The organism is Hydrogenophaga sp. LT287 (genome assembly GCF_055702805.1).
Genome location: NZ_JBVPZC010000001.1, coordinates 55,266 through 169,700, shown reverse-complemented (window position 1 = coordinate 169,700; position 114,435 = coordinate 55,266). Strand labels below are relative to the sequence as shown.

98 protein-coding genes, 3 tRNA genes and 1 pseudogene (2 of these 102 running past the window's edge) are annotated in these 114,435 nt (G+C 62.8%); 33 read left to right on the top strand and 69 right to left on the bottom strand.

The genetic code is table 11. The annotated features are described in order from the left end of the window. On the top strand, positions 1-492 hold the 3' portion of the coding sequence (locus AC0GNR_RS00770; RefSeq protein WP_472899108.1) for a PP2C family protein-serine/threonine phosphatase. Its footprint begins 267 nt before the window's first position; only the last 492 of its 759 coding nucleotides appear in the window; the start codon falls outside the window, past its left edge; the stop codon is at positions 490-492. A 46-nt stretch (positions 493-538) separates the two neighbouring features. Here the strand turns inward: AC0GNR_RS00770 and zapE are convergent, their stop codons facing one another. From zapE to AC0GNR_RS00730, 8 genes are all read right to left on the bottom strand, one after another. Continuing rightward, positions 539-1,636 carry a cell division protein ZapE gene (gene zapE / locus AC0GNR_RS00765; RefSeq protein WP_472899107.1) on the bottom strand — a complete coding sequence of 366 codons (1,098 nt, stop codon included), beginning with the start codon at positions 1,634-1,636 and terminating at the stop codon, positions 539-541. Between the two features lie 133 nt (positions 1,637-1,769). Next, positions 1,770-3,197: a dihydrolipoyl dehydrogenase gene (lpdA, locus tag AC0GNR_RS00760; protein ID WP_472899106.1), complete on the bottom strand. Its 1,428-nt coding sequence runs from the start codon at positions 3,195-3,197 to the stop codon at positions 1,770-1,772. A gap of 15 nt (positions 3,198-3,212) precedes the next feature. Beyond that, positions 3,213-4,001 (bottom strand): hypothetical protein, encoded by a 789-nt coding sequence (locus tag AC0GNR_RS00755; RefSeq protein WP_472899105.1) that lies wholly within the window; start codon positions 3,999-4,001, stop codon positions 3,213-3,215. An 8-nt stretch (positions 4,002-4,009) separates the two neighbouring features. Next, a complete protein-coding gene (gene odhB, locus AC0GNR_RS00750; RefSeq protein ID WP_472899104.1) occupies positions 4,010-5,272 on the bottom strand; it encodes a 2-oxoglutarate dehydrogenase complex dihydrolipoyllysine-residue succinyltransferase in 1,263 nt (420 codons plus the stop codon). A gap of 96 nt (positions 5,273-5,368) precedes the next feature. Further along, positions 5,369-8,260 (bottom strand): 2-oxoglutarate dehydrogenase E1 component, encoded by a 2,892-nt coding sequence (locus AC0GNR_RS00745; protein WP_472899103.1) that lies wholly within the window; start codon positions 8,258-8,260, stop codon positions 5,369-5,371. Between the two features lie 352 nt (positions 8,261-8,612). Next, positions 8,613-8,987: an ArsR/SmtB family transcription factor gene (locus AC0GNR_RS00740; protein ID WP_472899102.1), complete on the bottom strand. Its 375-nt coding sequence runs from the start codon at positions 8,985-8,987 to the stop codon at positions 8,613-8,615. A 185-nt stretch (positions 8,988-9,172) separates the two neighbouring features. Next, positions 9,173-11,122 carry a propionate--CoA ligase gene (locus AC0GNR_RS00735; protein ID WP_472899101.1) on the bottom strand — a complete coding sequence of 650 codons (1,950 nt, stop codon included), beginning with the start codon at positions 11,120-11,122 and terminating at the stop codon, positions 9,173-9,175. 215 nt (positions 11,123-11,337) lie between these two features. Then, a complete protein-coding gene (locus AC0GNR_RS00730) occupies positions 11,338-11,940 on the bottom strand; it encodes an isochorismatase family protein (protein WP_472899100.1) in 603 nt (200 codons plus the stop codon). A 265-nt stretch (positions 11,941-12,205) separates the two neighbouring features. On the opposite strand from AC0GNR_RS00730, the gene AC0GNR_RS00725 reads away from it, so the two are divergent. Then, entirely contained in the window at positions 12,206-12,778 is a 573-nt protein-coding gene (locus tag AC0GNR_RS00725) for a C40 family peptidase (protein ID WP_472899099.1), read from the top strand. 286 nt (positions 12,779-13,064) lie between these two features. On the opposite strand, the gene lpdA (AC0GNR_RS00720) is transcribed toward AC0GNR_RS00725, so the two are convergent. The 3 genes from lpdA (AC0GNR_RS00720) to aceE form a co-directional block, all read right to left on the bottom strand. Beyond that, the gene (gene lpdA / locus AC0GNR_RS00720; RefSeq protein WP_472899098.1) at positions 13,065-14,909 is read right to left on the bottom strand and encodes a dihydrolipoyl dehydrogenase; all 1,845 of its coding nucleotides are present in this window, start codon (positions 14,907-14,909) and stop codon (positions 13,065-13,067) included. A 10-nt stretch (positions 14,910-14,919) separates the two neighbouring features. Further along, the gene (aceF, locus tag AC0GNR_RS00715; RefSeq protein ID WP_472899097.1) at positions 14,920-16,584 is read right to left on the bottom strand and encodes a dihydrolipoyllysine-residue acetyltransferase; all 1,665 of its coding nucleotides are present in this window, start codon (positions 16,582-16,584) and stop codon (positions 14,920-14,922) included. Positions 16,585-16,721: 137 nt separating this feature from the next. Further along, positions 16,722-19,424, bottom strand: coding sequence for a pyruvate dehydrogenase (acetyl-transferring), homodimeric type (gene aceE / locus AC0GNR_RS00710; RefSeq protein WP_472899096.1), 2,703 nt, complete (start codon positions 19,422-19,424; stop codon positions 16,722-16,724). A 206-nt stretch (positions 19,425-19,630) separates the two neighbouring features. Between aceE and AC0GNR_RS00705 the strand changes: the two genes are divergently transcribed. The 3 genes from AC0GNR_RS00705 to folD all read left to right on the top strand — a co-directional run bounded on the left by AC0GNR_RS00705 (position 19,631) and on the right by folD (position 23,730). Beyond that, positions 19,631-22,189, top strand: a complete 2,559-nt coding sequence (locus AC0GNR_RS00705; protein WP_472899095.1) for a PAS domain-containing sensor histidine kinase — start codon at positions 19,631-19,633, stop codon at positions 22,187-22,189. After that, positions 22,186-22,812: a response regulator transcription factor gene (locus tag AC0GNR_RS00700; protein ID WP_472899094.1), complete on the top strand. Its 627-nt coding sequence runs from the start codon at positions 22,186-22,188 to the stop codon at positions 22,810-22,812. Before AC0GNR_RS00705 ends, AC0GNR_RS00700 begins: the two co-directional genes overlap by 4 nt. Before the next feature lie 72 nt (positions 22,813-22,884). Further along, the gene (gene folD, locus AC0GNR_RS00695; RefSeq protein ID WP_472899093.1) at positions 22,885-23,730 is read left to right on the top strand and encodes a bifunctional methylenetetrahydrofolate dehydrogenase/methenyltetrahydrofolate cyclohydrolase FolD; all 846 of its coding nucleotides are present in this window, start codon (positions 22,885-22,887) and stop codon (positions 23,728-23,730) included. Positions 23,731-23,838: 108 nt separating this feature from the next. Here the strand turns inward: folD and AC0GNR_RS00690 are convergent, their stop codons facing one another. From AC0GNR_RS00690 to rpsB, 21 genes are all read right to left on the bottom strand, one after another. Beyond that, positions 23,839-24,300, bottom strand: coding sequence for a DUF4149 domain-containing protein (locus tag AC0GNR_RS00690; RefSeq protein ID WP_472899092.1), 462 nt, complete (start codon positions 24,298-24,300; stop codon positions 23,839-23,841). Between the two features lie 10 nt (positions 24,301-24,310). Next, on the bottom strand, positions 24,311-24,787 hold the full coding sequence (greA, locus tag AC0GNR_RS00685) for a transcription elongation factor GreA (RefSeq protein WP_472899091.1): 477 nt from the start codon (positions 24,785-24,787) through the stop codon (positions 24,311-24,313). A 187-nt stretch (positions 24,788-24,974) separates the two neighbouring features. After that, entirely contained in the window at positions 24,975-28,238 is a 3,264-nt protein-coding gene (gene carB / locus AC0GNR_RS00680) for a carbamoyl-phosphate synthase large subunit (protein ID WP_472899090.1), read from the bottom strand. Positions 28,239-28,268: 30 nt separating this feature from the next. Then, positions 28,269-28,631 (bottom strand): hypothetical protein, encoded by a 363-nt coding sequence (locus AC0GNR_RS00675; protein ID WP_286818424.1) that lies wholly within the window; start codon positions 28,629-28,631, stop codon positions 28,269-28,271. Positions 28,632-28,661: 30 nt separating this feature from the next. Next, positions 28,662-29,822, bottom strand: a complete 1,161-nt coding sequence (gene carA, locus AC0GNR_RS00670; protein WP_472899089.1) for a glutamine-hydrolyzing carbamoyl-phosphate synthase small subunit — start codon at positions 29,820-29,822, stop codon at positions 28,662-28,664. Positions 29,823-30,124: 302 nt separating this feature from the next. After that, positions 30,125-30,907, bottom strand: a complete 783-nt coding sequence (locus tag AC0GNR_RS00665) for a TrmH family RNA methyltransferase (RefSeq protein WP_472899088.1) — start codon at positions 30,905-30,907, stop codon at positions 30,125-30,127. After that, positions 30,904-31,584 (bottom strand): ribonuclease HII, encoded by a 681-nt coding sequence (gene rnhB, locus AC0GNR_RS00660; protein WP_472899087.1) that lies wholly within the window; start codon positions 31,582-31,584, stop codon positions 30,904-30,906. Before rnhB ends, AC0GNR_RS00665 begins: the two co-directional genes overlap by 4 nt. Beyond that, positions 31,556-32,701: a lipid-A-disaccharide synthase gene (gene lpxB, locus AC0GNR_RS00655; protein WP_472899086.1), complete on the bottom strand. Its 1,146-nt coding sequence runs from the start codon at positions 32,699-32,701 to the stop codon at positions 31,556-31,558. The genes rnhB and lpxB overlap by 29 nt, the downstream gene beginning before the upstream one ends. A gap of 4 nt (positions 32,702-32,705) precedes the next feature. Next, positions 32,706-33,500 (bottom strand): acyl-ACP--UDP-N-acetylglucosamine O-acyltransferase, encoded by a 795-nt coding sequence (lpxA, locus tag AC0GNR_RS00650; RefSeq protein WP_472899085.1) that lies wholly within the window; start codon positions 33,498-33,500, stop codon positions 32,706-32,708. A 19-nt stretch (positions 33,501-33,519) separates the two neighbouring features. Continuing rightward, positions 33,520-33,960, bottom strand: coding sequence for a 3-hydroxyacyl-ACP dehydratase FabZ (gene fabZ / locus AC0GNR_RS00645; RefSeq protein ID WP_439115147.1), 441 nt, complete (start codon positions 33,958-33,960; stop codon positions 33,520-33,522). Then, positions 33,957-35,009, bottom strand: coding sequence for a UDP-3-O-(3-hydroxymyristoyl)glucosamine N-acyltransferase (gene lpxD / locus AC0GNR_RS00640; RefSeq protein ID WP_472899084.1), 1,053 nt, complete (start codon positions 35,007-35,009; stop codon positions 33,957-33,959). The genes fabZ and lpxD overlap by 4 nt, the downstream gene beginning before the upstream one ends. Positions 35,010-35,024: 15 nt before the next feature. Continuing rightward, positions 35,025-35,543 (bottom strand): OmpH/Skp family outer membrane protein, encoded by a 519-nt coding sequence (locus tag AC0GNR_RS00635; RefSeq protein WP_472899083.1) that lies wholly within the window; start codon positions 35,541-35,543, stop codon positions 35,025-35,027. Continuing rightward, a complete protein-coding gene (gene bamA, locus AC0GNR_RS00630; RefSeq protein WP_472899082.1) occupies positions 35,543-37,855 on the bottom strand; it encodes an outer membrane protein assembly factor BamA in 2,313 nt (770 codons plus the stop codon). Before bamA ends, AC0GNR_RS00635 begins: the two co-directional genes overlap by 1 nt. A 12-nt stretch (positions 37,856-37,867) precedes the next feature. Next, positions 37,868-39,232, bottom strand: a complete 1,365-nt coding sequence (rseP, locus tag AC0GNR_RS00625) for an RIP metalloprotease RseP (RefSeq protein ID WP_472899081.1) — start codon at positions 39,230-39,232, stop codon at positions 37,868-37,870. A gap of 65 nt (positions 39,233-39,297) precedes the next feature. After that, entirely contained in the window at positions 39,298-40,482 is a 1,185-nt protein-coding gene (gene ispC / locus AC0GNR_RS00620) for a 1-deoxy-D-xylulose-5-phosphate reductoisomerase (RefSeq protein ID WP_472899080.1), read from the bottom strand. Positions 40,483-40,618: 136 nt separating this feature from the next. Then, on the bottom strand, positions 40,619-41,452 hold the full coding sequence (locus tag AC0GNR_RS00615; protein WP_472899079.1) for a phosphatidate cytidylyltransferase: 834 nt from the start codon (positions 41,450-41,452) through the stop codon (positions 40,619-40,621). Next, positions 41,445-42,203, bottom strand: coding sequence for a polyprenyl diphosphate synthase (gene uppS / locus AC0GNR_RS00610; RefSeq protein WP_472899078.1), 759 nt, complete (start codon positions 42,201-42,203; stop codon positions 41,445-41,447). Before uppS ends, AC0GNR_RS00615 begins: the two co-directional genes overlap by 8 nt. A 51-nt stretch (positions 42,204-42,254) precedes the next feature. Then, positions 42,255-42,815: a ribosome recycling factor gene (gene frr / locus AC0GNR_RS00605; protein WP_472899077.1), complete on the bottom strand. Its 561-nt coding sequence runs from the start codon at positions 42,813-42,815 to the stop codon at positions 42,255-42,257. Between the two features lie 44 nt (positions 42,816-42,859). Continuing rightward, positions 42,860-43,570 (bottom strand): UMP kinase, encoded by a 711-nt coding sequence (gene pyrH, locus AC0GNR_RS00600; protein WP_472899076.1) that lies wholly within the window; start codon positions 43,568-43,570, stop codon positions 42,860-42,862. A gap of 176 nt (positions 43,571-43,746) precedes the next feature. Next, the gene (gene tsf / locus AC0GNR_RS00595) at positions 43,747-44,664 is read right to left on the bottom strand and encodes a translation elongation factor Ts (protein WP_472899075.1); all 918 of its coding nucleotides are present in this window, start codon (positions 44,662-44,664) and stop codon (positions 43,747-43,749) included. A 114-nt stretch (positions 44,665-44,778) separates the two neighbouring features. Then, complete coding sequence (gene rpsB, locus AC0GNR_RS00590; RefSeq protein WP_472899074.1) at positions 44,779-45,534, bottom strand: 30S ribosomal protein S2; 756 nt, start codon at positions 45,532-45,534, stop codon at positions 44,779-44,781. Between the two features lie 343 nt (positions 45,535-45,877). On the opposite strand from rpsB, the gene AC0GNR_RS00585 reads away from it, so the two are divergent. The 3 genes from AC0GNR_RS00585 to AC0GNR_RS00575 all read left to right on the top strand — a co-directional run bounded on the left by AC0GNR_RS00585 (position 45,878) and on the right by AC0GNR_RS00575 (position 49,491). After that, positions 45,878-47,170 (top strand): FAD-dependent oxidoreductase, encoded by a 1,293-nt coding sequence (locus AC0GNR_RS00585; protein WP_472899073.1) that lies wholly within the window; start codon positions 45,878-45,880, stop codon positions 47,168-47,170. Between the two features lie 198 nt (positions 47,171-47,368). Then, positions 47,369-47,866: a peptidoglycan-binding protein LysM gene (gene lysM, locus AC0GNR_RS00580; protein WP_472899072.1), complete on the top strand. Its 498-nt coding sequence runs from the start codon at positions 47,369-47,371 to the stop codon at positions 47,864-47,866. 20 nt (positions 47,867-47,886) lie between these two features. Continuing rightward, positions 47,887-49,491 (top strand): NAD(P)H-hydrate dehydratase, encoded by a 1,605-nt coding sequence (locus tag AC0GNR_RS00575; protein ID WP_472899071.1) that lies wholly within the window; start codon positions 47,887-47,889, stop codon positions 49,489-49,491. 62 nt (positions 49,492-49,553) lie between these two features. Here AC0GNR_RS00575 and AC0GNR_RS00570 read toward each other — a convergent pair whose 3' ends face one another. The 3 genes from AC0GNR_RS00570 to rnr all read right to left on the bottom strand — a co-directional run bounded on the left by AC0GNR_RS00570 (position 49,554) and on the right by rnr (position 53,502). Then, on the bottom strand, positions 49,554-50,105 hold the full coding sequence (locus AC0GNR_RS00570; protein ID WP_472899070.1) for a YggT family protein: 552 nt from the start codon (positions 50,103-50,105) through the stop codon (positions 49,554-49,556). A 105-nt stretch (positions 50,106-50,210) separates the two neighbouring features. Further along, positions 50,211-51,191: a gamma-glutamyl-gamma-aminobutyrate hydrolase family protein gene (locus tag AC0GNR_RS00565; RefSeq protein WP_472899069.1), complete on the bottom strand. Its 981-nt coding sequence runs from the start codon at positions 51,189-51,191 to the stop codon at positions 50,211-50,213. A gap of 16 nt (positions 51,192-51,207) precedes the next feature. Further along, entirely contained in the window at positions 51,208-53,502 is a 2,295-nt protein-coding gene (gene rnr, locus AC0GNR_RS00560) for a ribonuclease R (protein WP_472899068.1), read from the bottom strand. A gap of 47 nt (positions 53,503-53,549) precedes the next feature. Here rnr and AC0GNR_RS00555 point away from each other — a divergent pair. Next, positions 53,550-53,634 (top strand) — tRNA-Leu (locus tag AC0GNR_RS00555). A 167-nt stretch (positions 53,635-53,801) separates the two neighbouring features. After that, positions 53,802-53,886 (top strand) — tRNA-Leu (locus tag AC0GNR_RS00550). A gap of 174 nt (positions 53,887-54,060) precedes the next feature. Here AC0GNR_RS00550 and rimO read toward each other — a convergent pair. From rimO to AC0GNR_RS00525, 5 genes are all read right to left on the bottom strand, one after another. Continuing rightward, positions 54,061-55,446, bottom strand: a complete 1,386-nt coding sequence (gene rimO, locus AC0GNR_RS00545) for a 30S ribosomal protein S12 methylthiotransferase RimO (protein ID WP_472899067.1) — start codon at positions 55,444-55,446, stop codon at positions 54,061-54,063. 57 nt (positions 55,447-55,503) lie between these two features. Continuing rightward, positions 55,504-56,046, bottom strand: coding sequence for a polyhydroxyalkanoate synthesis repressor PhaR (gene phaR, locus AC0GNR_RS00540; RefSeq protein ID WP_472899066.1), 543 nt, complete (start codon positions 56,044-56,046; stop codon positions 55,504-55,506). 240 nt (positions 56,047-56,286) lie between these two features. After that, a tRNA-Val gene (locus tag AC0GNR_RS00535) sits at positions 56,287-56,363 on the bottom strand. 61 nt (positions 56,364-56,424) lie between these two features. Further along, on the bottom strand, positions 56,425-58,749 hold the full coding sequence (locus tag AC0GNR_RS00530; RefSeq protein ID WP_472899065.1) for a RelA/SpoT family protein: 2,325 nt from the start codon (positions 58,747-58,749) through the stop codon (positions 56,425-56,427). Between the two features lie 21 nt (positions 58,750-58,770). Next, positions 58,771-59,694, bottom strand: coding sequence for an alpha/beta fold hydrolase (locus tag AC0GNR_RS00525; RefSeq protein ID WP_472899064.1), 924 nt, complete (start codon positions 59,692-59,694; stop codon positions 58,771-58,773). A gap of 78 nt (positions 59,695-59,772) precedes the next feature. Between AC0GNR_RS00525 and AC0GNR_RS00520 the strand changes: the two genes are divergently transcribed. After that, entirely contained in the window at positions 59,773-60,543 is a 771-nt protein-coding gene (locus tag AC0GNR_RS00520) for a 3-hydroxybutyrate dehydrogenase (RefSeq protein ID WP_472899063.1), read from the top strand. Between the two features lie 99 nt (positions 60,544-60,642). On the opposite strand, the gene AC0GNR_RS00515 is transcribed toward AC0GNR_RS00520, so the two are convergent. Both AC0GNR_RS00515 and AC0GNR_RS00510 read right to left on the bottom strand, forming a co-directional pair. Beyond that, on the bottom strand, positions 60,643-61,383 hold the full coding sequence (locus AC0GNR_RS00515) for an SIMPL domain-containing protein (protein WP_472899062.1): 741 nt from the start codon (positions 61,381-61,383) through the stop codon (positions 60,643-60,645). 3 nt (positions 61,384-61,386) lie between these two features. Next, positions 61,387-61,674: a hypothetical protein gene (locus AC0GNR_RS00510; protein ID WP_472899061.1), complete on the bottom strand. Its 288-nt coding sequence runs from the start codon at positions 61,672-61,674 to the stop codon at positions 61,387-61,389. Positions 61,675-61,842: 168 nt separating this feature from the next. Between AC0GNR_RS00510 and ompR the strand changes: the two genes are divergently transcribed. Further along, positions 61,843-62,574 (top strand): osmolarity response regulator transcription factor OmpR, encoded by a 732-nt coding sequence (gene ompR, locus AC0GNR_RS00505; protein WP_472899060.1) that lies wholly within the window; start codon positions 61,843-61,845, stop codon positions 62,572-62,574. Then, entirely contained in the window at positions 62,574-63,977 is a 1,404-nt protein-coding gene (locus AC0GNR_RS00500) for a sensor histidine kinase (protein ID WP_472899059.1), read from the top strand. Before ompR ends, AC0GNR_RS00500 begins: the two co-directional genes overlap by 1 nt. Positions 63,978-63,993: 16 nt before the next feature. Here the strand turns inward: AC0GNR_RS00500 and ispF are convergent, their stop codons facing one another. Together ispF and ispD are read right to left on the bottom strand one after the other, a co-directional pair. Further along, a complete protein-coding gene (ispF, locus tag AC0GNR_RS00495; RefSeq protein ID WP_472899058.1) occupies positions 63,994-64,497 on the bottom strand; it encodes a 2-C-methyl-D-erythritol 2,4-cyclodiphosphate synthase in 504 nt (167 codons plus the stop codon). Beyond that, positions 64,494-65,216 carry a 2-C-methyl-D-erythritol 4-phosphate cytidylyltransferase gene (gene ispD / locus AC0GNR_RS00490; protein ID WP_472899057.1) on the bottom strand — a complete coding sequence of 241 codons (723 nt, stop codon included), beginning with the start codon at positions 65,214-65,216 and terminating at the stop codon, positions 64,494-64,496. Before ispD ends, ispF begins: the two co-directional genes overlap by 4 nt. Before the next feature lie 93 nt (positions 65,217-65,309). Between ispD and mfd the strand changes: the two genes are divergently transcribed. From mfd to AC0GNR_RS00475, 3 genes are read left to right on the top strand one after another with little or no spacing between them, the layout of a single operon-like run. Beyond that, positions 65,310-68,792, top strand: a complete 3,483-nt coding sequence (gene mfd / locus AC0GNR_RS00485) for a transcription-repair coupling factor (RefSeq protein ID WP_472899296.1) — start codon at positions 65,310-65,312, stop codon at positions 68,790-68,792. A 13-nt stretch (positions 68,793-68,805) separates the two neighbouring features. After that, on the top strand, positions 68,806-69,531 hold the full coding sequence (gene serB, locus AC0GNR_RS00480) for a phosphoserine phosphatase SerB (protein ID WP_472899056.1): 726 nt from the start codon (positions 68,806-68,808) through the stop codon (positions 69,529-69,531). Between the two features lie 7 nt (positions 69,532-69,538). Further along, complete coding sequence (locus AC0GNR_RS00475) at positions 69,539-70,105, top strand: redoxin domain-containing protein (RefSeq protein WP_472899055.1); 567 nt, start codon at positions 69,539-69,541, stop codon at positions 70,103-70,105. 14 nt (positions 70,106-70,119) lie between these two features. Here the strand turns inward: AC0GNR_RS00475 and AC0GNR_RS00470 are convergent, their stop codons facing one another. Then, complete coding sequence (locus AC0GNR_RS00470) at positions 70,120-70,482, bottom strand: translation initiation factor Sui1 (RefSeq protein WP_472899054.1); 363 nt, start codon at positions 70,480-70,482, stop codon at positions 70,120-70,122. Between the two features lie 74 nt (positions 70,483-70,556). Here AC0GNR_RS00470 and AC0GNR_RS00465 point away from each other — a divergent pair, with 74 nt between their 5' ends. Further along, on the top strand, positions 70,557-71,834 hold the full coding sequence (locus tag AC0GNR_RS00465; protein WP_472899053.1) for a DEAD/DEAH box helicase: 1,278 nt from the start codon (positions 70,557-70,559) through the stop codon (positions 71,832-71,834). A gap of 14 nt (positions 71,835-71,848) precedes the next feature. On the opposite strand, the gene ygiD is transcribed toward AC0GNR_RS00465, so the two are convergent. Beyond that, positions 71,849-72,736 carry a 4,5-DOPA-extradiol-dioxygenase gene (gene ygiD / locus AC0GNR_RS00460; RefSeq protein ID WP_472899052.1) on the bottom strand — a complete coding sequence of 296 codons (888 nt, stop codon included), beginning with the start codon at positions 72,734-72,736 and terminating at the stop codon, positions 71,849-71,851. Positions 72,737-72,968: 232 nt separating this feature from the next. Here ygiD and AC0GNR_RS00455 point away from each other — a divergent pair, with 232 nt between their 5' ends. Next, positions 72,969-74,678 (top strand): polyhydroxyalkanoate depolymerase, encoded by a 1,710-nt coding sequence (locus AC0GNR_RS00455; protein WP_472899051.1) that lies wholly within the window; start codon positions 72,969-72,971, stop codon positions 74,676-74,678. Positions 74,679-74,727: 49 nt separating this feature from the next. Then, entirely contained in the window at positions 74,728-75,390 is a 663-nt protein-coding gene (rsxB, locus tag AC0GNR_RS00450; protein ID WP_472899050.1) for an electron transport complex subunit RsxB, read from the top strand. 14 nt (positions 75,391-75,404) lie between these two features. On the opposite strand, the gene AC0GNR_RS00445 is transcribed toward rsxB, so the two are convergent. Continuing rightward, positions 75,405-77,729, bottom strand: coding sequence for a methyl-accepting chemotaxis protein (locus AC0GNR_RS00445; RefSeq protein WP_472899049.1), 2,325 nt, complete (start codon positions 77,727-77,729; stop codon positions 75,405-75,407). A gap of 133 nt (positions 77,730-77,862) precedes the next feature. Next, a complete protein-coding gene (locus tag AC0GNR_RS00440) occupies positions 77,863-78,198 on the bottom strand; it encodes a hypothetical protein (RefSeq protein WP_472899048.1) in 336 nt (111 codons plus the stop codon). 194 nt (positions 78,199-78,392) lie between these two features. Between AC0GNR_RS00440 and AC0GNR_RS00435 the strand changes: the two genes are divergently transcribed. Further along, positions 78,393-78,767 carry a cupin domain-containing protein gene (locus tag AC0GNR_RS00435; protein ID WP_472899047.1) on the top strand — a complete coding sequence of 125 codons (375 nt, stop codon included), beginning with the start codon at positions 78,393-78,395 and terminating at the stop codon, positions 78,765-78,767. 73 nt (positions 78,768-78,840) lie between these two features. Here AC0GNR_RS00435 and AC0GNR_RS00430 read toward each other — a convergent pair whose 3' ends face one another. The 6 genes and pseudogenes from AC0GNR_RS00430 to scpA form a co-directional block, all read right to left on the bottom strand. Further along, entirely contained in the window at positions 78,841-79,332 is a 492-nt protein-coding gene (locus AC0GNR_RS00430; RefSeq protein ID WP_472899046.1) for a VOC family protein, read from the bottom strand. After that, the gene (locus AC0GNR_RS00425) at positions 79,329-81,380 is read right to left on the bottom strand and encodes an acetyl-CoA carboxylase biotin carboxylase subunit (protein WP_472899045.1); all 2,052 of its coding nucleotides are present in this window, start codon (positions 81,378-81,380) and stop codon (positions 79,329-79,331) included. Before AC0GNR_RS00425 ends, AC0GNR_RS00430 begins: the two co-directional genes overlap by 4 nt. Positions 81,381-81,400: 20 nt before the next feature. Then, entirely contained in the window at positions 81,401-82,933 is a 1,533-nt protein-coding gene (locus AC0GNR_RS00420; RefSeq protein WP_472899044.1) for an acyl-CoA carboxylase subunit beta, read from the bottom strand. Between the two features lie 29 nt (positions 82,934-82,962). Further along, positions 82,963-83,940 carry a methylmalonyl Co-A mutase-associated GTPase MeaB gene (meaB, locus tag AC0GNR_RS00415; RefSeq protein ID WP_472899295.1) on the bottom strand — a complete coding sequence of 326 codons (978 nt, stop codon included), beginning with the start codon at positions 83,938-83,940 and terminating at the stop codon, positions 82,963-82,965. Between the two features lie 264 nt (positions 83,941-84,204). Continuing rightward, positions 84,205-84,414: pseudogene (locus AC0GNR_RS00410) on the bottom strand (GIY-YIG nuclease family protein); the annotation flags it as partial. Between the two features lie 67 nt (positions 84,415-84,481). Further along, positions 84,482-86,644, bottom strand: a complete 2,163-nt coding sequence (gene scpA / locus AC0GNR_RS00405; RefSeq protein WP_472899043.1) for a methylmalonyl-CoA mutase — start codon at positions 86,642-86,644, stop codon at positions 84,482-84,484. A 143-nt stretch (positions 86,645-86,787) separates the two neighbouring features. Here scpA and AC0GNR_RS00400 point away from each other — a divergent pair, with 143 nt between their 5' ends. Beyond that, positions 86,788-87,423 carry a GntR family transcriptional regulator gene (locus AC0GNR_RS00400; RefSeq protein WP_472899042.1) on the top strand — a complete coding sequence of 212 codons (636 nt, stop codon included), beginning with the start codon at positions 86,788-86,790 and terminating at the stop codon, positions 87,421-87,423. Between the two features lie 57 nt (positions 87,424-87,480). On the opposite strand, the gene AC0GNR_RS00395 is transcribed toward AC0GNR_RS00400, so the two are convergent. Together AC0GNR_RS00395 and dusA are read right to left on the bottom strand one after the other, a co-directional pair. Continuing rightward, on the bottom strand, positions 87,481-87,924 hold the full coding sequence (locus tag AC0GNR_RS00395) for an FKBP-type peptidyl-prolyl cis-trans isomerase (protein WP_472899041.1): 444 nt from the start codon (positions 87,922-87,924) through the stop codon (positions 87,481-87,483). A gap of 11 nt (positions 87,925-87,935) precedes the next feature. After that, on the bottom strand, positions 87,936-88,967 hold the full coding sequence (gene dusA, locus AC0GNR_RS00390; protein WP_472899294.1) for a tRNA dihydrouridine(20/20a) synthase DusA: 1,032 nt from the start codon (positions 88,965-88,967) through the stop codon (positions 87,936-87,938). Between the two features lie 86 nt (positions 88,968-89,053). Here dusA and AC0GNR_RS00385 point away from each other — a divergent pair, with 86 nt between their 5' ends. From AC0GNR_RS00385 to AC0GNR_RS00335, 11 genes are all read left to right on the top strand, one after another. Continuing rightward, positions 89,054-90,184, top strand: coding sequence for a tyrosine-type recombinase/integrase (locus AC0GNR_RS00385; RefSeq protein ID WP_472899040.1), 1,131 nt, complete (start codon positions 89,054-89,056; stop codon positions 90,182-90,184). A 25-nt stretch (positions 90,185-90,209) separates the two neighbouring features. Then, entirely contained in the window at positions 90,210-90,659 is a 450-nt protein-coding gene (locus AC0GNR_RS00380; protein WP_472899039.1) for a hypothetical protein, read from the top strand. After that, positions 90,656-90,997: a hypothetical protein gene (locus AC0GNR_RS00375; RefSeq protein WP_472899038.1), complete on the top strand. Its 342-nt coding sequence runs from the start codon at positions 90,656-90,658 to the stop codon at positions 90,995-90,997. Before AC0GNR_RS00380 ends, AC0GNR_RS00375 begins: the two co-directional genes overlap by 4 nt. A gap of 3 nt (positions 90,998-91,000) precedes the next feature. Continuing rightward, positions 91,001-91,561, top strand: coding sequence for a hypothetical protein (locus tag AC0GNR_RS00370; protein WP_472899037.1), 561 nt, complete (start codon positions 91,001-91,003; stop codon positions 91,559-91,561). Between the two features lie 439 nt (positions 91,562-92,000). Next, positions 92,001-92,213 (top strand): hypothetical protein, encoded by a 213-nt coding sequence (locus AC0GNR_RS00365; protein ID WP_472899036.1) that lies wholly within the window; start codon positions 92,001-92,003, stop codon positions 92,211-92,213. After that, positions 92,210-92,668 carry a CHC2 zinc finger domain-containing protein gene (locus AC0GNR_RS00360; RefSeq protein WP_472899035.1) on the top strand — a complete coding sequence of 153 codons (459 nt, stop codon included), beginning with the start codon at positions 92,210-92,212 and terminating at the stop codon, positions 92,666-92,668. The genes AC0GNR_RS00365 and AC0GNR_RS00360 overlap by 4 nt, the downstream gene beginning before the upstream one ends. After that, positions 92,665-93,897 carry an AAA family ATPase gene (locus tag AC0GNR_RS00355; protein WP_472899034.1) on the top strand — a complete coding sequence of 411 codons (1,233 nt, stop codon included), beginning with the start codon at positions 92,665-92,667 and terminating at the stop codon, positions 93,895-93,897. The genes AC0GNR_RS00360 and AC0GNR_RS00355 overlap by 4 nt, the downstream gene beginning before the upstream one ends. Positions 93,898-94,281: 384 nt before the next feature. Then, positions 94,282-94,722: a hypothetical protein gene (locus AC0GNR_RS00350; protein WP_472899033.1), complete on the top strand. Its 441-nt coding sequence runs from the start codon at positions 94,282-94,284 to the stop codon at positions 94,720-94,722. Beyond that, positions 94,719-95,240: a hypothetical protein gene (locus tag AC0GNR_RS00345; RefSeq protein WP_472899032.1), complete on the top strand. Its 522-nt coding sequence runs from the start codon at positions 94,719-94,721 to the stop codon at positions 95,238-95,240. The genes AC0GNR_RS00350 and AC0GNR_RS00345 overlap by 4 nt, the downstream gene beginning before the upstream one ends. 71 nt (positions 95,241-95,311) lie before the next feature. Further along, on the top strand, positions 95,312-95,584 hold the full coding sequence (locus tag AC0GNR_RS00340; RefSeq protein ID WP_472899031.1) for a hypothetical protein: 273 nt from the start codon (positions 95,312-95,314) through the stop codon (positions 95,582-95,584). A 23-nt stretch (positions 95,585-95,607) separates the two neighbouring features. Next, on the top strand, positions 95,608-97,284 hold the full coding sequence (locus AC0GNR_RS00335) for a phage major capsid protein (protein ID WP_472899030.1): 1,677 nt from the start codon (positions 95,608-95,610) through the stop codon (positions 97,282-97,284). 546 nt (positions 97,285-97,830) lie between these two features. On the opposite strand, the gene phbB is transcribed toward AC0GNR_RS00335, so the two are convergent. The 5 genes from phbB to maiA all read right to left on the bottom strand — a co-directional run bounded on the left by phbB (position 97,831) and on the right by maiA (position 103,721). Then, complete coding sequence (gene phbB / locus AC0GNR_RS00330) at positions 97,831-98,568, bottom strand: acetoacetyl-CoA reductase (RefSeq protein ID WP_472899029.1); 738 nt, start codon at positions 98,566-98,568, stop codon at positions 97,831-97,833. Between the two features lie 157 nt (positions 98,569-98,725). Beyond that, positions 98,726-99,904, bottom strand: a complete 1,179-nt coding sequence (locus tag AC0GNR_RS00325; RefSeq protein WP_472899028.1) for an acetyl-CoA C-acetyltransferase — start codon at positions 99,902-99,904, stop codon at positions 98,726-98,728. Positions 99,905-100,012: 108 nt separating this feature from the next. Further along, a complete protein-coding gene (phaC, locus tag AC0GNR_RS00320) occupies positions 100,013-101,872 on the bottom strand; it encodes a class I poly(R)-hydroxyalkanoic acid synthase (protein WP_472899027.1) in 1,860 nt (619 codons plus the stop codon). 383 nt (positions 101,873-102,255) lie between these two features. After that, a complete protein-coding gene (gene pgeF, locus AC0GNR_RS00315; protein ID WP_472899026.1) occupies positions 102,256-103,080 on the bottom strand; it encodes a peptidoglycan editing factor PgeF in 825 nt (274 codons plus the stop codon). Continuing rightward, positions 103,080-103,721, bottom strand: coding sequence for a maleylacetoacetate isomerase (gene maiA, locus AC0GNR_RS00310; RefSeq protein WP_472899025.1), 642 nt, complete (start codon positions 103,719-103,721; stop codon positions 103,080-103,082). Before maiA ends, pgeF begins: the two co-directional genes overlap by 1 nt. Positions 103,722-103,840: 119 nt before the next feature. Here maiA and AC0GNR_RS00305 point away from each other — a divergent pair, with 119 nt between their 5' ends. After that, the gene (locus AC0GNR_RS00305; RefSeq protein WP_472899024.1) at positions 103,841-106,696 is read left to right on the top strand and encodes an AMP-binding protein; all 2,856 of its coding nucleotides are present in this window, start codon (positions 103,841-103,843) and stop codon (positions 106,694-106,696) included. A gap of 19 nt (positions 106,697-106,715) precedes the next feature. Here AC0GNR_RS00305 and AC0GNR_RS00300 read toward each other — a convergent pair whose 3' ends face one another. The 8 genes from AC0GNR_RS00300 to AC0GNR_RS00265 form a co-directional block, all read right to left on the bottom strand. Next, a complete protein-coding gene (locus AC0GNR_RS00300; protein WP_472899023.1) occupies positions 106,716-108,041 on the bottom strand; it encodes an MFS transporter in 1,326 nt (441 codons plus the stop codon). Positions 108,042-108,107: 66 nt separating this feature from the next. Continuing rightward, a complete protein-coding gene (locus tag AC0GNR_RS00295) occupies positions 108,108-108,359 on the bottom strand; it encodes an acyl carrier protein (protein WP_472899022.1) in 252 nt (83 codons plus the stop codon). 18 nt (positions 108,360-108,377) lie between these two features. Further along, positions 108,378-109,565, bottom strand: a complete 1,188-nt coding sequence (locus tag AC0GNR_RS00290; protein WP_472899021.1) for a dihydrolipoamide acetyltransferase family protein — start codon at positions 109,563-109,565, stop codon at positions 108,378-108,380. A gap of 5 nt (positions 109,566-109,570) precedes the next feature. Then, positions 109,571-110,563 (bottom strand): alpha-ketoacid dehydrogenase subunit beta, encoded by a 993-nt coding sequence (locus AC0GNR_RS00285; protein ID WP_472899020.1) that lies wholly within the window; start codon positions 110,561-110,563, stop codon positions 109,571-109,573. Beyond that, entirely contained in the window at positions 110,560-111,558 is a 999-nt protein-coding gene (pdhA, locus tag AC0GNR_RS00280; RefSeq protein WP_472899019.1) for a pyruvate dehydrogenase (acetyl-transferring) E1 component subunit alpha, read from the bottom strand. The genes AC0GNR_RS00285 and pdhA overlap by 4 nt, the downstream gene beginning before the upstream one ends. 103 nt (positions 111,559-111,661) lie before the next feature. Beyond that, the gene (acsA, locus tag AC0GNR_RS00275; RefSeq protein ID WP_472899018.1) at positions 111,662-113,422 is read right to left on the bottom strand and encodes an acetate--CoA ligase; all 1,761 of its coding nucleotides are present in this window, start codon (positions 113,420-113,422) and stop codon (positions 111,662-111,664) included. 57 nt (positions 113,423-113,479) lie between these two features. Beyond that, positions 113,480-114,283 (bottom strand): slipin family protein, encoded by an 804-nt coding sequence (locus AC0GNR_RS00270; RefSeq protein ID WP_472899017.1) that lies wholly within the window; start codon positions 114,281-114,283, stop codon positions 113,480-113,482. Next, positions 114,283-114,435 carry the end of an NfeD family protein gene (locus AC0GNR_RS00265; protein ID WP_472899016.1) on the bottom strand. 1,365 nt of this gene lie beyond the right edge of the window, so only the last 153 of its 1,518 coding nucleotides appear in the window; its start codon lies beyond the right edge, outside the window — the gene reads right to left on this strand; it ends in the stop codon at positions 114,283-114,285. The genes AC0GNR_RS00270 and AC0GNR_RS00265 overlap by 1 nt, the downstream gene beginning before the upstream one ends.

The following is a 114,435-nucleotide window of genomic DNA, read 5'->3' as shown; positions in this document are numbered from 1 at the left end:
GTGATCAAGCTCACGGCGGTTTCAGCCGAACAAGAGCCACACAGCACCATCGCGGCCTTTCTCATCAACCCAGGCGGTGACAGCCACTGGGTGCACGCAGGCGACTCCCGCATCTACCACTTCCGCAACGGGAAAATGGTGTTCCGCACCATGGACCATTCGTACGTTCAAACCCTGGTCAACCAAGGTGAGATCAGCGAAGAGGACGCCTTGGACCACCCCCATTCAAACATTCTGATGGGCTGCCTGGGCACCGACAACGACCCGCCCGTGGACATCCATGTGGTGCCCCAACTGATCCCGGGCGACGCGATCATGTCGTGCAGCGACGGCGTGTGGCACTACTTCACACCCGAAGAACTCGCCAGCACCATTGCCATGTTGTCGCCCCGAGAGGCCTGCGAGTTCCTGATTCAAAAGGCGCGCTCACGCTCCAAGGGCATGGGCGACAACCTGTCGCTCACCATCGTCAAAGTCGATCCCCTGACTTGACCTGACCCACCCTGGAAGCTGTCGTGGCCGAGCAGCCTCGCGCGGCTCAGGTCAGCCCGGTATCGACCGTGCGGTGTTCCAAGGCCAGAAATTCGGCAGACTGCATCTCACCCAATCGGGATACCGTGCGTGGGAACTCATGGGACATGGGACCCTCGACGTAAAGCAACTCTGGCGCCACAGCAGCCGACATCACCAGCTTCACACGGCGGTCGTACAGCACGTCAATGAGCCAGGTGAAACGCCGCGCTTCGGACGCCTGGCGCACCTGCATTTGCGGCACATTCGACAGCAACACCGTGTGAAACTGGGTGGCGATTTCGAGGTAATCGTTTTGCGATCGTGGCCCACCGCACAGCGTGCGAAAGTCAAACCAGATCACGCCACCCGCGCGGCGCACAGCACGGATCTGCCGCGACTCGATGTGCATCACCGGGTCCTGGTCACCCATTTCCGCCAGCTGCACAAAGCTCTTTTCCATGGCCGCATCGGCCTGCGGACCGAGCGGGGTGTGATAGAGGTCGATGAGGGCCAGCGTTTGCTGGCGGTAGTCGGTGCCGTTGTCGACATTGATCACCTCCAGCTTCTGCTTGAGCAGTTCAATGGCAGGCAAGATCCGGTCGCGGTGCAGGCCGTTGGGGTAGAGCCCATCGGGATGAAAGTTGGAGGTGGTCACAAAACCCACTCCCGCCTTGAACAGCGCGTCCAACAAGCGGTGCAAGATCATGGCGTCGGTCACGTCCGCCACGTGAAATTCGTCAAAGCAGATCAGCTTGTAGCGCTTGGCCATGCGCAGGCCCAGCTCGTCCAGCGGGTTCACCGTGCCCTGCAGCTCGCGCAGTTCGCGGTGCACTTCGCGCATGAACTCGTGAAAGTGCAGCCGGGTTTTGCGCTTGATGGGCACCGCATTGAAAAAGCAATCCATCAAAAAGCTTTTGCCCCGCCCCACCCCACCAAACATGTAGACCCCACGCGGGATCTCAGGCTTGACGAACATTTTTTTCAGCGCATTCGAACGCTTTTGCTTGTAGTTCGTCCATTCGGTGGCGCACCGCTCCAGCGCATCAATGGCGCGCTGCTGGGCCGGATCGGTGGCGTATCCGCGCTCCTTGAGCGCGGCCTCATAAGTGGCCTTGACGGACATATCAACCTGTTCACATGGTGTTTCGGGGAAGCATGCCACACAAGCAAAAACCCCGCGGTACCGGTTTCACCGGGCCGCAGGGTTTGCCGCCAAGCAGGCGGTGGCCGCTGGCCGCGCCGAAGCGCGGCACGGATCAGAAATTCAGCGTGCGCTTGTCCACCGCCAGCGCAGCTTCCTTGGTCGCTTCCGACAGCGAGGGGTGTGCGTGGCAGATACGGGCGATGTCTTCGGCGCTGGCTTTGAACTCCATCGCCACCACAGCCTCGGCAATCAGCTCAGAAGCCATGGGACCGACGATGTGCACACCCAGAATTTCGTCCGTGGTCGCATCGGCCAGGAACTTGACCATGCCAGTCGTGTCGCCCAGCGCGCGCGCCCGGCCGTTGGCGAGGAACGGGAAGGTGCCCGCCTTGTAGGCCACGCCATCGGCTTTGAGTTGCTGCTCGGTACGGCCCACCCACGCAATTTCGGGGCTGGTGTAAATGACCCAGGGAATGGTGTTGAAGTTGACGTGCCCGTGCTGGCCGGCGATGCGCTCAGCCACCGCCACGCCCTCTTCTTCTGCCTTGTGCGCCAACATGGGGCCACGCACCACGTCGCCCACCGCCCACACGCCGGGCAAGCTGGTTTTGCAGTCGGCATCGACCATGATCGCGCCGCGCTCGTCCAGTTGCAGGCCCACGCCCTCAGCGTTCAAACCGATGGTGTTGGGCACCCGGCCAATGGACACGATCAGCTTGTCGGCATCCAGCGACAGGGCTTCGCCCTTGGCGTTGGTATAGGCCACGCTCACGCCCTTCTTGGTGGTCTTGATGTCGCCCACTTTCGCGCCGAGTTCGATCTTCAGGCCCTGCTTGTCAAACGCCTTCTTGGCCTCCTTGGCAATCTGCTCGTCCACCGCGCCCAGGAAAGTCGGCAGACCTTCGAGGATGGTGACGTCCGCGCCCAGGCGGCGCCAGACCGAGCCCATCTCCAGGCCGATCACGCCGGAGCCGATCAGCGCCAGCTTCTTGGGCACAGCGCCGATGCGCAGCGCGCCGTCGTTGGACAGCACGGTCTCTTCATCGAATGGCACGCCCGGAAGCGCGCGGGCATTGGATCCGGTGGCGATCACGACCTGCTTGCCGGTGATCACTTCGTCTTTGGTACCGGTGACCTGGATCTCATAGCCACCGTCAGCCGCCTTGGCAAACGACCCGCGGCCATGGAAGAAGGTGACCTTGTTCTTCTTGAACAGGTAGAGGATGCCGTCGTTGTTCTGTTTCACCACGGTGTCCTTGCGGCCCACCATCTTGGCCACATCCATGGTCACCTTGCCGGTGCTGATACCGTGGTCGGCGAAGTGGTGGTTGGCGTGCTCGAAGTGCTCGGACGACTGCAGCAGGGCCTTGGACGGGATGCAACCCACGTTGGTGCAGGTGCCACCCGGGGCCGGGCCGCCTGCGGCGTTCTTCCATTCGTCGATGCACGCGACCTTGAAGCCCAGCTGGGCTGCGCGAATAGCGGCGATGTAGCCACCGGGGCCGGCGCCGATCACGACGACGTCAAATGCTTGAGACATTTTCTTTCTCCAAAACTAAATTAAATCCAACCTAATGGGATTGAGTGGCTCAAGAATCTTTAGGAATGCCCGCCGCACTTCTTGAAGCTGCTTGGTTGAGAGCTGTATCTCCCAACCAGCATGGAGACACTCGCCAGCGATTTCAATGGACTCAGACGGTCGCCCGAGTTGGTGTACCAAAGCATTCCGAGCCTGAAAAGCGGCCCTGCATGTAACCCACTCTGGCGCTGTCAAAGACAAAAAACAGAAGCGCGTAGCTATCGCCTCCTTGCTGAGCACCTGAGACTCAAAGAAAGCCTCCGCAGTGCTTCGCTCACGCCCTCGTGCTGCCATCCAATGATCTTGAATGTTTTTAAGAGTCTTCCTGAACTCATCACCCGGAACGAACACTTGATCATCCAAGCCTTGCTTTTTCCGGTCAGCGAGAGCGAAGACCAATGCGACGTTCTTCAGACACGCTTCGAAAGCTGAGCAATATGAGGTCAGCATTTCGCGAAGTATCGGCTGACGGTCTTGTTTACGAGCCCAAGAAGCAAACTCCTCTGCCTCTTCAGCCAATTCCTCGACAAGCTCCTTGAGCTCAATGTCTTGTTGACTCAAGCTCTTGCTACGGCGCCCATCCAGAATGTGCTTTTTGTCTTTCGCCGAAAAGTAGTGCTGCTGAAGTTCAAGAGATCCTTTGAAAGATCCCCACAACACGAATCGAGCGCCTACTGAATGAAGAGCCTGAGAAAACTCCTCATAGGCGTTGTCGAGCAAGCGGCTAAGCGCCACTTGCTCAACACTAGGCTGACTTTCAGCCATCTTGTCGATCAGATGTCGAAGAGGAGGCGGGCCGGATCTTCCAGCGCTTCCTTCATGGCCACCAGGCCCAGCACGGCTTCGCGGCCGTCGATGATGCGGTGGTCGTAGGACATGGCGAAGTAGTTCATCGGGCGCACCACGACCTGGCCGTTCTCGACCATGGCGCGGTCCTTGGTGGCGTGCACGCCCAGGATGGCCGACTGCGGCGGGTTGATGATGGGGGTGGACATCATCGAGCCGAAGGTGCCGCCATTGGAGATCGAGAACGTACCACCGGTCATCTCGTCGATGCCCAGCTTGCCATCCTTGGCCTTCTGGCCGAACTCGGCGATCTTCTTCTCGATGTCGGCGAAGCTCATCTGGTCGGCGTTGCGCAGGATGGGCACCACCAGGCCGCGCGGCGAACCGACGGCGATACCGATGTCGAAATAGCCGTGGTAGACGATGTCGTTGCCGTCAACCGAGGCGTTGAGGATCGGGAACTTCTTGAGGGCGTGCACAGCCGCCTTAACGAAGAAGCTCATGAAGCCCAGCTTGACGCCGTGCTCCTTCTCGAAGCGCTCTTGCATGCGCTTGCGCATCTCCATGACCGGGGCCATGTTGATTTCGTTGAAGGTCGTCAGGATGGCGTTGGTCGACTGCGACTGCAGCAGACGCTCGGCCACGCGGGCACGCAGGCGGGTCATCGGCACGCGCTCTTCCGGGCGGTCGCCCAGGTCGGGCGCCACCACCGCCACCTGCGGCAGCACCTTGGTCGGCGCGCCGGTGGGAATGGCAACGGGAGCGGCTGCCGCGGGCTTGGGTGCGGCCGCAGCGGCCAACACATCGCCCTTGGTCACGCGCCCGTCTTTGCCGGTGCCAGCCACCGAGCCGGGGGCCATGCCACCGTCGGCCATCAGCTTGGCAGCGGCTGGCATGGCCACGCCAGCTTTGGACTGCGATGCAGCCGCAGCGGCAGGGGCAGCGGCCACGGGGGCGGCCGCCACGGCAGCGGGCGCAGCCGCCGCAGGTGCTGTAGCGCCAGCAACGGCGGCGGTGTCGATACGGGCGATCAGCTGCTCGGCGGCCACGGTGGCACCGTCGCCTTGCAAAATTTCGACCAGCACGCCGCTGGAAGGTGCTGGACACTCCAGAACGACCTTGTCGGTCTCGATTTCAATCAGGGTTTCATCGGCGGTGACAGCGTCACCCACCTTCTTTTTCCACTGCAGCAGGGTGGCTTCGGCCACGGACTCAGAGAGCTGAGGAACTTTGACTTCTACGATTGCCATTTGAATTACCTGTTCTTTGCGTTGGGTGTTCGGCGTTGAGAGGCGCTGGGCACCGGCATATTGGCCAGGCGCCCGCGTCTCAACGACCACCGTCGGTTACTTGGTGAGGATGAAGCCCTTGAGCTTGGCGAAAGCGGCCTCAATCAGGGTCTTTTGCTGCTCTTGGTGCAGGTGCGCATAGCCCACGGCAGGCGAAGCGGAGGCAGCGCGACCGGCGTAACCGAGCTTCTGTCCGTCCAGCATGTTCTCGTGGATGTAGTGCTGCACAAAGAACCAGGCACCCTGGTTTTGCGGCTCGTCCTGGCACCAGACAATGTCGGTGGCGTTCGGGTACTTGCGCACCTCCGCACCAAACACCTTGTGCGGAAACGGGTAGAGCTGCTCGACACGGATGATGGCCACATCGTCAGCGCCCTTCTCTTCGCGCTTCTTCACCAGGTCGTAGTACACCTTGCCCGAGCAGCAGATGATGCGCTTGACCTTGTCGGCGCCCTTCACCACGGCAGCGTTGTTTTCCGGAATGACCGTCTGGAAAATGCCTTTGGTGAACTCGCTCAGAGGCGAGGTCGCGTCCTTGTTGCGCAGCAGCGACTTGGGCGTGAAGATCACCAACGGCTTGCGCAGGTTGCGCACCATCTGGCGGCGCAAGATGTGGAAGATCTGGCTGGCCGTGGTGGGCTGCACGATCTGCATGTTGGTGTCAGCCGCCAGCTGCATGAAGCGCTCCAGGCGCGCCGAGCTGTGCTCCGGGCCCTGGCCTTCGTAGCCGTGCGGCAGCATCAGCGTGATGCCGTTCACACGGCCCCACTTCACTTCGCCAGACGCAATGAACTGGTCGATCACCACTTGGGCACCGTTGGCGAAATCACCGAACTGCGCTTCCCAGATCACCAGGGTGTTCGGGTCGTTCGACGCATAGCCGTATTCAAAACCCAGCACAGCCTCTTCAGACAGGATGGAGTCGATCACGACAAAGGGAGCCTGGTTGTCGGCCACATTTTCCAGCGGCGTGTAGGTGCCGGTGTCCCACTTTTCACGGTTCTGGTCGTGAATCACCGCATGGCGGTGCGTGAAGGTACCGCGGCCGCAGTCTTCGCCCGACAGGCGCACCGGGAAGCCGCTGGCCACCAGGGAAGCAAACGCCATGTGCTCACCCATGCCCCAGTCCACCGGAATGTCGCCACGGCCCATGGCGGCGCGGTCGGCGTAGACCTTCTTCACCAACTGGTGCGGGGTCACGCTTTCTGGGATGGTGGTCAGGCGGTCGGCCAAACGCTTCCACTCCGCCATCGGAATGGCCGTGTCGCCCGCATCGGTCCACTTTTTGCCTAGGAAGGGCGACCAGTCGACCGCAAACTTGCTCTTGAAGTTGGTCAGCACCGGGTCTACCGTGTGGCGACCGGCATCCAGCGCAGCACGGTACGACTTGGACATGTCATCGCCCAAGGTGTCACCCAGACCCTGCGCAGAGAGTTTGTCGGCGTAGAGCTTGCGGGTACCGGGATGTGCCGCGATCTTGCGGTACATCAGCGGCTGGGTCAGGCTCGGAGTGTCCTGCTCGTTGTGGCCGAGTTTGCGGAAGCAGATGATGTCGAGCACCACGTCCTTGCGGAACGTCATGCGGTATTCCAGAGCCAGCTGGGTGGCCAGCACCACAGCCTCTGGGTCGTCACCGTTGACGTGCAGCACGGGCGACTCAACGCCCTTGACGATGTCGGTGCAATACAGCGTGGAACGCAGATCGCGCGGGTCGGAGGTGGTGAAACCGATCTGGTTGTTGATGATCAGGTGCACCGTGCCGCCGGTGGAGTAACCGCGGGTCTGGGCCAGCGCCAGCGTTTCCTGGTTGACACCCTGGCCGGCAAAAGCAGCGTCGCCATGCACCAACACGGGCAGCACTTGTTTGCCATGCGGGTCTTCGCGGCGGTCCATACGCGCGCGCACCGACCCCTCCACCACCGGGTTCACAATTTCCAGGTGCGAAGGGTTGAATGCCAACGACAAATGCACCGGGCCGCCAGGCGTGGACACGTCAGAGCTGAAACCCTGGTGGTACTTCACATCACCAGCCGGCAGGTCTTCAGGCGCCGTGTGATCGAATTCAGCAAACAAATCTTTGGGCATCTTGCCCAAGGTGTTGACCAGCACGTTCAAGCGACCACGGTGGGCCATGCCGATCACGATTTCCTGAACGCCCTGGCTGCCTGCGAGCTGAATCAGCTCGTCCATGGCGGCAATGAAGCTCTCGCCACCTTCCAGCGAAAAGCGTTTCTGGCCCACGTATTTGGTGTGCAGGAAGCGCTCAAGTCCCTCGGCGGCGGTCAGGCGGTCGAGGATGTGCTTTTTCTTGTCGGCGTTGAAGGCCGGCTTGCTGCGGATCGATTCCAGCTTTTCCTGCCACCAGCGTTTTTGCGCCTGGTCGCTGATGTACATGTACTCGGCGCCAATGCTGCTGCAGTAGGTTTCGCGCAGTGCATTCAGCAAGTCCCGCAAGGACATGACTTCCTTGCCGAAAAACGTGTTGCTGGTGTTGAACACGGTTTCGAAATCGGCGTCGGTGAAACCGTAAAACGCTGGATCGAGTTCGGGAATGTGGTCGCGCTCGGTGCGCTTGAGCGGATCCAGGTCGGCCCAGCGGGCGCCGACGTTGCGGTAAGCCGCAATGAGCTGCTGTACAGCCACGCGCTTGCGACCCAAATCGGAGTCGGCGCCAGCGGCGATGACAACCTTGGTACCGCCTTGTTTGGCACGCTCGGCAAATGCATTGATGACGGGCAGGTGGGGCACATCGCGGGCATCGCTGCCGTCGACGGCTGGCACGTGCTGCAAGGCGTCGAAATACGCCCGCCAGGTTTCGGACACGCTACCCGGGTTGTCCAGATAGTTTTCGTACATCTCTTCCACATACGGCGCGTTGCCGCCGAAAAGGTACGAGTTGCCTTTGTAGGCAACATAGACGTTGCCCCCGTTTGCTTGGGAATCGCTCATAAATCCGCTGACCTCCGTTTCCCTACAGGAAACATTAGCTGGTAAAAAAAACCTTCCGCGACACGGCTGAACCGATTGGCGGATGCGACAGTGGCTGTGGAAGGACCTGACTGCAAACCAAGATTGTGCCACCTTGGCCGGGTCTGATGTAAAAAACCAGCCCCGTGCGCAAAGCGGGATGTGAATCGGGTGGAATGTGTTGCACGGTCGCCAAGCGACAGCCTGGTGTCAGCGACCTTCAGGTCTGGCAACAACCATTGCTGCGAGGCGCAGGACCGGAGCGCCCGATCACCAGGGCGCCAGACGAGAATGCGACGCCACTGCGCGGGTGGGCCGGCAGCGGCTCAGTTGCTCAGGAAACGACGCGGGGCGACAAGCGCTCAGAGGCAGGCACGGTACTGGGCTCGTCCATCTCAATGGCGATCTGGGTGCACACCGTGCGGCACAGCGTCACGGCCTTTTCGCTTTGAACCCGGTAAATCACCTGGGTGCCGTCTTTGCGCTTGGCCAGCACGCCCGCCCGGTACAAAAGGTTCAGGTGCTGCGACAGGTTCGGCTGTGTGGTGTCGATTTCTTGCAGCAGCTGCGACACCGATTTTTCCTTGTCACACAACGCGCTCAGGATGCGCAGGCGCATGGGCGTAGCCAGCACACCGAACAACTCGGCGGCCAACTCGAACACACGAACCTTTTCCACGTTTGCATCGGATTCGATCATTTGTTCCATGGCGGGCATCACTTTTGTCTATATAAGCATGAATCATACTTACAAAAGCTGACGATGCCCACGGGTTTTTGTCGGGCTTCAAACCACGCCTCGAACACACAACTATTGACCCAACGCAAACCGCAAGGGGTTCGGCAGTCACCGCCCGACCAAAGGGCGCGGCGCCGCCGAACCTCCCAGCGCTTTCAGACCAGCAAATCCTTGATTTGCTGCAGCGCGGCCGGGTCGTCCATGGTGGTCAGGTCGCCTGCGTCGCGGCCCTCGCACACGGCCTGAATGGCCCGGCGCAGCAGTTTGCCGCTGCGGGTCTTGGGCAACACGCTGACGAAGCGCACGCGAGCTGGTCGCGCCACAGCGCCCAGTTGCTCGTCCACCAGCTTCATGACCTCGCCCTCCAGCTTCAGGCGGGAAGCCTCGTCGGTCAACGATGAGGCGTCTTTCACAACGGCAAAAGCCATCGCAACCTGGCCCTTGAGCTGGTCAGCCACGCCCACCACCGCCACCTCGGCGATGCGTGGGTGGCTGGAAATGCTTTCCTCAATCTCCCGGGTGCCCAAGCGGTGACCGGCCACGTTGATCACGTCGTCGGTGCGGCCCAAGATGAAGTAATAACCGTCTTCGTCGCGAATGCCCCAGTCAAAGGTGCTGTAAACCACCTTCCCCGGCACGCTGGACCAGTAGGTCTTGACGAACCGTGCATCGTCGCCCCAGATGGTCTGCATGCAGCCCGGTGGCAATGGACCTTCAACGGCGACCACCCCTTTTTTGTTGCCGCCCTTGAGCTCTTCGCCGGTCTGGTCGTCCAGCAGCTTGACGTCGTAGCCGTACACCGCTTTGCCTGGTGAGCCAAACTTGCTGTCGGCTTTCTCCACGCCATTGCAGATAGCCAGGATGGGCCAGCCGGTTTCGGTCTGCCAGTAGTTGTCCACGATGGGCTTGCCCAGCTCGTCAGAAATCCACTTGGCGGTGGTTTCGTCCAGCGGCTCGCCCGCCAGGAACAATGCCTTGAGGCTGGACAAATCGTATTTTTTGATGAACGAAGAATCGTATTTCTTGAGCACACGCACGGCTGTGGGTGCACTGAACATGACCGTGACCTTGTATTTTTCAACCAGCTCCCACCAGATGCCAGCATCTGGCCGAATGGGCAGACCTTCGTACATGATGGTGGCCATGCCACCGATCAACGGGCCGTAGATGATGTAGCTGTGCCCCACCACCCAGCCAATGTCGCTGGTAGAAAAGTAGGTTTCACCGGGTTCGCCCATGTAGATGTGCTTCATGGAAGCGGCCAGTGCCACGGTGTAGCCACCGGTGTCGCGCTGAACGCCCTTGGGCTTGCCGGTGGTGCCGCTGGTGTAGAGCGTGTAGCTGGGGTGCGTGGCGTCCACCCACTCGCAAGGCACCACGGTGTCCATGTGTTGGGCGCGCGCAGCGCTGTAGTCCACATCACGGCCCTCCACCGCTGCGAATGCCGCCAGGCCGCGGTTAACCATCACGACCTTGGATGGCTTGTGAGCAGACAGTTTGATGGCTTCGTCCAGCAGCGGTTTGTATTCCACCACCTTGCCACCGCGAGAGCCAGCGTCAGCGCTGACGATGGCAACCGGCGAAGCATCTTCAATGCGGCTGGCCAGAGAATGGCTGGCGAAGCCACCAAACACCACCGAGTGAATGGCGCCAATGCGCACGCAGGCGAGCATGGCGAAAGCGGCTTCGGGAATCATGGGCATGTAAATCAGGACGCGGTCGCCCTTCTTCACGCCTTGGTCCATAAGGATCGCCGCCATGCGCTGCACCTCAGCGTGCAGTTCACGGAAGCTGTAGATCTTTTCCACATCGGTTTCGGTGGAGACAAAGATAAGCGCGTTCTGGTCGGCCCGGTCTTTCAGGTGCCGGTCCACGGCGTTGTGACACAGGTTGGTCAATCCGCCTTCAAACCAGCGCGCGAAGGGCGGATTGTCGTAGTTGCAAACCCGGTCAAACGGTTTGCGCCAGTCCACCAGCTGCGCCTGCTCGGCCCAAAAAGCGTCGCGGTCCTCAATCGAGCGGCGGTGGAATTCGGCGTAGCCTTGGGGATTGCTCATAGGAGTCTCCTGCGTGGGGTGGTTTTTGCGGCAGCTGACGTGGGCCACCCGGAAGATCCCCGGCGGCTCAAACTGAATTCATAATTATGGAGTTCAGACTTGCGAGAGTCTGACAGCCCACTGTTTCGGTCTGCGCGAAACACATGGAACCGCTCTGGGGCCGGCGCCGCCAAAACAAACAAGGTGGCACAAACCAACTTGCTTCATCAAGGCCGCCCAGCGGCACGCTCCCTACGTCCCGCTGGCCCTCCCTCACGGCAGGGTTACTTGATCAGCGCATGCACGTCTCGAAACACGGGGTTGTCCGCTGACCGCAGCCATTCAAAAGCCACCATTTCGGTGGTGACCAGCTCGGCGCCCGCCCCGGCCAAGCGGTCAAACGCGGCATCGCGGTTGCGCTCGGTGCGGGAACTGCAGGCGTCGGTGACAACCCACACATCGAGTTCCTGCTCAATCAGTTCGAGCGCCGTTTGCAGCAGGCAGACATGGGCTTCGCAACCCGCCAACACAATGGTCGCCCGCTCAGGCATGGGTGCCGAGGGCTTTTGCAGATGCTTGGGCAGGCTGCGGGCATTGCCGCCCGCTGGGCGCGCGGGTGGCCGAAGCCAGTCGACCAAACCGTCTGACACCGCGCTGAAGTGCATTTTGGACAAGGTCCTCTGGCACAGGCCGCGCAACTCCGGCGGGTTGGGACCGAGTTTCTCCGGGTTTTGCTCGGTGCCCCATACCGGCACGTCCAGCAACTGCGCCATGCGGGCAAGTCGCACCGCGTTGGCCAGAACTTGGGGCCCCTCGAAAATCGCGGGCATCAAGCGGGACTGGTAATCAACCAGCACGAGCTGGGAATCTGTGACATCGAGCAGCATGGCAGTCTTTCTTCAAATCAAACGAAATAACGTTGATTTTCGCAGTTCGCCACACCTGCGTGCCGACAGCGGCCAACTACAGACAAGCAACCGGCCACACCCAACCAGCACGGCGCTGAGACGGTGCGAACAGCCCTCAACCCCCGCTACCCTGCACGCTCGACCGTGAAAACGCAAGGTAACTTGCGGCAAATGTCATGCAAATCAACATGTTGCGAGCCTTTTCGCGCTTGACTTGCCTGAAAAACACCGATAATCTAAAAGTATGAAAAGTTGGATCCTTGTAGTTTTACTGAGTTGCAGCGCGGCATCCCATGCCGCGCCAGCCGATGCAGCGTTTGACGACATGGATACCTTGCTCGCCGAAAAAGGTCTGATGAGCCGCCTGGGTAGTCAAATCCAGCAGGCTCGGGAATCGGTTGGCGAGCGTGCCTCCAGTTTGGTCGTGAACGCGATGGGGTTCCTGGGCGTACCCTACAAATACGGTGGCAACAGCGCTGAAACAGGTTTTGATTGCAGCGGATTTGTGCGGGCGGTGTTCGAGCAATCCGTGGGCAAAGTGCTGCCACGCCGAGCTGCCGAGCAGGCCGCAAGCACCCAGGAAATTGACCGCAGCGAGCTGAAACCGGGCGACTTGGTGTTCTTCAACACCATGAAGCGGGCCTTCAGCCATGTGGGCATCTATGTGGGAGACGGAAAATTCATTCATTCCCCGCGCGCGGGCTCACATGTGCGGGTTGAAGACATGCGCATTGCTTATTGGCAAACCCGTTTCAACGGTGCTCGCCGGGTTCCCTTGCCCATGAACGCGGAAACCGCACAAGCCACAAGGCGCTGATCCCGCCAAGGATCGCGGTACGGCACACAAGCAACCGGGCATGCCCGGTTTTTTGTTGCCTGTCTGACATGAAGCCACCGCTGAGGGCAAGAGGTCAGAGCGCGCGCACAAAAGAAACGGCTCAACTCAATCAGGGTGGGGTCGATATGTACGCATATCCACCAGGAGTGATTTGAATGAGGTGCACAAACGGCTAGGAGCCCGCTGGTGTAGCGTCTGTTAACGTCAAAAAAGGGCCCGAACCGTTGCCGGTTCGGGCCTTTTTTTCTGATGGCGCTGAAACTGATTACTTCTTCGCGGGCGGCAAGTCGGTACAAGAGCCGTGCGCCACTTCCGCCGCCATACCGATGCTCTCGCCCAGCGTGGGGTGCGGGTGGATGGTCTTGCCGATGTCCACCGCGTCGGCGCCCATCTCGATCGCCAGCGCGATCTCACCGATCATGTCGCCCGCGTGGGTGCCGACCATGCCGCCGCCCAGGATCTTGCCGTGGCCGTGGGCCTCGGGTGAATCGTCGAACAGCAGCTTGGTCACGCCTTCGTCGCGGCCGTTGGCAATGGCGCGGCCCGAGGCGGTCCAGGGGAACAGGCCCTTCTTGACCTTGATGCCTTGGGCCTTGGCCTGGTCTTCGGTGAGGCCGACCCAGGCCACCTCGGGGTCGGTGTAGGCCACGCTGGGAATCACGCGGGCGTTGAAGGCAGCGGCTGCCAGTTCCTTGTTTCCCTGCAGTTCCCCGGCGATCACTTCTGCCGCCACGTGCGCTTCGTGCACCGCCTTGTGCGCCAGCATGGGCTGGCCCACGATGTCACCGATGGCGAAGATATGCGGCACGTTGGTGCGCATCTGGATGTCGACGTTGATGAAGCCGCGGTCGGTCACGGCCACGCCGGCCTTGTCGGCGGCGATCTTTTTGCCGTTGGGCGTGCGGCCCACAGCCTGCAGCACCAGGTCATATACCTGCGGCGCGGGCGCCGTGCCGCCGGGTTCGGCGCTCTCGAACGTCACCTCAATGCCTTCGGGCAAGGCGCGAGCGCCCACCGTCTTGGTCTTGAGCATGATGTTGTCGAAGCGCTTGGCGTTCATCTTCTGCCAGATCTTGACCAGGTCGCGGTCGGCGCCCTGCATCAGGCCGTCCATCATTTCCACCACGTCCAGGCGTGCGCCCAGCGTGCTGTAGACGGTGCCCATTTCCAGGCCGATGATGCCGCCACCCAGGATCAGCATGCGCTTGGGCACTTCCTTGAGCGCCAGCGCGCCGGTGCTGTCCACCACGCGCGGATCGTCAGGCATGAAGGGCAGGCGCACGGCCTGCGAGCCGGCGGCGATGATGCACTTCTTGAACGTGATCACCTGTTTTTTGCCGGTCTTCTCTTGCGACGTGCCGGTGGTTTCTTCCACTTCCACATGGTTCGCACCGACAAACGCGCCGTAACCGCGCACGGTGGTGACCTTGCGCATCTTGGCCATGGCGGCCAAGCCGCCGGTGAGCTTGTTGATCACCTTTTCTTTGTGACCACGCAGCTTGTCGATATTGACTGTGGGCGCGCCGAAGTCCACGCCGAGGTCGGCCATGTGACTCACTTCGTCCATCACCGCGGCCACGTGCAGCAGTGCCTTGGACGGGATGCAACCCACGTTCAGGCACACGCCGCCCAGCTGGGCATAACGCTCGACCAGCACGACCTTGAGGCCGAGATCGGCCGCGCGGAAGGCCGCGGAATAGCCACCGGGGCCGGCGCCGAGCACGAGCAGGTCGCATTCGATGTCGGCGCTGCCACCGAAGCTGGCAGCAGCAGGAGCCACGACCGGTGCTGCGGCAGGGGCAGCAACGGGAGCAGGTGAAACGGCCGCTGGCGCTGCGGCTGGCGCGGCAGGAGCGCTGGCAGCGCCCTCGCCTTCCAGCACCAGCACCAGCACCACCGAGCCTTGCTTGACCTTGTCGCCCAGGGCCACCTTGAGTTCTTTCACCACGCCGGCGTGCGACGAGGGAATCTCCATGGAGGCTTTGTCAGACTCCACAGTGATGAGCGACTGCTCGACCTTGACGGTGTCGCCGGGCTTGACCAGCAACTCGATGACCGCGACCTCGTCGAAGTCGCCAATGTCGGGAACCTGAATGTCAATCATTGCCATCGTCGGCTCCTTACAGCAGCACCCGGCGGAAGTCGCCGAGGATCTGGCCAAGATAGGCGTTGAAGCGGGCCGCAGCGGCGCCGTCGATCACGCGGTGGTCCCAGGTCAGCGACAGCGGCAGCATCAGGCGCGGCTGGAAGGCCTTGCCATCCCACACCGGTTCCATGTTGCTCTTGCAGACGCCCAGGATGGCGACTTCGGGCGCGTTGATGATGGGCGTGAAGTACCGGCCACCGATGCCGCCGAGCGAAGAGATGGTGAAGGTGGCACCGCTCATTTCGGCCGGGCTCAGCTTGCCGTCGCGTGCCTTCTTGGCGAGTTCGCCCATTTCCTGGCTGATCTGTAGCACGCCTTTTTTGTCGGCGTCCTTGATGACTGGGACCATCAGGCCGTTGGGTGTGTCGGCCGCAAAGCCAATGTGCCAGTACTGCTTGTAGACCAGCGCGTCGCCGTCGATGGAGCTGTTGAATTCAGGAAACTTCTTGAGCGCGGCCACGCAGGCCTTGATCAGGAACGCCAGCATGGTGACCTTGACGCCGCTCTTCTCGTTTTCCTTGTTGGTGGAAACACGGAAGGCTTCGAGGTCGGTGATGTCGGCGTCATCAAAGTTGGTGACGGCCGGGATCATGATCGCGTTGCGCAGCAGGTTGGCGCCGCTGATCTTCTTGATGCGGCCCATCTCCTTGCGTTCGATGGGACCGAACTTGGCGAAGTCCACCTTCGGCCAGGGGATCAGGCCCAGCTCGGAACCACCACCGCCGGTGGTGGCCGGTGCTTTCGCTTTCTGAGCCGCGGTTTGCACCGCACCGGCCATGACCGACTTGGTGAAACCTTGCACGTCGTCCAGCGTGATGCGGCCCTTGGGGCCTTTGCCAGGCACTTCGGCCAGCGGCACGCCAAGTTCGCGGGCGAACTTGCGCACTGACGGCGAGGCATGGGGCAGACCCAGTGCCGGTGTGGCCGTGGGGTTGTGCGCTGGCGCAGCCACTGCGGACGCTGTGGCCGCTGTGGCCGCTGCAGGAGCAGCCACGGCAGCGGCGGCCGAAGCAGCCGGTGACGCTGCGGGTGCGGCGGCCACAGGCGCCGGTGACGCAGCACCAACGGTACCTTCCAAAATCGCCAGCAAATCGCCGATGTTGACGGTGTCACCCACCTTGACTTTGAGCTCCTTCAACACACCAGCGTGCGATGAAGGAATTTCCATGGACGCCTTGTCGGACTCCACCGTGATCAGGCTTTGCTCCAGCTTGATGGTGTCGCCCGGCTTGACCATGACCTCAATGACAGCGACGTCCTTGAAGTCGCCAATGTCGGGCACCATCACCTGGACGGGACCCGAAGCAACTGGTGCGGCAACAGCCACCGGAGCCACCGCAGCGGCCACGGGTGCAGCCGCCGGGGCAGGGGCTGGCGCTGGAGCCGGGGCGGCTGCGTCACCCGCAGCCTCCACCACCAGGACCACCGAGCCTTGCTTGACCTTGTCGCCAATGGCAACGCGCAGTTCTTTGACCACACCTGCCGTCGAGCAGGGAATTTCCATCGAGGCTTTGTCGGACTCGACCGTGATCAGGGACTGCTCGGCCTTGACCGTGTCGCCCACCTTGACCATCAGTTCAATCACCACCACCTCATCAAAGTCGCCGATGTCCGGGACTTGTACTTCTATCAATGCCATATCTGTCTCCAATCAGATGTTCAATGCGCCGAAGCCGCCGTCTACCGTCCGGGAAACCGCCGGGCTGGCTTGGCCAGACGGCTGGTTTCGCCCCCTTGAGGGGGTAGCGCCACAGGCGCTGCGGGGTTGGGCCAGCGTCATGCGTACAAGGGATTCACTTTGTCGGTCTTGATACCGTACTTGGCAATCGCTTCAGCCACCTTGGCCACTGGCACGGTGCCCTCCTCGCTCAGCGCCTTGAGCGCCGCCACCACGATGTAATGGCGGTTGATCTCGAAGTGCTCGCGCAGCTTGCTGCGGAAGTCGCTGCGGCCAAAACCGTCGGTACCCAGCACTTTGTAGGTGCGGCCCTTGGGAATGAACGAACGGATCTGCTCGGCGTAGTTCTTCATGTAGTCGGTGGAGGCCACGACCGGGCCCGCGTGCGGCTGCAGTTGCTGCGTCACGAAGGGCACGCGCGGTGCTTCGGTGGGGTGCAGCAGGTTGAAGCGCTCAGCATCCTGGCCGTCGCGGGTCAGCTCGTTGAAGCTCGGGCAGCTCCACACGTCAGCCTGCACGCCCCAGTCTTGCGCCAGCAAGTCCTGGGCAGCGATCGACTCGCGCAGGATGGTGCCGGAGCCCAGCAGCTGCACACGCGTGTCGCCAGCCGCACCAGGCTTGCACAGGTACATGCCTTTGATGATCTGCTCTTCGGTGCCGGGCGTGAGGCCGGGCATGGCGTAGTTCTCGTTCAGCAGCGTCAGGTAGTAGAAGACGTTGTCTTGCTTCTCCACCATGCGCTTCAAGCCGTGGTGCAGGATCACGCCGACCTCGTGCGCGAAGGTCGGGTCGTAGCTGATGCAGTTCGGAATGGTGCCGGCCAGGATGTGGCTGTGGCCGTCTTCATGCTGCAGGCCTTCGCCGTTGAGCGTGGTGCGTCCGGAGGTGCCGCCCAGCAGGAAGCCCCGAGCCTGCATGTCGCCCGCAGCCCAGGCCAGGTCGCCGATGCGCTGGAAACCAAACATCGAGTAGTACACATAGAACGGCACCATGATGCGGTTGCTGGTGCTGTAGCTCGTGGCTGCTGCGATCCAGCTGCTCATGCCGCCGGCTTCGTTGATGCCTTCCTGCAGGATCTGACCGGCCTTGTCTTCCTTGTAGTACATGACCTGGTCTTTGTCGACCGGGGTGTACTGCTGGCCTGCGGGGTTGTAAATGCCGATCTGGCGGAACAGGCCTTCCATGCCGAAGGTGCGGGCCTCGTCCACCAGGATGGGCACCACGCGCGGGCCTAGGGCCTGGTCGCGCAGCAGCTGGGTGAGGAAGCGCACGTAGGCCTGGGTGGTGCTGATTTCGCGGCCTTCGGCGGTCGGCTCCATCACACTTTTGAAGGTATCGATCGACGGCACGGTGAAGCTCTCATCGGCCTTGGTGCGGCGGTGCGGCAGGTAGCCACCCAGTGCCTTGCGCCGCGCATGCAGGTACTGCATTTCGGGCGTGTCATCGGCCGGTTTGTAGAACGGCAGGTTGGGCAACTCGCTGTCCGGAATCGGCAGGTTGAAGCGGTCGCGGAAGATCTTGATGTCTTCGTCGGTCAGCTTCTTGGTTTGGTGCACGTTGTTCTTGCCCTCGCCCGACTTGCCCATGCCAAAACCCTTCACGGTCTTGATGAGCAGCACGGTGGGCTGGCCCTTGTGGTTCACGGCCTTGTGGTAAGCGGCGTACACCTTTTGCGGATCGTGACCACCGCGCTTGAGGTTCCAGATGTCGTCGTCACTCAGGTGCGCCACCATCTCGAGCGCCTTGGGATCGCGGCCGAAGAAGTGCTTGCGCACATAGGCGCCATCATTGGCCTTGAACGACTGGTAGTCGCCGTCCAGCGTCTCCATCATGATCTTGCGCAGGGCGCCGTCTTTGTCGCGGGCCAGCAGCGGGTCCCAGCCGCTGCCCCACAGCAGCTTGATGACGTTCCAGCCGGAGCCACGGAACTCGCCTTCAAGTTCCTGGATGATCTTGCCGTTGCCGCGCACTGGGCCGTCCAGGCGCTGCAGGTTGCAGTTCACCACGAAGATCAGGTTGTCGAGGTTTTCGCGAGCGGCCAGGCTGATGGCGCCCAGCGACTCGACCTCGTCCATTTCGCCGTCACCGCAAAACACCCAGACCTTGCGGTTCTCGGTGTTGGCAATGCCCCGGGCGTGCAGGTATTTCAGGAAGCGCGCCTGGTAGATCGCCATCAGCGGGCCCAGGCCCATCGACACCGTGGGGAACTGCCAGAACTCAGGCATCAGCTTGGGGTGCGGGTAGCTCGACAGGCCCTTGCCGTCCACTTCCTGGCGGAAGTTGAGCAGCTGCTCTTCGGTCAGGCGGCCTTCGAGGTAAGCGCGGGCATACACGCCGGGCGACACGTGGCCCTGGATGTAGAGGCAGTCGCCACCGTGGTTTTCGTTTTCAGCGTGCCAGAAATGGTTGAAACCAGCACCAAACATGTGGGCCAGGGAAGCAAACGAACCAATGTGCCCGCCCAGATCGCCGCCGTCTTCGGGGTTGTGGCGGTTGGCCTTCACGACCATCGCCATGGCGTTCCAGCGCATGTAGGCGCGCAGACGCTCTTCAATTTCAATGTTGCCGGGGCAACGCTCTTCTTCGTTGGTTTCGATCGTGTTGACGTAACCGGTGTTGGCCGAGAAAGGCAAATCGATGCTGTTCTGGCGCGCTTCTTCCAGCAGTTGCTCCAGCAGGAAGTGGGCCCGCTCCGGCCCCTCCCGCTCAATCACGGCGGCCAGCGCCTCCATCCATTCACGGGTTTCCTGGGAATCCACATCCCCGGCACCACGGCCATTGAGAGCGTCGGTCGCTGACATATGTTTGTCTCCTGTTGGTTTGCACAAAGCTTACGGCGGTCATTCCGCAGTGTCACGAATTTTCCCACAGCTTCTTTCAAATTTCAATATGTGCTTTCATTTTCTATATTGTGAAATTTAAGTGAGCGCGAAACAACGCATGAATCGACCGCATTTCTTCAAACCGCGGCCGTGACAGGAGAGGTCTCACGTAGACTTCGACCGAGATGATTCCATTGCCCAGCACCCCACCCACTGCCCCAGCCCAGAGCCCTGCCACCAACTGGTGGAAGCGCTGGTGGCGCAAGCTCCCACCCTCGCGGCAAGACCGTTTCGCCACGCTGGCGCCGCTGCTGTCGGTGCTGCTGTTTCTCTCCGCCATCGTGGTGGCCATCACCTACCTGCGCTTTGAAGAACTGGAACGCGAACAGGAGGCGGTGACACGCGACGTGGAGTACGCCCAGCAGCGCCTGCGCCTGCGCCTGCTGGAACGCCAGGAACAGCTGATGCGCCTGGCCCGCGAGGTGGACAACAAGGAAATTGCGAACGAAGAATTTGAATTCCAGGTCGAGTCGCTGATCAGCCAGTTCCCTGAGCTGTTGGCCATCACTTGGGTGGATGGCCGGCGCAACGTGCTGGCCAGCTACGCTTCACCCAGCGCACCGCCCCAACTGGTGCGCTTGCCGGGCAGCACCCTGGCACCCAACGAAACCGATGGCTCGTTTGACCTGGCCCGCGACCTGCGCCAGCCCATCTATTCACGCCCGCTGGGCGAAGACCCTCGCCACGCCACCCTGATGCTGCAGGTCCCGCTGTCAGAACAAGGGCGGTTTGCCGGCACGGTCATGGGCGAGTATTCGGTCGACGGTCTGATGCGCTTTGGCATTCCACCCGAGGTGATGGCGCGCTACGCGGTGGCCCTGCTCGACGACCGAGGTCGCGTGCTGGCGGGCAGCCTGCAGTCACCCAACACGGTGCTGCGCTTGCTGCCCTGGTCGGCACAGCCGCTGGAACATGAAGTGGCCGTGTCACCGGTGGGCAACGGCCTGATCTTGAAGGCCCAGGGCTACCGCACCTCGCAAGACATCGTGGGCAGCGGTTTCTTCTGGGTCATCGGCGCCCTGAGTGCGCTCACCGTCTGGATGTTGCTGGGAACCTGGCGCCACACGCGCAGGCGCGTGCAGGCACAGCAAGCGCTGGTGGCCGAAACCAATTTCCGCCGCGCCATGGAAAACTCCATGCTCACCGGCATGCGCGCGCTGGACATCCAGGGCCGCATCACCTACGTGAACCCGGCCTTTTGCTCCATGACCGGCTGGACCGAGGGCGAGTTGGTGGGCCGCACCGCACCCTTCCCCTATTGGCCCGACGACGACCACGACCAACTCACCGCCCGGCTGGAGGACGAGCTCAGCGGGCGCTCAACACCGGGTGGTTTTGAGGTCCGGGTGCAGCGCCGAGACGGCAGCATTTTTGACGCCCGCATGTATGTGTCACCGCTGATCGACCCCAAGGGACACCAGACCGGCTGGATGACCTCGATGACGGACATCACCGAGCCCAAACGCATCCGCGAAGAGCTGTCGGCGTCTTACGAGCGCTTTACCACCGTGCTGGAAAGTCTGGATTCGGCGGTGTCAGTAGCGCCGCTGGGCAGCGACGAAATGTTGTTTGCCAACAAGATGTACCGCTTGTGGTTTGGCACCCGGGGCCAGGGCCACCGACATCTGGTGGACCTGGCCGGTAACCAGCCCACGCCCAGCCCGGACAACGGCGATGCGGTGGACGCCTTCGCCGGCATGCCGACCGATACCCTGACCGAAGCAGGGGCCGAAAACGCCGAAGTTTTTGTGGAAGAACTCGACCGCTGGCTGGAAGTGCGAACCCGTTATCTGACCTGGGTGGACGGACGGCTGGCCCAGATGGTGATTGCCAGCGACATCACGCCGCGGCGCAACGCCGAAGAGCAGGCGTCGCGCCAGGCCGAACGCGCACAAACCGCCAGCCGCCTCATCACCATGGGTGAAATGGCGTCCAGCGTGGCACACGAGCTCAACCAACCGCTGACCGCCATCAGCAACTACTGCAACGGCATGATTTCGCGCGTGCAAGAAGACCGCATCACGCAAGACGAACTGCTTGGCGCGCTAGAAAAAACCGCACGTCAGGCCCAGCGCGCCGGGCAGATCATCCAGCGCATCCGCGCGTTCGTGAAGCGCAGCGAACCCAACCCCACGCTGTCCGACGTGTCGCTCATGGTGAGCAACGCCATTGAGCTGGCCGACATCGAGCTGCGCCGCCAGCAAGTGCGCCTGACGCCCTACGTGGCAGCCCGCTTGCCCAGCCTGCTGGTGGACCCAATCCTGATTGAACAGGTGCTGATCAACCTGCTGAAGAACGCGGGCGAAGCCATCGCTCAAGCGGGCCGCCTGCCTGGTCAGCGGCATGTGGAACTGCGCGTTGGCCCCAAGCGCCAGGAGGACCAGGATGTGGTGGAGTTTGCGGTCCGCGACTCGGGCAGCGGCGTGCCGGACGAAATGATCGAACGCATCTACGAGGCGTTCTACAGCACCAAGAGCGAGGGCATGGGCATCGGCCTCAAGCTGTGCCGAAGCATCGTGGAGTCGCACCATGGAAGGATACAAGTTCAGAACATCTACAATGGCGCCGAGGTGGTGGGCTGCTGCTTCAGCTTCTGGATCCCCGTTGTCTCCCGACTGCGCGCCGAAGGCACAACAGACAGCACCACCGCACAGTCGTTGACGGACATAGAAAGAGCGAGATGAGTTTGATCCCCAAAAAAGGCACCGTCTATGTGGTCGATGACGACGAAGCGGTGCGCGATTCCTTGCAATGGTTGCTGGAAGGCAAAGACTACCGGGTGCGTTGCTTCGAGTCGGCGGAAGCCTTCCTGAGCCGATACGACGCTCGCGAAGTGGCCTGCCTGATTGCCGATATCCGCATGGGCGGCATGACCGGCATGGAGTTGCAAGACCGTCTGATTGAGCGCCAGTCCCCGCTGCCCATCGTGTTCATTACCGGCCATGGCGACGTGCCCATGGCGGTGGAATCCATGAAAAAAGGTACGCTGGACTTTATCCAGAAACCCTTCAAAGAAGAGCAATTGGTGGCGTTGGTCGAGCGCATGCTGGAGCGCGCCAAAGAAGCGTTCTCCACTTACCAGCAGGCTGCCAGCCGCGACGCGCTGCTGTCCAAACTGACCAGCCGCGAAGCCCAGGTGCTGGAGCGCATCGTTGCCGGCCGGCTGAATAAGCAGATCGCCGACGACCTCGGCATCAGCATCAAGACGGTCGAGGCGCACCGCGCCAACATCATGGAAAAGCTGGGGGCCAACACCGTGGCCGACCTGCTCAAGATCGCGCTCGGACAAACGCCTGCCAAGGCCTGACCCCGCTGACCCCAAACCGACGCCCGCCCACCCCGGCGGGCGTTTCCGTTTCAACCTCACGACACAAGTGCCATGACCGCCCAACTGATTGACGGCAACGCCCTCTCCCGCCAACTCCGCGCAGATGTCGCTGCACGCGTCACCGCCCTCAAAGCCAAGGGCATCACGCCCGGCCTGGCCGTGATTCTGGTCGGCGACAACCAAGCCTCCCAAGTGTATGTGCGCAACAAGGTGAAAGCCTGTGAAGACACGGGCATGCACTCGGTGCTGGAAACCTGGCCCGCGAGCATGACCGAGGCCGAACTGCTCGGTCGCGTGGACGCCTTGAACCAAGACGCCACCATCCACGGCATTCTGGTGCAGTTGCCGCTGCCAGCCCATATCGATGCGCAGAAAGTGATCGAAGCCATTGACCCAGCCAAGGACGTGGATGGCTTTCACATCGCCAGCGCCGGCGCACTCATGGCCGGCCTGCCCGGCTTCTGGCCCTGCACGCCTTATGGCTGCATGAAGATGCTGGAAAGCATCGGCTACGACCTCAAGGGCAAACACGCGGTGGTGATCGGCCGCAGCAACATCGTGGGCAAACCCATGGCACTCATGCTGCTGAAAAAAAACGCCACGGTCACCGTTTGCCACAGCGCCACCAAAGACCTGAAGACCATGACGTTGCAGGCCGATGTGATCGTGGCTGCGGTGGGCAAGCGCAACGTGCTCACCGCCGACATGGTCAAACCCGGCGCGGTGGTGATCGATGTCGGCATGAACCGCAACGACGAGGGCAAGCTCTGCGGGGACGTGGACTTTGCCGGCGTCAAGGAAGTGGCGGGCTACATCACCCCGGTACCCGGCGGTGTAGGGCCCATGACCATCACCATGTTGATGGTGAATACGCTGGAATCGGCAGAGCGGGTGTAACTCTGCGCGCCGCCTGCTGCGTCGACGCCCAGGGGGCGGTGCTGGCGGCCCGACAAGCCGGTTCTACGGCCGCCCTGGACCCGACACTTCGCGCCGACGCGCGGTCGATTAGCGTGATCTTGACAAGCGCCAGAGCACGGCCGCAGCACACAGCCATTGCCCAAGCACCATCAAGGTGCCCACCCCGTGCCACAGCTGGAGGTTGCCGCCGGTGGCGCGAGCGGTGACGATTTTCTGCGCCACGCCAAATTCCTGCAACATGGCCAGCAGCATCGCGGCCAGCACAAAGCCCATGGTGCCCAGCACGCGCTGCATTTGCGCCAGGCGCTCCGGGTCCACCACCTCTCCCGCCAAGGGGAACTGGCCCGCAGCCCGCGCGCGCCGCAAGACCAGCAGCAAGGCCAGCCCGATGCCCAACCCTGCCCAGCACTGCAGCGAAAACAGATGGGCCGCGACAGGGCCCGCAACCGGCGCACCGAGCTTGGCAAACAACGTGGGCACGGCCACAAAGCTCAGGCCTGAGATACCGCCCCACCAGAGGGCCGCCAAGAACACCGCCAGTCGCTGCATCACAGGCCCGTCACGCGTAACGCACCGCCACGATTTCGTAGCGTCGGGTCCCACCGGGGGCCTGCACCTCGGCGGTGTCGCCCTCTTCTTTGCCGATCAGCGCACGCGCAATGGGGCTGCTGATGTTGACCAGACCCAGCTTCAGGTCAGCCTCGTCTTCGCCAACGATCTGGTAAGTCACCGCTGCACCGCTGTCTTCGTCTTCCAGCTCCACCGTGGCGCCAAACACGATGCGCCCGCCCGCATCCACCGTCAGTGGATCGATGATCTGGGCTGCCGAGAGCTTGCCCTCAATCTCGGCAATGCGGCCTTCAATAAAGCCCTGGCGGTCTTTGGCCGCATCGTATTCGGCGTTTTCGCTCAGATCACCCTGGGCACGCGCCTCGGCAATCGCGTTGATCACCCAGGGGCGGTCAACGGTTTTCAGGCGGTGCAGCTCGTCCTTGAGTTTTTCGGCGCCGCGCTTGGTGATGGGGATGGTGGACATGTGTGTGATTCTCCAAAAGCAAACCGCCGGGCGTTGCCGCTCGGCGGTGTTCATGTGCGCATGATTATGCCGCGAAAGAAATGGGGTCTATCCGGGCGGCGGCGCAATTGAAGTCAAAAATGAAAACGGGCACCAACGCTGTAAAGCGCCAGTGCCCGCATGACACGAGCAGGACCGCGCTCGGCAATCAGGCCGCCAGTTGCGCGTGCATTTCTTGCACCGAAATAACGCCAAGGCTGTCGATGTACTTCATACCTTCCACCGCCGCTTCAGCGCCTGCGATGGTGGTGAAGGTGGTCACTCGGGCCAGCAGCGACGAGGTGCGGATCTGGCGCGAATCGGCGATCGCGTTGCGGCGTTCTTCCACCGTGTTGATCACCAGCGCAATGTCACCGTTCTTGATCATGTCCACGATGTGCGGGCGGCCTTCGGTCACCTTGTTCACGGTTTGCACCGGCACGCCAGCGGCGCTGATGGCAGCCGCCGTGCCCCGTGTGGCCACCAGGTCAAAGCCCATGGCCACCAGTTCGCGCGCAATCTCCACGGCACGGGGCTTGTCGTTGTTTTTCACCGTCAGGAACACCTTGCCGCTGGTGGGCAGCTTGGTGCCGGCGCCGAGCTGGCTCTTCACGAACGCTTCGCCAAAGGTCTTGCCCACGCCCATCACCTCGCCGGTCGACTTCATCTCGGGGCCGAGGATGGTGTCCACACCCGGGAACTTGACGAAGGGGAAAACGGCCTCTTTCACGCTGAAATAAGGCGGCGTGACCTCGGCACCAATGCCCTGGTCGTCCAGCGACTGACCCGCCATGCAGCGCGCGGCCACCTTGGCCAGCTGAATACCGGTGGCTTTAGAAACAAAAGGCACCGTGCGCGAAGCGCGTGGGTTCACCTCCAGCACAAAGATCACGTCTTTCTTTTCACCGTTGGCATCCGTTTCCTGGATGGCGAACTGCACGTTCATCAAGCCCACCACATTCAGGCCTTCGGCCATGGCCGCTGTCTGGCGCTTGAGTTCGTCCACCGTCTCTTTGGACAAATAATAAGGCGGCAGCGAACAGGCCGAGTCGCCGCTGTGTACGCCTGCCTGCTCAATGTGCTCCATGACGCCGCCAATGAACACACGGCCGGTGTGGTCGCGGATGGCGTCCACATCGCACTCGATCGCATCGTTCAAAAAACGGTCCAGCAGCACTGGCGAGTCGTGGCTCACCTTCACAGCTTCGCGCATGTAGCGCTCCAGGTCGCGCTGCTCGTGCACGATTTCCATGGCGCGGCCACCCAGCACATAGCTTGGGCGGACCACCAACGGGTATCCCAGCGCGGCGGCTTTTTCCAGCGCTTCGGGCTCGGTGCGGGCGGTGGCGTTGGGCGGTTGGCGCAGGCCCAGTTCGTGCAGCAGCTTCTGGAAGCGCTCACGGTCTTCGGCCGCGTCGATCATGTCAGGGCTGGTGCCGATGATGGGCACGCCCGCAGCCTCCAGGCCCAGTGCAAGCTTCAGAGGCGTCTGGCCACCGTACTGGACGATCACGCCCAGTGGTTTTTCCTTGTCCACGATCTCCAGCACGTCTTCCAGCGTCAGCGGCTCAAAATACAGGCGGTCGCTGGTGTCGTAGTCGGTGGACACGGTTTCCGGGTTGCAGTTGACCATGATGGTCTCGTACCCGTCTTCGCGCATGGCCAGTGCGGCGTGCACGCAGCAGTAGTCGAACTCGATACCCTGGCCGATGCGGTTGGGGCCACCACCCAGCACCATGATCTTCTTGTTGTTGGTCGGCTCGGCCTCGCACTCGCCGTCGCCATGGCCTTCATAGGTGGAATACAGGTAGGCGGTGTCGGTGGCGAACTCGGCCGCGCAGGTGTCCACGCGCTTGTAAACCGGGCGGATGTTTTGAGCGATGCGGCGCTCGCGCACGGCGGCGTCGGTGGTCTTGAGCAGCTTGGCGAGGCGGCGATCCGAGAAGCCTTTTTTCTTCAGGCCACGCAGCGTGTCGGCGTCCAGCGCCTCCAGGCTGGTCTGCTCCAGTTGCAGCTCGATCTTCACGATCTCTTCGATCTGCACCAGGAACCACGGGTCGATCTTGGTGAACTGGTGCACCTCCTCCATGGACCAGCCGGCCGCGAAAGCATCGCCCACGTACCAGATGCGCTCGGGGCCGGGCTCACCCAGCTCGCGCTCCAAGGTTTCGCGGTCCTGGGTTTTTTCGTTCATGCCGTCTACGCCCACTTCCAGGCCACGCAAGGCTTTCTGGAAGCTTTCCTGGAACGTGCGGCCCATCGCCATCACCTCGCCCACACTCTTCATCTGCGTGGTCAGGCGGCTGTCGGCGGTGGGGAACTTCTCAAAAGCAAAACGCGGAATCTTGGTCACCACGTAGTCGATGCTCGGCTCGAACGACGCCGGGGTGGCGCCACCGGTGATCTCGTTGCGCAGCTCGTCTAGCGTGTAGCCCACGGCCAGTTTGGCCGCCACCTTGGCGATGGGGAAGCCGGTGGCCTTGGAGGCCAGCGCGCTTGAGCGCGACACGCGCGGGTTCATCTCAATCACCACCATACGGCCGTCGGCCGGGTTGATGGAGAACTGCACGTTGGAGCCGCCGGTGTCCACGCCGATCTCGCGCAGCACGGCCAGCGAGGCGTTGCGCAGGATCTGGTATTCCTTGTCGGTCAGCGTCTGGGCCGGGGCCACGGTGATCGAGTCGCCGGTGTGCACGCCCATCGGGTCCAGGTTTTCGATCGAGCAGATGATGATGCAGTTGTCCGCCTTGTCGCGCACCACTTCCATCTCGTACTCTTTCCAACCGAGCAGCGATTCCTCAATCAGCAGCTCGTTGGTGGGCGAGGCTTCGATGCCACGCTTGCAGATGGTCTCGAACTCTTCCGGGTTGTAGGCGATGCCGCCTCCGGTGCCGCCCAGCGTGAAGCTGGGGCGAATCACCACCGGGAAGCCCACCGTCTTCTGCACGCCCCAGGCTTCTTCCAGCGTGTGGGCGATGCCTGAACGCGCTGAGCCCAGACCGATCTTGGTCATGGCGTCCTTGAACTTCAGGCGGTCTTCGGCCTTGTCGATGGCTTCTGGCGTGGCGCCAATCAACTCGACGTCGTACTTTTTCAGCACGCCGTTGTGCCACAGGTCCAGCGCGCAGTTCAGCGCGGTCTGGCCGCCCATGGTCGGCAAAATCGCAAAGCCGCCGGGGGTGAGCGGACGCTCCTTGGCGATGATCTTCTCCACCGTCTGCCAGGTGATGGGCTCGATGTAGGTCACATCGGCCGTGGCCGGGTCGGTCATGATCGTGGCCGGGTTGCTGTTGATCAGCACCACCCGGTAGCCCTCTTCGCGCAGCGCCTTGCAGGCCTGCACGCCGGAGTAGTCGAACTCACAGGCCTGGCCAATGATGATCGGGCCGGCACCGATGATGAGGACGGTCTGGATGTCTGTTCTTTTGGGCATGTTTCGCTTCTATCGTTGCGCGCAGACCGGTCAGGCCTGCCGCTGGGTTTCCAGTTGGGTCAGCAGCGCCTGTATGCGCTCGGCTGGGACGTTTTTCTGCATCAGCTGCAGCAGGCCGTCGCCTTCGATCATGGGTCGCAAGACTTCCACTTCGGCGGGGTAAAACAACGCATCCCAGGCGCTGAGCTCTTCGTTGAAGGTGGCGTCGTCCCAGCTTTTTCCTTTGGCCAGCATCGTCACCAGCGGCATGGCCTTGTTTTCGACAAAGGCTTTGCGGTAAGGCTTTTGAGCCCAGCGCTGGGCAAACCACTCTTTGTGCGGCGTCTCCAGCGTCAGCATGCGTTTGGCAATCGCCTTCTCAACAGCAAAGACCGGAAAACTGAAGAGCTTCATGAACAGCCTGTCAAAAAGTGGTGAGCGGCATCAGGCCGCGGTGGGTGCCTGCATCAAACCGATGAAACGGTCGAACAGGTAACCGATATCGTGTGGGCCGGGCGATGCTTCGGGGTGGCCCTGGAAGCAAAAAGCCGGTTTGTCGGTACGGGCCAAGCCCTGCAAGGTGCCGTCAAACAGGCTCACGTGGGTGGCGCGCAGGTTGGAGGGCAGGTTCTTCTCGTCCACCGCAAAACCGTGGTTTTGGCTGGTGATGCTGACGCGGCCACTGTCCAGGTCTTTCACCGGGTGGTTGGCGCCATGGTGGCCAAACTTCATTTTGAAGGTTTTGGCGCCACTGGCCAGAGCCATGATCTGGTGACCCAGGCAGATGCCAAAGGTGGGCACACCGCTTTCAATGATCTCGCGCGCGGCGGCAATGGCGTAGTCGCACGGCTCCGGGTCGCCCGGGCCGTTGGACAGAAAAACACCATTGGGCTTGAGCTTGAACACGTCGGCGGCAGGCGTCTGTGCGGGCACCACCGTGATCTTGCAACCGCGCTGGGCCAACATGCGCAAGATGTTGTGCTTGACGCCGAAGTCGTAGGCGACGACGTGGAATTTCGGCGCGATTTGTTCACCATAGCCAAAGCCCAGCTGCCATTCGGTCTGCGTCCAGGCGTAGGGCTCGGTGACTGAGACCACCTTGGCGAGGTCTTTGCCGGCCATGCTGGAGGCAGCCCGGGCTGCTGCCACGGCCTGCTCACGGTGGGCATCGGTCAGGGCCACACCAGCCGGCAAAGCGACGATGCAGCCGTTTTGCGCGCCATGGGTGCGCAAGCGGCGCGTCAGGGCGCGGGTGTCCAGTTCGGCGATGGCCACGGTGCCCTCACGCTCCAGGTACTGGGACAGGGTCTCAACGCTGCGGAAGTTGGATGCCAGCAGGGGCAGGTCTTTGATGATCAGGCCAGCTGCATGGACGCGGTTGGCCTCCACGTCTTCACGGTTGACACCGGTGTTGCCGATGTGCGGGTACGTGAGCGTGACGATCTGCTGGCAGTAGCTGGGATCGGTGAGGATTTCCTGGTAGCCGGTGAGTGAGGTGTTGAACACCACCTCGCCCGTGGTCTGACCAGTTGCGCCAATGGAAATGCCTGTAAAGACCGTGCCGTCGGCGAGCGCGAGAAGGGCTTTCGGGTGGACGGGAAGCACGGTTTTCTCCAAATGATTTTTGAGGCTCACTCGCGCCTTTCAAGGCGCGCAACCGGGGGAGGAATCGCGCCATTTCGCCGCGTTTCAGGCAAGCCAAAACGCATCGAACGGGACGGTGAACCTGGGCAGGAAGCCCGGGCGGACGCGGGGCTGCGCCGTTTGCGGGTAAACCCCGGGATTATAGCCGCAAGGGCTTGACCGCCTTACCGGGAACAGGAGCCGTTCCGGTCATTTTTAGCCGATCGGCCCCGTTTCGGTGCGTTTTGCACTTCGGTCTGTGCCGCTGCAACCCACGAGCAACATCAACCTACAGCCTCGGCGCAAGATACCGCACTGGCGTGCAAGCAAATGGCAGCGGCGGCGGCCACGTTGAGCGACTCTTCGCCACCCGGCTGCGCGATACGCACCGACTGGCTGGCCATGGCAGCCAGCTCCGCACTGACGCCCTGCCCTTCATGGCCCAACACCCAGCCACAAGGCCAAGGCAGCCGGGCCTGGTGCAGCCAGTCGCCCTGGTGCGAACTGGTGCCCACCAATGGCACAGCCAGACCGGCGAGGTCGGCGACCGACAGGCCTTCCACCAGGTCCAGGGCAAAGTGCGCGCCCATGCCCGCACGCAACACCTTGGGCGACCAGAGTGCGGCGGTACCCTTCAAAGCCAGCACCTGCCGAAAGCCAAACGCAGCGGCACTGCGCAAGATGGATCCCACGTTGCCCGCGTCCTGCAAACGGTCCAGCACCACGGCAGACTCACCTGGCAGCAGACCCGCATTGGCTGGCAAATTCCACACAAAGCCCACGCCCGCAGGTGATTCCAGCGCACTGATGCCGGCCATCAGAGCAGCTGGAATGGTCACAATTTTGTCGGCTGCGTCCCGCAGATCGTGCGGGGCTTGCAACCAAAATGCCTCGGTGAACACCGCGAGCTCGGGGCGCTGCCCACGCGCCAGCAGCGCGCGGCACAGGTGGTCGCCTTCGAGCCAGACCTGGCCCTGCTTGCGGTAGGCCGTGGAGTCGTGCGCCAGCAAACGCAAACGCTTGAGCAACGGGTTGTCGCGGGAGGTGATGGGGCTGGGTGTGTTCATGGGTTTGGGGGCTCTGCGGGCACCGTTGTCTCGCCCACCGCCGGCGCTGCCTGGCGGGCTGCGGCCAGCGCACGCGCGACAGGTGCAAAAGAGCGGCGGTGAATGTCCAGCGCGCCGTGGGCCTGCAAGGCTTGCATGTGTTGCGCCGTGCCATAGCCTTTGTGGCGGTCAAAGCCATAGACGGGATGCTGCTGGTGCAGCTCGACCAGCAGGCGGTCGCGCGTGACTTTGGCGAGAATGGACGCGGCTGAAATGGCAGGCACCAGCGCGTCACCCGACACAATAGCCTCGGCCAGCATGTCAAAAGCAGGCAGACGGTTGCCGTCCACCAGCACCTTGTGGGGTTTCAGCCGTAGGCCCTGCACTGCGCGCTGCATGGCCAGCATGGTGGCCTGCAAGATGTTGAGGCGGTCGATTTCTTCTACCGAGGCCTGGGCAATGCTGCAGCACAAGGCCTTGGCCCGGATTTCGTCGTACAGCCGTTCGCGCCGCGCCGGCGTGAGCTTTTTGGAATCGGCCAGCCCTTTGATCGGCGCCAGGTCGTCGAGGATCACCGCCGCGGCCACCACCGGGCCGGCCAGTGGCCCCCGCCCAGCTTCATCTACGCCAGCCAGCAAGCCCGGGACATCCCACGCCAGGGGGGCTTGCTCAGCCCTCAAGAACTTTTTCGATCGCATCGGTGGCCCGTCGGGCAGTGTTTTGGCGCAGGGTTTGGTGAAGCGCGGTAAAGCGCTGCTGCAAGGCCGCTATTCTCTCAGGCTCATCCAGCCAGGCCAGCACCGCCTGCGCCAACGCCTGTGGCGTGGCTGCGTCCTGCAGGAACTCAGGCACCACGAAGTCGTTGCACAAGATATTGGGCAAGCCCACCCAGGGCTGCAGCTGCTTGCGCCGCATGATTTGCCAGCTCAACCAGTTCATGTTGTAAGCAATCACCATGGGGCGCTTGAAGAGCGCCGCTTCCAGCGTGGCCGTGCCACTGGCAATCAGCGTCACATCACTAGCCGCCAGCACCGTGTGCGACTGCCCAGGCACCACGCTAAGGTGCGCCCCCAGCCCGGCCAAACGCGCTGCCGCCTCAATTTTTTCGCGCAAGGCTGGCACCGCTGGCACCACAAACCGCAACGTGGGGCGCTGGCGAAGCATCTGGGCCGCCGCTGCAAAAAACACCTGTACCAGGTACTGAACTTCGGAAGCGCGGCTGCCCGGAAGAATGGCCACCACGGTGTCTTCATCGGACAGGCCGAGCGCAGTGCGCGCCGCCGCCCGATCGGGCGCCATGGGAATCACATCGGCCAGCGGGTGCCCCACGTACGTCGCGTCTATGCCGTGGCGCGCCAGCAACTCGGGTTCAAAAGGGAAAATGCAGAGCACGTGGTCGGCGCTGCGGCGAATCTTTTCAATGCGCTCGGGCCGCCAGGCCCAGACGGACGGGCACACGAAATGCACCGTGAGAATGCCGCGGGCCTTGAGCGCTGCTTCCAGGTCCAGGTTGAAATCGGGTGCATCGACACCGATGAACACATCGGGACGGTCGGCGCCCAGCAGGCGCTGCTTCAACTGCTCGCGGATGCCAACAATTTCGCGGTAGTGCCGCAGCACCTCCACGTAACCACGCACGGCGAGTTTTTCACTGGGCCACCACGCATCAAAGCCTTGCTCGATCATGCGCGACCCGCCAATGCCTGCGGCCTGCAGATCGGGCCATCGCTGGCGCAAGCCATTGAGCAACAAGCCCGCCAGCAGATCGCCAGACGTTTCGCCGGCGACCAGCGCAAAACGCCTGGGTTGTGTCATGGGTTCAACGAACAATGCCGCGCTGGGGAGCCACCTGGCCCAAGAAGTCGAGCATCATGGCCACGTCGGGGGCTGCCTCGGGGCTCTTGTCGGTCAGGCCTGCGATGCGTTCCATCGCCAGCGCCAGCGTGAGGTCGTCGCGGTACAGCGCCTTGTGCATGGCTTTCACGGCCGAAATGCGCTCGGGCGAAAAACCGCGGCGGCGCAAACCTTCAAAGTTCATCGAACGGGCCTGAGCGGGCTGGCCTTGGCACATCACAAACGGCGGCAGGTCGGCAAACAGCAATGAACACATGGCGGTCATGGCATGGGCACCCACACGCACAAACTGATGCACCACCGTGAAACCGCCCAGAATCACCCAGTCGTCCACCACCACGTGCCCGGCCAGCTGTGAGTTGTTGGCAAAGATGGTGTGGTTGCCCACGACGCAATCGTGCGCCAAGTGCACGTAAGCCATGATCCAGTTGTCGTTGCCTACCTGGGTGAGCGCCCGGTCGCTCGGCGAGCCAATGTTGAAGGTGCAAAACTCGCGAATGGTGTTGCGGTCGCCAATGACCAGCTCACAGGGTTCACCCGCGTACTTTTTGTCTTGCGGTATCGCGCCCAGCGAGTTGAACTGGAAAATGCGGTTGTCCCGCCCGATGGTGGTGTGGCCCTCGATCACGCAGTGCGCGCCGATGGTCGTGCCCGCACCCACCTTCACGTGCGGGCCAATGACCGTGTACGGCCCCACCGACACCGACGTGTCCAGTTCGGCGGCCGGGTCCACCAGGGCGGTGGCGTGAATCGTTCCCATAAACAGCTGATCCGCGGGTTCAGGCGATGGTGCGCATGGTGCACATCAGCTCGGCTTCGCAAGCCACATCGGCGCCCACGCGGGTGATGCCTTTGAACTTGAAGATGCCGGCTTTCATGCGGTCCAGCGTCACGTCCATGACCAGCTGGTCGCCTGGCTCGACCGGACGCTTGAAACGCGCACCATCGATGCCAGCAAAGTAATACACCGTCTTGTCGTCGGGCGTCACACCCACGGTGTCAAAGGCCAGCAGCGCAGCGGCTTGCGCCATGGCTTCCAGCATCAGCACGCCAGGCATCACCGGACGGTGCGGGAAATGTCCACCAAAAAACGGCTCGTTGATGGTGACATTCTTCAAGGCCTTGATGCTTTTACCCTTGTCGAGTTCAAGCACACGGTCCACCAGGATAAACGGGTAGCGGTGCGGCAGTTGCTTGAGAATCTGGTGAATGTCCATCATGGTGTGGGTGTGCTTTTCTGTGCTTGTGCAAGAGCCTGCTCGACGGCTTTGAGACGTTCGCGCAGGCGGTTGAGTTGTTTGAGTGAGGCGGCGTTTTTTTCCCAGGCCGCATTGTCGTCGATGGGAAACATGCCGGTGTAATGGCCAGGCTTGTTGATTGAGCGTGTCACCACCGATGCAGCCGACACGTGCACGCCGTCGACCAGCGACAGGTGACCCAGCACCACCGCACCGCCGCCCACGGTGCAGTGCGCGCCGATGGTGGCGCTGCCGGCCACGCCCGCATTGCCAGCCATGGCGGTGTGGGCACCGATGTGTACGTTGTGTCCAATCTGAATCAGGTTGTCCAGCTTCACACCGTTTTCGATCACCGTATCGTCGAGCGCACCGCGGTCAATGCACGTGTTGGCGCCGATCTCCACATCGTCTCCAATGCGCACGGCACCCAGCTGTTCGATCTTGATCCACTCGCCCTGATGCTGGGCAAAACCAAAGCCGTCGGCACCGATCACCACGCCAGGATGCAACACACAACGTGCGCCCACCACGCACCGTTCGCCCACGCTGACCCGCGGGTACAGGCGCGAATCGGTACCAATCGAAGCGCCAGCAGCCACCACCGTATGGGCACCAATGCGCGCACCGCGGGCGATACGCGCACCAGCAGCCACCACCGCGAAAGGACCTATGTCCACGCCGTCGGCCACCTGCGCCGTGGGGTGCAAGCTGGCCAAGGGGTCGATCACCGGCGTCGCGCGCTCGTCGTGTTCGCTGCGCCACCACTGGGTGAGGCGGGCAAAATACAGGTAAGGGTTTTCGGTGACGATGCAAGCGCCGCGCTGCAAGGCGGCGTCCTGCAAGTCGGCAGCCACGATTAATGCCCCAGCCTGCGTGGTTTGCAACTGGCTGGCGTAGCGGGCCTGGGCAATGAAGGCCAGGTCGGTGGGTCTCGCGGTGGCGAGCGGCGCCAGCCGGTCAACCACCGCGTCGCGTGGGCCATGCAGCGTGCCGCCCAGGGCATCAACAATGGCGCCCAATGGCCTGGACACGCCCAGCCCCGCTCTTTACTTGGCGCCGTTCAAGCCGCTCAGCACCTTGTCGGTGATGTCGTGCTTGGGGTTGATGTAGACCGCTTCCTGGATCACCAGGTCGTATTTTTCGGCCTCGGCCACTTGCTTGATCACGCGGTTGGCACGCTCCAGAACGCCTTGCAGTTCTTCGTTTTTGCGCAGGTTCAGGTCTTCCTGAAACTCGCGCTGCTTGCGCTGGAAGTCGCGGTCTTGTTCCACCAACTGGCGCTGGCGGATCACGCGCTGGGCTTCAGCCAGCGTCGGTGCCTCCCGCTCAAACTTTTCCGAAGCGCTCTTGAGCTGAGATGCCAGCGTCTGGATTTCTTTCTCCCGGCGCGAGAACTCTTGTTCCAGCTTGGTTTGCGCCGCTTTCGCCAAATTGGCTTCGCGAAAAATACGGTCGGTGTTCACGAAACCGACCCTGAAATCCTGGGCCATAGCGGCCGCGGTGGCCAGACCAAAAGCGGCTGCGAGGAGGACGTGGCGGTTGAACATGCGAGAAAGGGTCTTCATTAAAAGGAGGTTCCGATTTGAAACTGGAATTTTTGAATTTTATCTTGTGGCTGCTTGCGAATAGGGCTCGCATAAGCGAAGCGCAGGGGACCGATGGGCGAGATCCAGCTCAGACCCACGCCAACGGACGCCCGCAAGTCGGAGGCCGACAATTTTTCGCCAGGGCCATACACATTGCCCACGTCCATGAAGCCAAACAGGCGCAGGGTGCGGTCGTTGCCAGCCCCGGGGAACGGCGTAATGAACTCGGCGTTGAGCACCACATTGCGGTTGCCACCAATATTCACCAGCTCATCCGAATCGATTATCTTGGAAGTCGGACCCAGCGTGCCCTGCTCGAAGCCCCGCACCGAACCCAGGCCGCCACCAAAGAAGTTCTTGAACACCGGGTAGTCGCGACCGCCCAGGCCCTTGCCATAGCCCAGTTCGGTGTTGAAGGCCAGCGTGTACTGCTTGCTCAGCGGAATGTATTGTTGAAACTGGTAACTGGCCTTGATGTAACGGGTATCACCCGCCACACCCAGCTCGGTGTTCAGGCGCTGCAACCGACCTTCGCTGGGTACCAGGGCACTGTCTCGGCCGTCACGCGCCCAGCCGATGGTCAGCGGCACCGACGTACTGCTTGAGCCGAATGTATTGGCGTAATCCTGGTAGGCCTCTGGCAGTCCGGTACCGGACTCAATGCGCGTCTGCTCGGCACCTACGCCAAAAAACACCGTGTCCTGTTCGGTGAACGGCACACCAAAACGCACGCTCACGCCGGGCGTGACGAGGCGGTAGTCACCGCCCTGCTCGGTGTACGGCGTTGTGGTTTTGTAGTACAGGTCAAAGGTGCGTGAAATGCCGTCGGGCGTGAAATACGGGTTGGTGGTGCTCAGCACGAACTGGCGATTGAACTCGCTGGTGTTCAGGTCCAGGCCCAGGTAGTTACCAGTGCCAAACACGTTTTCCTGTTTGATACCGGCCACCAAGGAGAGCTTGTCCGCCTGGGAATAACCAGCACCCAGTGTCAGGTTACCCGTGGGCTTCTCAACCACCGAGATGGTCAGGTCCACCTGATCAGGGACACCCGGTACCTGCTGCGTGTCGATGCCGACTTCGGTAAAGTAGCCCAGGCGGTCCACCCGGTCACGCGACAGGCGGATGCGGTCGCTGTCGTACCAAGCCGATTCCAGCTGGCGAAACTCCCGACGAATCACTTCGTCCCGGGTGCGGTTGTTGCCTTCTACGTTGATGCGCCGCACGTACACACGCCGCGCGGGCTGTGCGCGCAAGACAAACGCCACGCGGTTGTTGACGCGGTCAATCTCGGGCGTGGCTTCCACTTGGGCAAAAGCATAGCCAAAAGCACCAAAATAATCGGTGAACGCTTTCACCGTGCGCGACACGTCTTCCACGTTGTAGGGCTCACCCGCGCGCAGTCTCACCAGGGTCTTGAACTCGTTTTCCTTGCCCAGGTATTCACCTTCCAGCTCCACCGAAGACACCACGTACCGGTTGCCCTCTGTGATGTTGATGGTGATGGCCATATCGTCCTTGCCAGGCGCAATGGCTACCTGGGTGGAATCGATCCGGAATTCCAGAAAACCGCGGGTGAGGTAATAAGAGCGCAGGTTTTCCAAGTCGGCGTTGAGCTTGGCACGCGAGTAGCGGTCGGACTTGGTGTACCAGCTCAACCAGCCACCGGTATCCAGGTCAAACAGGCCACGCAGCATGGACTCTGGAAACGCCTGGCTGCCCACAATGCGTATGTCCTTGATCTTGGCCACGTCGCCTTCGATCACGTTGAAATTGAGGTTGATGCGGTTGCGCTCACCCGGCGTCACGGTGGTGACCACCTGCGCGGCGTACATGCTGCGGTTGATGTACTGCCGCTTGAGTTCTTGCTCTGCGCGGTCGGCCAATGCCTTGTCAAATGGGCGCCCTTCGGTCAGGCCGACGTCGCGCAGCGCTTTCTTCAGCACCTCGGCATCAAACTCTTTGATGCCGGTGAAACTCACGTCGGCCACGGTCGGGCGCTCTTCGACGATCACCACCAACACGTCGCCGTTGACCTGCAGCCGCACGTCGCTGAACAAACCGAGGCCGAAGAGCGAGCGGATCGCCGTGGAACCCTTGTCGTCGTTGTACTGCTCACCAATGCGAAACGGCAGCGAAGCGAACACGGTGCCAGGCTCCACGCGCTGCAACCCCTCCACACGGATGTCGCGCAACGTGAAAGGCTCAACGGCCCAAGCGGGCAAGGCCGTCAACAACGAAGCCGCGAGCGCTGAGAGCGTCAGGCCACGCAGACCGAAAATTTTATTTTTCATGAAAAGAAGAGTTCAGCCAGCCAAACGGGCCACATCATTGAACAAGGCAATGGCCATCATCGCCATCAGGATCACGACACCCCCGCGCTGCAGCCGCTCCATCCAGACGTCGGACACGCTGCGGCCAGTGAGACCTTCCCAAAGATAATACATCAGGTGTCCACCGTCCAAGACCGGTAGCGGCAGCAGGTTGAGCACCCCCAGACTGACGCTGATCAGCGCGAGAAACAGCAGGTAAGAAGTGATACCAAGGCTGGCCGATTTGCCCGCGTAGTCGGCAATCGTCAACGGACCGCTGAGGTTTTTGATCGACGCTTCGCCAATCACCATGCGCCCCATCATTTTGAGCGTGAGCCATGACACCTCGGCCGTGCGAACCACGCCCTGGGTGAACCCGTCCAGCACGCCAAACCGCACGGTGGTCATGGCGGGCGCTGCACCGATGTACGCACCCACCCGCCCAACCCAGGCGCCCGCCTGTTGCTCGGGAACGGGTTTCACCAACAACGCCTGACGCTGGCCGTTGCGATCCACCACCCACTGCTGCTCAATGCCTTGGCCCGCAGGGCCTACAGCCGCACGGATGAGGCCGCGCAAGCGCTGACCATCACTGACGGGCAGGCCATCAACGCTTTGAACAACATCGCCCGATCGCAACCCGGCGGCGGCAGCGGCCCCCCCCTCCATCACGTCGCCCACCACGGGGGCGGTCCACGGCCCGAGGATGCCAATGCGCTGGAACAGACTCGCATCGGCTTCACGCACATCCATCTCGCTCAGCGCCAGGGTCACGGGCCGGGCGCTACCGCCCTCTTCGCCCGCCACCCACAGGGTCATGTTGTCACCCGACAGTGCGGCCTGCGTCAGGCGCCAGCGCAAGTCTTCAAAAGAAGCAACCGGCGTGGGCTCGGCGTCTGCCGCAGCCGCTTGCGACACCCACTCGCCGCCCACCAAGCCTGCGCGCTCGGCCAGAGAAGACGCTGCGGGGCTGGCCAACACTGGTTTGGGCTCTTCAACACCCGTCCAGTTCACCAGTGCGTATAGAGCGACCGCCAGCAAGAGATTAGCCGCCGGACCAGCGGCCACAATGGCCGCCCGGGAGCGCAGCGGCTGGGTGTTGAACGCGAGGTGCTTTTCAGCCGGGTCCACCGGGGCTTCGCGCTCGTCCAGCATGCGCACATAGCCGCCCAAGGGCAACGCGCACAACACAAACTCGGTGGGGCTGCCTTTGCGGCGCCAGGTCAACAAGGGCTTTCCAAAGCCGATGGAGAAGCGCAAGACCTTGACGCCGCAGGCCACCGCCACGCGGTAATGGCCATACTCGTGAACAGCGATCAGCAAACCCAAGGCGAGAACAAAAGCGACCAGAGTGAGCATGAGACCTCAATGACCAGATGAACGGGGAACAGACCGAGCGCAGTGGGGTTAAGCCCTGCGTCGAATCAAGCGGGAAGCTGCTGCACCATCAAGCCGGCCCTCGACCGGGCCTCGGCATCAATGGCCAGCAAGTCGTCCAGCGACTGCGGTTTGGAGGGCACCACGGCCTGCAAAGTTGCATGGTTAACCGTGTGGATCTGGTCGAAACGCAAACGACCATCAAGAAAAGCCGCCACCGCGACTTCATTGGCTGCGTTCAGCACCGCCGTGGTGCCTGTGGGCCCGGCCAAGGCATCCCAGGCGAGTTGAAGACCCGGGAAGCGCTCCTTATCGGGTTTTTCGAAGGTCAGCGCAGCCAGATTGGAAAAATCCAAGGAGGCCGCACCCGAGGCCATGCGTTCCGGCCATGAAAGCCCGTAAGCAATGGGCACGCGCATGTCGGGTGTGCCCAGTTGCGCGACCACGGACGAATCGGTGTACTGCACCATCGAATGGATCACGCTTTGCGGATGGATCACCACCTCAATTTGTGCGGGTGCCAGGCCGAACAGGTAACGCGCCTCGATCACCTCCAGCGCCTTGTTCATCATGGTCGCGGAGTCCACGGAAATTTTGCGGCCCATGACCCAGTTCGGGTGGGCGCAGGCTTCCGCGGGGGTCACCGCGGCCAGCGTGGCTGGATCGCGTGTGCGAAACGGCCCGCCCGAGGCCGTCAGCACAATCTTCTGCACACGGCGAGCCCATGCCGTCGGGTCTTCCGGCAACGACTGGAAAATGGCCGAATGCTCGCTGTCAATGGGCAGCAGGGTGGCGCCGCCGGTGCGAACAGCGTCCATGAACAGATCGCCGCCCACCACCAGCGCCTCCTTGTTGGCCAGCATCAGCTTTTTGCCCGCGCGGGCCGCAGCCAGGCAGGGCGCCAGGCCCGCAGCACCCACGATCGCACCCATCACGGCATCCACCGCCGCATCGGTGCTGACGTCGCACAACGCCTGTGGCCCAGCCAAAACCTCAACGGCCAGGCCGAGCTCGCGCACGCGGCGCTCAAGTTGCTGGGCATGGTCGGCGCTGGTCATCACAGCGAATCGGGGCGAAAACTGCTGGCATTGCGCCAGCAAGAGCTCCACCTGCGTGGCCGCCGTCAGCGCAAACACCTTGTAGCGTTCCGGGTGGCGAGCCAGCACGTCGAGCGTGCTGGTTCCTATCGAACCGGTTGAGCCCAAAATGGTGACAAATTGCATGGTGGTCATGGCATCAGAGGTAGAAAAATTTTCGGGCGGGCCTGAGCAACGCCTCCAAGCACACCTGGTCAAGGCGCGCATTGGCAAGGCCGAGCAAGTGGGTCTGGAAATGGCGAGCGGGCATGAGCGAAGGACGCTCAGCCGCTCAGAGCGTTGCCAGCATCATGGCCAGCGGCAACACGGGCAACAAGGCATCCACACGGTCCAGCACGCCCCCATGGCCGGGCAGCAGTTGACTGGAGTCTTTAACCCCCGCACTGCGCTTGACCAAAGACTCCACCAGATCGCCCACCACACCCATGGCCACCAAAAACAACAAGGCGAGCGCCGCCAGCCAGGTGCCATTGGCCCAGAGCAGCGCGTACAGACTGCCGCTATCACCCAGCCCCTGGGCATCGGCGTAGAGCCAGCCAGCTGCCAGCAAAAACACACCGAGCACACCGCTCACCGCACCCTCCCAGCTTTTGCCGGGGCTGATGGTGGGCGCCAGTTTGCGACGTCCCATCGCTTTGCCGCCGAAGTAGGCGGCAATGTCGGCCATCCAGACCAGCACGAGCACGGAGAGCAAAAATTCGAGCCCGATCAGGCGCGCCTGCACCAGCGCAAGCCAAGCACAGGCCAGCAGGAAAAGACCAATCCAGAGCCTCAGCGCAACAGGCCAGCGCCCCCAGCCGGGCACACCACGCCTCAGCATGACCAACGCCAGCACGGTCCAGAGCCCACCTACCGCCAACCACAACGGGCGCCACGACACGGCCAGCCCGCCGGCAACCCAAAAAGCGGCCAGCGCGAGACCCAATCCAACCCCCAGCGACACAGCCTTGGCAGAGCGGCAACCGTTCAGCCGGGCCCATTCCCAGCCGGCGGCCACGATCATCAGCAAAGCCAACAGGGCAAAAGGCTCAATGGCGTCATAAAACAAAGCGGGCAGCAAGACCGCCAGGAGCAGCAGCGCGGTGATGACGCGCTGCTTAAGCATGCCGCTGCTCCGGTGCTGCCACCGCGGCGCTTTGTTCGGCCGTCTGCCCAAAGCGGCGCTGGCGGCCTGCGAAATCGGTCAATGCCTTGTCCAGCTCGGCTGCATCAAATTCGGGCCAAAGGCAGTCGGTGAAATACAGCTCGGTGTACGCAGACTGCCAGAGGAGGAAGTTGCTGATGCGCAACTCACCCCCGGTGCGGATCAACAGGTCAGGATCGCCCACATGGGACAGCGCAGTGACCTCAGACATGCTCTGCTCGGTAATTTCGCGCCCGGCTTGGGCCAGCCGGCGGGCAGCCTGCACCACGTCCCAGCGGCCACCGTAGTTGAAACACACATTGAGCGCCAGACGGTTGTTGTCCGCCGTGTCAGCCTCGGCCGCTTCCAGACCTTGCACGACACGCACGGAAAGCTGGCTGCGGTCGCCGGGAAAATACAGCCGGACACCGTGCTTCTTCAAGCTGGGTACCTCGCGCGAGAGCGCCATGACCAACAGCTCCATCAGGCCGGTCACCTCTTCCGCAGGTCGCTTCCAGTTTTCCGACGAAAACGCGAACACCGTCAGCACGGGAATGCCGCGCTCGATACACGCCTGCACCGTCTTGCGCAAAGCCTCCACGCCATGCTTGTGGCCTGCGGCACGGGGCAGCCAACGTTTTTGCGCCCACCGCCCATTGCCGTCCATGACCACCGCCACATGGTGCGGCATCCCGGTGGGCGGCGGGCAAAGAGGCAAAAAGGGTTCAGCCATGAAGGGATGGTGTGGTCGACGTGCGGGTGTTGATGGAAAAAACCGGGGGTCTCAGACCTCCATGATGTCCTGCTCTTTGGCGGCCACCAACCGGTCGACCTCGTTGATCATGCGGTCGGTGAGCTTCTGCACATCGTCCTGCGAACGGCGCTCGTCGTCTTCCGATGCGAGCTTGTCTTTGACCAGCTTCTTGACCGACTCGTTCGCGTCGCGGCGCAAATTGCGAATGGCGATCTTGGCCGCTTCGCCGTCGGTACGCACCACCTTGGTCAATTCCTTGCGGCGCTCTTCGGTCATGGGCGGCATAGGTACGCGAATCATGTCTCCCTGGCTGGAGGGGTTCAGACCCAGGTCAGACTCCCGAATCGCCTTTTCAATCTTCGCGCCCATGCTCTTCTCCCACGGGGCCACGCCAATGGTGCGCGCGTCCAACAGCGACAAGTTGGCCACCTGGGACAGCGGCAACATGGAACCGTAGTAGTCGACGTGCACCGTGTCGAGCAGCTGCGGGTTGGGTCGTCCGGTACGGACTCTGGACAGGCTGTTTTTCAGCGCTTCCAGCGACTGCTGCATCTTGTGCTCAGCGGTCTGGCGAATTTCGGCGGTACTCATGAATACTCCTCACTGCGTCTTGAATTGGCGATGCCTGCAGGGCATCAAACGTGAACCAGCGTGCCTTCGTCCCCACCCAGCACCACATTGCGCAAAGCGCCCGGCTTGAAGATCGAGAACACTTTCACGGGCAGCTTCTGGTCGCGGCACAGCGCGAACGCTGTGGCGTCCATCACCTGCAAGTTTTTGGACATGGCTTCGTCAAAAGAAAGGCTGGCGTAGCGTGTCGCCAGCGGGTCTTTGTTGGGATCGGCGCTGTAAACACCGTCCACCTTGGTGGCCTTCAGCACAATTTCCGCACCAATTTCGGCACCGCGCAGGGCGGCAGCCGTGTCGGTGGTGAAAAACGGGTTGCCGGTCCCTGCCGCAAACACCACAACCTTGCCTTCTTCCAGATACTGCAAGGCCTTGGGGCGGACATAAGGCTCCACCACCTGTTCAATAGAAATGGCGGACATCACACGCGCCACCAGACCCGCTTTGTCCATGGTGTCGGCCAAGGCCAGAGAGTTCATCACCGTGGCCAACATGCCCATGTAATCGGCCGTGGCACGGTCCATACCGACCGAGCCGCCCGCCACACCACGAAAAATGTTGCCGCCACCGATCACGATGGCCACCTGAACACCGAGGCGGGTGACTTCAGCGATTTCTTCCACCATGCGAACGATGGTGGCCCGGTTGATACCAAAGGCGTCGTCGCCCATCAGGGCTTCGCCCGACAACTTCAGCAGGATCCGTTTATAGGCAGGCATGAAACAACTTTCTCGAAGGCAAAAATAAAACGTTCAGCCGATAAGTGTAGCGAAGCAAGCACCGTTCGGCACTGGCGCCATGTGGACCAAGGCTGAAAGCCTGCACCCCACAAGAGAACGGGCCTTGCGGCCCGTTGTATCTTCTCAGCAGGGGCACGGGCAAGCCCCGTCGGGAGTCAGGCGCCTTTGGCTGCTGCCACCTGGGCTGCAACTTCAGCGGCGAAATCGTCCACTTTTTTCTCAATGCCCTCACCCACCACATACAGAGTGAAACCCTTCACCGTGGTGCCGGCTGCCTTGAGCATCTGCTCAACGGTCTGCTTGTCGTTTTTCACGAAAGGCTGGTTGAACAAGGAAACTTCCTTGAGGTACTTTTGTACCGCGCCATCGATGCGCTTGGCCACGATTTCGTCGCTCTGGGCGGGCTTGCCCGCCGCCACCAGCTCTTTGTTGGCTTCGTCGGCCTTGGCCGTGGCCACCGAGCGCTCGCGCTCGATGTACTCGGCAGGCACGTCTGCGCTGGTCAGCGCCACGGGCTTCATGGCGGCGATGTGCATCGCCGTATCTTTGGCAGGCACTTCTTCGCCGTCAAACTCGACCAGCACGCCAATGCGGGTGCCGTGCAAGTAGCCAGCCACTTTGCCCGCACCGCTGTAGCGCTTGAAACGGCGGAAGCTCATGTTCTCGCCAATCTTGCCAATCAGGCCCTTGCGCACTTCTTCCAGGGTGGGGCCGAAACCGTCCTGGCTGTAGGGCAGTTCGCCCAAGGCGGTCAGATCGGCAGGATTGTGCTCAGCCACCAGCTTTGCCGCAGCGTTTGCCAATGCCAGGAAGCTGTCGTTCTTGGTCACAAAGTCGGTTTCGCAATTGACTTCCACCATGGCACCCGTGGTGCCTTCGATGAAGCTGGTGACCACACCTTCAGCCGTCACGCGGCTAGCGGCCTTGCCAGCCTTGGTGCCCAGCTTGACACGCAACAACTCTTCGGCCTTCGCCATGTCGCCGTCGGCTTCGGTCAGCGCTTTTTTGCACTCCATCATCGGCGCGTCGGTCTTGGCACGCAGTTCAGCGACCATGCTTGCAGTAATTGCCATTTTTCAGTTCTCCGTTGATCGCACCGCCTCAGCAGGCGGCACACATCATTCAATTGATCCAGTTGACTTGTGAAAAAGGGGCCCATGAGCCCCTCTTTCTCGAAAGAGCAGCAATCAGGCGGCTGCGTCTTCCTTGACTTCCACGAACTCGTCGTTGCCTTCAGCCACCACGGTTTTCACGAGGTCATTCACAGCGCTGTTGCGACCTTCAAGGATGGCGTCAGCAATGCCACGGGCGTAGAGCGCCACGGCACGGGCCGAGTCGTCGTTGCCAGGGATGACGTAGTCGATGCCCACGGGCGAGTGGTTGGTGTCCACCACGCCAACCAGCGGGATACCCAGCTTTTGGGCTTCGAGCACGGCGATTTTGTGGAAACCAACGTCGATCACAAAAATGGCATCGGGCAGTGCAGCCATGTCCTGAATGCCACCGATGTCTTTTTCCAGCTTTTCCATCTCACGGGAGAAGGTCAGCTGCTCTTTTTTGGACATGCTGTCCAGACCGGCCTCTTTTTGAGCCTGCATCTCTTTCAGACGCTTGATCGAGGTCTTGACCGTCTTGAAGTTGGTCAGCATGCCGCCGAGCCAACGCTGATCCACAAACGGCACACCAGCACGACGGGCTTCTTGCGCCACGATGTCGCGCGACTGGCGCTTGGTACCCACCATCAGGATGGTGCCGCGGTTGGCGGTCAGCTGACGCACAAACTTGGCGGCATCTTCAAACAACGGCAACGTCTTTTCGAGGTTGACGATGTGGATTTTGTTGCGGTGACCGAAGATGTACGGAGCCATCTTGGGGTTCCAGAAGCGGGTTTGGTGACCGAAGTGGACACCGGCTTCCAGCATTTCGCGCATGGAGATAGACATAAGATTTCTTTCCAGAGGTTAAGACTAAAATCCAGCCCCGATCACCTGGTTGCGCAGCGCTTGTGCGCTTTCACTTCCAAGGCAACACCCGGTTGGGCTGGTTTGCGATTGGCTTTGCTGCTTTTAAGGCCCCCGACCACATCCGTGGTGAGGCAGCCCGCCGCACAGCCAATCGATTATAGCAGCCGCACGGGAAACTACCCATCAACACCCACTCCGGCGCCCGCTTCCGTGCGCTGGAGGACGTTTCAGCGACCTTCATGCCCCGCAACTGCTCGCAGCGCACCCACAGCGCCATTTCAGCCTTCACCGCGCCATGCGCCCAAGCCAGCGGGAGATCCTCTTGAAGCTCGCCGTCGTTGGATCGGGCATTGTGGGCATCACTACAGCCTATGAACTGGCGCTGGACGGGCACGAGGTGACCGTGTTTGAGCGGCGCAACACCGCCGCCGAAGAAAGCAGTTTCGCCAGCGGCAGCCTGCTGGCGCCCGGCTGGAATGCGTTTGGGGGAGTAAATGGCCGCGGTCTGGGCGCTCTGATGCCCTGGGCAAACCCCGGCAGCGCCCTGCAGCTGGGCAGTTGGCCGCGCGGCAAGGAATGGCCTTGGCTTTGGCAATGGCTGCGCGCCGGCAAAGCCGAGCGCCACACGAAGCTGCTGCAGGGTGTTCTTCGGTTGACCCACTACAGCCACGAACGCCTCCAAACTTTGACCGGCGCCTTGCAACTGGATTACGACAGGACCGACGGCATGCTCGTGCTCTGGCGCACAGAACAAGACCAGGCAAACGCACAGGAACCCCTGAGAGTCATGGCCGACATGGGCTGGAAAGGCCGGGTGCTCTCTGCCGATGAAGCCCGCCTGCGTGAGCCAGCACTGAATGCCGGCACCGCTCTGCATGCCGCGCTGGAGATCACAGGAGAGGCTTCGGCCAATTGCCGCCAGTTTGCGCTGCAGCTGAAGACCGAAGCGCAAAAGCTGGGGTGCGAGTTTGAGTTTGGAGCCACTCTTGACCGCGTGGCTGTGGAGCCCGGCCAGGCAATGGGTGTCAAGCTGACCCTATCGCCGACCCAGACCGGGGCTGGCAACAGCGAAACCGTGCACTTCGACGGAGCCGTTTTGTGCGCCGGCGCGGCGGGCGCTGCCCTGTTGCGGCCACTGGGTCTGCGACTGCCTATGCTGCCTGTGTTTGGACACTCGGTCAGTGCAGCGGTTCGCGAACCCTTGGACGCGCCCCTGTCAGCGGTGCTGGATGCACACCAACAGATATCCATTTCGAGACTGGGTCAACGGGTCCGGGTTTGTGGTGGCCAACAATTTGGGCGTTCTGCTGGAGCCAAGTCGGCCAGCGAATTGAAACGCCTTTACCAAGTGCTGTCCGATTGGTACCCAGGCGCCGCCCGCATGGCAGACACCCGCGGCAGCGCGCAAGAATGGCATGGCGCGCAAGCCTGTGTGCCCGACGGACTCCCCGTGCTGGGGCCGACCCAACTGCCCGGCGTATGGGTCAACCTGGGGCACGGCAACAGCGGATGGTCCATGGCCTGCGGCAGCGCGCGTATCTTGGCCGACCAAATACGTGGCACGAAGCCCGACATAGATGGGGCGGACTACAGCCCCGCACGCTTCGGGCTTTGACGCAACCAGCCCACCGCAAAGGGTACGCGCGAGTGTTGGCCCGTGGTGAAATGCCCTCATGCGCATGGCGGACTGCGCAGCAGTGAACACACAAGGCACATGATGGGCGCGAAATGACACACACCGGCTTGACCGGGGTCGCGTCAGGCAGCACGATGTGTTTCTTCAATTTCCACAGCCAACACAAGGAGCAACACCATGGGCATGTTCAGTTTTATCAAGGAAGCCGGCGAAAAACTCTTCGGCATTGGCAAAGCGGAGGCCGCTGCACCCGCCGCCACGGCGCCCAGCCCAGAGCAGATTGCCGCGCTAGGCCAGACGGCCGCCCAGGCCATCGCCACGTACATCAACAGCATGGGGTTGAAGATCGAGGCGCTCGACGTTGGCTTTGACCCCGCCAGCGCAACGGTCACGGTAGCCGGCATCGCGCCCGATCAGGCCACGCGTGAAAAAGTGGTGCTGTGCTGCGGCAACGTCGCCAGCGTCACCCAGGTCAACGACTTGATGACCGTGGCCACCCCAGAACCCGAGTCGCAGATGTACACCGTGGTCAAGGGCGACAACTTGTCCAAGATCAGCAAAGCCTTTTACGGCACGCCCAACAAATACCCTCAGATTTTTGAGGCCAACAAGCCCATGTTGACCCACCCCGACAAGATTTACCCTGGCCAGGTGCTGCGTATTCCGGCGGCCTGATCACAGGCTCAGTTACGCACATGCGACCGGTTAACGCGGCCTGCACCGACGCGCTTTACAGCGTTGAGGCCACCCGGGCTATGGAGCTACAGGTAGCCGCGCGCCTGCCTCCGCACCAGTTGATGGCCCGCGCGGGCTTGGCCGTGGCGCGGCTGGCGTGCGCACTGGAACCCCACGCCCGCTGCATCTGGGTCGCCTGCGGACCGGGCAACAACGGTGGCGACGGCTTGATTGCGGCAACCCACCTGCACCAATGGGCGCGGTCGAGCGGCAGCTCGACACGGGTGGTGGTCACCCACTGGGCTGGCCCATCCTCCAAAGACCGATCGCTACCTCCAGACGCCGCACAAGCCCTGCGCCAGGCGCAAGCCGCTGGCGTGTGCTTTGCCGCGCATCCGCCCGAAGATTACGACCTCGCGATTGACGCGGTATTCGGCATCGGTCTTTCACGGGCGCCCGAGGGACTGGCTGAGCGATGGGTAGAGCTTTTGCGCGGCACCCCAAAAACAGTGCTCTGCGTGGATGTCCCCAGCGGCCTGAACGCCGACACCGGCACCTGGATGCCATTGAGCCGTGCAGTCCTGGGAGCGGCTGGCAGCCGCCACACGCTGGCGCTGCTCGCGCTAAAACCCGGCCTGTTCACCGCCGATGGACGGGATGCTGCTGGTCGGGTCTGGTTTGATGATTTGCAGGTCACGTCATCGGATCACCACCCACCTTGCGCACGTCTCAACGGCTGGGCAGACCCTGCGCGACTCCAGTCAAAACGATCGCACGCAAGCCACAAAGGGAGCTTCGGTGACGTGGTGGTCGTGGGCGGACAAGACATTGCAGCCCACGGATCGGGCATGACCGGAGCCGCCGTATTGGCTGCTCGCGCGGCCCTGCACGCAGGTGCCGGCCGCGTGTATGTGGGACTGCTGGAAGCCCACCCGCCCGCGGCAACAAACGCCGTGCGTTGGGACCCTTCGAGTCCCGAGTTGATGTTTCGCAACGTCAAGACGCTGCTGGACAGCCCCTTGCTGACCCATGCGTCTGTGGTTTGCGGGTGCGGCGGTGGGTCATCCGTGGCCACGGTATTGCCCCATATTCTTTCTGGCGCCCACACCCTCGTGCTCGATGCTGATGCATTGAATGCCGTCGCCAACGACACAACGCTTCAGGCGCTGCTGAGCGAACGCAGTGATCGAGGCTGGTCCACCGTCCTCACACCACACCCACTGGAAGCTGCACGGCTGCTGTGCTGCAGCACCGCGGACGTGATGGCGGACCGCCTGACTGCAGCCCAGACCCTGAGCGAGCGCTTCAACGCCGTGTGCGTGCTCAAAGGCTCAGGCACCGTCATCACCGCGCCGAAGCAGATTCCGCGGATCAACCCCACGGGCAACGCAGGGCTGGCCACTGCCGGCACGGGTGATGTGCTCGCAGGTATGCTGGGCAGTGCCCTGGCACAGCCCGGATTGACACCCGAGCAACAGCACGAGCGACTGGCCCACGCGGTGTTTCAGCACGGCTGGCTGGCGGACCAATGGCCTGTGGCCACAGATTTTTTGGGCGCTGAAGGGGGCGTCATAAAGACACTCACAGCCAGCCGGCTGGCTGACCGGGTGCACCCGATCGGGTAACCGCCATCTGTTCGCTCAGGCCGGGCAAGCGTTTGCGAGCCTTATGGGCTTGGGTATCTGGCTCAGCCGAGCAACATCAAGCCGACCTGCATGACGATGATCAACACCAGCACGGACAGGTCCACCCCGCCCACCGTGGGCACGATGCGGCGCACCGGCCGCAGCACGGGCGCACAAAGACGGTCCAAAGTGCCCAGCACCGGCGAGTGCGGCTGCACCCACGACAACACGGCGTAGGCCAGCAAGAGCATCATCAGACCCTGCAGCAAGGTGCGCAGCAGAAGTTTGATCGCCAGGGTGGGAATGGCCAGCAGCATCGCGGCTGGCGAAGCCTCTACCGGCGTGAGTGTGGCGGCCAGCATCAACCACAAGCCGCCGTAAGCCAGGGCAAACAGCACCGCAGCCATCAGGCTGCCCCAGTCCATGCGGCTTTGTGCCAGGCTGCGCGGCAGAATACGGCGCACTGGCGCGACCAGCCAATCGGTCACAGCAATCACCAGACGACCCGGCTGGGCCGACATGTGGATGCGATGGTGGTTCATCCAGGCACGCAACAGCGCCGCCGCGACCAGGAAAAAAAAGAAGGTATCGAGCAGGAAAAAAACAACGCGCATGCAGGTTCCTGTGGGGATTCAAAAAAGGACATCTGGCGCTTGAGCGCGCCAGCGAACAGACCACCCCGAGTTTAGAGGGTGCGCTTCAGGGCAGAAAACGGGTATTTAGGCCCCCACCAGCAGCAAGGGTGCCCGGGGCACCCGGGGATCGGGCTCCAGCCCTGCGGCCAAACGCTCCAGGGCCGCGGCCCGCGAAGCCTGAAGAAAGTCCAGCATGATGGGCGAACTGTCGGCCAGCGCATGTCGGTCGTGGTGAAACTCCGGGTGCCATTGCACGCCCCGTGCATAGGCATCACCGGTCCAGCGTATGGCTTCCACCAGCCCATCCAGCGTGGAAACGGCTTCTACCTCCACACCTTTTCCCAAGACAGCAACCGCCTGGTGGTGGATGCTGGTAACGCGCAACTGCGACGAGGTGGGGTACAACGCCGTCAGTGCGCTGCCTTGCAGAAACGTCACATCGTGCTCCAACTGATCGTACAGCTCGGTGTCCACATGCGGATGCGCTGCGAGGCACTGGGTCGCGATGTCCTGGTACAAGGTGCCACCAAACGCCACATTCAGCAACTGCGCCCCACGGCACACGCCCAGCACGGGCTTTTTTTGCGCGAGAAAGGCGCGCAGCAGGCTCAGTTCGTATCGGTCGCGCACCACGTCGCCCTGCCAGCGCGGGTCAATCGGCGTCTCGCCGTAGGTCTGCGGCGCCACATCCGCACCGCCTTGAAGCACCAGTGCATCCAGCTCCTGCACCACATGGTCGACCTTGAGGTGTCGCGCCGCGTGTTTGCTGTCGTGTGCGACGGCGGGCACCATGAACGCGACGGCGCCATGTTCCATGATCCAGTGGGCCAAGGATTGCTCGATGTATTGCAAGCTCTTGTTGCGAAAACCGAGCTCCGACGGCACCTGATACAGCAGGCGTGCCGACACCCCTATGCGCAGCGGGCGCTCGGTGAGCGCTTGGGTCTTTTTGCGGCGCGGTGCCGCAGCCGGTGGATCAAGCCCCACGGATGCGCTGGGTGCTCCGGCCGCCTTGTCGTCCTTGGAAATGCGGCGCTTGCGAGGCGGTGTGGTGACGCTTTCCATGCTTCTCGCCGGGCACCTAGCGGCGGCTCTTGCGGGGCTTGCCAGACGCCGACCGGGAGCCGCTGCGTTCCGCTTTTTTGCCCGCCGCTTTGCGCACCGAAGCTTTCACCTCCAAGGCGGGAGGCAATTTGGCGGCACCTGTTCGCCCTGGCGCAGTAGATTCGTTGTTGCCACCACGGCGGGGCTTGCTTGAGCGGCCTGCACCCGGCTCGCCCGCGTCGGACTGTCCGGTCTTGTCGCGCAGGGCACGCAACACCACGTCGTCGTTGTCGGTGACCAAACGGAAGTCGATACGGCGCCCATCCAAATCCACGCGGCTGACCTGCACCTGCACCCGCGAACCCAGTGCATAGCGGATACCAGTGCGTTCCCCACGCAACTCCTGGCGCGCTTCGTCGAACCGGAAGTACTCACCACCGAGCTCGGTGATGTGCACCAAGCCTTCGACATACATCACGTCCAGCGTGACAAACAGGCCGAAGCTCGTCACCGACGTCACCACGCCGCTGAACTCTTCGCCCAGATGCTCGCGCATGTACTTGCACTTGAGCCAGGCTTCCACATCGCGGCTGGCCTCGTCTGCACGGCGTTCGTTTGCGCTGCAATGCAACCCGGCTGCTTGCCACGCCAGCGTATCGACCGAAGGCTTTTTCACCGGCTCGCCCGCCACCGGCGGCTTGACACGGCTGGCCAGGCGCTTGCTCAACTTGGCATGAGCTTCACCCGGGGTCGGCAACACCGGCAACTGGTAGCGCTTACCCGCCAAGATGGCCTTGATGACGCGGTGCACCAACAAGTCAGGATAGCGCCGGATCGGGCTGGTGAAGTGGGTGTACGCGTCAAAGGCCAAGCCAAAGTGGCCCTGGTTGAGCGGCGTGTAGATGGCCTGCTGCATGGAACGCAGCAACATGGTGTGAATCTGCTGAGACTCGGGGCGGTCTTTGGTGGCACTCGCGATCTTCTGAAACTCCGACGGGTGCGGGTTGTCGCTGATGGTCTGCGTTACACCCATCGCCTTAAGATAGTTGCGCAGAATGTCCTGCTTCTCGGGCGTGGGACCTTCGTGCACCCGGAAGAGTCCGGTGTGCTTGCCCTCGCCAATGAAGTCGGCCGAACACACGTTGGCCGCCAGCATGGCTTCTTCAATCAGCTTGTGGGCATCGTTGCGGGTGCGCGGGATGATCTTTTCAATGCGGCCCGAATCGTCACACACGATCTGGGTTTCCACCGTTTCGAAGTCCACCGCACCACGCACCTGGCGCGCCACCAACAAGGCACGGTAGACATCGTGCAGATTCACCAGGTACGGCACCAGCGCCTTGCGCTGAGCCGCCTCCGGCCCCCGGGTGTTTTGCAAAATAGCGGCCACCTCGGTGTAGGTGAACCGGGCATGACTGAACATCACAGCCGGATAAAACTGGTACGCGTGGATTTCGCCTTTGGCGTTCACCAGCATGTCGCACACCATGCAAAGCCGCTCAACGCCCGGGTTCAATGAACACAGACCGTTGGACAGCTTCTCGGGCAGCATGGGGATCACGCGGCGCGGGAAGTAAACGGAAGTAGCACGGTCGTAGGCGTCCACGTCGATCGCCGACCCGGTTTCCACGTAATGGCTCACATCCGCAATCGCCACCAGCAAACGCCATCCTTTGCCACGCCCCACTTTGGCCGGTTCGCAGTACACAGCATCGTCAAAGTCGCGCGCATCCTCGCCGTCGATGGTCACCAGGGGCACGTCGCGCAGATCAACACGGTGCAAGTGGTCCGCAGCACGCACGTGGTCGGGCAAGCTGCGCGCCTGGGCGAGCGCGGCGTCGGAAAACTCATGGGGCACGTCGTATTTGCGCACCGCGATTTCAATTTCCATGCCCGGGTCGTCGATGTCACCGAGCACTTCTTTCACGCGACCCACCGGCTGCCCATAGAGCGCGGGTGGTTCGGTCAGTTCGACCACGACGACCTGACCAGCATGGGCAGAGCCAATCGCCCCTTTTGGGATCAAAACGTCCTGGCCGTAACGCTTGTCTTCAGGCGCCACCAGCCAGACGCCGCTTTCTTGCAACAGACGGCCGATGATGGGAGAGTTAGAGCGTTCAACAATCTCGGTCACTCGACCCTCGGGGCGGCCCTTGCGATCAAGGCGCACGATGCGCGCCTTGACGCGGTCCTTGTGCAGGACGGCACGCATTTCGTTGGAGGGAAGGTAGATGTCGGCCTGCCCATCGTCTCGGACAACGAAACCGTGTCCATCGCGATGCCCAGAAACCACACCTTCAAATTCGGCCAACAGGCTGTTCTTTTCGTTCACTATTTTTTTGGAAATATTTAAATGCTATACTAGCGGTTTCCTGAGATGCCCAGGTGGCGGAATTGGTAGACGCACTAGTTTCAGGTACTAGCGCCGAGAGGCGTGGAGGTTCGAGTCCTCTCTTGGGCACCATAATCATAAAGGCTTGCCGACGTAAAAGTTGGCAAGCCTTTTTCTTTTGCACTCGCGAAACAACCTGAATGCTCAATAAGCGTGTAGCGACGTGTGCAAGCACCCAAATCTGCAGCACCCTTTCGAAAACAGGAAAAATCACCGTATAATTCGAGACTTCCTGAGATGCCCAGGTGGCGGAATTGGTAGACGCACTAGTTTCAGGTACTAGCGCTGAGAGGCGTGGAGGTTCGAGTCCTCTCTTGGGCACCAAAGATTTGAGGGCTTGCTGACACGTGTTGGCAAGCCCTTTTTCTTTGGGCAAACGGCATGAAGCAACCCGAGCAACCCTGACATCTGGCTGCCTCGTCGAAGGCAAAACGTCATAAAGGGCGGTGTCCTGACGGCCAGCCATCAGAACACCGGTGAAGCGCGCAAAGCCCCCAATCAGAACGGTACCGCCAGCAGATCATGGCCCTCGGCAGCCACGATGCGCGCCTTGGTGAACTCCCCTACTTTCAGCGTCTTGCTGATTTTCTCTGGCGGCAGCAAACGCACCAGGCCGTCAATTTCAGGGGCATCGGCATAACTGCGGCCCACGCCACCTTTTTTACCCAGACCTGGGGCCGAATCCACCAGCACTTGCATGGTCGCGCCCACGCGCTGACGCAATTTTTCTGCCGACACCGCTTCTGCCACCGCCATGAAACGTGCTCGGCGCTCTTCACGGACTTCGCTGGGAACCGGGTTGTCCAAGGCATTGGCGGCAGCCCCCTGTACCGGAGAGAAAGCGAAGCAGCCTGCACGGTCAATCTGCGCCTCCTGCACAAAATCAAGCAGGTGTTGAAACTCCGCCTCGGTCTCGCCGGGAAAACCCGCGATGAACGTGCTGCGAACCACGATTTCAGGACACAACTCTCGCCAACGTGCAATGCGCTCCAGGTTCTTCTCGCCACTGGCCGGCCGCTTCATGCGCTTGAGCACATCGGGGTGGCTGTGTTGCAAGGGCACATCCAGATACGGCAGGCACAAACCTTCCGCCATGAGCGGAATGATCTCGTCCACATGCGGGTAGGGATACACGTAATGCAAGCGCACCCAGGCACCATAGCCCTTGGCCAACTCGCCCAGGGAACGCACCAAGTCCAGCATGCGCGTTTTGACCGGTTTTCCATCCCAAAAACCGGTGCGGTATTGCATGTCCACGCCATAAGCAGACGTGTCCTGACTGACCACCAGCAACTCTTTGACGCCCGCTTCAAAGAGCTTGCGCGCCTCGGTCAGCACATCGCCAACGGGCCGACTCACCAAATCACCCCGCATGGACGGGATGATGCAAAAAGTGCAGCGGTGGTTACAGCCCTCGCTGATCTTCAAATAGGCGTAGTGGCGCGGCGTCAGCTTGATACCCTGGGCCGGAACCAGGTCCACAAACGGATCATGCGGCTTGGGCAGGTGCAGGTGCACCGCCGTCATGACCTCGTGCGTGGCGTGCGGACCCGTGACGGCCAACACACTGGGGTGCATTTTGCGCACCAGGTTATCGCCGTCGTCGCCGGTGCGGGCACCCAGACAACCCGTCACGATCACCTTGCCATTTTCGGCCAGGGCCTCGCCAATGGTGTCCAGACTTTCGCGGACAGCATCGTCAATGAAGCCACACGTGTTGACGATCACCAGATCGGCGCCGGCAAACGTTTTGGAGGTTTGATAGCCCTCAGCGCTCAGCTGGGTCAGGATGAGTTCGGAGTCGGTCAGCGCTTTGGGGCAGCCCAGACTGACAAAACCGACTTTCGGCGCGGCAGCGCCCGGTGTGGCAACAGTTTCATTCATGGACCAATTGTCTCAGACTGCCCGCAACCGCACACGCCGCCAGGGCGCAGCGGCCATCTACCGCTTCAAACCCAGGGCAGCCATCATTTGTTCGCTGTTCTTTTGCATCTGCTCCTGCATTTGCGTGAAAGCGGTGCGCGACTGCTCCATGTAAGTACCCATCATCCCCTGCATCATGGGCGACTGCACATTCATGAACTGCTTCCAGGCTTCCGGGTTCAAGCCGCTGGACTGCTCGGTCATCTTGTGCTGCAGGTCCATGAATATCTGGACGTTTTTCTCCAGATACGCCCCCATGAAGTCTTGCATGGCATGACCATAGAAGCGAATGATGTTGGCCAGCACCTGCTCGGTAAAGATCGGCACGCCTGCGGTTTCCTCTTCCAGAATGATCTGCAACAGGATGCTGCGCGTCAGGTCATCGTTGGTCTTGGCATCGCGCACCACAAAGAGCTCGTTGTCCATGACCAACGACTTGACCTCGGCCAAGGTGATGTAGGACGAGGTGTCGGTGTCGTACAGACGGCGGTTCGGGTATTTTTTGATCACCCGCACCACGCCTGCAGGAGAAGAGCCGGCCTCGGCCTTGTTTTTTTGCACGAAAAATCTTTCAGAATGGGACGGTTCAGAGCCCGTCGACGGGGCAAAGGATACGGCACATTCTAAAAACCGAAGCTGACAACCGCTTCATGGGTTTTCCCGATGCCGGAGAACGGGCCGGCTGGCCATGCACTCAGCGCTGTACAACGTCAGATCGCGCGTGAAAAAACAGCACCGGGGATTTAGCCAAACCCCAGAAAGCAAAATGCCCTTGTAACTCAATGAATTACAAGGGCATTTTGGTAGGCGCGATTGGACTCGAACCAACGACCCCCACCATGTCAAGGTGGTGCTCTAACCAGCTGAGCTACGCGCCTACAAACCGTTCGAAGTCTCAAATTATAGCAGTGTTTCGATCGTCTTCTCAAGACGGCAACTTCATTTGCGCCGAACCACCCGAACGCCAGGCACGTCGCCCACCACCGACATGGCCCGAGCCACTTGGCGCGCGTCTGCCACTTCAATGGTGAAGGTCATCCAGGCGATCCCCTTGACCGATTGGGTCTGCACACCAATCACATTCATTTTTTCGCGGGCGAACACATCGGAAATGTCGCGCAGCAGGCCTTGACGGTCCAGCGCTTCTACCGCGACATCAACCGGGTAATAAGCGCCCTCACCACGGCTGGTGCTGCCAGATCCGCCCCATTGCACGTCGATCACTCGGTCAGGCGATTTGCGCTGCAAGTGCGCGAAATCGGTGCAATCGGCCCGGTGAATGCTGACCCCTTTGCCACGCGTCACGAAGCCGCCGATGTCGTCGGGTGGTGCCGGTTTGCAGCACTTGGCCAATTGCGTCATGAGCGAGTCCACCCCCACCACCAGCACACCACCGGGTGAGCGGCTGGGCTGTTTGCGCGGCTTCTTCAGCCAGGGAGGCACCTCTTCCAATGCCGCGGCGGGTTCGGCTGGGCGCAGATGGGTCTCGATGGCGCGCACAGACAGCTCGTCTTTGCCGACTTGCTCAAACAACTCCTGAGCCGATGTGAGCCCCATGGAGACGGCAAGATCGTCCAGCTTCAGCGCGGTTTTGCCCTCGCGCTGCAACAGCTTTTCCACGGCCTCGCGTCCACGGGCGACGGTTTCCTCCATGGCCTGCGCGTTGAACCAGGCCCGCACCTTGCTTTTGGCCCTGTGGCTGACCAGGTAGCCAAGATCGGCGTTGAGCCAGTCGCGCGAAGGGCCGCCCTCTTTCGCTGCCGTGATCTCCACGGTCTGCCCGTTTTGCAACGGCGTGTTCAGCGTGACCATAGCGCCGTCAACCCGGGCGCCCCGGCAGCGGTGCCCGAGGCTGGTGTGCACGGTGTAAGCAAAGTCCACCGCGGTGGCTCCCTGCGGCAGCTCGACGATCGCGGCGTCGGGCGTGAGGACGTAGATGCGGTCGTCAAACAAACCCTGCCCGGTCCCGCTCAGGTCGCGCTCCCAGGCCAGCAGCTGGCGCAGCACCGCAATTTTGGCGTCGTATTCGGAGCTGGCCGACACGCCAGCGTAGCCCTTGGAGCCCGCCTCTTTGTAGGCCCAGTGGGCGGCCACACCGTGTTCGGCATGGTCGTGCATGGCCTGGGTGCGAATCTGGATCTCAAACGCCCGGCCCTGGTCATCGCGCACCACGGTATGCAGCGACTGGTAGCCATTGGGTTTGGGCTTGGCGATGTAGTCGTCAAATTCCTCCGTGACTGGCGTGAACTGGGCGTGAACCAAGGCCAGTACCGCGTAGCAGTCGTCCACGTGCGGCACCACCACGCGCAGGGCGCGGATGTCAAACACCCGGTCAAAATCGAGCGACTTGCCCCGCATCTTCTTCACGATGCTGTAAATGTGTTTGGGCCGACCCTGCACAGATGCTGTGACGCCTTGCTGCAGCAAGTCTTGCTCCAGTTGCAGGCGCACCTGCTCGACGTGCGTTTCGCGCTCGGCACGCTTTTCGTCCAGCAGGCGGGCAACCTGCTTGTAGGTTTGGGGTTCCAGAAAACGGAAGGCCAGGTCTTCCATTTCCCACTTGATCTGCCAAATGCCCAGTCGATTGGCCAGCGGCGCGAACACATGCAACGACTCGCTGGCCATGGCCTCGCCCGGGTCGCCTTTGCTCGCGGCAAAGTAACGCAGCGTTTGGAGCCGGGAGGCCAGGCGCAACATGACCACGCGCAGGTCGCGCGAGAAAGCCAGCAGCATCTTGCGCACGTTTTCGGTCTGGCTGGCCGCCAGCTCGGACACCGGGGTTTTGCCAGGCGACACGATAGGCAGCGCCTGGTCTTGTGCCGCCTGTCGTTCCTCTTCTTTCTTGGCTTGCACCTGGGCGGTTTTCACCCTGGCCTGCCGCTGCAACTGGACCAGTTTGGTGGTTTCAACCGCCAGGGCCGCAAAGTTGTCACCAAAGGCCTTGGCAATCACTTCTTGTGGGCGGTTCAGGTGCTGGCAGGCGTAGACCAGATAGGAAGCTGCCTGCATGGCTTCAGAGCCGCCAATGTCATTCAGGATGGCGGCCACGGCATCGGCGTGCGCCAAAATGTTTTCGCCCGTATCGAGCTGCTCGGAAGCCAGCAAGGGCTCGGCAAAGGCCCGCGCACGGGACAACGCTTGCGCCTGGTGCGGCAAGCTGTCCGAGGTAGCGGCTACGATGGCCGAGGGCATCACGGCGTGGCCCGAGGGCGCTGAGGGCAGTGGCATCGCGTCAGGCGGTGGAGAGGCAGAAGAACGCTTCATGGACGGTCACAAGGCAGCCGGTCAGGGCGCCTCCAAAAATTCTTGAACGGCGGCGATCTGGTCGAGGGCCACGAGTGTTGGGGCATGGCCCACGTGGGCGAATTCAATACAGCGTGCGCGCGGCCCCCGGCTGGCCATCTGGGCTGCGGTATCCCGGGTGAGCAGATCCGATTCGGCACCACGCAACAACAGGGTGCGTGCCGAGATGGCATCGTAAAGCTCCCAAAGCGCGGCTTCGCCGTCGCGCACGGCTTGCCGAGCAGCGGCTTCATCGGCCATGCCCACCAGCGCCTTGAACGGCACGGCGATGGCCGGGTCGTAATGCAGCCACCAACGGCTGTGGCGCTCGCGCAGCATGGGACGCGAGAGCGTCAGCCACTGCGACGGCGTGTGCGGTCCAAAACCGGGGGAAATGGAGGCCAAGTAGTCCACCGCTTCCTGCTCGGTTGCAAACGATGGATTGAGCCCAAGGTAAGCACCGATGCGCTGCAGCGCTTCCCACTGGATCACAGGACCCACGTCGTTCAGCACCAGCCGGCGCAGACCCAGCGCTGGCTGCGCCGCCAACGCCATGCCAATCAGCCCGCCCATGCTGGTGCCCACCCAGTCAATCACCGTCTCAGGCTGCTCAGCACGGAGCTTGAGCACCAAGGCCGCCAGGTCAGCGGCGTAAGTACCCACCTGGTAGGCCATGGGATCGGCCAGCCAGTCGCTTTCACCCCGACCGGCCACGTCCACGGCCAGCACCCGTGTGTGCGGCTGCAGCGCCTGCGCCAGTGCGTCGAAGTCGCGTCCCTGGCGCGAGAGCCCGTGCACACAAAGGACCACACGGCGGCGGTCTGCCGCAGGCAGCGCTGGCCAATCCCAATAGGCCATGCGGCGGGGGCCACCGCTGCGCGCGGCGGGGCCGCTGACGGGCAGAAAGTGGCGTGTAGGTTGCTGCATGGATCGATCCTTCCCCGGGCTCCGTGATAATGCTTCGACTGTCTTTCAACCTATCGTAATTGAACTGGAGTTCCCGCCATGCTTTCGAACAAAACGGCCCTCGTCACCGGATCGACCAGCGGAATTGGACTGGGCATTGCCAAGGCGCTGGCGCGCCAGGGTGCCAACATTGTTCTGAATGGTTTTGGCGACGTGGAAGGCCCCAAGGCCGAGATCGCCGCCCTGGGCGCCAAGGTGGCTTATCACGGTGCAGACATGAGCAAGCCCGAGGAAATTGAGGCCATGATGGCCTTTGCCGCAGCCGAGTTTGGCCAGGTGGACATCTTGGTGAACAACGCCGGCATTCAACACGTGGCGCGCATTGAAGACTTTCCCGTGGCGCGCTGGGACGCCATCATCGCCATCAACCTCACCAGCGCCTTTCATGCCACGCGCTTGGCACTGCCCGCCATGCAAGCAGCCAACTGGGGACGCATCATCAACGTGGCCTCGGTACACGGACTGGTGGGCTCGGCGGAGAAATCGGCCTACGTGGCGGCCAAGCACGGCGTGGTCGGTCTGACCAAAGTCACAGCGCTGGAAAACGCCACCTCGGGCGTCACCTGCAATGCCATTTGCCCTGGCTGGGTGCTGACGCCCCTGGTTCAAAAACAGGTGGACGCCAAAGCGGCCGCGCTGGGCGTGTCGAACGACGACGCCAAAAAGGTGCTGCTGGGCGAAAAAGAGCCTTCCATGCAGTTCACCACACCGGAAGAACTGGGCGAGCTGGCCGTATTTTTCTGCTCACCTGCCGCAGCCAATGTGCGCGGCGTGGCCTGGAACATGGATGGCGGCTGGGTCGCGCAGTAATTGACCGCGCTGGGGTTCGCCATGCAAAAGGCCCGCAATGCGGGCCTTTTGCTTTTGTCCTGCGCGGGCGCCCTGTTGGCAGGCGCGGTATTGGACAGGTCAGCGCAGCTGGATGCTGCCGGACACGGTCACATTGACCATGCTTTTGCCGGCTTCCACCGCAATGGGAGCGTCTGACATGGCGGCCTTGGCCTCCATGGCCATCACCCGCGGGCGCACATAACCGCCGCCCTGGTCGGCTGAACTGACGGCGATTTCCCGCAGCGAGTAAGCGGTGAATCCAAAGCCTTTGGCAATCTCAGTGGCACGCCGCTGAAAACGCTCGATGGCCATGGCCTGCACGTCGGATTCCAGCGCCTGTTGCGCCTCGCGCGACAAACTGAACCCCACGTTGCCCATGGTCAGGGACTGGATCTTGCCGGCGGTGGCGCTGATGCGGGCGAAATCACGGCCTTCCAGGACCAACTCGGTGCTGCCTTGCCAGCCATTGATCTTGCCGCTGCTGCTATAGCGGGGATACAGGCTGAACTGCCCGGTGCGCACTTCCAGCTGCTGCGGCACCGCCGCCGACTTGGCCACCGCCAGTGCCGCATCCAGTGCCACCTTGAGCTGGTTTTGCACGGTGCCTGCGTCGGGGCCTTCTTTGGTCGTGTTCAGGCTCATCGAAAGCCAGTCCTGCTGAACTTCCTTGAAACCGCTGGCCGAGAGCTGCACCACATTAGCCGGTGGTGGCACTGCGCTGGTTTGTGCCTGGGCCAAGGCTGACGCGCCCAGCAAGGTCAGCACAAGCAACGAACGCTGGACAGGAAAGAAAGCAGTGGAACGGTGTGTCAGGGTCATGGACTATTTTTTGTGGTTGGCGTGAGAGGACTGGCTGCGGAGCTGTTCGCGCATGCGCTGGCGCTCTTCGGCGGAAAGCCGATAAGGCTTGAAGGGATCGTCCACGCTGTCAAAGGGCTGACGCAGCGCGTCTCGCAGGTGCAAGGTGCGCGACTCGTTGCCGTCAATGGAAATGGGCATCACCACCGCGGCCGCCTCCAGCGGATCGCGCAGCTTGTGGTCGTCCGTCGGGCCAGCAGCCGCTGGTCCCAGCATCAAAAACAAAATTCCGCCCGTCAGGTTCAGCTTCATGGTGTGCTCAAGTATGCATGTTTCACCCATTGTGTAATGTGTGCTCTGTGAAGTGGCAGGCACCAGGTGGCAACATCTGTAACAGCGTGTCAGGAAAATAAAAAACGTGTGCTGACAAGCACTTGGCGCTGCCACAATCGCGTTTGTTACATTTTCGGAGTTGTTGCCATGTCACAAACCAATGCCCGTCCCAACAAGGTTCTGGTCGTCGATGACGATGTTCGTATTCGTGACCTGTTGCGCCGCTACCTGATGCAGGAAGGTTTCGAGGTGATGCTGGCGGAAGACGGCAAGGCCCTGAACCGGGTGCTGCAACGCGACACCGTGGACCTGATCGTGCTCGACCTGATGATGCCCGGCGAAGACGGCCTGTCCATCTGCCGGCGGCTGCGCGCCAACGGTGACCGCACACCCATCATCATGCTCACTGCCAAGAGCGAGGACGTGGACCGCATCGTGGGCCTGGAAGTGGGCGCCGACGACTACCTGGGCAAACCCTTCAACCCGCGGGAGCTGCTGGCGCGTATCCACGCGGTGCTGCGCCGCCGCCCCCCCACCGAGGTGCCGGGCGCGCCGTCGCAAGACCAGGAGGTGGTGAAGTTTGGCCCGTTTGAATTCGACCTGAGCCTGCGCACCCTGCGCAAAGACGGCGTGGACCTGCCCTTGACCACCGGCGAATTCGCCATGCTCAAGGCCCTGGTGCGCCACCCCCGCCAGCCGCTTTCGCGCGAGAAGCTGGCGCAACTGGCGCGCGGACGCGAATTCGAGCCGTTTGACCGCAGCCTCGACGTACAGGTGTCGCGCCTGCGCAAACTCATCGAGGAAGACGCCGCTTCGCCTCGCTACCTGCAAACGGTTTGGGGTGTGGGTTACGTGTTTGTGCCGGACGGAAACAACTGATGTCCGACGAGTCCCGCGTTCCGTTTGAAACCCAACCCACGGCGCTGGAAACCGCGCCAGCGCCGCTGGAGGTCCGTCCACGGCGGGGCGTGAGCCTCTTCTGGCGAACCTTTTTCTTTCTGGCCGTGCTGCTGGTTGGCTGCATCATCGCGTGGCTTCAGACGTTTCGTGCCCTCGAATACGAACCGCGCGCATTGCAAAGCGCGCAGCAGCTGGCCTCGTTGGTCAACCTGAGCCGTGCGGCGCTGGTGCACTCTGACTCGATTGCCCGTGTCTCGCTGGTCAAGACCCTGGCCGACGAAGAGGGTTTGCGCATTGCACCACGGGAACCCAGCGACACCTACCGCTTGTACGACGTGGACTCACTGAGCCGCAACGTGAGCGAGCGGTTGAGGCTGCGGCTGGGCACTGACACGGTGGTGGCCCGCGAAGTGAACGGCACGCCGGGTCTCTGGATTGGCTTCACGATTGACGGCGACCCCTACTGGCTGTTGACCGATCCCTCGCGCATTGGCCCGGTGGCGGGCACCACCTGGCTGATCTGGCTGGGCACGGCCGCGCTGCTGTCGCTCGCCGGTGCAGCACTGATCGCGCGGCTGATCAACCACCCCCTGAAAAAGCTCTCCTTTGCGGCCAGCCGTGTGCGCGAAGGCGACTTCAACGCCAGCCAGCTCAACGAGGCCGTGGCCACCAGCGAGATACGCGAGGTGAACATCGGCTTCAACCGCATGGCTCAGCGCCTGAGCAAGATCGAGCAAGACCGCGCCCTCATGCTCGCCGGCATTTCGCACGATTTGCGCACCCCTTTGGCGCGCCTGCGGCTCGAAACCGAGCTGAGTGTGGCCGACCCGCAGGCACGCGAGCACATGGCCGCTGACATTGAGCAGGTCAACGCCATCATCGACAAGTTTCTGGACTACGCCCGCCCCGACCACCTACAGCCCCAGGAGGTCAGCCTGAACCAGGTGGTGGACGCAGCGGTGTTTGCGCTGGGCTCGGACGCCAACACACGGGTCAGCGTGAACATTCCACCCGACACCATCGTGATGGGCGACGCCGTGGAGCTGCAGCGCGTGTTTTCCAACCTGCTGGAGAACGCCCAGCGCTACGGCAAAGACCCGGAGACCGGTATCGCCCGGGTCGAAATCGCCGCCAAGGCGAAAGACGACTTTGTGCTCGTCAAGCTGCGCGACCACGGCCAGGGCGTGGCGCCCGAGATGCTGGAACAACTGACGCAACCCTTCTTCCGCGGCGACGTGTCGCGCACATCGGCCACGGGCACGGGCCTTGGGCTGGCCATTGTGGACCGAGCCATTGCCCGCATGGGCGGGCGTTTTGCGCTGGCCAACAGCAGCACCGGCGGTCTGGCGGCCCACATGAAACTGGTGAAAGCGGCCGCCTGAGTGGTGCGCGGCGCCGTCAGCCGCCAGCCACCACCGCCAGCAACACCGCCGCCCGGGCTTCGATGGACAGGCCCTGCCCCACCGGACCGAGCTTTTCAGCGGTTTTGGCCTTCACATTGACCTGCACCACCGCCACACCAAGTGTGCGGGCGATGCTTTCGCACATGGCGCCGATGTGGGGCGCCAGCTTGGGCGCCTGGGCGATCACGGTGCTGTCCACATTGCCAATGTCGAATCCGGCATCCCGAACGCGCCGCGCCGCCTCGGCGAGCAGCACGCTGGAATCGGCGCCCTTGAAGCGCTCGTCGGTGTCCGGGAAATGGCGCCCAATGTCGCCCAGGCCTGCGGCGCCCAGCAGCGCGTCGGTGATGGCGTGCAGCAGCACGTCGGCGTCGGAGTGGCCAAGCAGGCCCATGGTGTAGGGAATGCGCACACCGCCGATGATGAGGGGGCGCCCGGGCACCAGGGCGTGTACGTCCCAGCCCTCACCCACGCGAAAAGGAAATGCAGAAGCGTTCATGAGCGGCTTTTCAAAATGGCCTCGGCCAGGGCAAAGTCTTCCGGGTAGGTGACCTTGAAATTTTGGGCGCTGCCGGGGACCAGCCGAGGGTGGTGCCCGGCCAGTTCCATGGCGCTGGCTTCGTCGGTCACGCCCGCAAAGCCCTGCGCTTCGGTGGCGGCCAAGGCCGCCTGCAAGGCGCCCACACGAAACATCTGCGGGGTCTGGGCCAACCACTTGTCTGAGCGGTCCACCGTGGCGGCCACGCGCCCGTTGGCCTCCGCTTTCAGCGTGTCGGGCAGCTTGAGCGCCAACAGGCCGCCCACCGGGTCGTCCCAACAGGCGTCGAGCAAGGCGTTCACCTGCTGCGGTGTCACCAGGCAGCGCGCAGCGTCGTGCACCAGCACCCAGTCACCGGGGGCCGCGCCTTGCGCCAGCAGCGCCTGCAAACCATTGAAGACGCTGCCCGCGCGGCTGCTGGCGCCGCAGGGCGACACCTGCACGTCGGGATGGTCCACGCTCAAGAATCGGTCGCCCGGCGCCACCACCACGAGGCAGCGCGACACGCGCTGCACCGCTTGCAGAGCCGCCAGCGTGTGCAACACCAGCGGCAGGCCGGCCAGCGGCTGGTATTGCTTGGGCGTGGCGGTGCCTGCGCGCGAGCCCGAGCCTGCACAGGGCAGCAAGGCGAAGCAGCGGGGCGCATTGGTTTGGGGGGATTGGGTGCTGGTGTCGGGCATGGCAGTGCGTGCATTCTAAAATCAAGGCTCTTCACCCCCCGCCTTTGCTGGCTGGGGGTGTTTGTCATGTCTGGTACCGCCACCGAGCCCCCCATGGATCTGCCCAAACTCACCCCCGGCAAGCGCTTCACCCTGCCACGCCCCACAGGCTCGGCCGACGCCCTCTTGCTGGCCCAGATCGCCACGCGCGACAAGGCCGCCGGGCGGCTCACCGCCATCGTCACCGCCGATGCCACCGATGCCCAGCGGTTGATTGAGGAAATGGCGTTTTTTGCGCCCGCCTTGCGCTGCGCGCTGTTTCCCGACTGGGAAACCCTGCCCTACGACAGCTTCTCACCGCACCAAGACCTGATTTCGGAGCGCCTGGCCACGTTGTGGCGCATTTCCCAGCACGACAAGGAAACCGGTGCCGATGTGGTGCTGGTGCCCGCCACGACCGCGCTGTACCGGCTGGCGCCGCCGGCCTTTCTGGCCGGCTACACCTTTCACTTCAAGGTCAAGCAAAAGCTGGACGAAGCCAAACTCAAAGGGCAGCTCACGCTGGCGGGCTACCAGCATGTGACGCAGGTGGTGAGCCCCGGCGAATACGCGGTGCGCGGTGGTCTGATCGACCTGTTTCCCATGGGCTCGCTGGTGCCGTACCGGGTGGACCTGTTTGACGACGAGATCGACAGCATCCGCACGTTTGACCCGGACAGCCAGCGCAGCCTGTACCCGGTGCCCGAGGTGCGGCTGCTGCCCGGACGCGAATTCCCCATGGACGACGCGGCCCGCGCCAAATTTCGCAGCCGCTGGCGCGAGCTGCTGGACGGCGACCCGACCAAGAGCCGCATCTACAAAGACATGGGCAACGGCGTGGCCACCGCCGGTATTGAGTACTACCTGCCGCTGTTTTTTGAAGAAACAGCCACCGTGTTCGATTACCTGGGTGAAGCGGCCACCGTGGTGCTGCACGGCGACCTGGAGCCCGCGTTCCAGCGCTTCTGGCAAGACACACAAGACCGCTACCGCCTCGTCAAGGGCGACCCCGAGCGCCCGGCGCTACCGCCCGAGAGCCTGTTTCTGTCGGCCGAACGGTTCTATACCGAGGCCAACGCGCACGCGCAACTGGCCTTGCGGCCAGCGCTGCAAGACGTGGCCGACAACGCCTTCGCGCAGAAGCTGGGCGACTTGTCGGTGGTGCGCGGGGCCGAAGACCCGCTCTCACGGCTGCAAGGCCACATCCGCAACACCGCGCACCGCGTGCTGTTGCTGGCCGAGAGCGATGGCCGGCGCGAAAGCCTGCTCGATTTTTTGCGCGCCAGCGGCGTCAACCCGCCCGGGTTCGACTCGCTCGCTGAATTTCAGGCCAGCGACGAAAAGATGGGCATCGCCACGGCGGCGCTCACGGTCGGCTTTTGCTCGCTCGAACAAGGCATCGACTTCGTCACTGAAACCGAGCTGTTTGCCGCCGGCCCCACCACGCGCCGGCGCAAAAAGCAGGAGCAGGTCAGCGATGTGGACGCGCTCATCAAGGACCTGAGCGAGCTCAACGTAGGCGACCCGGTGGTGCACAACGCCCACGGCATTGGCCGCTACCGCGGCCTGGTCGAGATGGACATGGGCGAGAAAAACCCCGACGGCTCGCCCGCGCTGATGGAATTTTTGCACCTGGAATACGCCGACAAAGCCGTGCTCTATGTGCCAGTAAGCCAGCTGCAACTGATTGGCCGCCACACCGGCGTGAGCGCCGACGAAGCACCGCTGCACCGCCTGGGCAGCGGCCAATGGGACAAAGCCAAGCGCAAAGCCGCCGAACAGGTGCGCGACGCCGCTGCCGAGCTGCTCAACATTTACGCCCGCCGCGCGGCGCGCCAGGGCCATGCGTTCCGCTTCTCGGCACAGGACTACGAAATTTTTGCCAACGACTTCGGCTTTGAAGAAACCGCCGACCAACGCGGCGCGATCCACGCCGTCATACAGGACATGATCAGCCCGCGCCCCATGGACCGGCTGGTTTGCGGCGACGTGGGCTTTGGCAAGACCGAGGTGGCGCTGCGCGCCGCATTTGTGGCCGTCACCGGCGGGCGGCAGGTGGCGTTTCTGGCGCCCACCACGCTCTTGGCCGAGCAGCATTACCAGACGCTGGTGGACCGGTTTGCCAAATGGCCGGTGAAGGTGGCCGAGGTGTCGCGCTTTCGCTCGGGCAAAGAGATCACCGCCGCCATCAAAGGCATTGCCGACGGCACGGTGGACATCGTCGTGGGCACACACAAGCTGCTGAGCGAATCGACCAAGTTTCACAACCTGGGCCTGCTCATCATTGACGAAGAGCACCGCTTTGGTGTGCGCCACAAAGAGCAGATGAAAGCCCTGCGTGCCGAGGTGGACGTGCTCACCCTCACCGCCACGCCCATCCCGCGCACGCTGGGCATGGCGCTGGAAGGCCTGCGCGATCTGTCGGTCATCGCCACCGCGCCGCAGCGCCGCCTGGCCATCAAGACCTTTGTGCGCAGCGAAAACAACGGCGTGATCCGCGAAGCGGTGCTGCGCGAGCTCAAGCGTGGCGGGCAGGTGTACTTCCTGCACAACGAGGTCGACACGATCGAGAACCGCAAGCAGAAGCTGGAAGAAATCTTGCCGGAAGCGCGCATTGCCATCGCCCACGGCCAGATGCCCGAGCGCGATCTGGAGCGCGTGATGCGCGACTTTGTGGCCCAGCGCTACAACCTGCTGCTGTGTTCAACCATCATTGAAACCGGCATCGACGTGCCCACGGCCAACACCATCGTCATGAGCCGGGCCGACAAGTTTGGCCTGGCCCAGCTGCACCAGCTGCGCGGCCGCGTGGGCCGCAGCCACCACCAGGCCTACGCCTACCTCATGGTGCCCGACATTGAGGGCCTGACCAAGCAGGCCGCGCAGCGGTTGGATGCGATCCAGCAGATGGAAGAACTCGGCAGCGGCTTCTACCTGGCCATGCACGACCTGGAGATTCGCGGCGCCGGCGAGGTGCTGGGCGAAAACCAGAGCGGCAACATGCTGGAGGTGGGCTTTCAGCTCTACAACGAGATGCTGAACGAGGCCGTGGCCAGCCTCAAAGCCGGGCGCGAGCCCGACCTGCTGAGCCCGCTCAGCGTCACCACCGACATCAACCTGCACGCCCCTGCCCTGCTGCCCAGCGACTACTGCGGCGACGTGCACCTGCGCCTGAGTTTTTACAAAAAGCTGGCCACCGCCAAAACCGCCGACCAGGTGGACGCGCTGCTGGAAGAAATCGTGGACCGCTTTGGCAAACTACCTCCGCAGGCGCAAACGCTGATTGACGTGCACCGCCTGCGCGTGCTGAGCGCGCCCTACGGCGTGATCAAGGTGGACGCCGCGCCCGGCGTGACGAACATCACCTTCAAAGCCAACCCGCCGGTGGAGCCCATGCGCATCATCGAACTGATCCAGAAGAACCGCCATATCAAACTGGCGGGCAACGAAAAGCTGCGCATCGAGCGCGCCCTGCCCGAGGTGAAAGACCGCGTGCAATTGGTGCGCGACGTGCTGCGCAGCCTGGGCCAACCCATCAAAAAACCCGAAATGGCCTGAGCGCCAAACGACCATGACCACCACCACCGAATTCGCCCCCGGCCTCGTCCTGCAAGGCTTCACCCCGCCACTGAAATTGAGCGACTTCAAGCTCATCGCGTTTGACATGGACTCCACGCTCATCAACATCGAGTGCGTGGACGAAATTGCCGATGCGGCGGGCCGCAAGCCTGAGGTGGCGGCCATCACCGAAGCCGCCATGCGCGGTGAAATCACCGACTACAAAGACAGCCTGCGCCAGCGCGTGGCGCTGCTGCGCGGCGTGACCGTGGCCGACATGGAACAGGTGCTGACGCAGCGCCTGCAGCTCAACCCGGGCGCCGAGGCGCTGGTGAAAGCCTGCAAGGCCGCTGGCCTGAAGGTGCTGCTGGTGTCGGGCGGCTTCACCTATTTCACCGACCGCGTGCGCGACCGCCTGGGCATCGACTACACACGCTCCAACGTGCTGGAGATTGAGAGCGGCCCCAACTGTGGCCAGCTCACCGGCCGCATGGTGGACCAGCCCTGGGGTGACATTTGTGACGGCGAGGAAAAGCGCAAGATGCTGCTGGAAACCTGCGCACTGCTGGGCATCAGTCCCCAGCAAACCATTGCCATGGGCGACGGCGCCAACGACCTGCCCATGATGGGCGAGGCGGGCCTGTCGGTGGCGTACCACGCCAAACCTGCCGTGCGCGCCCAGGCCATGGTCGCCATCAACGAAGGCGGGCTCGACCGCTTGCTGGACGTGCTGCGGTGACCCGCACTTGCAACAACCCAACGCGCGCCAGATGTTGAAGCGCCTGGCCAACAACCTGCGCCGCGAATGGCGCAGCCACCTGGGCACCCTGGCCCTGGTGCTGGCGGTATTTCTGGGCGTGCAGGCGTGGCAAACGCGCGGCGTGCCGGCGGGCCCGGCGCCCGAGTTGGCGTTCACTCTGATTGCGCCCGACGGCAGCCGCACCCAAACCACCTTGAGCGCCTGGCGCGCGCTGCACCCAGGCCAGCCGGTGGCATTGCATGTGTGGGCCGACTGGTGCCCCATCTGCCGCACCGAAGAGCACAGCATCACCCGCCTGGTGCCCCATGGGCGGGTGCTCACAGTGGCCATGCAGTCGGGCCAGGCCGATGCCGTGGCGCGCGTGCTGGCGCAGCGCCAGCTGCCCTGGCCCACCGCGGTGGACCCGCGCGGCGAGATGGCCCGTGCGCTGGGCTTCAAGTCGGTGCCGGCGTTTGTGGTGGTGGACGGCCAGGGCCACCTGCGCGGCGCCACCGTGGGCTACACCACCGAACTGGGCATGCGGCTGCGGCTGTGGTGGGCGGGCTGGTTCTGACGGACGGTTGCGCCTCAACCCCCCGCGCGCTTCACCCCATGGCCCTGGGCTTTCAGCGCCGCCATGATCCGCTCCACGTGGTCGCCTTGAATTTCAATCACACCATCTTTCACCGTGCCACCGGTGCCGCAGGTCGCTTTCAGTTGCTTGCCCAGGGCGGTGAGCCCGGCGGCGTCCAGCGCCACGCCTTTCACCAGCGTGACCGCCTTGCCCCCGCGCCCTTTGGTTTCGCGCGACACGCGCACCACGCCATCGCCCGCCGGCACCGCGCTGCGCTGGCCGCACACGCACTGGGCCACGGGCTGGCGGCAGGTGGGGCACATGCGGCCTGCGTCGGTCGAATACACCAGGCCGCCCATTGAAAGCTTGTTTTTCATGGGCGCCGATCGTAGCGCCTCGCGCATCTGTCGGCCTTGCCCAGCCCCGTTAAACTGCAAAGAAACACCGCACCATGCCATTTACCGCTCTCGGGCTCGTTCCCGCCCTCGCCCAAGCCGCTGCCGAACTTGGTTTCACAGCCCCCACACCCATCCAGCAAGCGGCCATTCCGGCCGTGCTGCAAGGCAAAGACGTGCTGGCCACAGCCCAGACCGGGTCAGGCAAAACCGCGGCCTACGTGCTGCCGTTGCTGCAGCGCCTGCAAGGTGCACCGCTGCACACACCCCGGCGCGTACGCGCTCTGGTGCTGGTGCCCACGCGCGAGCTGGCGGCCCAGGTGGGCGAGGTGCTGCGCAGCTTGGCCCAGCACCTGACCGAGCGGCCCAAGGTGGCGGTGCTGTTTGGTGGCGTGTCCATCAACCCGCAAATGATGGCGCTGCGCGGCGGTGCCGACGTGGTGGTGGCCACGCCCGGGCGCCTGCTGGACCTGGTGGAGCACAACGCCCTGCGCCTGGCTGCGGTGGACATGCTGGTGCTGGACGAAGCCGACCGCCTGCTCGACCTGGGCTTTGCCGACGAACTGACCCGTGTGCTGGCGCTGCTGCCCGCGCAACGGCACACGCTGTTTTTCTCGGCCACGTTCCCGCCCGAGGTACAGACACTGGCCGGCGGCCTGCTGCAAACGCCCGAGCGCATCGACATTCCTTCTGCGCCCGTGGCCGACGCCGTGGTGCTGCAGCGTGTGATTCAGGTGGACGCCGACCGGCGCACCCAGCTGCTGCGCAAGCTCATCAAAGACAACGGCTGGGAACGGGTGCTGGTGTTTGTGGCCACGCAATACGCGGCCGAGCGGCTGGCCAGCAAGCTGCACCACGGCGATTTGTATGCCACCTCGTTTCACGGCGGCTTGAGCCAGGGCGCGCGCAAGCAGGCGCTGGACGAATTCAAGCAAAAGCGCTGGGACGTGGTGGTGACCACCGACCTGGCCGCGCGCGGCATCGACATTGCGCAACTGCCCGTGGTGGTGAACTTTGACCTGCCCCGCTCAGCCGTGGACTACGTGCACCGCACTGGCCGCACAGGCCGCGCAGGCGAAAGCGGCCTGGCCGTGAGCTTTGTGAGCGCCGACACCGAAGCGCACTGGAACCTGATTGAAAAACGCCAGGGTCTGTGCATACCGCGCGAACAGATTGCCGGGTTTGAACCAGTGGCAGTGGCCGTGCCACGCAACCCGGTGGGACCGGACAACGGCGGCATCAAGGGCAAACGGCCCAGCAAAAAAGACAAGCTGCGCGCTGCTGCCGCTGCCGCGGCGGCCCCTGACACCGGCACCTCGAACTCATCCGAATAAGGCGTTGAGCCGCCTCAGCCCCAGACCACCGAGCGCATGGAAATCGAGGCGGCCTGAAAACGGTCGTTGAAAAAACGTGGGGCTTCATCGGGCGCCACCGCACCGGCCGCATACAGGAGCGGCAGGTAGTGTTCCCAGGTCGGATGGGCCTTTTGGGCCAGATCGCCCAGCTGCTGAAAATCGCTCAAAGCGCCCAGGCGCCCTTGCTCCATGTGCCCGGCCGTCACGGCATCAAACTCGATGGTCCAGTCATAGGCTTGGTCGTCGGCCACCTCGCGCCGCATGGTGCGCAGGTTGTGCACGATGTTGCCGCTGCCCACGATCAGCACGCCACGCTCGCGCAGCGCACGCAGCTGCTGGCCAAGCGCAAAGTGCTCGGCCGGCGGTCGGCTGTAGTCCATGCTGAGCTGCACCACCGGAATATTGGCCTCTGGGAACATGGGTTTGAGCACCGACCAACTGCCATGGTCCAGCCCCCAATCGGCTTCATCCAGCCCCAGCGGCAGCGCGGTGCCCGGCTGGTGCACCTGCTCGCTGATGGCCCGGGCCAGCGCAGGCGCGCCGGGTGCGGGGTACTGCTGGTCAAACAGCGCCTGGGGAAAGCCACCAAAATCGTGGATGGTGCGTGGATCGCTCATGGCCGTGAGCTGCCAGCCCCGCGTGAGCCAGTGGGCTGAAATGCACAGGATCAGACGGGGCCGCTCAACCCGCGCCAGCAGCTCCTGGCCCAGCGCCTGCCAGCTGCGCCGGTAAGCGTTGTCTTCAATCGCATTCATGGGGCTGCCGTGACCGAGAAACAGCACCGGCAAACGGTCTGTGGCAGGCAGCGCCTGCAAGCTGCTCACGTGGCTGGACGACAAAACGGTGGGTGCCGTGGCACCGGGCAGAGGGGAAGCGCTCATTGACATGGGGGCAGTAACGGCAAAAATACGGTGGCGAATCAACCCAGGACGGGTGTGCGGTTTGGCGGCACCGGGAAAAATACAGCGAATTGAAGACTTGGCGGCGCAAGAAACACCGGGTGAATTCTTTCACAAAGGTGACAGCCGGGCTGGGAAATTAGGTGTTTTCACCGCAACACAAAACGTGTCATCCTGTTATATTGCACTGCAACATAACTGTTTTTGAAGACCCATGCTCTACCAGATTTACGAAACCCAGCGCTCCATCATGGAGCCGTTCTCTGACCTGGCCGAGGTTGCTGCCAAGCTGTTCAGCAACCCAGGACTGCCTCTGGGTCAGTTTCCCTTGGCGCAGCGCGTGTCGGCCGCCTACGACCTGATGCACCGACTGGGCAAAGACTACGAAAAGCCCGTGTTCGGCATTCACACGGTGGACGTGGAAGGCGTGGACGTCGCGATTCACGAGCGCATTGAAATGGACAAGCCATTCTGCGAACTGCGCCGGTTCAAGCGCTTTTCAGACGATTCGGCCACCCTGGACACACTCAAGACCCAGCCGGTCGTGCTGATCGTGGCACCGCTCTCAGGCCACTACGCCACCCTGCTGCGCGACACCGTGCGCACCATGCTCAAAGACCACAAGGTCTACATCACCGACTGGAAAAACGCCCGCTTGGTGCCGCTGTCAGAAGGTGAATTCCACCTTGATGACTACGTGAACTACGTGCAGGAATTTATTCGTTACCTGCAAAAGAAATACGGCAATTGCCACGTGATGAGCGTGTGCCAGCCAACCGTTCCGGTGCTGGCCGCTGTGTCGCTCATGGCCAGCCGTGGCGAAACCACGCCGCTGTCCATGACCATGATGGGTGGCCCCATTGACGCGCGCAAGTCGCCCACCGCCGTGAACGACTTGGCCGTGCAACGCAGCCACAGCTGGTTTGAAAACAACGTGATCTACCGCGTGCCAGAGAGCTTCCCAGGCGCCGGCCGCCGCGTGTACCCTGGTTTCCTGCAGCACACCGGGTTCATCGCCATGAACCCGAACCGCCATGCCGACAGCCATTACGATTACTTCAAGAACCTGATCAAAGGTGACGACTCCAGCACCGAGAGCCACCGCAAGTTTTACGATGAGTACAACGCCGTGCTCGACATGGACGCCGACTACTACCTGGAAACCATCGACACGGTGTTCCAGGACTTCAAACTGGTCAACGGCACCTGGGATGTGAAAAACCCCAAAGGCAAGGCCGAGCGCGTGAAGCCGCAAGACATCACCCAGACCGGCCTGCTGACCATCGAAGGTGAGCTGGACGATATTTCGGGCTCGGGGCAAACCGCTGCGGCGCACGACCTGTGCACCGGCATCGCGCCCAAGCAAAAAATGCACTACGAAGCCGCAGGCGCTGGTCATTACGGCATCTTCAGCGGCCGCCGCTGGCGCGACATGGTGTACCCGCTGGTGAAGGCGTTCATCATTGCCCACCAGCCCGGCTCGGCGCCAGCCCCCAAAGGCATTGCCAAGCCAAAAGCCAAGGCACCTGCTGCCGTGGCACCGGTGAAAGCAGCACCCGCCAAGGCCAAGCCAGCACAGCCAGCGGCTGCGAAAGCCGCTGTCGCACCCAAGCCGGCTGCCAAGGCACCTTCCGCAAAAGCGGTGAAAACCACCGTGGTAGCCACCAAGCCCGTGGCCGTGGCCAAACAAGCCACCCAACCCGCCGCGAAACCGGTGAGCAAGGCCGTGGCCAAAACAGCGGCCAAAGCCGTGGTCAAGCCGTCGGTGGCGCCAGCGGTGGTGGCTGTGGCCAAGCCTGCAACCCCCACCCCTGCGGTGGTCAACGCCGCAGCCCCTGCGACCGTCGCCGTGGCGGCCAAGGCGGTTGCACCCGCTGCGCCCGCCGTGGTGGTCAGCAAGCCCGACCAGGCTCCCAGCGCCTGATTCACGCGGGCCGCCGGGGAGTCGCCCACCCACGGGTATATTCCCCGGCATGAACGACCTCGCACGGCGCATCGACGCCGCTTTGCCGCAAACGCAGTGCACACGGTGCGGCTACCCCGACTGCGCCAGCTATGCCCAGGCCATTGCCAGCGCAGAGGCTGGCATCAACCAGTGCCCACCGGGCGGCGCCGAAGGCATTGAGCGCCTCGCTGCAATCACCGGCCTGCCGATCATCCCTTTGAACACAGCCCACGGCATTGAAGGGCCACTCACCGTGGCCGTGATCGATGAGGACTGGTGCATTGGTTGCACGCTGTGCATCAAAGCCTGCCCCACCGACGCCATTGTGGGCAGCAACAAGCTGATGCACACGGTCATTGAGCCGTATTGCACCGGGTGCGAGTTGTGCTTGCCCGTGTGCCCGGTGGACTGTATTTCCCTGGAGGTGGTCAGCGGTGAGCGCACGGGCTGGCAAGCCTGGACCGACACGCAAGCCGACCTGGCTCGCGGCCGCTACCAGCAACACCAGCAGCGCACCGCCCGCGAAGCCGTTGAGCACGGTGAGCGGCTCGAAGCCAAGGCCGAAATGAAGCTGGCCGATCTGGCCGCCCACTCGCAACACACCGACCCGGCCACCCTGGACAAAAAAAGGTCGGTGATTGAAGCTGCGCTGGCCCGTGCACGCGCCAAGCGCGACGCTTCAACGGGTTAGGTGCAAAGGCCCCGTCAGGCCGCGGCGGCCAGCACCGACGACTTGTAGACACCACAACCCACGTAAAGGTCATCCACCTGGGTCACGTAAGACATTTTGGTCTGGATGCTCCCATTGACCGGGTTGACAATGTCGTACTCCACCCAGCCCGGGGCCACTTCTGCCTGGGTGACGATGGCCTGCAGCAGTGCCTCGCCGTCCACGCCGGCAATGTCCTGCACCCGGTTGCCCACCTTGTCGGGTTTGCCACCAAAGGCACGGTACACGCCGTTACGATCAAGCGCAAACACATACATGTCGCGGTCGTGAAACGCCTTACCGGGGTCGCTCAAGTCGCGCACAAACGCGTCGCGCGACGCGCGGCTGCGGTGCTCCAACGCCAGTTCAACCAATGCCATGGCCTCTTCCGCGGTGCCCTGCTGCAACATGAACGACGACACAGCGCGCGACAAATGGGCGGCTCGCTCCTCCAGCTGGTTGGACTGCTGCACCGCACGCTCCACCATCTGCGCATTGCGCTGCGTGATCTCGTCAAGCTGCCCCACCGCGGAAGATATCTCGATCAAACCGGTGCTTTGCTCGGCGCTGGCTGCTGAAATGAGCGACATATTGGCCGCCACACCACGCACGCCATTGACGATTTCGGTGATGTTGCCGCCCACGGCCCGAATTTGCCGAACACTGGTTTCCACCTGCGACGAAGACGCCTCGATGAGCTGGCGAATTTCTTTGGATGACGCTGCGGACCGCTGGGCCAGCGTGCGCACCTCGTTGGCCACCACGGCAAAGCCCCGGCCCTGTTCACCGGCACGCGCAGCCTCCACCGCGGCGTTGAGCGCGAGGATGTTGGTCTGAAAAGCCAGGCTGTCGATCACGCCGATGATTTCGTTCATCTGCTGGGCGCTCTTCTGAATCACTTCCACCGAGGTGACGGCACGCGCCATGGAAGCCGCACCCGACTCGGCCACATCGCGCACCTTGGACGCCTGGGCGTCTGAGTCGCTGGCGGTTTCGGCGTTCTGGTGCACTGTGCCCGAGAGCTCCTGCACGCTGGCGGCGGTTTGCTCCAGGTTGGCGGCCTGCTGCTCGGTGCGGTCGGCCAGGTCGCGGTTGCCCACGGCCAGGCTGCGGCCGGCGTGCGCCACCAACGCCGAGTTGCTGCGCACTTCGGCCACCATGCCGGAGAGGCTGCCGATCATGCGTTCCAGCAAGGTACCCAGCTCGGCCAGTTCGTCGCTGCCGCGCACACGCACATGCGCCCGCAAATTGCCCGCTGCGGTTTGGCCCATCACCTGAATCACGTTGCGGAAATCGCTGACGAAACTGAGATAGAAAGCCAGCATCAGATAAACCAGCAGAGCCATACCCAGCACCGTGGCACCCACCGCGACCTTGCGCAGAAACTGCAGGTGCTCAATGCGCTGGTTGAGCAGGCTGTCCAGACGCGACAAGACATCGGCCTGATAGCTGTTGACCAAACCAATCGCCTGTGTGCCGGCCGCGAAAAACGCATCTGCCTGCACAGCGCCCGGTGTGTCAAAGCTGCGACGCGCCAGCGACAAAAACGACGCCGTGCCAGCCAGAGCGGGTTCGCCTTTCAAGTCACCTTGTCCGTAGCGAGCCGCAAAGCCCATGGCAAACCGCAGGTCTTCGGTGTCGGCCTGGAGGTTATCGAATTGCAGGCGCAGGTTACCGACGGCATCGGCCTGCGGCTCAGGCAAGCCCAGCTGACCAGCGCCCATGCCCCGAATGCGTCCCAACGACTCACCCCAGCCAATCGTGTGAGCAACCACCATGTCCATCAGAAAGTAGGTGGCAGGCTCAGGATCAAACAACAGGTTGGAGCGCTCGCCCACGGTGTACACAAAGCGCCGCAGGTCGCCCACCAGCGCGGTATGCAGGGCAAACGACTCGGTTGCTGTGACTCTCTCAGTGGCCGCCAGGCCTTCCAGCCGTGTCTGCAAAGCGGTCCAGTCTTCGCCGAGTGAGAAGTCGGGGCGTTGCGCCAGCGCAGCCGCAGTGGCCGCTACCGCTTGGCCCAGCTCGGCACGGGCCTGAGCCAGCGGTGCGCGGGCAGACGCAACCCCCGAGAGCAACATATGGGTTTGGCCGCGGTGGGTTTGCACAATTTTGACCACCTGGGTCAACGCGCCAATGGCACGCGAGCCGTCGGTCTCGCTCTGCGTGAATCGAATGTCTGCGCCCAGTCGCTGCACCAACAACAGGGACGTGATGACCAGCGGAACCAACAGGACGGCTGCCAGCAAACCCAGCTTGGTCGGTAGTCGCAGGCGTCGCATCAGCCAGATGCCAGGGTAAAAGGCTTTGAAAAAAAACATGCGCACCCAGTTCCTGTTGATTGGCCAATAAGACGTGGTATCGGTACCAGAACGGCAAGCTTTAAGACCTTTGCCCCAGCCGGTAGAAATGGTTCCCTGAACGGCCTTGGAACCGCACGAGACCCAAGCTCGTTCAGTGCAAAAACGGAATACCCGACTGCCGGGCTTCGTAGCGCCTGAACAGCTGGACCGCCATCAGCCGCAGGGTGTCGTCGGCCAGGCTGTGTGCATGCACCAGCTGCTGTAGCGCATAGCGGCGGTCGCACATCATCAGCGCACGGCTCACACACATGCCATGGCTGGACATGCGCAGGGTGAACGTCTCCAGCAGATCCTGCGGCCATGGCATGGCCAGCTCGCGTTCGCGCCAGTTGGGCGAGCGCTGCGCCCAGCGCTCGTCACCCTGTGCCAAAAGCGCATGCGGGTCGGCTGACAACGGCGTGGCTGACGGTTGGGGTGAGGTATCCATGGTGCGCTCCTGTTGCGTTGAAACAGGTCTTCGAGTGCGGTGTGTGCGAAGACCCCTTGTGCCTCTAGCGTACGGACTGCCGCACCCAACGTTGCGTTGAACAAAGCCACTATTTCGGCCTTGTTGCCTTCTTCGGTCCACCGCCATGCTTGCTCCGCACAGGAGCCACGCCACCGATTTGCGACAATTCGGCCATGCACACCGCTTTGACACGCCTCATCAAACTGACTGCCGAGCCAGCCGGCCGCCCGGTAACAGACCACCCCAAACCCGAGCGACGGGTTCTGGGCAATCCGATGCGCGAAACATGGAACAGGGTGGACACCGCGCTGCCCGCCGGCCAGGTGTTTTGTGGGGTGTGGCGCTGTGAACCCGGGCGCTGGCGCATTGCCATGGGCGACACCGAGCGCGAGCTGTTCACCGTGCTGCAGGGGCGGTGCCGGGTGCACGACGCTCAAGGTGGCTTCGAGGAAGCTGGCCCGGGTGAAGGCATCTACCTACCGCCGGGCTTTACCGGCGAATTTGAGGTGTTGGAAATGCTCACCAAAACGTACATGATTTGTGAGTAGGTCGACCGTACCAGCCATGTAAAAAGCCCTGCGGCGTGAACGCCAGCAGGGCTTTTTTGAGGGTGACAGTCCGTCAGGTCGGCTGGGCCGCCAACTGAGCAAAGGCGCTCACCACCTCGGGCGGGGCCTGCACCAGTTCGATCAGCACGCCTTCGCCTGCAACCGGAAACTCTTCATTGGCCTTGGGGTGCAAAAACGTGATGTCAAAGCCCGCTGCGCCCTTGCGAATGCCGCCCGGGGCAAACCGCACGCCCTGCGCCGTGAGCCACTCAACGGCCACCGGCAGGTTGTCGATCCACAGGCCAATGTGGTTGAGTGGCGTGGTATGAACCGCGGGCTTTTTATCCGGGTCGATGGGCTGCATCAGATCAACCTCGACCTTGAACGGGCCGCTGCCGATGGCGCAGATATCCTCATCGACGTTCTCGCGCTCGCTCTGAAAGGTGCCGATTTTTTCCAGCCCCAGCATGTCCACCCACAGCGTTTGCAGGCGCAGTTTGTCGGGGCCACCGATGGCAATTTGTTGGATGCCCAGCACCTTGAACGGACGTGGTGTACCTTTCATTTTTCAAACTCCACGATCGGCTGATCGACCACCAGGCTTTCGCCCTTGGACGCCAGCACCTTGGACACGACGCCATCGGCGGCAGCGAACAACACGTTCTCCATCTTCATGGCTTCAATCACGGCCACGCGCTCGCCAGCCTGCACCTTTTGGCCCACCTGCACCGCCACATCGACCAGCAAGCCGGGCATGGGCGAGAGCACGTACTTGCTCATATCGGGCGCGGCCTTGAAGGGCATCAGCTTGTGCAGTTCGGCCATGCGGCGCGACACCACCACGGTCTCAATGCGCGTGCCGTTGTGCTGCACCACCAGGGCCAGCGGGTTGCGCAGCGTACCGCGCTCCACCTGCGCGGTGAACGGCTGGCCGTTGCACTCGCCGGTGATGCAAATGTCGTTCAGCCGCGAACCGCTGCTGATGGCAAAGCGCTTGCCCTCCACCGTCACCACCGCAGAACCCACCTGGCCCAGCACCTCGTCCACGTGCACGGCCGTGTAGCGGTTTTCACCGCTGGTGCCCATGGTGATCACACTGAAATCGTGACCGACCTTGACCCCATAACCTGGCAGCTGGCCGGTGAGGCCCGCTGCACGCTCGCGCGACTTGCGGCGCACGAAGGCAGCCAGCGCCACCAGAAAGTCGGCGTCGTCATGCGGCACATCTTCGGCCCGGAAGCCCTGGCTGTACTGCTCGGCAATAAAGCCCGTGTTGAAATCACCCGACACAAATTTGGGGTGGGCCAGCAGCGCGGCCTGGAACGGGATGTTGCTGCTGATGCCCCGAATGACGAAGCCGTTGAGCGCTTCGCGCATCTTGGCAATCGCCTCGTTTCGGTCTTTGCCGTGCACGATCAGCTTGGCGATCATCGAGTCGTAAAACATCGGAATCTCACCGCCATCGACCACGCCGGTGTCCACGCGCACGCCGTAAAGCGCATCGGTGTTGGACTGGAACATGGTCTGCGCAGGCGGCGCAAAACGCACCAGGCGCCCGGTGCTGGGCAGGAAGTTGCGAAACGGATCTTCCGCGTTGATGCGGCATTCGATTGCCCAGCCGTTGCGCTGCACCTGGTCTTGCGTGAGCGGCAGCTTTTCACCGGCGGCCACGCGAATCATCAGCTCCACCAGGTCCAGCCCGGTGATGCACTCGGTCACCGGGTGCTCCACCTGCAGGCGGGTGTTCATTTCCAGGAAATAGAAGTCCTGGTCTTTGCCCACCACAAATTCCACTGTGCCCGCGCTCTGGTATTTCACGGCCTTGGCCAGGGCCACGGCCTGCTCGCCCATCGCCTTGCGCGTGGCGTCGGAGATGAACGGTGACGGCGCCTCTTCAATCACCTTCTGGTGGCGGCGCTGAATGGAGCACTCGCGCTCGTTCAGGTAGATCACGTTGCCGTGCGAATCGCCCAGCACCTGGATCTCGATGTGGCGCGGCTCCAGCACGTATTTTTCGATGAACACGCGGTCGTCGCCAAAGCTGTTGCGCGCTTCATTGCGGCAGCTGGTGAAGCCCTCGAATGCTTCCTTGTCGTTGAAGGCCACACGCAGGCCCTTGCCACCGCCGCCGGCCGAGGCCTTGATCATCACGGGGTAGCCGATGTCTTTGGCAATCTCGACTGCGCGCTCTGCCGTTTCAATGGCGTCGTTCCAGCCAGGGATGGTGTTCACCTTGGCTTCCAGCGCCAGCTTCTTGGACGCGATCTTGTCGCCCATGGCTGCGATGGAGAAATGGCGCGGACCGATGAAGGCAATGCCCTCGTCTTCACAGCGCTTGGCAAAGGCTTCGTTTTCGCTCAGAAAACCGTAGCCCGGGTGGATGGCTTGCGCGCCCGTGGCCTTGGCCGCGGCAATGATCTTGTCGGCCACAAGGTAGGACTCGCGCGACGCAGCGGGGCCAATCAGCACAGCTTCGTCGGCCAGTGCCACATGGCGGGCTTCCTTGTCGGCCTCGGAATACACCGCCACGGTGGCAATGCCCATCTTCTTGGCGGTGGCGATAACGCGGCAGGCGATTTCGCCACGGTTGGCGATCAGAATTTTGGTAAACATGTTCTGCTTCTCTTTCGTGATCAGAGTGGAATGTTCCCGTGCTTGCGCCACGGGTTCTCAATCTTCTTGTCCTTCAACATCACCAGGCTGCGGCAAATGCGCTTGCGGGTGTTGTGCGGCATGATCACGTCGTCGATATAGCCCCGGTTCGCGGCCACAAAGGGGTTGGCGAAACGCGCCTTGTATTCGGCTTCCTTGGCGGCCAGCTTTTCGGGGTCGCCCTTGTCTTCGCGGAAGATGATTTCCACCGCGCCTTTGGCGCCCATGACCGCAATCTCGGCGTTGGGCCAGGCCAAGTTCACGTCGCCGCGCAGGTGCTTGGAGGCCATCACGTCGTACGCGCCGCCGTAGGCTTTGCGGGTGATCACGGTGATTTTCGGCACGGTGCATTCAGCATACGCGTAGAGCAACTTGGCGCCGTGTTTGATGATGCCGCCAAACTCTTGCGAGGTACCGGGCATGAAGCCGGGCACGTCCACAAAGGTGATCACCGGGATGTTGAAGGCATCGCAGAAACGCACGAAGCGCGCCGCCTTGATGCTCGACTTGATGTCCAGGCAACCGGCCAGCACCAGGGGCTGGTTGGCCACGATGCCCACCGTCTGGCCGTCCATGCGGGCAAAGCCAATCAGGATGTTCTTGGCGTACTCGGGCTGCAGCTCGAAAAAGTCGCCGTCGTCCACCGTCTTGACGATCAGCTCCTTCATGTCGTAGGGCTTGTTCGGGTTTTCGGGCACCAGGGTGTCCAGGCTCATCTCGGCGCGGTCAATCGGATCGCCACTGGGGCGCACCGGGGCTTTTTCGCGGTTGGACAGCGGCAGGTAGTTGTAGAGGCGGCGCAACATCAGCAGCGCTTCCACATCGTTCTCAAACGCCAGATCGGCGACGCCGCTCTTGGTGGTGTGCGTCACGGCCCCACCCAGCTCTTCGGCGGTCACTTCCTCGTGCGTCACGGTCTTCACCACCTCGGGGCCGGTGACGAACATGTAGCTCGAATCCTTCACCATGAAGATGAAGTCGGTCATGGCGGGCGAGTACACCGCACCACCGGCGGACGGACCCATGATCATGCTGATCTGCGGCACCACGCCGCTGGCCATCACGTTGCGCTGGAACACCTCGGCGTAACCGCCCAGCGATGCAACGCCTTCCTGGATGCGGGCGCCGCCCGAATCGTTCAGGCCAATCACCGGTGCGCCGACCTTCATAGCCTGGTCCATGATCTTGCAAATCTTTTCGGCATGCGCTTCGGACAACGCACCGCCAAACACCGTGAAGTCCTGGCTGAACACGAACACCAGGCGGCCATTGATCATGCCGTAGCCGGTCACCACGCCATCGCTCGGAATCTTGTTGTCCTGCATGCCGAAGTCGGTGCAGCGGTGCTCAACAAACATGTCCCACTCTTCAAAGCTGCCTTCGTCCAACAGCACTTCCAGTCGCTCACGCGCCGTGAGTTTGCCTTTGGCGTGCTGCGCGTCGATGCGCTTTTGCCCGCCACCCAGGCGGGCGGCTGCGCGCTTTTTCTCAAGTTGTTCAAGGATTTCTTGCATGGGGGTTCTCCAGAAAAATCGGTTCGGATTCAGTCAAACAATTCAAGCAGCTGGCGCGCTGCGGTGGAGGCTGGTAATTGGCCTGCCAACACGCGCCGGGTGGTTTCCTCCAGCCGTGCGCGGATCTGCGGGTGCTCGCGAAAGCGTTGTTTCAGACCCGCGTCAATGCGCTCCCACATCCAGGCGCCGGCCTGGCTCTGGCGGCGCGCAGTGAGCCGGCCATTGGCCGTTTGAAGGGTCTGAAAGCGGCTCACCTCGCGCCAAAAACCATCCACGCCTCGGTTGTGCAGGGCGCTGATTTCAATCACCTGTGGGTGCCAGATGGTGTCGTCGTGATGTGCATGTTCTGAGCGGCCATGCAACCCGAGCAGACGCAGCGACGACGTGATCTGCGCGCGGGCGCGCGTGGCAGCGTCGGGGTCGATATCGGCCTTGTTGATCACCACCAGGTCGGCCAACTCCATCACGCCTTTTTTGATCGCCTGCAGGTCGTCACCGGCGTTGGGCAACTGCAACAGCACAAACATGTCGGTCATGTTCGACACCGCCGTCTCACTCTGGCCCACGCCCACGGTTTCCACCATCACGATGTCGTAGCCAGCGGCTTCGCAGACCAGCATGGCCTCGCGTGTTTTCTCGGCCACGCCACCCAGCGTGCCGCTGCTCGGGCTGGGGCGGATGTAGGCGTGCTCATGCACGCTCAGGTGTTCCATGCGGGTCTTGTCGCCCAGGATAGAGCCGCCCGACACGGTGGAAGAAGGGTCGATGGTCAGCACCGCCACGCGGTGGCCGAGGCCAATGAGGTACAGCCCCAGCGCCTCGATGAAGGTGCTTTTACCGACCCCAGGCACACCGCTGATGCCGAGCCGAAAAGACTTTCCGGTGTGCGGTAGCAACGCGGTCAACAGCTCATCACCCTGCGCACGGTGGTCGGTGCGGGTCGATTCAAGCAGCGTGATGGCCTTGGCCATGGCGCGGCGCTGGACCATGGGCTGACCCGCGAGGATGTTTTGCGTGAGCCCTTCGACAAGCTCAGGGCGAACGGTGTTTTTTTCGGTCACGCCCCCCGACCGTTCGGGCTGAGCCTGTCGAAGCCCTGGCACTTGGGTGGTCCCTTCGACAAACTCGGGGCGAACGGTATTTTTTTCGCGCTCAACGCCCACCCGTTCGGGCTGAGCTTGTCGAAGCCCTTTTGCGGTCTGGCCATTTGAATGAGCCAGTTCCTTGATACGCTCCCAGCCCCCCCCGATCAGTGCCTCTTTCTTGGCACGCGACCAGCCCTTGATCTGCAACTCAAACGCCAGCGCCCCCTCACGCGTTTCAAACTCGCCGTGCCAGACCATCTGCAACGGATGGCGCGTGGCGGTGTAACCGGTGTCTGCGGATTCGTGTTGGTGCAACCGTGCTTCGAGCGAGTCGGTGTGCCCCGCGTAAAGCGAGCCATCACCGCAACGCAGCAGGTAGACGAAAAAAGGTTTCACGAGGTGGAGTGTGTGAAGGCTTCGACAGGCTCAGCCCGAACGGAATGGTGGGACTCGCCTAAAAAATTCAAGCCTGCCCCAGAGCCTTCTTGATCTGCTCCAGCACATCTTTGGCACTGGCCGGAATGGGGGTACCCGGGCCGTAGATGCCCTTGACACCCGCTTCGTACAGCATCTCGTAGTCTTGGCGCGGAATGACGCCGCCCACGAACACGATGATGTCGTCGGCGCCCTGCTTCTTCAGCTCGGCAATGATGGCCGGCACCAAGGTTTTGTGGCCGGCGGCCAAGGTGGAAACACCCACAGCGTGCACGTCGTTCTCAATCGCCTGGCGGGCGCACTCTTCGGGTGTTTGAAACAGCGGGCCCATGTCGACGTCGAAACCCAGGTCGGCAAAGGCCGTGGCCACCACCTTGGCCCCGCGGTCGTGACCATCTTGGCCGAGCTTGCTGATCATCACGCGCGGGCGGCGGCCTTGTGCGGTGGCGAAATCGTTGATCTCGCCCTTCAGGGCGTCCCAGCCTTCGGCAGAGTCGTAAGCGGCAGCGTACACACCGGTCACCTTTTGCGTGTCGGCGCGGTGGCGCCCAAAAACTTTTTCCAGCGCATCGCTCACCTCGCCCACCGTGGCGCGCAGGCGCATGGCCTGGATGGTGAGATCCAGCAAATTGCCCTGGCCGGATTCGGCTGCTGTGGTCAGCGCATTGAGCGCCGCTTCGACCTGGGCGGTATCGCGGCTGGCCTTGATGGCCTGCAAGCGGGCGATCTGGCCGTCGCGCACCGCCACGTTGTCGATGTCGCGCGCCTCAATCGCGTCTTCGGTCTTGAGCTTGTATTTGTTGACGCCGACGATCACGTCCTTGCCGCTGTCGATGCGGGCCTGCTTCTCGGCCGCAGCGGCTTCGATCTTGAGCTTGGCCCAGCCGCTGTCCACGGCTTTGGTCATGCCGCCCATGGCTTCCACTTCTTCGATGATGGCCCAGGCTTTGTCGGCCATTTCTTGCGTCAGGCTCTCCATCATGTAGCTGCCGGCCCAGGGGTCGACCACGCTGGTGATGTGGGTCTCTTCCTGGATCACCAGCTGCGTGTTACGGGCGATGCGCGAACTGGTGTCGGTGGGCAGCGCAATGGCTTCGTCGAAGGCGTTGGTGTGCAGGCTTTGCGTGCCGCCGAACACGGCCGCCATGGCTTCGATGGTGGTGCGCACCACGTTGTTGTACGGGTCTTGCTCGGTGAGCGACCAGCCCGAGGTCTGGCAGTGCGTGCGCAGCATCAGGCTCTTCGGGTTCTTGGCGTCGAAGCCTTTCATGATGCGGCACCACAGCAGCCGGGCCGCGCGCATCTTGGCGATCTCCAGGTAGAAGTTCATGCCGATCGCCCAGAAGAACGAGAGGCGCCCGGCAAAGCCGTCCACGTCCATGCCCTTGGCCATCGCCGTCTTCACATATTCCTTGCCATCGGCCAGGGTGAAGGCCAGTTCCAGCGCCTGGTTGGCGCCGGCTTCCTGCATGTGGTAACCGCTGATGCTGATCGAGTTGAACTTGGGCATGTGCTGCGCCGTGTACTCGATGATGTCGCCGATGATCTTCATGCTCGGCTCGGGCGGGTAGATGTAGGTGTTGCGCACCATGAACTCTTTCAGAATGTCGTTCTGAATCGTTCCGCTCAATTTGTCTTGAGAAACGCCCTGCTCTTCGGCCGCCACCACGTAGCCGGCCAGCACCGGCAGCACGGCGCCGTTCATGGTCATCGAGACAGACACCTTGTCGAGCGGAATCTGGTCAAACAAGACCTTCATGTCTTCTACAGAGTCGATGGCCACGCCCGCCTTGCCCACATCACCCGTCACCCGCGGGTGGTCGCTGTCGTAACCCCGGTGCGTGGCCAGGTCGAAAGCCACCGACACGCCTTGCCCGCCCGCGGCCAGCGCCTTGCGGTAGAACGCGTTGGATTCTTCGGCGGTGGAGAAACCGGCGTATTGCCGAATCGTCCAAGGGCGCACCGCGTACATGGTGGCCTGCGGGCCACGAATGAAAGGCTCAAAACCGGGCAGAGTGTTGGTGTACGGCAGGTTGGCCGTGTCTTCGGCCGTGTACAGCGGCTTCACGCTGATGCCATCGGGCGTCAACCAATTCAGGGCGTTCACGTCACCGCCGGGAGCGGATTTCTGGGCCGCCTTCGTCCAGGCTTCCAGGTTGGCGGGGTTGAATTCGGGCGTGTTCTGGCTCATGGCGGGCGGTGGGTTGTTCGGTACAGAAATGACAGCGGCTGCGACCGCGGCAGGCAACATTTTATATCATTCATAATTATTGATGCAAAATATTCCTGCTGACTTACAATCAGCCACTTATACAAAGCCCTGTCACACCACCCATGTCTGCCCTGTCACTGGCGCCGCGCGCCCTGTACGAAGAAGTCGCCGAGCTGCTGCGCCAACGCATCTTCAGCCGCGAGCTGGAGCCTGGCAGCTGGATCGACGAACTGAAGATTGCCGAGGAATACGGCATCAGCCGCACACCGCTGCGCGAAGCCCTCAAGGTGCTGGCCGCTGAAGGTCTGGTGACCATGAAAGTGCGGCGCGGAGCTTACGTGACGGAAGTGTCCGACAAAGACTTGGCCGATGTGTACCACCTGCTGGCGCTGCTGGAGTCCGACGCCGCTGCCGTCGTGGCCCAGCGCGGCACCGACGCGGAGCACGCCGAGTTGCAAAACTTGCACACCGAACTGGAAGCGACCACCGCCGACCGCGATCGCTTCTTTGCCATCAACGAGCGCTTTCACATGCGGTTGCTGGAAATCGCCAACAACCGCTGGCGCGAGCAGATGGTGGCCGACCTGCGCAAAGTGATGAAGCTTAACCGGCACAACTCGTTGCTCAAGAGCGGTCGTATAGACGATTCACTGGCCGAACACCGCGCCGTGATGGCCGCGTTGCTGGCGCGAGACGCAGCGCTCACGCAGCAGCGCATGCACGCGCATTTTCGCAACGGGCTGGAAGCCGCAACCTAAGCGGCCACGACGCAGCGCCAGACCTTGTGGCGGCCCAGGCGCTACGCCGCAGAAGCCTCACTTGCCGTTGATACCCAACAGTTCAACCTCAAACACCAAGGTGGCATTGGGCGGAATCACACCGCCGGCACCGCGCTCACCGTAAGCGATCTGGCTGGGGCAGGTGAGCTTGGCTTTGCCGCCAAGCTTCATGCGCTGCACGCCCTCGGTCCAACAGGGAATCACGCGGCTCAAGGGAAATTCAATCGGCGTGCCGCGCGAATAGGAGCTGTCAAACTCTTTGCCGTCCGGGAACGTGCCTTTGTAGTGCACCTTGACCGTGTCGGTCGACCCGGGGCTGGCGCCGCCGCCTTCTTTGAGCACACGGTAGACCAGACCAGACTTCGTGACCAGCGCGCCGGCCTCTTTGGCGGCCGCGTCCAGCACGGCATTTTGGGCCACTGCAGTCACTGCGCTGAGGCTGACCGCCAGGGCGGCGCAGCTGAGTAGAAAACGGTTCATGGTGGGTTCTTTCAAAGGGTTAAAACCAGGGGTTCGGGTTGAAGTTCTTCGCCTGCGGTCCTGACGTGTGCCTGGGCCATGGCCCAGACCTCGCGCGCTGGCAACGGTTTGAGGTGGTGATCGCTCCACACCTGACGCCACTTGCGCGCACCGTGCAAGCCGTGGCGCAGGCCCAGCATGTGGCTGGCAATGGAATACCAGGGCGCGCCGTCTTCCTGCGCAGCCCGTTCCATGTAGTCCACCATCGCCATTTCCACCGCTTCGCGGGTCGGCGTGGTGCGCGTGTCGTCTCCGTAAAAACGATCGTCCCAATCCACCATCAACCAAGGGTTGTGATACGCCTCGCGCCCGATCATCACGCCGTCCACGTGAGCCAGCTGCTCGGTGATTTGTTCGTTGGTGGTGATGCCGCCGTTCACCGCAATGGTCAGGTGCGGAAAGTCCAGCTTGAGGCGGTGGGCGAGCTCGTAGCGCAGCGGTGGAATCTCGCGGTTCTCTTTGGGAGACAGCCCTTGCAGCCAGGCGTTGCGGGCGTGCACCAGAAACACCTGGCAGCCGCCTTCGGCCACGGTGCCCACAAAGTCGCGCACAAAATCGTAGCTTTCCACCCTGTCAATGCCGATGCGGTGTTTGACCGTGACCGGAATGTCCACCATATCCACCATGGCCTTGACGCAGTCGCGCACCAGCGCGGCTTCGCCCATGAGGCAGGCCCCAAAGGCACCCCGCAAAACGCGCTCACTCGGGCAGCCGCAGTTCAAATTGATCTCGTCATAGCCTCGGTCCTGACCCAGCTTGGCGCAGATGGCCAGATCGGCCGGATCGCTGCCACCGAGCTGCAGCGCCACCGGGTGCTCTTCGGTGTTGAAGTTCAGATGCTGCGCCGCATTGCCATGAATCAGCGCACCCGTGGTCACCATCTCGGTGTAGAGCAGCGTGTGGCGCGTGAGCAGACGGTGAAAGTAGCGGCAATGTCGATCGGTCCACCCCATCATGGGGGCAACCGAAATTCTCCACTTGCTAAGTTGTTGATTTAATTCAATATTTTTCAATTTCAATATGCTCTTTTTTCATCGTGTGCAGCATTCAGTGCACATAAGGTGCACACGAGGGGCATAAACGGGTAACAATGAAGGCACCGCAACATGCATACAGAGTGCACACGATGCCAACATTTCAGCAACTGCCCTCAGGAAAGTGGCGAGTTCAAGTCAGGAAGTCAGGACTTTACCGCGCCGGGACCTTTGCGACAAAGCGCGAGGCCCGCGATTGGGCGACCGCGATTGAAGCCCAGGCCAACCACATAGCGGCTGGCTGCTTTGCACCAGTGCCAAAAGGCTCAACGCTTGGCGACCTGATCGACAAGTACCGCGAAACCATGGCCCCTGCCGGGAAAACCAAACTGTCCACGCTTGAGATGCTGAAGCGCGAAATGGGCAAGGTGAAGCTGTCGGCACTGTCTGCGGTTGTGGTCCGTGACTTTATAGACCGTCGAATTGAGGCCGGCGCCGGCGGTGTGACGATCAGTGCAGACCTTTCTTATCTGTCCGCTGTGCTCAAGTGGGGGAAGCATTCCCGCCGCCTTGATATCAATGATCGGCTTGGACTGGACGCCCGCGCCAGCCTCAAACACCGGGGGCTTAAGACCCGAGGGGTTGAGCGTGACCGTGAACCAACCGATACAGAGCTGGAAAGGCTCTACACCATGTGGCGCAACAACCTGCGCCAAAAAATACCCATGGAGATCATCTGCCGCTTCGCCCTGGCCACGGGCATGAGGCAGGGCGAAATATGCCGCCTGGAGGTTGAGGATCTGGACACTGAGCGCAAAACTATCGTGATCCGCGACCGCAAGGACCCGCAAAACAAGATCGGGAACCACCAGACCGTGCCCCTGCTGGCCGGAGCTTGGGCAATTGTTGAGACCGTGCTGAAAGAGCGGGATTCGGGTTTTCTTTTCCCCTACGCGGAGGACAGCGTTTCTGCAGCGTTCACACGGGCGTGCAAGCAACTCGAAATCAAGGACCTGAGGTTTCACGACCTGCGCCACAAGGCAACCGCCGAGTTTTTCCGCATGGGCCTTGGTATCCCCCAGGTGGCGCTGCTGACCGGCCACAAAACGTGGGCCATGCTGCGACGGTACACGGCCATCCAGCCGGAAGACGTGCACAACGCGATCAAAAAACCGGCAAGCCCTGCGCCGGATCATGCAGGGCAAAAAGGCGACGGCCGAGGCGACGCAACCGCCTCGACCGCCTGACCATCATCAAAACGGAGCTTTGAAAATGGCTGATCAAACTGTAGCCGATGGCGCAGATGTGTACGGTTACGCAGATGTGCGGACCGCTTTGCAGCAAACCTCTCAAGGGATCGCAATCATGCGGGCCGTGTCCCTTGCCGTGGCTGCGCAGGAGGACGGCTCTGTCCGCTATAAAAACAACGAGTTTTCGCGGTGGGAGCCTGCGTTGGGCGCGGTGTGCGCGCGAGTTCACGCCGTGCGTGACGCTCTCCAAAACAAAGAGAAAGCGCCAGACACAATCGACTGGTGGACGCCATTGACCATTCTTGAGGCTACCGGCGCCGCCCTGTGGCATGCAGCCGGCATCCGCAGCCGGGTCGATGCCATGTCTTCAGATGAACTGCAGTCCATTACACGTGCAGCCATTGATGCGCTGGGCAAGATGTTTGAGGAGTTGACAGGCGTAGCCGACAAGCTATCTGGGAGCGCGTCATGATCAACCGAAAGCAGGGCGATTCGCTGGATGTGCATCGGCTCCAGGCCCACAAGCTTGCAGCGGAAGGCGTGGCATTGATCGCACGCGCGCTGAACCACTGTTCGAGGCAGGAGGAGCAGTACCGCTACACAGAAGCTGTCCAAGCTCGATTTTTTGATCTGGGCGCTGAGGTCGCACGACTGGTTGAGCATGGCGACATCGAAGTGAATCCGGCGCACGAGCTTTACCGGCGAGCTGTTCAAGCCAAGAGCGACAAGACGCTGCAGCAGGTGCTCCATAGAGCGGTTAAGCGCCGGGGGAAGCGTGGCATGGCGGTATTCAAAGGGCAGTCGAGCTGACTCATGGGACGCCAGCGTAAGCCAGTGATGCCAGTTGATCGCAAGGCCGCTCGCGCGGCCTTGTTCGCAAACGACAAGTACCGGGTTTTGTACGAGATGGCAGAGGGCGACCAAAGAATCGGGCCCGATGCGCCTGGCGATGGCGACATTGTTTTGTGGGTGAGTTTGGTCCTAAGCCTTTTATTGATTGACTTCCACGAAGTCGACAAGACCACTCCTTTTCCCCGCCAAGAACTTACCCCGCCACCGAGCGAGCTGAGCACAGAAAAAAAAGACTTCATGGCCGCTTTCGAGTGGATGGGTTTGCGTCTTTTCTACGCGAGCTTCAAGGACGCTCCCACAGTACCCCATGCGGCATGGCGCGATCGCTACGCTGCGTTTGAGCGAGACCTTGCGCAGCTTTGGGGTGGGCGCCGGATACGCATCCACTCAAGATCAAAACAAATCGACCCCGAAAAAAGTGTGAGAGCAGCACTTCTTAAGGGGGTCAAGATCAGCGATATACCTGCAACTACGGGAGTAAGCCGGGCGACGGTCTATCGAATCCTCAAGAGAGGAAACTGAGACTGTCTCAAGTTGCCCTATCAATGACACAGCAATAAAAAGAAAGTCCACCCATCGCAACAACCGGCGCACAGCCGGGAAAGGATGGGTACATGGAAAGCACACAGCACGCCGAAGTTCAGCGCCTGCAAACCCTTGCAGACCGCTTGGACTGTGTGACAGAAGATGATTTGAGTCTGCTGGCCGGCGCAAAGCTCAGCACGCTTGAGGCATGGCGCAAACGGGGCCAAGGCCCGGCTTACGTTCGCATGGGCAACCGGGTGCTCTACCCCCGGAAGGCAGTCGCCGATCACTTGGAGTCCCTGACCCGAGAGCGGGCAGCACCACGAAAGGCGCTGCTGTGATCCATGCCCACAAAAGCGAAAGCCCGGCGGCAACCGGGCTTCACGCAGAACAAACGAGATCACAAGACGCCCACATTATCGGACTGGTTCGCTCAGTGTGCAACCCCACCGGCCATGAATTTGAGCCGGGTGAGTTTCGCCACTTGCGAGCACGCTTTGCCAAACGTGGCTACAGCCTGCAGCGCGTCTACCGGGCCGGCGATGGCCGCGTCAGCTTCCACATCATGCGCAGCTCTAAGACCAGCGTGCTCAGTCACCCGCACGACGTGCGTGCGTTCTTGGCGCAAGTTGAGGGGGCGTCTGTATGAGCTACGACCGCGAACGAAAGCCCGAAACGGTGGGCTACTTTGAATCGGAAGACCTGATGCTAAAGGGTCCTGGGAAGTGGAAGACGACGATCTGCCGCTTCCATGGTGGAAGTGATTCGATGCGCGTCAACACAGTTACCGGCGCCTGGGTGTGCATGTCTTGCGGCGTCAAAGGCGGCGACGTGCTGGCCTATCACATGCAGGCGCACGGGCTGGATTTTGTCGAGGCTGCGAAGGCGCTGGGCGCCTGGGTTGATGACGGCAAACCGCAAGCAAACCACAAGCCCGCACCGCTGTCGCCACGCAGTGCGCTCGAGGTGCTGGGCTTTGAGGCGACCGTGTGCGCGGTGGCTGCTGGCAACCTTGGGCGCGGTGTTGCGCTCAGTGATGTTGACCTGGCGAGGCTGCTGGTTTGCGCCAGCCGCATCACCAGACTGGTGGAGGCGTTCACATGAAAACACCAGCTCAATACAACCACCTGGCTGCAGACCTTGACGCAGAAATCGGGCAGACACACGGGCGCGGCTGGCCAGAGTTCGAGGACGTGGTGCACAGCGAGACCTACGCGCCAGCAGGCGGGCGCGAAGCACAAAGCGCAGGCAAGGGCAGCAGCAAGCCTGAAAAGCCGCCCATAGACCCGCTGGAAGCCCTGAGTAACTTTGCAGTTAACGAAGAAATGGTGCGAGAAATGGAAGCCTCAACGATCATTTGGCGTTCGGTCATCGTCAACAAGCACATCGGTGTGTGGAGCGCACCCGGCAACGGTGGAAAGACCACCGTGGCAAAGCATGCAGCCGGTGAACTTGCACAAGCTGGGCACACCGTGATGGTCTTCCAAGAGGATGCCGGCGCTGGTGATATCCCCGCGCTCCATGAACACGCGGAGAAACACGGGTACCGGCTCCTGAACTCGACACTGAGCCAGAGTACCCCAGAGCAGCAACTCGCTGTGCTGCAGCGCTTTGTGAAAGAGGGGGCAAACCTTGACGGCTTTGTCATGTTCTTTGACACGCTCAAGAAGTACACCGACCTGATGAGCAAAGGCGGTGCGCGGGCGTTCTTCACGCTTATGCGCGGACTGACCCAGCGCGGCGCGACCATCGTGCTCCTGGGCCACACAAACAAGCATGTCGGCACAGACGGGAAACCGATCTTTGAAGGCGTGGCAGACGTGCGCAACGATGTTGACGAGATGTTCTACATCGAAAGCACCAAGCCCGACGTGAACAATCGAGTTCTGCTGACTATGACGCCAGACAAGCAGCGGGCGCCGGTCAAGCCGATTACCTTAGAGCTGGATATCGACACGATGGCGCTGCGAGTGCTGGAGCGGTCCGTTAACGTGCGAGAGCTGCAGCGCATCGATGTGCAGCGCGAAGAGGATGCGCCAATCAATCAGGCCATCCTGAGCGCCATGGGTGGCAGCGGCATGAACCGCACAGAGCTTGTCGAGGCGGTGGCTAAGTCGACGGGGGTCGGGGTCAAGGCTGTGCGCAGGGTGCTGGATCGCCACTGCACCAGCGATGCGAGCTGCACCACGTCACTTTGGCTTGAGACATACATCCGACTGAAGAACACGCGGTACATCGCACGGCACCCCAATGTGCCCCCACTGCCGAACTGCCGAACTGCCAAACCTGCCGAACTGGCCGAACTGGCCGAACTGCCGGGGGGTGCACTGTGATGGCCGAAAAACCCCATTCAAACGAACACGCCCAAACCACTGGAAGCCGCATAAACACTGAGTTCGTCCAGTTTGGCAAGTGTGGCAAGTTCAATTCAGTATTTCAAATAAGACAGTATTTCAGAGGGGGCAGATTCAGAGCTGCAAGCGATGCGGGATTCCCACACCACCCCCCGGGTGCGGGTCCCTTCCGGTGGGTGGCCGCAAGGGTAATTCCAACCGCGTGGTTTCTCTAGTGCTCAGCGTTTTATTTAGCCGAACACCGAACACCGAACACCGAACATTTAACGAGGTGAAGTAGCCATGCAAGCCCGATCACAGACACACCTGGCCGAGATGCTGGGCATTTCAAAGGCGACGGTTTCAGAGCACGCAAAACGCGGGATGCCCATTGACACCCTGGAGGCTGCACAAGCCTGGCGCCGCAAGCACCTGGACATTGCCCGCCGCAAGGACGTGCGGCCCACTGAGTCGCCAGCGGGCGCGAGGCTGGCAGCACGTGCAAGCGCTCTGCAAAGCGTGGCACAGACCGACCTGGACGGCGGGCGCAACATTGCCGACCTGATCCCGGCGCTTCGGTCCTCACTTGCGGCCGTGCCGTTTGCCGAGCGCAACCGTGTTGAGCTGCTGGAACCCGTTATGCGGGTGTTGCTGGCGCACCTGCTGGATCAGCTCCCGCCACGCGACAGCAACCCCACCACGTCCTGTGGCGCACCGGTTTACACCGATGGCGCAGCCATGACCAACGACGAAGCCCAGGAGGCCGGCGAATTCCTGTACCGGGTGGCAGCTGGCGAGCTTTTCTTTGAGGGGGTAAACCTGTGAACACCACCGGCAAAGAAATTGCAACGGATGGCCGCCCGGCATCGTGCGCATGGTGGCACCAGGTGCAGCCACAAGCCCAGCCCAGCACCCTCGACCACTTGCGCGAAGCCGCAAGAGCCCTGGAAGCTGGTGAGCCCGTGCCCCGCCCTGCAGCCCGCGTCCTGATCGTGGCCTTGCGCGGCTACCTGGACGGGACGCAGACCGACATAACGCGGGCGCTGGGCTTGCGACCACGCAAGGGCGGTGCAGCTGAGTTGCCGACCCGGCTTGAGCGCACCCAGCGACGCAACGAACTGATCGGGCGCATGTTTCACGCCCTGGACGGCGGCGACGTTGATCGCGCTGAGCGAGTGGCCCGCCTGTTGACCGAGCCGCAACAGAGAAGCGAAATCAACGAAGCCGACCTGTTCGCCTGTATGGAGCAATTGCACCAGCAACACGGCGCGGAACTCCCCACCAGCGGGCGCCACATTTTGCGCATCGTGCGCGGTGAGACCGTGGCCGCACGCAGGGCCTGACGCGCTTCGCGATTGGCTGTCATTCCGGGTGGTCGATTCAAAGTAGGGGCTCCACAACCGGAGCCCCTTTCATGAATCAACGAACATTTTTCACAATCGACGAGACCGGCCTATCGATGGGCAGCCCGCCTGCAGCGGAGCGCGGTCGCCTACCCCAAGACTACAAAGACCGCCCCGTTCGCACCGCAGTTCATCGCGACTTGACGATTGAACTCCACGGCGAATTTTTCAGCGCGTCGACCAAGCTCAATCTGGACGAGGCCATGGGTCTTGCCATGTTGCTGATGCTGGTTTGCCGCGACCAGGCTGCAAAACTGAAGCCATCGAAGGGCGGTGCAAATTGAGCACAAGTCGCCACAAAAGGGCGGTGCACTTCGACACCCGCGCTGGCGCCATAGCCGACGGTGACCCCATCCCCTGCACCATCGCCACCACAAGCCGCGTTGAGCGATTCGGCGCGGTGGAGGTGCTGGACTGTTCGCCGGCCGGCGTAGACCTGAGCCGCGCCCCCCTGCCCCTGATCACGGTGCACGACTCGAACGCCCTAGCCATTGGGGTGATCGAGTCAATTCAGGCGCACGGCGACCGTGTGACTGGCCTTGCGCGGTTTGCAACCAGCCCAGAGGCCCAACAAATCCGCGCCGATGTGCTGGCAGACATTCACCGCAGTCTGAGCGTCGGCTATGTGCTGCTTGACGAAGGCACGCCCATCGAAGGGGGCCGCGTTTACCGCTGGCAACCCTACGAAGTTTCCCTTGTGCCAATTCCCGCCGATCCGGCTGCTGGCTTTTTTCGTTCACACCCTGGAGTTTCCAACATGACCACCAAAACCAATCCCCAAGACGCCCAACAGATCACCGCCCTGTGCAACCGCCACGGCGTCCCCGACATTGCCGAGCAGCTGCTGACCCGTGGCGCCAGCCTGGCAGACTCAGGTGTAGCCATCCTCGAAGAACTTGCCCGCCGCGACCTGGCTGCTGGCGGCCATCGCAACGTGAGCGGTGTACACACCCGAGCCGACCAAGCCGAGCGCGAAGCCATCGAAAACACCCTGGTCGCCCGCATGGGTGGCCGCACCACCGGCCCATTGATCGGCGCGGCTGACTGCACCGCCCTGGCGACACGGGCACTGGCCTTGTCTGGCCAGCGCGTGCAAGACGGCGACAGCCGAGACCGCATCCTCAAGCGTGCCATGCACACGACTGGCGACTTTCCTGCACTGCTGGGCAACGCTGTAAACCGCGTCCTGCACGCTGCATATGAGGAAGCACCCGCCACCCTGAAAACCATCGGGCGCCAGGCGAATCTGCCCGACTTCCGTGGCAAGAATGTTGTTCGCCTGGGTGGTGCACCATCCTTGGAACAGGTCAACGAAGCTGGCGAGTTCACCCGTGGCACGGTGAACGAAACGGCCAACGGCTGGCGCCTGGCTACTTTTGGCCGCATCGTGGGCCTGAGCCGCCAAGCCCTGGTGAATGACGACCTGTCCGGCTTTGCCGCGATGCTGGTGAAGTTCGGCCAAGCGGCTGCACGGCGCGAAGCTGAGGAGCTGGTTTCCATCCTGCTGACCCCGCCACAAATCGACGGCCAAGCCCTTTTTGCACCCGCACGCTCAACGCAGATCGCCAACGTCCTGGGCCTTGAGGGCCTGGGCGCCGCGGTTCGTGCCCTACGAGCTCAGAAGGACCTGGACGGCGGCATGGTGATGCAGGAGCCCGCCACGCTGTTGGTTCCCGCTGCGCTGGAAATGGCCGCACGCCAACTGGCTGCATCGATTACCCCGACCGCATCCAGCAACGTGCAACCGTTCACCCTGTCGGTCGCTGTTGAGCCGCGCCTGGACGAGGCGAGCGCGACAGCCTGGTATCTGGTCGCCGGCAACCAGTCCGCGCTCGAATACGGCTACCTGGACGGAGCACAAGGCGTGCAAATTGATCAGCGCGACGGCTTCGAGGTTGACGGCCTGGAAATCAAAGCCCGCCTGGACTTCGGTTGCGGCTGGGTTGCCCCTGTCGGCTGGGTGAAATCCACCGGCACGCCTTGACCGGCACAGTTTGATTTTCTTGGGTGCGAGAAGGTCGCCATAGCACCCGAGTCTGATCGCAAATGGCGACCACCCCCCACAAGGTGCGGCTGCACCGACTGGAGGCCAGCCCCTGGGGATGCGCGCTTTTCTCAGCGCGTTGCGAAGCTGGCCACATACCTGGTGCTGTTTTACGGCTGCAGCACGGAGTGAGAGGCTGAACCCGGCCCTTTTAAGGGGTGGGCTGGGCAAGGCCAATCCCCACTAGAACCCGCTTCGAAAGAGGCGGGTTTTTTTATTGGCAGTGCACACCCAGTGCACACAGACCGCCCGAAACCCGCATGAATGCTGCTTTTTCGCAACGACCCATCATGGGTGCAACCGACAGACGCCAGGGGGAAACGTTTGAAGACATCATGCGATTATCCCAGCAGCCACAAAAAACCCCGCCGAAGCGGGGTGGGTGCTGGAGGGGTGTTCACCCAGGGCACAGCGGATCCGGCTCCGCCGGTCCGCCAGTGCCGCCCCCTGGGGGGTGACGGGCGAAGCCCGGCGCGGGGAGAGCCCTCAACCCATGTGCAAACCGCCGTTGACCGAGAAGTCAGCGCCGGTGGCGTAGCCACCTTCGTCCGACGCCAGCCAGGCGATGATGGAGGCGATTTCGCTGGGCTTGCCCAGGCGCTTCACCGGCACCGTGGCGACGATCTTTTCCAGCACATCGGGGCGAATGGCATTGACCATGTCGGTGCCAATATAGCCCGGGCTCACGGTGTTGACCGTCACGCCTTTGGTGGCCAGCTCTTGCGCCAGAGCCATCGAGAAACCGTGCATGCCGGCCTTGGCTGCCGAGTAGTTGGTCTGACCGGCCTGGCCTTTTTCACCGTTTACCGACGAGATGTTGATGATGCGGCCCCAGCCCTTTTCCACCATGTCGGCCACTACCTGCTTGGTCACGTTGAACATGGAGTCCAGGTTCGTGTTCATCACGGCGTCCCAGTCGTCGCGAGACATTTTGAGGAACATGCGATCCTTGGTGATACCAGCGTTGTTCACCAGCACGTCGATGCTGCCGTGCTCGGCCTTGGTCTTGGTGAAGGCTTCCACGGTGGAATCCCAGTCACCCACGTTGCCGACCGATGCGTAGAACGTGTAGCCCTGGGCTTTCTGCTCGTCGATCCATTTCTGGTGGTCGCGCGTTGGGCCACAGCCAGCGATGACTTTGAAGCCTTCGGCGTGAAGGCGCTGGCAAATAGCGGTTCCGATGCCGCCCATGCCGCCGGTGACGTACGCTACTTTTTGATTCATGTTGTTTGCTCCTCTAGGTGGTGCCGAAATGGCGGAAAAAAAACGATGTTGGCCAGGGATGCGCCAGCTCAGGCCAGCGCGGAAGCGGCTTTGCCGGGCCGCTGCTGGCGCCCCCTTGAGGGGGTGACGCCGCAGGCGGCGCGGGGGAGATTCAAATTCAGCGTTCCAGCGCCAGCGAAACGCCCATGCCGCCGCCAATGCACAGAGCCGCCAGACCCTTCTTGGCGTTGGTGCGCTGCATCTCGTGCAACAAGGTCACCAAAATGCGGCAACCGGACGCACCGATGGGGTGGCCGATGGCAATGGCGCCACCGTTCACGTTGACCTTGGCCGGGTCGATGTCCAGCGCCTGGTTCACGGCGCAAGCCTGCGCAGCAAAGGCTTCATTGAGTTCGAACAGGTCCACGTCTGACGCCTTCCAGCCCGCGCGGGCCAAGGCCTTTTGAGAGGCCGGTACCGGGCCCATGCCCATGGTGGCGGGGTCGAGGCCGCTGGTGCCAAAGGCGGCAATGCGCGCCAATGGCGTGAGGCCCAGAGCGGCGGCCTTCTTGGCGGTCATCACCATCACAGCAGCAGCGCCGTCGTTGATGCCCGAGGCGTTGCCCGCCGTGACCGAGCCGGCCTTGTCAAACGCGGGGCGCAGACCCGCCAGCACTTCGGCGGTGGTCTTGGAGTTGATGAACTCGTCGTTGTTGAACAGCACCGGGTCGCCCTTGCGCTGCGGAATGCTCACGCCCACGATTTCGTCCTTGAACTTGCCGGCGGCCTGCGCGGCTGCGGCTTTCGCCTGGCTGCCAGCGGCCAGTGCGTCCTGCATTTCGCGGGTGATGCCGTGGGCCTTGGCCACGTTTTCAGCGGTGATGCCCATGTGGTACTGGTTGTACACGTCCCACAGGCCGTCCACGATCATGGTGTCGACCATTTTCCAGTCGCCCATGCGCTGGCCGTCGCGGCTGCCGTTCAAGACGTGCGGGCTGGCGCTCATGTTTTCCTGACCACCGGCGATCACGATTTCGCTGTCGCCCCAGGCCACGGCCTGGGCAGCCAGCATCACGGCCTTCAGGCCGGAACCGCAAACGGCATTGATCGTCAACGCCGGCGTTTCTTTGGCCACACCGGCCTTCATCATGGCCTGGCGGGCCGGGTTCTGGCCCACGCCTGCGGCCAGAACCTGGCCCATGATGACTTCACCGATGGCGTCAACCGGCAGGCCGCTGCGCTCCAGCAGGGCTTTGATGACGATGGAGCCCAGCTCGGTAGCGGGCACCTTGGCGAGCGAGCCGCCGAATTTGCCCACGGCGGTGCGGGCTGCTGAAACGATGACGATGTCTTCCATATTTTTTCCTCGTTGGTTTGCAAATTTTTCCGTTCGCCCTGAGCCTGTCAAAGGGCTCGAACGGATCTTGGCCAGGGCCTAGACAGGCTCAGCCAGACCGGCGTCACGTCAAGCTTTTGCCTTGACGTAGCGGCCAGGGGCCGGCTCGATGGCGGCGTAGGTCTTGCCTTTGCCGTAGCTCTTGGGCGCGGCAATTTGCTTGCCCGCCTGTGGCTTGAGCCAGGCGGCCCAGTCGGTCCACCAGCTGCCTTTGTGCTCGGTCGCGCCGCCAATCCATTCGTTCACGTCGGCCGGGAACTTGGTGGCGTTGCTCACCCAGTGGCTGCGCTTGCCGGCCGCGGGTGGGTTGATCACGCCAGCAATGTGGCCGGACGCACCCATGACAAAGCGCTTCTTGCCCGGGAACACCTGGGTGCTGGCATAGGCGCCACCGATCGGCACGATATGGTCTTCGCGCGAGCCGTAGATATAAACCGGGATTTTGACTTGACGGAAGTCGATCTTTTCGCCACACACCTCGGTCTTGCCCGGCTTGACGAGGTTGTTTTCCAGGTAGGTCTGGCGCAGGTACCAAGCATAGTACGGGCCGGGCAGGTTGGTTGCGTCGGAGTTCCAGTACAACAGGTCAAACGGCGGTGGCGACTCGCCCTTCAGGTAGTTGCCCACCACGTAGTTCCACACCAGGTCGTTGGGGCGCAAAAAGCTGAAGGTGGTGGCCAGGTCGCGCCCGGGCATCAAACCGCCCTGGGCAAACTGCATCTCGCGCATCTTGACGAAGTTTTCGTCGATGAACACATCAAGAATGCCGGTGTCGGTGAAGTCGATCAGCGTGGTGAGGAAGGTGGCGCAATTCACCGGCTCTTCACCGCGCGCAGCCAGCACGGCCAGCGCGTTGCTGAGCATGGTGCCGCCCACGCAGAACCCCAGGGCATTGATGGTTTCAGCGCCGGTGATGTCTTGCGTGACGCCGATGGCTTTGATCACCGCGTCTTCGATGTAGTCGTCCCAGGTCTTGCCAGCCATTGACTCGTCGGGGTTGCGCCAGCTCACCACAAACGTGCGGTGGCCCTGCTCCACGCAGTAGCGAATCAGCGAGTTCGCAGGCTGCAAGTCCAGGATGTAGAACTTGTTGATGCAGGGCGGCACCAGCAAGAACGGACGCTCGTACACCTTGGCGGTGAGCGGCTTGTATTCGATCAGCTGGAACAGCTCGTTTTCGAACACCACGGCGCCTTCGGTGGTGGCCACGTTTTTGCCCACCTCAAACACGCTTTCGTCGGTCATGGACACATGGCCCTGCTTCATATCATGCAGCAGGTTGGCCACGCCCTTGGCGATGCTTTCGCCCTTGGTTTCGATGGCTTTCTTTTGCGCGTCGGCATTGAAGGCCAGGAAGTTGCTGGGCGCGCTGGCGTCGATCCACTGCTGCACCGCAAAGCGCACGCGGGTCTTGGTCTTGGCGTCGCCTTCCACCGCGTCGGCCATGGCCATCAGCGTGCGGGCGTTGAGCAAATAGGCGGCGGCGGAAAATGCGGCAACCGGGTTGCTGGCCCAGGCATCCGCAGAAAACCGGCGGTCGCTCACGGGCTTGACGTCCAGCCCCTGGTTCCACAGGCCCGCCACGTCCTTGAGGTACGTGTTTTGAATTTCCAGCATCTTGGCGGGATCAAAACTCACCTTGTGGCCAGCGGCCTTGGTAAACAAATCACCCATGCTCGCCATGCTGGGCATGCCTGCGCCGGGCATGCCCGCGCCCAGGTTGGGCATGGCCATGGCAAAGGGGTTGGCTGCACCGCTTTGCGGCATGAAGGCCTTGAAAGCAGCAAACGGATCAGCGCCGCCCTGTGCGCCCGGCTGCGCAGCACCCGGAAACGCCTGAGCGGCCTGCGTCCATTGCGCAATGAGGTTCTTTTGAAATTCCTGCGCCGCTTCGTGCCAGGGCTGATCGGGTGATTTGCCAGATGTCATGCTTGTCTCCTGTGGTTTTGCCTGAGGCTTATTATCATTCCCTCTAGGGAGGAATTCCGGGTTTTCCCTAGTGTCCGTTTAACGGCTTCCAGCAAGCTGACAACCTGTCCGGGTATTCAAGGAACGCTGTGTATCTGGTGGTGATTGGTTGGATTTACGTGGTGCTCATGATGTCGGTGGCCGAGGCATCCAACAGCACAGGCTCCGTGCTAGGAGCCATTGTGACCTTTTTTCTCTACGGTTTGCTGCCTGTGATACTGGTGGTTTACCTGATGCGCACGCCGCAAAGACGCAAAGCCAACAAGGCACGCGAAGCCGCAGAACACCAGGCCAGCATGGCTGCTGGTGCAGCCCTGAACGCGCAAACTGCTGAGCCGCCGCCTTCACACCAACCAGATGCAGGCAGCCATGCGCCCGGTGCTACCGAGCCGGGCAGCGTCGCGGCGGTGCGAAAAGAACCGTGACGTCTGCGTGGCCGTGCACCAGTCAGCGGTGCCGTCATTGCCCGCCACCTGGGTGACGCCCATCGCTGCCAGGCGACCGCGCGCCAGTGCCGGCAGGTTGGCCAGGAACTTGCCACCGCCGACGGACGCGAAAGCCCGGTGCGCCGCTGGCTGCTGAGCCACAAACGCTTCGCGCACCTCGGGGCCGACTTCAAACGCTTCAGGTCCAATGCAAGGGCCCAACCAAGTCAACGTGTGCTGAGCCACGCTCGCGGGCGTGGCTGCGGGGTCGGTGGCCTGAACCGCCGCCACCAAAGCCGCCATGGTGGTTTCCAGCACACCCTGCCCTGCCACCGGTGCGCCCGCCCCTGCCAGCCCCCGCCAGCCTGCGTGGGCCGCCGCCACCACCGCGCCCGAGGCGTGGGCAAACAACACCGGCAAACAGTCGGCCACCATGATGGTGCAAACCACACCGGGCACGGTACTCAGGCAGGCGTCGGCCACGGTGCCGTTGGGCGTGTTCGCATCCAGCACCGCCACGGCCGTGCCGTGAACCTGCTGCAAAAACACCGGGCGCTGGCCTACGGCCTGAGCCAGTTGCGCCCGGTTGTGGGCCACGGCTGCGGGTTCGTCGCGCACGTGGTCGCCCAAGTTAAAGCTGTCAAACGGCGCCACCGACACCCCGCCCGAGCGGCTGGTGAACAAGGCACGCACCGAAGGCGGTGCAGGCCAGTCGGGAATGATCCCGTCCAAAGGCACCGCCATCAGGCTTCTGCGTCCGGACAGGCCGAAGGCTGCGCCTGCTGGAAGGCTGGCAACGCCATACAGGCGTCGAAGGCGGCCATGGTGCGCGGCAGGCCATCGAAGTTGGTGTTGAAGCGCTGGCCGTTGAAAATTTGTGGCACCAGGCAGCAGTCGGCCAGGGTGGGCGTGTCGCCGTAGCAATAGGTGCTGGCGGGCCCTTGCGCCAGTTGGCGCTCAAACGATTCCAGCCCGGTGCGCACCCAATGGCGGTACCAGGTGTTTTTGGCGTCCTCGTCCACCTTCAGTTCTTTGCTCAGGTACTTCAGCACGCGCAGGTTGTTGATGGGGTGGATCTCGCAGGCAATGGACTGCGCCAGCGCACGCACCCGCGCGCGGCCCAGCGCATCGGCCGGCACCAGGGCGGGGGTGGGGTGGGTCTCGTCCAGAAACTCGATGATCGCCATGGATTGCGACAGCAGCGTGCCGTCGTCCAGTTCCAGCACGGGCACCAGCTGGTCGGCCGCAATATCGGCGTAAACGGCCTGCTTGTGCTCGCCTTTGGCGAGGTGCACCGGCACGTATTCGTAAGGCAGACCCTTGAGCGCCAGCGCAATGCGCACACGAAACGAGGCCGAAGAGCGGAAGTAGTTGTAGAGCTTCATGGCGCATAGCGTATACCGGGCTGAGCCTGTCTGCACGACAATGAATTGCGAGGCAGGTCCCTTGACCGGATGCGCCCCAGGGCCCCAAGGACGGCCCGCATTCCAAGGAGCAGCGCAACATGGAAGAACCCGACACCGCGCCCGACGCGCTCCATTGGAGCGAAGCGCAGCTGCACGATCTGGTGCGCCGAACCCTGCAGGATCTGCACGCCGACGCGGCTCCATTGCAGATCACCATCCGGGACAGCAGTTCGCTCGACCGGGATCTGGGCTTTGACAGCCTGGGCCGCATGGAGTTGCTGCTGCGCATCGAGTCGGCCACCGGCGTGGCGCTACCAGAAGACACACTGGAGAAAGTCGAAACCGTGGGGGATCTGTGGCAGGCCTGGCAGCGCGGGCGCGTGAACCCGGTCGCTTCGAGCAGGCCAGCGGTCATGAACGTGAGCACACCCGCCGCTTCGCCCAGCACCGTCGCAGCAAGCCCCGCAGCGCCCTCGTGGGACCAGGCCCAAACGCTGCTGGAGGTGCTGGACGCCCATCTAGCGGCCCATCCGGACCAGGTGCAAATTGTTTACCTGGCCGACCAGACCGAAACCCCCATCAGCTACCGGCAGTTGCACGACACATCGGCAGCACTGGCGGCCGGTTTGCAGCAGGCCGGGCTGGAGCCGGGCCAGACGGTGGCCATCATGCTACCGACTTCCCCGGCCTACTTTTTCACCTACCTGGGCATCCTGCGCGCGGGCGGTATTCCGGTGCCAATCTACCCGCCGGCACGACCGTCGCAGCTCGAAGACCATGTGAGCCGCCACACCGGCATCCTCGCCAACGCGCGGGCTGTTTTGCTGGTGAGCGTGCCCGAAGCGATGCAGGTGGCGCGCCTGCTCCAGGCCCGGGTGCCGGGCCTGCGGGCGGTGCACACACCCGAGGACCTGATCGCTGCAGGCCAGGGGCAAGCGCCGGCCGCGGTGGCGGTCCGGGCGGACGACGTCGCCTTCATCCAGTACACGTCGGGCAGCACCGGGCAACCCAAGGGCGTGGCACTCACACACGCCAACCTGCTGGCCAACATCCGCGCCATGGCCACGGCGATCGAAGCCACGCCCCAGGATGTGTTTGTCAGCTGGCTGCCGCTGTACCACGACATGGGCCTGATCGGCGCCTGGCTCGGGAGTTTCACCGTGGGCTTCCGGCTGGTGGTGATGTCGCCGCTGGCTTTTTTGGGTCGCCCCAGGCGCTGGCTGGAAGCCATCTCAAACCACGGCGGCACGCTGTCGGCCGGCCCCAACTTCGCCTACGAGCTGTGCCTGAACCGGATCGACGATGCTGCGCTGGCTGGGCTCGACCTGAGCCGCTGGCGGCTGGCCTTCAACGGGGCCGAGGCAGTGAGCCCGGACACGGTCGAGCGCTTTGCTCAGCGTTTTGCGGCCTGCGGTCTGCGCCCCACGGCCATGACACCGGTGTACGGTTTGGCCGAAGCCTCGGTGGGCCTGCTGTTTCCGCCGCTGGACCGGGGCCCGCGCATCGACGCCATCGACCGCGACACCTTTGAGTCGGAGCGACGCGCGGTGCCGAGCCAACACGCCTCGGCGCTGCGTTTCGTGGCCTGCGGGCGGGTGCTGCCCGGGCACAGCATCCGCATCGTTGACGACGCGGGTCAGGTGGTGCCCGAGCGGGTCGAGGGCCGGCTGGAATTTTGCGGGCCTTCGGCCACCGCTGGCTACTGGCACGCGCCAGCGCTCACGGCGCACCTGTTCACCGACGACCTGGGCGAATGGCTGGACACCGGTGACCGGGCTTACCAGGCCGAAGGCGATGTCTTCGTGACCGGCCGGGTCAAGGACATCGTGATCCGGGGTGGCCGCAACCTGTACCCGCAAGAAATCGAGGCCGCGGTGGGCGAAGTCCTAGGTGTGCGCAAGGGCTGTGTGGCGGTGTTCGGCCGGCGCGATGCCAGCAGCGGCACCGAGCGCCTGGTGGTGCTGGCCGAGGTCAGCCCGCGAGAGGCGCGGGACAAGGCCGCCTTGCGCGAAGCCGTTGCGCACGCCGTGGTGGCGGCCATCGGGGAACCCGCCGATGACATTCTGCTGGTCCCGCCGCACACCGTGCTCAAGACATCCAGCGGCAAGGTGCGGCGTTCGGCTTGCCGCTCGCTGGTGGAACGAGGCGGGCTGAACGCGGCGGGCAGCAGCGTTCGGGCGCAGTGGCTGCGGCTGGCCCGTGGTGCGCTGGCGCTTCGGTTGCGCCATGGTTTGCGGCGTCTCTGGGACGTTTGGTTTGGCGTTCGCGCCCAGCTGCTGTTCTGGCTGATGGTGCCCGCTGCCTGGCTGGTCACCGTGCTGCTGCCGTCCCAGGCATCGGCCTGGCGCTTCTGCCACCGGGCCGCTCGCCTGTTGCTGCGCCTGGCGGGCGCAACGCCCACCGTGCAGGGGCTGGAACACCTGCCCGCCGATGCCCGCTTCGTGCTGGTGAGCAACCACGCGAGCTACCTGGACGGCCTGTTGCTGGTGGCCGCCCTGGACCGGCCGGTGGCCTTCGTGGCCAAGCGGGAGCTTGAAGAGCAGCGGGTGGCTGGGCGTTTCCTCCGGCGCCTCGGTGCGGCCTTCGTCGAGCGTTTCGACCCGCGTCGCAGCGTGGCCGACGCGCAGCGCATGGCCGACGTGGTGCAGGCTGGCCATGCGCTGATGGTGTTCCCCGAGGGCACCTTTGTGGCCGCACCTGGGCTGATGCCGTTCCGACTCGGCGGCTTTCTGGCGGCGGCGCACGCCAGGGTGCCGGTGATTCCGGTGACGTTGGGCGGCACCCGGCAACTGCTCGGCGCGGGGCGCTGGTGGCCGCGCCCAGCCGCCCTGTCGGTGCACATCGGCAGCCCGCTGGCTGCGGCGCCGGAACTGGAGCCCTTTGCCGCAGCGGTGCAGTTGCGCGACCGTGCCCGCCGCGCGATCGCCCGCAGGCTGGCAACAACCGAAGTCTGAGAAAACGGGCCGGGGTGCGTCAGCCGGGCTGCGATGAGCCCTTGCCGTTGGCCGCCACCGCTGCCGCCAGACCGCGCTGCACATTGACCAGGGTGAGCAGCGCCAGACCGGCCACAAAGAACAGACCGGTGGAAGCAATCGCCAGGCGGTGGTTGCCATCGGTCAGCCAGGTGACCAGACCGTAGGTCATGGGGCCGAGGATGGCCGACAGGCGCACCGCAAAGGTCCACAGGCCAAAGAACTCGGCGCGGCGCCGTTCGGGCGCCAGCACACCTGCCAACGCGCGGCCCGCTGACTGGCTGCTGCCCATGCACAAGCCGGCGATCACAGCGGCCACCCAGAACAGCCCCGGGCCAGTGGCCATGGCCGCCAGCGCGACCATCACGACCCAGCCAAGCAGGGTGACGGCCAGGGCCGGCCGGTGGCCGATGATGTCTTGCACATAGCCCCAGGCAAAGGCACCAACGGCCGCCGCGATGTTGACCAGGAAGATCAGCATCATGGTCTCGGTCTGCTGGAAACCCAGAACCTGCTGCGCATAGACGGCTGCCAGCGCAATCACCACAGAAATACCCGCCTGATAAGCCACTGCACAGGCCAGCAGCGCGCTGAAGTCCTGAAAGGAGCGCGCCTCACGCCAGGTGCGCTTGAGCCGCGCCAAAGAAGCACGCAGCCCTGCGTCTTGCGTTGGCATGGCTTGGGGAAGCGCATGCTCTTTGAGCAAAGCAAAAGTGACCAGCGCTGAGAGCCCGAAAACGCCAGCGGTGATCAGCATGGTCACCGGTACGAAGTGCGAAGCCGGCAGGCCCTGCCCCTGCGCCCACAGCACATACCCGAGGCTCAGGCCCAAGGTGAGCATGCCTCCGAAGTAACCGAAGCTCCAGCCCCAGCCCGACACCCTGCCCATGCGGTCTTCGCGGGCCAGCTCGGGCAAGAACGCCGCGATCAGCGATTCGCCGTAGCTGTAAAACACGTTGGAGAAAACAATGGCCACCAGCGCCCAGGCCACGTCACCCGGCCCTGCCCCGGCCAGCGCGGCGGTGCCCACCACGCAGCCCAGCGTGCTCAGCATCAGCAGCCGCTTTTTGGCGGCACGAAGGTCGGCGTAGGCGCCCAGGGCGGGCATGGTGAGCATCACGATCAAACTGGACACGGCCAGCGCGCTGGTCCAGGCCAGCGTGGCCCACGCCTCACCACCCGCGATGCCGCCGACAAAGTAGGCGCTGAACACCGCCGTCAACACCACGGTGGTGTAACCCGAGTTGGCGAAGTCGTACATGGCCCAGCCAAACACTTCGCGCTTGCGCACGCCAGGTTTGAGGGCGCTCTGGAGGAACAGGGGCATGACGGGGTCCATCAACGTGCACGGCGTGCACCCGGGCGCCAGTGTAGAACCTGAGCGGGTCCTTTTTCAGGCTGAGGTGCCTGGCCCGCTCAGGTAACCCTGTATGCCGGCCAGGGTGAACAGCTTCGGATAGTCGCTCTCGGGAATGTTGACCCCACTGCCCTGGCTCAGGCCGATGATGAAATTCAGGAAATCCATGGAGTCCAGGTCCAGCGCTTCCCGCAGGTCTTCGTGCTCACCTACGCTGGACAAATCCGCTTCGGGGGCGATACCGGCCAACACGTTGGCCGCCAGTGCTGGGATGTCGGAGGCGTGCATGGATCGTTCTTCCGGGGGTCAAAGGCTTTGTGGAGATTGCAAGGCCCGGTGGATCGCGGTCAACAACTGACCGCCCAGGTGGCCGTCGCTTGCGCGGTGATCGGCCGCCAGGCTGGCGCTGACCAGCAGGCGGGGCTGCACTTGCCCGCCCACCACCCAGGGTTTGGACAGCACGCGCCCGAAACCGACGATGGCCACCTGCGGCGGGTAAATGACACCCCACACGCTTTCGGCACCTCGGTCACCCAGGCTGGAGATGGTGATGGTCGGGTCGGTGAGCTCAGAGCTGCGCAGCCCGCCGGCCCGCGCGCGCTGCACCAGATCGCGCAGCGCAACCATGAGCTCAGGCAGGGTTTTTCGATCCGCGTGGTGAATGGCCGGCGCCACCAGACCACCACCGCGCAGCGCGATCGCCCAGCCCACGTGGATGCCCTCGCCGGGCCGAAACTGCCCGTTCTCAAAGAAACCGTTGAGCTGGGGCACCTCGCGCAAAGCCAGCGCCGTGGCCTTGAGCAGCAGCACCGCGCTGAGCAGCCGGTCCTGCGGCAGGCGGTCGCGGTTCCAGCCGTCGAGCCAGGTCTGCGCCTCGGCGAAGTCCAGGGTTTCGGCCAGGTAGTAGTGCGGAATCTCGCGCTTGGACCGGCCCATCGCCGCCGCGATCGCCTGTCGCATCTGGGCAGCGTCGAAGCCACTGGGCTTCAGCCGCGGCGGGGCCGCGGGCTGCGGCGCGGACGCAGCACGTTCCACATCAGCCAGCGTGACCGCACCATCGGTACCGGTGCCGCGCAAAGCGTCCGGCTGCAGGCCCAGCGCCTGCGCACGGCGGCGCGCGGCGGGGCTGACCAGCGCGCGCCGTGGCGCGGCCAAGGGCCCGGCCTGCATGGTGAGCGCCGGAGCTGCAACGGCCGGTGGTGACACCGGCGCTACCATTTCAGTTGGCGCGACCGGTGCGACCGCAGCCGCACCGGCTTCACCGGCCACCGCCACCCGCGCCAGCACCGCACCCACCGGCAGGCTCACGCCCAGCGGCGCCAGGTCGCCGATCACCCCGTCCAGGAAACACTCCACATCAATAGCGCCCTTGTGCGTCTCGACCACCGCCACCACATCGCCCGGCTTCACGCGCGCACCGGGGGGCACCAGCCACTGCACCACGGTGCCGGTTTCCATGTCGGCACCCAGTGCGGGCATCAGAAAGTCGGCCACGTGCCCTACCCCACTTTCACCAGGCTGCGCGCCGCGGCGACGATGTCGGCCACCTGCGGCAGGCTGGCGGCTTCCATGTGTTCGGCGTAAGGCACCGGCACCTCGCGGGCGCACACGCGGCGCACCGGCGCGTCCAGTTCGTAGAGCGCGTCTTCAGCGATCCGGGCGGCAATTTCGGCCGAAATGGAACCGCTCTTCCAGCCCTCGTCCACGACCACGCAGCGGTGCGTGCGGCCGACGGATTCGAGAACGGTGGCCATATCCAGCGGGCGCAGCACCCGCAAGTCGATCACCTCGGCATCGATGCCTTTGGTTGCCAGGCTGGCCGCCGCCGCCAGGCATTTAGGCAGGCTGTTGCCGTAGGTCACCAGGCTCACATCCTTGCCCGCGCGTCGCACGCACGCGTGTTCAATGTCCACCGACGTGACGGCCGGGTCCAGTTCGCCCTCGGCGTTGTAGAGCACGATGTGTTCAAAGATCAGCACCGGGTTGGGGTCGGCCATCGCCGCGGCCAGCATGTGGCGTGCGTCTTGCACCGTGGCGGGCACCAGCACCTTGAGCCCGGGGATGTGGGCGTACCAGCCCTCCAGGCTGTGCGAATGCTGCGCCGCCAGCTGCCGCCCGGCGCCGGTGGCCATGCGGATCACCAGCGGCACCGCAAGCTGCCCGCCCGACATGTGCGCCAGCGTGGCGGCGTTGTTCATGATCTGGTCCAGCGCCAGCAGGCTGAAATTGCAGGTCATGATCTCGACGATGGGCCGCAGCCCGGCCAGCGCAGCGCCCACGCCGGCGCCCACAAAGCCCACTTCGGCCAGCGGTGTGTCCACGATGCGTTCGGGGCCAAATTCCTCCAGCAAGCCCTTGGTCACGGCGTAACAGCCGCCGTATTTGCCCACGTCCTCACCCATCACAAAGCAGCGCGGGTCGGCCAGCAGCGCGTCGCGAATCGCCTGCTTACAAGCTTCGCGGTAGGTCATGCGGATCGGTGGGCTGCTCATGGTGTCGTCTCCTGCACCACCGAATCCATGAGCACGAAGCGCTCCAGCTGGTCCACCGGCTCCAGCGTACCGGCCTCGGCAAAGGCCACCGCAGCGTGAATCTCGGCCTGGACCTCGGCATCCATCGCCCCAGACGCGTCGGCGCTGAGCAGGTGGTTGTCGGTCATCCAGTCGCGCAGGCGGGTGATGGGGTCGCGTTGTTTCCAGTCGTCCACCTCCTCGCGGGTGCGGTAGGCCTGGGTGTCGAACATCGAGTGCGCGCGGAAGCGGTAGGTGCGGCATTCCAGAAAATACGGGCCCAGGCCGGCGCGCACATGCTCAACGGCACGGTGAGCGGCCGCGGCCATCTGCACCGGGTCCATCGCATCCACCTGGGCTGCGGCCATGCGGTAGGCGTCGGCTTTGCGGTAGATGTCGGTTTGCGACTCCGAATCGGCCAGCGGCACGCCCATGGCGTAGCGGTTGTTTTCGCACACGAACAGGACCGGCAGTTTCCAGATGGCCGCCAGGTTCATGCTCTCGTGGAAGGCGCCTTCGGCCACCGCGCCTTCACCAAAAAAACAGGCCGTCACCGCGCCGGGGCGCAGCCGCTGGTCGGCCATGGCAATGCCCACGGCCAGCGGCAGACCACCGCCCACAATGGCGTTGCCGCCGTAAAAACGGTGCTCGCGGCTGAACAGGTGCATGGAGCCACCGCGTCCGCGGCAACAGCCTTCCACCTTGCCCAGCATCTCGGCCAAGAGCGGCGCCATGGGCACACCGCGCGCCAACGCATGGCCGTGCTCGCGGTAGGTGGCCAGCACCGCGTCGCGTGGCTCCAGCGCGTCCATCACGCCGACCGCGATCGACTCTTCGCCGTCGTACAGGTGCAGGAAGCCGCGTATCTGTTGCGCCTGGTAGAGCTCGACGCACTTGGCCTCAAAGCGGCGGATGCGCAGCATCGCGCGGAGCAGGTGGTGCAGGTGCGCACGGTCAAGGTGGAGCTTGTCGGTCATGGCGTGGCCTCAGTCATCAGCGGGCTTGCCGCCGGGCCGCCCCCAGGCAGGACCAGCCCCCCAGGGGGGCAGCGACCCGCGGAGCGGCGGAGCGTGGGGACTCTCATTTTTCGTCGCTTTCCAGCGTAGACAAATCGCCCTCGGGCAAGCCCAGCTCACGCGCCTTGAGCAGGCGGCGCATGATCTTGCCGCTGCGGGTTTTGGGCAAGTTGTCGCGAAAGTCGATCTGTTTGGGCGCCACTGCGGCGCCCAGCCGCTTGCGCGCATGGCCCAGCAGCTCGCGGCGCAGGGGCTCACCGGCTTCATAGCCCGGCTTGAGCGCCACAAAGGCCTTCACCACCTCGCCGGCCATCGGGTCGGGCAGGCCAATGACGCCCGCCTCGGCCACCGCCGGGTGTTCCATCAGCGCGCTTTCCACTTCAAACGGCCCGATCAGGTGCCCGGACGACTTGATCACGTCGTCGGCCCGGCCCACAAACCAGTAATAACCGTCGGCGTCGCGGTACGCCAGGTCCCCGGTGAGGTACCAGCCATCCACAAAACACTGGCGGTAGCGCTCGTCCTCGTGCAGGTAGCCGCGCATCATGGACGGCCAGGGCGTCTTGAGCGCCAGCTCGCCGTCCACATCAGGTTCTTCAATGGGCTCCAAGTGACCGCCCTCCAGACGGCGCACCACCGCGGCGGTGATGCCGGGCAAGGGCTTGCCCATGGAGCCGGGCTTGATGTCCATGGCCGCGTAGTTCGACACCATGATGCCGCCGGTTTCGGTCTGCCACCAGTTGTCGTGAAACGGCAGGCCAAACGCCTCCTGGCCCCAGACCACGGCCTCGGGGTTGAGTGGTTCGCCCACGCTGGCCATGAAGCGCAGCGCCGACAGGTCAAACCCCTTCAAGGCCTCGGCACCCAGCTTCATCATCATGCGGATGGCCGTGGGCGCGGTGTACCAGACGGTGACGCGCTCACTCTGCAACACGCCGTACCAGGTCTGGGCGTCGAACTCGGCTTCCACCACCACGTTGGTCACGCCACACACCAGCGGCGCCAAAATGCCGTAGCTCGTTCCCGTGACCCAGCCCGGGTCGGCGGTGCACCAGAACACATCGTCGTCGTGCAGGTCCAGCGCATAGCGCCCTGTGACCGCGTGCGCCAGCACCGCCGCGTGAGCGTGTTCCACCCCCTTGGGCCGCCCGGTGGTGCCGCTGGTGAAATGCAGCAAGGCGGTGGACTCGGGGTCGGTGGGCGCGATGGTGTAGCGGGTGGAGGCCGACGCCACCAGCGCGCCCCAGGGGTGCACACCCGGCTCATCGGCCGGCACCGCTCCCACCACCACCACATGCCGCAGGCCGGGCAGGCGCTCGCGCAGGTCGCGCACCTTGCGCTGGTACAGCTCGGGCGTGGTCACCAGCACCCGCGCGTCGCCCATGTGAGCGCGGGTGGCAATGGGCTCCGGGCCAAAAGCCGAAAACAGCGGCGAGACCACGCAGCGTGCCTTGAGCGCACCCAGCACCGCCACATACAGCTCAGGCAAGCGGCCCATGAGCACAAACACCCGCTCGCCGGGTTTCACACCCAGGCCTTCCAGCGCGTTGGCAAACTGGTTGCTGGCGCGGGCCAGCTCGGTGTAGTTCAGCGACAGGCGCTCGCCGTTTTTTCCCAGCCAGCGAATGGCTGTTTTGTGGCCTCGACCGTGCATCACATGCCGGTCCACCGCTTCGTAGGCCATGTTCAGCCCGGCCCCATCGGGCAGCCCGCCCAGCAGGGCAGCCGCTTGCACCCAGCTGAACTGCGCCACCGTGGCGTCATAGTCCAGCATGTGGGGTGGCGGGTGGCTTGGCGCGGCTTTTTGAATGCGGGTGTATTCCATGGTCTGGGGCCGTGTCGGATGTTCAGATGGATAGAGCCGGTGAGTGGCCTGATGCGCTCATTCGCGTTCTGCGGGCGCAGCGCCTGGCGCCTGCGCGGTAGCTGCGCCCTTGTCCAGCAGCCGCCCCAGCAGGTCCATGGGCAGCGGAAACACGATGGTCGAAGCGCGGTCGCCGGCCACCTGCGTCATGGTCTGCAGGTAGCGCAGCTGCATGGCCTCGGGCTGGCGGGCCAGCATCTGGGCCGCTTCCAACAACGACACCGCCGCCTGTTTTTCGCCCTCGGCGTGGATCACTTTGGCGCGCCGTTCACGCTCGGCCTCGGCCTGGCGGGCAATAGCGCGCACCATCGACTCATTCAAGTCGATGTGCTTGATCTCCACGTTGGTCACCTTGATGCCCCAGGCATCGGTCTGGGCGTCCAGAATCTGCTGCACGTCCAGGTTGAGCCGCTCGCGCTCGGACAGCATTTCGTCCAGCTCGTGCTTGCCCAGCACCACCCGCAAGGTGGTCTGGGCCAGCTGGCTAGTGGCCTGCAGGTAGTCCTCCACCTGAATGATGGCCTTGGCCGGGTCCATCACGCGAAAGAACACCACCGCGTTGACCTTGACCGACACGTTGTCGCGCGAAATCACGTCTTGCGGCTCCACGTCCATGGTCACCACCCGCAGGTCCACCCGCACCATTTGCTGCAGCCCGGGAATGACGATCACCAGCCCCGGCCCCTTGACCTTCCAGAACCGGCCCAGCTGAAACACCACGCCGCGCTGGTATTCGCGCAGCACGCGAAACGACGAGGCCAGCAGCGCGATGGCCAGCGGCAGCAAAAACACGCCCAGGCCGAGATTGAGATCAAAGAACATCACAAGGTCTCCTTCATCGTTTGTTGATCGGCATCGCCCTTGCGCCCCACAGGTTGCACGTCCAGCACCAGACCCTTGAGCGCCAGCACACGCACCCGCTGGCCGGTGTGCAGGCGCGCGTCAGACCGCACCTGCCAGCGCTCCCCATGCAC

What these genes read in the sequence shown, in the direction of transcription:
- zapE (WP_472899107.1), bottom strand. Translation starts at nt 1,636, where the DNA reads ATGTCCGTCAAGGCCACTTATGAGGCCGCGCTCAAGGAGCGCGGATAC.
- lpdA (WP_472899106.1), bottom strand. Translation starts at nt 3,197, where the DNA reads ATGTCTCAAGCATTTGACGTCGTCGTGATCGGCGCCGGCCCCGGTGGC.
- AC0GNR_RS00755 (WP_472899105.1), bottom strand. Translation starts at nt 4,001, where the DNA reads ATGGCTGAAAGTCAGCCTAGTGTTGAGCAAGTGGCGCTTAGCCGCTTG.
- odhB (WP_472899104.1), bottom strand. Translation starts at nt 5,272, where the DNA reads ATGGCAATCGTAGAAGTCAAAGTTCCTCAGCTCTCTGAGTCCGTGGCC.
- AC0GNR_RS00745 (WP_472899103.1), bottom strand. Translation starts at nt 8,260, where the DNA reads ATGAGCGATTCCCAAGCAAACGGGGGCAACGTCTATGTTGCCTACAAA.
- AC0GNR_RS00740 (WP_472899102.1), bottom strand. Translation starts at nt 8,987, where the DNA reads ATGGAACAAATGATCGAATCCGATGCAAACGTGGAAAAGGTTCGTGTG.
- AC0GNR_RS00730 (WP_472899100.1), bottom strand. Translation starts at nt 11,940, where the DNA reads ATGCTGCTCGATGTCACAGATTCCCAGCTCGTGCTGGTTGATTACCAG.
- AC0GNR_RS00725 (WP_472899099.1), top strand. Translation starts at nt 12,206, where the DNA reads ATGAAAAGTTGGATCCTTGTAGTTTTACTGAGTTGCAGCGCGGCATCC.
- lpdA (WP_472899098.1), bottom strand. Translation starts at nt 14,909, where the DNA reads ATGGCAATGATTGACATTCAGGTTCCCGACATTGGCGACTTCGACGAG.
- aceF (WP_472899097.1), bottom strand. Translation starts at nt 16,584, where the DNA reads ATGGCATTGATAGAAGTACAAGTCCCGGACATCGGCGACTTTGATGAG.
- aceE (WP_472899096.1), bottom strand. Translation starts at nt 19,424, where the DNA reads ATGTCAGCGACCGACGCTCTCAATGGCCGTGGTGCCGGGGATGTGGAT.
- AC0GNR_RS00705 (WP_472899095.1), top strand. Translation starts at nt 19,631, where the DNA reads ATGATTCCATTGCCCAGCACCCCACCCACTGCCCCAGCCCAGAGCCCT.
- AC0GNR_RS00700 (WP_472899094.1), top strand. Translation starts at nt 22,186, where the DNA reads ATGAGTTTGATCCCCAAAAAAGGCACCGTCTATGTGGTCGATGACGAC.
- folD (WP_472899093.1), top strand. Translation starts at nt 22,885, where the DNA reads ATGACCGCCCAACTGATTGACGGCAACGCCCTCTCCCGCCAACTCCGC.
- AC0GNR_RS00690 (WP_472899092.1), bottom strand. Translation starts at nt 24,300, where the DNA reads ATGCAGCGACTGGCGGTGTTCTTGGCGGCCCTCTGGTGGGGCGGTATC.
- greA (WP_472899091.1), bottom strand. Translation starts at nt 24,787, where the DNA reads ATGTCCACCATCCCCATCACCAAGCGCGGCGCCGAAAAACTCAAGGAC.
- carB (WP_472899090.1), bottom strand. Translation starts at nt 28,238, where the DNA reads ATGCCCAAAAGAACAGACATCCAGACCGTCCTCATCATCGGTGCCGGC.
- AC0GNR_RS00675 (WP_286818424.1), bottom strand. Translation starts at nt 28,631, where the DNA reads ATGAAGCTCTTCAGTTTTCCGGTCTTTGCTGTTGAGAAGGCGATTGCC.
- AC0GNR_RS00665 (WP_472899088.1), bottom strand. Translation starts at nt 30,907, where the DNA reads ATGAACACACCCAGCCCCATCACCTCCCGCGACAACCCGTTGCTCAAG.
- rnhB (WP_472899087.1), bottom strand. Translation starts at nt 31,584, where the DNA reads ATGCGATCGAAAAAGTTCTTGAGGGCTGAGCAAGCCCCCCTGGCGTGG.
- lpxB (WP_472899086.1), bottom strand. Translation starts at nt 32,701, where the DNA reads ATGACACAACCCAGGCGTTTTGCGCTGGTCGCCGGCGAAACGTCTGGC.
- lpxA (WP_472899085.1), bottom strand. Translation starts at nt 33,500, where the DNA reads ATGGGAACGATTCACGCCACCGCCCTGGTGGACCCGGCCGCCGAACTG.
- fabZ (WP_439115147.1), bottom strand. Translation starts at nt 33,960, where the DNA reads ATGATGGACATTCACCAGATTCTCAAGCAACTGCCGCACCGCTACCCG.
- AC0GNR_RS00635 (WP_472899083.1), bottom strand. Translation starts at nt 35,543, where the DNA reads ATGAAGACCCTTTCTCGCATGTTCAACCGCCACGTCCTCCTCGCAGCC.
- bamA (WP_472899082.1), bottom strand. Translation starts at nt 37,855, where the DNA reads ATGAAAAATAAAATTTTCGGTCTGCGTGGCCTGACGCTCTCAGCGCTC.
- rseP (WP_472899081.1), bottom strand. Translation starts at nt 39,232, where the DNA reads ATGCTCACTCTGGTCGCTTTTGTTCTCGCCTTGGGTTTGCTGATCGCT.
- ispC (WP_472899080.1), bottom strand. Translation starts at nt 40,482, where the DNA reads ATGACCACCATGCAATTTGTCACCATTTTGGGCTCAACCGGTTCGATA.
- AC0GNR_RS00615 (WP_472899079.1), bottom strand. Translation starts at nt 41,452, where the DNA reads ATGCTTAAGCAGCGCGTCATCACCGCGCTGCTGCTCCTGGCGGTCTTG.
- uppS (WP_472899078.1), bottom strand. Translation starts at nt 42,203, where the DNA reads ATGGCTGAACCCTTTTTGCCTCTTTGCCCGCCGCCCACCGGGATGCCG.
- frr (WP_472899077.1), bottom strand. Translation starts at nt 42,815, where the DNA reads ATGAGTACCGCCGAAATTCGCCAGACCGCTGAGCACAAGATGCAGCAG.
- pyrH (WP_472899076.1), bottom strand. Translation starts at nt 43,570, where the DNA reads ATGCCTGCCTATAAACGGATCCTGCTGAAGTTGTCGGGCGAAGCCCTG.
- tsf (WP_472899075.1), bottom strand. Translation starts at nt 44,664, where the DNA reads ATGGCAATTACTGCAAGCATGGTCGCTGAACTGCGTGCCAAGACCGAC.
- rpsB (WP_472899074.1), bottom strand. Translation starts at nt 45,534, where the DNA reads ATGTCTATCTCCATGCGCGAAATGCTGGAAGCCGGTGTCCACTTCGGT.
- lysM (WP_472899072.1), top strand. Translation starts at nt 47,369, where the DNA reads ATGGGCATGTTCAGTTTTATCAAGGAAGCCGGCGAAAAACTCTTCGGC.
- AC0GNR_RS00575 (WP_472899071.1), top strand. Translation starts at nt 47,887, where the DNA reads ATGCGACCGGTTAACGCGGCCTGCACCGACGCGCTTTACAGCGTTGAG.
- AC0GNR_RS00570 (WP_472899070.1), bottom strand. Translation starts at nt 50,105, where the DNA reads ATGCGCGTTGTTTTTTTCCTGCTCGATACCTTCTTTTTTTTCCTGGTC.
- AC0GNR_RS00565 (WP_472899069.1), bottom strand. Translation starts at nt 51,191, where the DNA reads ATGGAAAGCGTCACCACACCGCCTCGCAAGCGCCGCATTTCCAAGGAC.
- rimO (WP_472899067.1), bottom strand. Translation starts at nt 55,446, where the DNA reads ATGAATGAAACTGTTGCCACACCGGGCGCTGCCGCGCCGAAAGTCGGT.
- AC0GNR_RS00530 (WP_472899065.1), bottom strand. Translation starts at nt 58,749, where the DNA reads ATGAAGCGTTCTTCTGCCTCTCCACCGCCTGACGCGATGCCACTGCCC.
- AC0GNR_RS00525 (WP_472899064.1), bottom strand. Translation starts at nt 59,694, where the DNA reads ATGCAGCAACCTACACGCCACTTTCTGCCCGTCAGCGGCCCCGCCGCG.
- AC0GNR_RS00520 (WP_472899063.1), top strand. Translation starts at nt 59,773, where the DNA reads ATGCTTTCGAACAAAACGGCCCTCGTCACCGGATCGACCAGCGGAATT.
- AC0GNR_RS00515 (WP_472899062.1), bottom strand. Translation starts at nt 61,383, where the DNA reads ATGACCCTGACACACCGTTCCACTGCTTTCTTTCCTGTCCAGCGTTCG.
- AC0GNR_RS00510 (WP_472899061.1), bottom strand. Translation starts at nt 61,674, where the DNA reads ATGAAGCTGAACCTGACGGGCGGAATTTTGTTTTTGATGCTGGGACCA.
- ompR (WP_472899060.1), top strand. Translation starts at nt 61,843, where the DNA reads ATGTCACAAACCAATGCCCGTCCCAACAAGGTTCTGGTCGTCGATGAC.
- AC0GNR_RS00500 (WP_472899059.1), top strand. Translation starts at nt 62,574, where the DNA reads ATGTCCGACGAGTCCCGCGTTCCGTTTGAAACCCAACCCACGGCGCTG.
- ispF (WP_472899058.1), bottom strand. Translation starts at nt 64,497, where the DNA reads ATGAACGCTTCTGCATTTCCTTTTCGCGTGGGTGAGGGCTGGGACGTA.
- ispD (WP_472899057.1), bottom strand. Translation starts at nt 65,216, where the DNA reads ATGCCCGACACCAGCACCCAATCCCCCCAAACCAATGCGCCCCGCTGC.
- mfd (WP_472899296.1), top strand. Translation starts at nt 65,310, where the DNA reads ATGGATCTGCCCAAACTCACCCCCGGCAAGCGCTTCACCCTGCCACGC.
- serB (WP_472899056.1), top strand. Translation starts at nt 68,806, where the DNA reads ATGACCACCACCACCGAATTCGCCCCCGGCCTCGTCCTGCAAGGCTTC.
- AC0GNR_RS00470 (WP_472899054.1), bottom strand. Translation starts at nt 70,482, where the DNA reads ATGAAAAACAAGCTTTCAATGGGCGGCCTGGTGTATTCGACCGACGCA.
- AC0GNR_RS00465 (WP_472899053.1), top strand. Translation starts at nt 70,557, where the DNA reads ATGCCATTTACCGCTCTCGGGCTCGTTCCCGCCCTCGCCCAAGCCGCT.
- ygiD (WP_472899052.1), bottom strand. Translation starts at nt 72,736, where the DNA reads ATGAGCGCTTCCCCTCTGCCCGGTGCCACGGCACCCACCGTTTTGTCG.
- AC0GNR_RS00455 (WP_472899051.1), top strand. Translation starts at nt 72,969, where the DNA reads ATGCTCTACCAGATTTACGAAACCCAGCGCTCCATCATGGAGCCGTTC.
- rsxB (WP_472899050.1), top strand. Translation starts at nt 74,728, where the DNA reads ATGAACGACCTCGCACGGCGCATCGACGCCGCTTTGCCGCAAACGCAG.
- AC0GNR_RS00445 (WP_472899049.1), bottom strand. Translation starts at nt 77,729, where the DNA reads ATGTTTTTTTTCAAAGCCTTTTACCCTGGCATCTGGCTGATGCGACGC.
- AC0GNR_RS00440 (WP_472899048.1), bottom strand. Translation starts at nt 78,198, where the DNA reads ATGGATACCTCACCCCAACCGTCAGCCACGCCGTTGTCAGCCGACCCG.
- AC0GNR_RS00435 (WP_472899047.1), top strand. Translation starts at nt 78,393, where the DNA reads ATGCACACCGCTTTGACACGCCTCATCAAACTGACTGCCGAGCCAGCC.
- AC0GNR_RS00430 (WP_472899046.1), bottom strand. Translation starts at nt 79,332, where the DNA reads ATGAAAGGTACACCACGTCCGTTCAAGGTGCTGGGCATCCAACAAATT.
- AC0GNR_RS00425 (WP_472899045.1), bottom strand. Translation starts at nt 81,380, where the DNA reads ATGTTTACCAAAATTCTGATCGCCAACCGTGGCGAAATCGCCTGCCGC.
- AC0GNR_RS00420 (WP_472899044.1), bottom strand. Translation starts at nt 82,933, where the DNA reads ATGCAAGAAATCCTTGAACAACTTGAGAAAAAGCGCGCAGCCGCCCGC.
- scpA (WP_472899043.1), bottom strand. Translation starts at nt 86,644, where the DNA reads ATGAGCCAGAACACGCCCGAATTCAACCCCGCCAACCTGGAAGCCTGG.
- AC0GNR_RS00400 (WP_472899042.1), top strand. Translation starts at nt 86,788, where the DNA reads ATGTCTGCCCTGTCACTGGCGCCGCGCGCCCTGTACGAAGAAGTCGCC.
- AC0GNR_RS00395 (WP_472899041.1), bottom strand. Translation starts at nt 87,924, where the DNA reads ATGAACCGTTTTCTACTCAGCTGCGCCGCCCTGGCGGTCAGCCTCAGC.
- AC0GNR_RS00385 (WP_472899040.1), top strand. Translation starts at nt 89,054, where the DNA reads ATGAAGGCACCGCAACATGCATACAGAGTGCACACGATGCCAACATTT.
- AC0GNR_RS00380 (WP_472899039.1), top strand. Translation starts at nt 90,210, where the DNA reads ATGGCTGATCAAACTGTAGCCGATGGCGCAGATGTGTACGGTTACGCA.
- AC0GNR_RS00375 (WP_472899038.1), top strand. Translation starts at nt 90,656, where the DNA reads ATGATCAACCGAAAGCAGGGCGATTCGCTGGATGTGCATCGGCTCCAG.
- AC0GNR_RS00370 (WP_472899037.1), top strand. Translation starts at nt 91,001, where the DNA reads ATGGGACGCCAGCGTAAGCCAGTGATGCCAGTTGATCGCAAGGCCGCT.
- AC0GNR_RS00360 (WP_472899035.1), top strand. Translation starts at nt 92,210, where the DNA reads ATGAGCTACGACCGCGAACGAAAGCCCGAAACGGTGGGCTACTTTGAA.
- AC0GNR_RS00355 (WP_472899034.1), top strand. Translation starts at nt 92,665, where the DNA reads ATGAAAACACCAGCTCAATACAACCACCTGGCTGCAGACCTTGACGCA.
- AC0GNR_RS00350 (WP_472899033.1), top strand. Translation starts at nt 94,282, where the DNA reads ATGCCCATTGACACCCTGGAGGCTGCACAAGCCTGGCGCCGCAAGCAC.
- AC0GNR_RS00340 (WP_472899031.1), top strand. Translation starts at nt 95,312, where the DNA reads ATGAATCAACGAACATTTTTCACAATCGACGAGACCGGCCTATCGATG.
- phbB (WP_472899029.1), bottom strand. Translation starts at nt 98,568, where the DNA reads ATGAATCAAAAAGTAGCGTACGTCACCGGCGGCATGGGCGGCATCGGA.
- AC0GNR_RS00325 (WP_472899028.1), bottom strand. Translation starts at nt 99,904, where the DNA reads ATGGAAGACATCGTCATCGTTTCAGCAGCCCGCACCGCCGTGGGCAAA.
- phaC (WP_472899027.1), bottom strand. Translation starts at nt 101,872, where the DNA reads ATGACATCTGGCAAATCACCCGATCAGCCCTGGCACGAAGCGGCGCAG.
- pgeF (WP_472899026.1), bottom strand. Translation starts at nt 103,080, where the DNA reads ATGGCGGTGCCTTTGGACGGGATCATTCCCGACTGGCCTGCACCGCCT.
- maiA (WP_472899025.1), bottom strand. Translation starts at nt 103,721, where the DNA reads ATGAAGCTCTACAACTACTTCCGCTCTTCGGCCTCGTTTCGTGTGCGC.
- AC0GNR_RS00305 (WP_472899024.1), top strand. Translation starts at nt 103,841, where the DNA reads ATGGAAGAACCCGACACCGCGCCCGACGCGCTCCATTGGAGCGAAGCG.
- AC0GNR_RS00300 (WP_472899023.1), bottom strand. Translation starts at nt 108,041, where the DNA reads ATGCCCCTGTTCCTCCAGAGCGCCCTCAAACCTGGCGTGCGCAAGCGC.
- AC0GNR_RS00295 (WP_472899022.1), bottom strand. Translation starts at nt 108,359, where the DNA reads ATGCACGCCTCCGACATCCCAGCACTGGCGGCCAACGTGTTGGCCGGT.
- AC0GNR_RS00285 (WP_472899020.1), bottom strand. Translation starts at nt 110,563, where the DNA reads ATGAGCAGCCCACCGATCCGCATGACCTACCGCGAAGCTTGTAAGCAG.
- pdhA (WP_472899019.1), bottom strand. Translation starts at nt 111,558, where the DNA reads ATGACCGACAAGCTCCACCTTGACCGTGCGCACCTGCACCACCTGCTC.
- acsA (WP_472899018.1), bottom strand. Translation starts at nt 113,422, where the DNA reads ATGGAATACACCCGCATTCAAAAAGCCGCGCCAAGCCACCCGCCACCC.
- AC0GNR_RS00270 (WP_472899017.1), bottom strand. Translation starts at nt 114,283, where the DNA reads ATGTTCTTTGATCTCAATCTCGGCCTGGGCGTGTTTTTGCTGCCGCTG.